Here is a 114,319-nt window from a genome sequence, read left to right on the forward strand (position 1 = left end):
CCGAACGAATCCGCCTCCGGGCCGAACCGCACGCCCTGGCATCCGGCCTCCGCCCGGGCAGCGCAGTACGTCTCATGGCGCGGCGCAGACGACACCAGAGCGGTGGGCCCTGCCGGCCGGCAGGGCCCACCGCCTCATGCGGCCGGGGTGTAGTGGACGACCGTGTCCTCGCACGGGTCGTCGGCGTACAGCGCGAGCGCGTCGACCTCGCCCTGGTCCGCGGCAAGGCCCCAGCGCAGCTTCGTGGCGACCCATTCAGAGAGGTGCCGGCAGGTGGCTTCCGGGCCGGCGGCATCCACTCCCTCGGGTCCTGGTCGGCCTTCTGCCGGTTCGAGCGCGCCGCCACCGCCACCAGACTGGTGGCGGCGTCCTGGTCGTTGGCGTGCGCCTCGCGGCGCTTGGCGTCCCAGGCGCTCGCACCAGCTGGCAGGGAGCGTCATCCGAACCGTGCGGTATTCCCCGCTCTGGGCACCTGACGGGCTACGGCGGAGACGTCAGCGGCGGTCGCGGCGCCACTCATAGCGCCACACTGCTTCGAGGTAGCCCTCCTCTTCCAGGGAACCGGGCTGCTGCGGGCCGAGGAAGCGTGCCGCTTCCACGCACCGTTCGTCGTTGTGGAGGGCGAGTCCGTAGACGGCGGCAAGCTGAACCAGACGGTCCGCGTCGTCCAGCGCAGCGGCCATGGCGTCCGCGAAGACGGGATCGTGGTCCTGGCCCACGGCGACCGTGCAGCAGGCGGTCTTCCGTACCACTGCGTCCGGATCGGCTATCAGCCGCAGCAGCGCCGTGCGAGCGTCGCCGGAGAAGGCCGGCGGTGAGGAGGACCAGCTGCTGAGCCCCTGCGCCACCGCACGTCGTACTCCGGCATCGGAATGACCGGCGTGTGGCAGGAGGGCCGCCTCCGCCCGGAGTTCGCCGTGTTCTCCAAGAGCGACCAGCACCTCGGTGAGTACGGCGACGTCCGTCTCCTCGGCCGACCAGTCGATGAAGATGTCCATGGCAGGACCCGCGTACGCGTCCTCGTCGCTGTCGTCGAAGAGATGAGTCAGCCGTAGCACCTCGGCGCCGAACAAACGGTGGGACGGGTCCGGGTGCGTCCGCAGCGCTGCGGCAGCCGCCCAGGTCGCCTGGTCGCGCCGGTCGGCCAGCTGGATGGCGGCCCTCCCCCAGGCGGTGTGGTCCTGGCAGGTGTGGGCCAACGCGCGGTCCATCAGCTTCTCGAACGAGGTGCGGACCCCGAGCAGCTCCTCCAGGTACATGAGGATCGCCCCATGCCCGTCTCGCGCGGTCATACCACCAAGGGTGAACTCGTTGATGCTGTAGTACTCGTCGTCCTGGATCCGGGTACAGGCGACAGCATCTGTGGAACCCGTGCGACATCGCAGCTCGGTTTCGACCCCCGTCTCGTGCCAGTGGCGCGCGAGGTCACGCATAGCAAGCAGCTCGGACTCCGGATGATCTCCCAGGAGCGCCTCGACCAGCGCGGGCGAGCCCGATTCGACCGCCTCGCGCAGCGGTAGCAGCTCGTCCGATGCGCACCGGGAGGGATCTGCGCCGTAGTGGAGCAGCAGTTGGGCGATGTGGCCGCAGTAGGACCGAACCGCCAGGCAGAACGCCTGGTCACGCGCCCTGTCATTGCTGTCGTCCCGGAGCAAGGACCTCACCAGCTCCGTGTCCTTGGCCTGGACCGCAGAAATCAGGAGAGCCTCGCAGTCCTCTGCGCCTTTCATGCCCGTACCCCCACCCGGGTCCGCACCCATGTCCCTGCTCCCCCCGCACGTCCTCGCAGCTCAGCCTAGGTCTGCTCGGAACAGTTCGCCAGGAGGGGTTGCGTACTTGGAGTCCCAGGCCTCGGCGAGCGGAACCATGTGGTCGATGTCGAGCTTGCCGGGATCGGTAACCTCCTGGCCGTCGTAGTACGAGATCCACCGGCCGCCAGTGAGCTTGCAGCCGGCCGCGACCTCCGGAGACTCGACCGCCTCAGAGAGCAGGACCTCGTTGCGCGTGTTGCAGAACTGCTATCGGAATGACTTCAGGCGTCTCCAGCAGATGAGTGAGCAAGCGAGGCTGAGGAAGGCTTCGTGGATGTCGTCGCGTACTTCCCAGCGGATCCGCAGCCGGCGGAACCAGTGCAGGTGGGCGAAGGTCCGCTCGACGACCCAGCGGTCGGTGCCGAGGCCTGATCCGTGAGGGACACCGCGTCGGGCGATGAGGGGTTTCACGCCCAGGGCCCAGGCCAGACGCCGGTACTTGACGTGGTCGTAGCCGCGATCGCCCAGCACCGTCTCGGGCCGGCGGCGGGGCCGGCCGCGCTTGCCCCGGACCGGCGGGACGGCCTGCAGGAGGGCAATGAACTGCGTGACGTCGTTGCGGTTGCCGCCGGTCAAGGTGGCCGCAAGCGGAATGCCGGTGGCGTCGGTGATCAGGTGGTGCTTGCTGCCGTTCCGGCCCCGGTCAACGGGGCTTCGTCCTGTCTTGTAGCCCCTTTTAACGCGCGTATGTGAGAGCCGTCGACCACTGCCCGCGAGAAGTCCAGGGCATCCGCTCCGTGAAGCCTGGCCAGAAGGGTCTCGTGCAGCCGCGGCCACACGCCGGCTTCGGTCCACTCGGCCAGACGCCGCCGGCAGGTCATGCCCGATCCGAAACCCAGTTCCTGCGGGAGGTGTTCCCACGCGATCCCGGTATGCAGGACGAACAGGGTGCCCTGGAACACCAGCCGGTCCGGATGCCGCTTCCGCCCTGGATGACGAGCCCGACGCGCCACCCTCGGCAGGAGCGGCTCGATCACCGCCCAGAGTTCGTCATCGACTTCCCACGGCTTCCGCCGAGCCACCCCACACCCCCAGATCAGCACTCGGAGGGCCATCCAACCAGCCCGAAGATCATTTCGTTAGGGGTTGTAAGCCCGGCACCACCCTCACACCGACGACTACCGCAGCCACATCGCCACCGGACACGCGATCCACCTCCTATGTATCCGTCTTGCCCCCGGCGAGGGATACCTCGCTCCCACGGAGTACCTGCTGCATGACGGCTCCACCGAGAACCAGGAGGCATCCGCCATAGCCTTCTGGCTCGGCCACTGGCAGCGCGGAAAACTGCCGTCACTCATCTGAACCCCCGCTGACGACGCCTGCCCCCGCACCACGACAAGACGTCCATTCCCGGTACGAGCGCACCGCCGGCTCCCGCGCCGTACACCAGACACCAGTGAGCCCATCGCCTGCGCTCACCAGGAAGCACAGGTCCAGCCTGTACGGACATGGCACTGTGCGCTCTTACTGACCCCGCAAAGCGCGCCCCCGAGCATCGGCGTTTCGGCCAACCTCCCCCCAGCTAAGGGCTCTTGTGCGGCAAGGGTCGGTGCACTGCGCACCTTCGGCAGCCCGCTCAATCCTGGGGTGTGCAGCCCGTCCGAAAGACATGTGTTCGAAATCGCGGCGGCGTCGTTGAACATGCCGACCCGCCCGTCACGTCCACGAGAGGAAGCACATTGACGTCACCGGCTCCAGCCCACCGACCTCGCCTTCGCCTACCCCGAGGACTTTTCCGTCCGCGAGTGGTGGCAGCGGACCGCTGGCGACCTCATCAAGGCCGTGCAGCGGATCAAGGGCGTGGGCCCCTACACCGCCGCGGTGATTGCCTCGCATGCTTCCCGGGACCCGTCCGCCTTCGGCATCGACGTATGGAACCGCAAGATCCTCGCCCGCCGGCTCCTCGACGCCGACGACGCTGCGCCGGAAGCCGTCACCCGCCACCTGAACCAGCTCTTCCCCGGCCGCGCCGGAACCGCAGGCCTGTATTTCGTCGAGCACGAGTACCTCAAGGCCCCCGTCGCTCCGCTCCTGGACCCGGATGGCATCGAGGCCTGGAACGAGGCCTTGGAGCGCCCCCGTCCTGGCTCCCCCGCCCTGGTCAATGGCAGCACGCGCGGCGCCACTGCCTCCCCAGCCATGCCCTCACGACCCCAGGACGAGTCCACGAACGGGTGACACGAAGCGTTCGAGTGTCTCCCCGCGCCCGCCGAGCCGCGCTAGAGCACCGACCGCCCCCAAATAGAACTTTGTCACGATCTACCCCGGTTAGGCCTGTTACGGGTCCGTCCGAGGCCGTTGTTAGAGCACCAGTACCCCTCATGCGCCCATCTGGAGGACCCCGTGAATCCTGTGCCCGCCCCCGTAAATCCTCTCGCCGCATTCGAACATCTCCAGCTTGCCGTCCCGCGCTTGGCGCGGCTCCGACGCCGGGTTGACGCCCTTGGCAGCGCAGCACGACCGGATACGAGGTGGGGGGCATGAGCCGCGGCAGTGGTGCAGACGCCATCCGACAGAGCGCGGTCCCCGCCCCGCGCGGGGCGGAACTTCCGCTGCCGCCCGCCAGCGTGCCGGCCGGGCCACGCGACGGTGACATCGCCGACGGCCTGGAGGAGACGTACTGGTCCGTGTACGACGGCGCAGCGTCCAAGGCCACGGTCGGGCAGATCCTCGCGCGGCTTCCGCGGATCGTGCGCCAGATCGGCCAACTGGCCTGGAACACGGACCGGACCGCGACCTTCGCGGTCGTGGTCCTGCAGCTGGCGTCGGCCGCGATGACAGCGTTCGGGCTTATGGCGTCGGTAGCGGTACTGCGGGAGCTGTTCGCTGAAGGGCCCACGCCGGACCGGGTGCGTGCGGCCATCCCCCAGCTGCTGGTCGTGGTCGGCTTCCTGTCCGCCCGGGCGCTCCTGGAGGCGGGCGTCGCTGTCGCGCAGGCCAGGGTGACGCCGAAGATCCGCACGGCGCTGGAGACGGAGTTCCTCACCCTGACCGCCCATGTGCGGCTCGAGGTCGTCGACGACGCGGACTGGCACGATGAGGCCTACCGGGCCAACGACCGCGGACTGTTCTACGCCCGGCAGATCGTCGGCCAGGTCGTCTCCCTGGCCGCCGCACTGCTCGGGCTCGTGGGCACCGCAGGCGTCCTGGGGGTCCTCCACCCGGCCCTGCTGCCTCTGCTTCTGCTGTCGGTGCTGCCGGTCGGCGCGGCGGCCGTTCGTAGCGCCCGGGCTCGCTTCCACAGCTTCAAGCGGTGGAACACCCTGCAGCGCAGGGTGCGGGTCTTCTCCTGGCTGCTGCTGGAGAGGGACGCTGCTGCCGAACTCCGCTCGGACACCGCCCAGGGCGCGCTGCTGGACGAGCACTCCCGGCTGACGACACGGATCGCCGAGGAGGACACCCGCCTGGGCGTGAGCTCGGCCGGGCTGACCCTGGCGGGCCGGGCGGTCGGCGGGATCGGCACCGGTATCACCTACACGGCGCTCGGCGCCATGCTGATCGCGGGCTGGCTGCCCCTGGCCGCCGGCGCGGGCGCGGTCCTCGCCATCCAGGCCGCCCAGTCTTCGTTGACCCGGCTCGTCGACGTCTCCCACTTGGTCTACGAGCACGCCATGTGGGTGGACGACCTTCTGGCTTTCCAGGAACGATGCCGTACCCTCCAGCCGCGCCGCAGCGGGCTGCCCGCCCCCGAGACGGTGAAGACCATCACGCTGGAGGACGTGTCCTTCACCTACCCGGGCAAGGACACTCCGGCGCTCAACGGCATCTCCATGTCCTTGCATGCCGGTCAGACGGTGGCGTTCGTCGGCGTCAACGGCAGCGGCAAGTCCACCTGCGCGCGGCTCCTCGCCGGACTGTACGAACCCCAGGACGGGGGCACGGTCCGCTGGGACGGCGTGGACGTGCTCGACATGGACGCCGAGTCTTTGCAGGCCCGGGTGGGCTGCGTGCTCCAGGACCCGGTCCGGTTCCCGTTCAGCGCGCTGGCCAACCTGACGGTCTCCCGGGGCACCCTCACCGAGGCCGACCCGCAGCGGGCCCTGGATGCCGCGCGGGCCTCCGGCGCCGAGCAGGTCATCGCCGGACTGCCCGACCGATGGGAGGCGCTGCTGTCCAAGCGGTTCCGCGGCGGCCAGGAACTGTCCGCCGGCCAGTGGGCGAAGGTCGCCGTCGCCCGCGGCCTGTACAAGAACGCTCCCGTCCTGCTGCTGGACGAACCGACCGCCAGCATGGACCCCCGGGCCGAGCACGCCGTGTACGAGGCGGTCCTGCGGGACACCCCGCGCCCCGATCAGATCACGGTGCTGATCTCTCACCGCCTGGCCAGCGTCGTCGCCTGCGACCGCATCTTCGTCTTCGACGGCGGCCGCGTCATCGAGAGCGGCACCCACCAGGAGCTGATGGACCTCGGCGGTGAGTACGCCGGCATGTTCACCCTCCAGGCCGACGGCTACCGCGCCGAGGCCGGGGAGGCGGTGTGATGCCCGACCCCGCACAACTCCGTCCCACGCCCGCGCCGGCCGGCGCCTGGCCGGAGAACTTCACCGGCCACCGCCGGGGCACCGACTGCCCGATGTGCGCGAACGACTTCTCCGCCGAGGACATCGGCTGGGGTCTCCTTCTCAGGCGCGGAGAGGTCAGCAACGCCTACCTGTGGCGCAGCGGCCAGGTCCGCGGGTACGCCGTCGTGATCTACACCGGCCGTCACGTCGCGGAGCCCACCGAGCTGGACGAGGGGGAGGCGGCCGCGTTCTGGCGCGACGCCCTCGCCCTGGGCCGGGCGGTGGAGGCGCTCTACGAGCCGTTGAAGATGAACTACCTGCTGCTGGGGAACCAGATCCCGCACGCGCACTGGCACTGCGTTCCCCGCCGCGACGCCGGCACGGACCTGGCTCCAGGAGGACCGCTGCCCTTCGACACGCTCGGTCTCGGGCGGCAGGCCGAGGAGCAGCTGCAGGCCGATGCCCGAGCCTTGCGCCGGCTGCTGGCCGACGCGGACGGCCGGTTGGGGGTGCGGCGATGAGCGGCGCGGAGTCGGACGTGATGGTCGTGGCGGGGATCCTGCCGTTGTTCTACCGGATCGTCCCGACCGCGGTCGTCGAGGGGCCTGCGGAGACGGCGACCCGCAACTACGTGGCCCGGGACAGCGATGGTGACCGGTGGTTCGTGAAGGCCTACCCGGCGGACACGGATCTGGACGCGGAGCGCCAGGTGCTGGAGCTCGGCCAGTTCGCGCGGCTCGGCCGTGTCCCTGTGCCGGTGGTGCGGCAGACCCTGGACGGTGACCTCATCGCGGCCGCCGGTGGGATGGCGGTGTCGGTCGCGGCATTTGTCGAGAACGCGGAGACAGCGGAGGGCGGCCTGTCCGGCGCACGGTGGGCCGCGGTGGGTGAGACGGTCGGACGCCTGCACCGGAGCCTGGCCTGCCACCCGGCCGGGCCTCCGCGCCGCGTGCCCGCGCGTGAGGTGTGCGATGTGAAGCGGGCCCGGCAGCGCCTCGAGCGGCTGCTCTCCCGCTTCGCCAAGAAGCCGCCCGTCTCGGGGTTTCCCGCTTGGGCACAGGAGACCGCCGCGCGGCGGCTCGACGCGCTGCCTGCCGTGGCTGCCATGGTCAAAGAGCTGCCGGCGTCCTTGACCGTGCAGACCGTCCACGGCGATCTGGCCTCGCCCAATCTCCTCCTGCGCGGGCAGCGGGTGGCGGCATTGATCGACTTCCGGCCGCCCGCTCACCGCAGCCCCACCTGGGAGCTCGGGCGGATCCTCCTTGACCCGCGCACGGTCCTGGCAGAGCCGGACTGGCCCGCCCGCCTGGCCGACGCGATCTCCGCCTACCGGGCAGCCAACCCGGCGCTGCCGGCCGACGAGCTCCTTGCCGTGTCCCGGATCGCCGCCGGATACCTGGCCTGCTCGGTGTATCCGCTGTCCGAGGCCGTCGACGCCCCGGCCGCGCTCACCCCGGAACTCAAGGCGTACGGCCGCAACCGGCACGCGGCCATGACTGAGCTGCGCGACCGCCTGACCCAAGTCGAGGAGGTGCTCGATGGCCTCCTCCACTGACCCCTCTCCCTCCCCCAGCGCCCGGCCGTCGCTGTGGCGGCATCGCGACTTCCGCCGCTACCTGACCGGACAGACGGCCAGCGTGACCGGCAGCTCGGTCAGCATCATGGTGATCCCCGTGCTGGCGGTACTCGAACTCGACGCGACCACCGCCGAGGTCGCCTGGTTGACCTTCCTGGGCCAACTTCCGCCCGCCTTGCTGGCCTTGTACGCAGGGGCGCTGGCCGACCGCCACGCCAAGCGGAAGCAGATGATCACCGGTGATCTGATCAGCTCTGCGGCGCTGGCCAGCGTGCCGGTGGCGGCCTTCCTGGACCGGCTGTCCCTGCCCCATCTGATGGTGGTCGCGGCCGTGCAGGGCGGGGCAGGCGTGCTGCATGATGCCGCCGCGATCAGTCTCCTGCCCAGTCTGGTCGACCGGTCCCTGATCCAGCGGAGCAACAGCCGCATCGGCGCTCTCTTCGCCGTCGCTGCCACCGCGGGCAGCAGCCTCGGTGCCGCCCTGACCGCGCTCCTCGGCCCGGCCCGGGCCCTGCTCGGGGACGTGCTGTCCTACCTCGTCAGCGCCTGGTGCACCGCCCGCATCCAGGCATCTGAAAACCCCCGGCCGGCAGTCGAAGGACGCCGGCTGCACACCGAGATCGGTGAGGGTCTGCGCTACGTCCACGGCGACCACCGGCTGCGCACCCTGACCCTCGTCAACGCCACGACGTCGTTCGCGTTGGCGCTCATGAACACTTTGTGGGCGCTGTACCTGCTCCGGTCCCTCGCGATGAGCGCGACCGTCTTCGGCGTGGTCCTGGGCTTCGGGGCGCTCGGCGCGGCGGTCGGCGCGCTGGCCGCCCCGTCGCTCGCAGCCCGGTACGGGCCCGGCCCGATGATGCTCGCCGCGCTCGCGCTCACCCCGGTCACACAGATCCCGCTGCTGCTCGCCTCTCCGGGCCTGGTCTGGCAGTTCGCCATCGGCACCGCTTTGTTCCTCCAGTTGGCGTGTGCCGCGGCCGCGGGGACAACCCAACGCTCCATCCGCCAAGTCGTCACCGCCGGTGCCATGCAGGCCCGCATGCAGGCCGTGAGCACATGGCTCACCTCCGGGGCGCGGCCGGTGGCCGCGCTCCTCGCCGGCGGACTCGGCAGTTGGATCGGCGTGCGCGCCACCCTGATCGTCGGCTCCTGCCTCCTGCTGGTCCCCCTCGTGGTCCTCTACCGCTCCCCGCTGCGCACCCTGCGGGAGATGCCTGGTTCGCCCGCCGTAACCCCTCCTGCCACGGCCGCCCTCGCACAACCCGCGCCATCACCGCGTGGGCCGGCTGTGCCCCGACCCGCGGCGCCGGGCGATGTGCGGCACGACCGCTCACCGGGAGGAAGCCCGTGAGCATGAGCGACCCGAACCCGTCCCGTACGCCGCGATGTATGCCGCTGCCCCTGCACCACCCACGCGCCCTGCCCTGTACTTCCCGAGGTGATCACGTGCCGCCTTCCCGCTCCCACATCCGCACGACCGTCGAGACCTATCTCGCCCGGCATGCCGAGGAACGCCAGGCGATGGACGGGCTGCTGGCTTTCCTCGACGGCGCCGACGAGCCGTCCAGCTACGCCACGCTGCCCGCGCACGTCACCTGCAGCGCGGTGGTCATCGACCGCGATCGTCGCGTGCTGCACATCCGCCACCGGGCGACCGGGCTGCTTCTCACCCCCGGCGGCCATGTGGAGGCGGGCGACCGTACGCTCCTCGTCGCGGCCGTGCGCGAGGTGTGCGAAGAGGCGGGGCTGCGCCCCGGCGACCTGTGCCTGACCCCGCAGTTCCTCGGAGCGCCGATCGACGTGGACCTCCACGACATCGACGCCAATCCGGCCAAGGCCGAGCCCGCCCACCAGCACGTCGATTTCCGCTTCGTCTTCTACCTCGCGTCCGCGCAGCCACCGGCGCTGGCACTGCAGGATGAGGAAGTCGCCGACGCGCAGTGGCTCCCGTTCGCCGATGTGCGCTCCCCTACGCTGCGGGCCAAGCTCCTGTCCGCCGAGGCGGAGGGCCTCGACGGACAGCCGGAGCCCCTCAACGCCAGCGCCTTGATCTACGACAAGGCCGGCCGGTACCTGCTCCATCTGCGCGATGACCGGGACGGCATCTGGGAGCCGTGGACGCTCGCCCTCCTCGGTGGGGGACGTGAACCAGGCGATTCCTGTCTTGAAGCGACGCTGCGCCGGGAACTGGCCGAAGAAGCGCCCGGCCTGGAGCCGGCCAGTCTGACGCCGTACGCCGTGGAGGAGGCCACCAGCGTCGACGGCCTGGCGGTGCCCATCGAGGTCTACGCGGGCTGCTGGGACGGGGACCCGGGCGCGGTGGACCTCCGTGAAGGTGTCCTGCTGAAGTGGTTCACCGTCGACACCCTCGACCGGCTCCGGCTCAACCCCGGACTCGGCGACCTGATCCGCCGCCACGCGGCCGAGCACCCCGCCGTGGAAGAACCCCCGGCCGCGGTTCGTCCGCTGCCGGGCGAGGCCCCGGCCGGGACCGTGCTGCACGTCGTCGGCGTCCACCTCTACCTGGAGCACGGGGGCAGGGTCCTGCTGGGACTGCGGCATCCGGACTCTGCGTACGCGGGCGGAACATGGCACGCCCTGGCCGGGCACCTGAAGGCGGAGGCGGCGACCGCCGGTCTTGCCCGCGAGGCGTTCGAGGAGGCCGGGCTGGTCATCGATCCGGCCGACCTCGAGCTCGTCCACACCGTGCACACGGTGGATCCCGGAGCCCGGCCGAGAATCCAGCTCTTCTTCCGCCCCCGCCACTGGGAGGGCACCCCCGAGAACCGCGAACCCGACCGGTGTCTCGCCTGGGAGTGGTGGGACGCGAAGGACCTGCCGGAGCCGATCGTCCCCTACACCCGTGCCGCGATCGAGGGCATCCGGGCCGGCCGCTCCTACAGCGAGCTGGGATGGTCCCGGTGAGCGGCTTCACGGCGGTCGGCGCCGCCTACGATTCGCGCGGCCCGAGGGGGCGCCTGCTGCAGGCGTCTCGAGCCCGCCGCCTGGCCGCCGCGCCCGTTACGCCGGCGTCCTGCCGTCCACCGCGCCAGGAAGAGAACCGTCATGTCTGCTGACCTGTCCACCACGCCATGTGCCCGCCGCGCCGCGATGGTGGAGCGTCTGGAGGCCGACGGCGTGCTGACCGATGTCCGGCTGCGCGAGGCGCTGCTGTCGGTGCCGCGGGAGGTGCTGCTTCCCCATGCGTACGTACGGGTGAGCGATCCGGGCGTCGAGCCGATCGAGTGGCGCCTGCTCGACGGCACGCACCCGGACGACCGGGCCGAGTGGCTCGACCTGATCCACAGCGGTGAGTCGGTCCTGCTGCAGCGCGACGGGGAGCCGCTCGACACGCTTACGCGCGGGCCGGTGTCCGGCGGGAACATGACGTCGATGTCGACCTACGGCCAGGCCACCGTCGAAGCTCTCCAGACGCTGCAACTAGCGCCTGGGCAGCGGTACCTGGAGCTCGGCCCGGGCCCGGGAGTCTCCCTCGCGCTCGCCGCCGCCGTCACCGGCCCCCGCCTCGCCGTCGGCGTCGAACGGGACGGCCGCATGGCCGCCTTCGCCCAGCACAACCTTGCCCGGATCGGTCTGGGCGCGAGGGTCGTGGAGGGTGATGCTCTCGACGGGCACCCGGCGGGAGGTGCGTTCGACCGGATCCACTCCGGCATCGGCGTGCCCTGCGTCCCGCCGGCGTGGGTGGAGCAGCTCGCGCCCGGCGGGCGGTTGCTGACGACGCTCACCACCCGCACGCCGAGCTGGCCCGGACAGCTCCTGGCCACCCGGACCGGGGCCGGCGAGATCGAGGCAGTACTGCGAGGGCGGCCGCGCGGCTACCGGCCCATGCTCGGCTACCGGTGGCTCAACGCCGTGACGATGCGGCCCCGGATCAAGGCCAACCCCGGCGTACCGCGCCCGACCCGGCTCGCGCCTCCGCCGGACGACGCGTACGGCTTCTGGCTCGCGGCCGCCTACCTGGCGCCCGGGCTCGTCCGCGACTTCCAGGCCGAGACGATGACGATCGCCGCCCCCGACGAAGATTCCTGGGCGGTCGCCGGGCCCGGCGAGGCGACCGTCCGCGTCCACGGGTCCCGGGACGTGTGGGCCGAGCTCGAGGACGTGCACGCCCGCTGGGTCCTGGCCGGACGGCCCGATGCGTACCGGGTGAGCGTGCCGGAGGGCGGCGGGCCACAGCACGTCGCCTCCGGCACCGGCCTGCGCGCCCTGACGTGGGCCCTGCCCCCGTTCGTGCCGGTGCCCCACCAACCCTCCGCCCCCTGCCCGTCCGAGCACCCCACGGAGAAAGCCCTGTGAGCCTGTTCCACGCCACGGCGGACGCCTACGGCCGGCATCGCCCCGGCCTCCCCGACGAGGTCGTCCACCTGCTCGCCGGCCCCCTGCGTGGCACCCGCCACCCGGCTCTGCTCGATCTGGGCACCGGGACCGGCCAGGTGCCGGCCGCCCTGCTGCCCGTCCTGCCGCAGCTCGCCCGCCTGGACCTGGTGGACGCCGACCGGGACATGCTCCACCAGGCCGATTTCGCCCTCCGCCCTCTTCTCGCGGGCCGTTCCGCCGCCTTTCATCCCGTCCGGGCCGAGGAGTTCACGCCGCCCGCAGAGGGATACCGGGCCGATCTGGTCACCTGCGCGCGAGCCTTCCACTGGATGGACCGCCCGGCCGTCCTGGCCATGGCCGACCGTGTCACCTCCCCCGGCGCCACCCTGGCGATCATGGGCGACGGCAGCCTCTGGACCCACACGGCGTCATGGACGGTCGCGCTGCGAGAGCTGATCCAGTCCTACCTCGGCGCCGAACGTCGCGCCGGAACCACCGGGGCCTACACGGTGCCGGGCCGCCGGTACCAAGACGACCTGGCCGAGTCCCCCTTCAGCGATGTCGAGGAGCACCACTTCCCGCTCCGCCGCGTGTGGACCCCGGAGACGGTGGTCGGCTACCTGCACAGCACCAGCTTCGCCCGCCCCGACCTCTTCGGCGATGGGTATCCCCGGTTCGAGACCGAGGTCCGGGCCCTGCTGGAACAGCACGCGGCACAGGAGGACGGGCTCGTCGAGGACACGGTGTTCGACGTCCTGCTCGCCCGCCGGCCGGGAGGTGCCCGGTGAGCGGCGGCGAGCGGCACACGGTGCCGGTGGACGTGGACTTGATCACCGTCCGCGAGGGGAAGAAGGGGCCGGAGGTGCTGCTGTCGCGGCGGGCCGGCACCGTCTACGCTGCGGGGCACTGGCACTTCCCCTCCGGTCATGTCGTCGGTCCCTTCGAGGACGTCGTCACCGCGCTCGTGCGCGAGGCGTCCGAGGAGAAGGGCCTGGTGGTGGGGCCGGACGACGTACGGGCCGCGGTCACCGTCCACCACCGGGCACCGGCCGGGAGCGCGCGGGTCGGGTTCTTCTTCGAGGTCTGCCGCTGGTCCGGGACGCCGGACGTCAAGGAGCCCAAGGTGTGCGACGCCATGGACTGGTTCGCGTTCGACGCTCTGCCGGAGCCGATGGTCGCCTACTGCCGCGCGGGGCTGGAGGCCTATCGGGCCGGTGTTCCCGTGGCGGTGCACTTCCAGGAGCCGGGCGACATGATCGGGCACGACCCGACTGTTGACCGGCTGCGCCTCGTGCCCGGGAGTTCGGCTTCGCGCGCGATTCGGCCCTCATGCGGATGACCAAGCTCCCGCAGGCCCGGGACGGGGGCGGGCGATGACCGAGGAGAGGCTCGATCCCGAGGAGTACGCGGCGGCGCTGCCGAAGGCCGTCGTGTCCGCCGGTGTGTTCTTCACCGACGAGCACGACCAGCCCGTGCAGCTCCACAGCGTCTACAGTCCCGAGCACCCCTGGCAGTGGCCCGGTGGAACGGCGGAGGCGGGCGAGCGGCCGTGGGAGACCGCTGTTCGCGAGACCGCCGAGGAGACCGGACTGGTGATGTCCGGGCCGCCGCGGCTGCTGGCGGCGGTGTTCGGTCTGCCCGGGCCCGGGTTTCTGTCGTCGACCGTCACTTTCGTGTTCGACGGCGGGCGGCTCACCGGCGAGCAGTTCGCGGGCATCGTCCTCGCTCCCGAGGAGCACGACGAGGTACGGGCGATGCCGCTGGAGCAGTGGCGGGCGCTGATGCCGATAGGGGACTTCGACCGGCTGACGGCCGTCATGGAGGCCCGTCGGAGCGGGGTGGCGGCCTACGTCGGCGCCTGGGACTGGGGCACCGGACCGGACGGCCCTGTCACGCACGCCGAGGAGGCGACACAGTGAGCACGGCAGCACCAGCACCGGGCCAGGACGGCCGCTCCCTGCCCGCCGAGTACTGGGAGCCGCTCTGGGCCGGTGGCCACCGCTACCGGCCGGTGTGCGCGGCCGAGAAACAACTGATGGCCGAGCACCTCGCCCCCCGGCAAGGGTCGCCCCGCCCTCGACATCGGCAGCGGCGACGGCTCCCTGGCCCGCCACCTCCACCACGAGCTCGGGTACCAGACGACTGGTATCGATTGTTCCCCCAGCGCAGTCGAGCTCGCCGCCGCTCACGACATCAACCCCGGAGTCATCCCGGGGCCGGCCTGGCAGTGCGTGGACATCACCACCGACGACGTCACCGTCCTTGCATATCCCGCCTATGCCCTCATCACCTGCCGCCTGGTCTACCGGTGGATCGACGACAAGGCGGCCTTCCTCGATCGGATCCGGCGCATCCTCGCGCCCGGCGGAGTCCTCTGGGTCGTCACCGAGATCGCCGGCCGCCGCACGGCCACCAACCCGGCCCTCCAAAAGCTTGGGATCTCACCTCTGGACATCGAACTGCTGACGACCGGCTGGTCCTGCGTACGGACCGCCGATCTCGACGTCCTGCGCTGCTACGCCCTGTGGCCCTGACCCCCGTGACCAGAAGGAAGCATCTGGTGCCAGACATCGAAAACCGCACCCGAGAGGTCTGTGCCCTCTACGGCCGCGCCTGCTCGGAGCCCGGGGCGTTCCGGCAGGAGGTGACACCGTGGATGCGCTGGTGAACGATCCCCGCTTCGCCGCCATGACGTTCTTGGTGGTCGATTTCGAAGGCCTCACCCCGGCGGGACGGCCTGCCGAGCCGATCGAGGTCGCGGCGCTGGCGCTGCGCCCCGTAGGCGACCGGTTGGTGGAGGTGGGCCGGTTCGAGGAGCTGATGCGGCCGCCCGCCGACGTTCCGGTGACCGCGCGGGACGTCCAGCTCAAGGGCATCACCCAGCAGATGCTCTCCACAGTACGTCCGGCCGCCGAAGTACTGGCGCGGCTCGACGCCCGCCTGACCGCGCCGCCGTACCGGCTGGTCGCCCACCACGCGTCCACGGAGGCCGGGATCATCTCCCGTCAGGCAGCGCACGGTCCCGTGCTCGCCGCCACCCCCCTGCTGGACACGCTGCGCCTGGCCAAGACCGTAGTGCCCTCTCTCGGCTCCTACGGGCTGGACCACCTGCTCGCCTTCTACGGGATCCCCCAGCCTGCCGGCCGGCACCGGGCGATGCCGGACGTCGAGGTCACCGCCCAGGTGCTGGCCCGACTGCTGGAGGAAGAGTGTGCCGGTGGCCGGTGGCGCACGCTCCTCGAACTGGACGCGGCCGCCGGACTGCAGCCCAAACGGCCACCCGCGGACACGGAAGCAGAGCAGAGTGCTCTGTTCTGACCCGGCGTCCTGCTGGAGAGAACGAGGGCGGTTGGCGTCCCGGGACCGATGTCCGCGGGTCCGGGCCGTGACAGGCGCCTGCTCACGCCCGTTGAGCAGAACGACGCGAAACGAGGGAACGGACCATGACCGCACCGGTGTTCACCGCCCCGGAAGCAGCCGAGGACGTCACGAGGATGCGCGGCGCGTTCGCGGTCGCGGCCCACGCCTTCCACATCACGCCGTCGGGCCCGGAGGTGTGGGGGTGGCAGGGCCGCACGTTCGGGCGCCGCGCTGGCACGAGCTGGCTGCGTGTCGTCTCCACTCCGTCGGAAAAGGCCGGCGGACGGCTGTGGGAGGGCACCGCCCTGGCAGACGCCGCAGTACCCCGGACGATCCCGCGTCCCCGGCTGCGGAACCTCATGGACTGGACGCACGGCTCGTACGCGTACCGGGCCGAGCTCACCGAGTTCATCACCACACCGACCGTCGTCACCGGCAGCCCCGTGCTCGACCACGACCCCAACCTGCCGGACACCTGGTGGCGAGACCTGCACGGCGCATCGCGTGCGCTCGCCGCAGTGCCGACCGACCGTGAGGCCGTACGGCAGTCGTGGATCGACCGCAACTTCCGCGCCTTCCTGGGCATCGACCCGCCCTGGATCCACGAGCACACCACCGGACACGCAGACCTGCACTGGGCCAACCTCACCGCCCCGACCTTGATCATCCTTGACTGGGAGGGCTGGGGCCGCATGCCGGTCGGCTACGACCCCGGCCTTTTGCACGCCTACTCCCTGCCGGTGCCGGCCGTCGCCGCGCGCGTGCGGCACGAGTTCGCGGACGTCCTCGACACACCCGCCGGCCGGACCGGTGAACTCGTCGCACTCGGCCAGCTCCTCCAAGCCTGCTCCCGGGGCGTCCACCCCCACCTCGCCCCGCTCATCGCCCGCCAAGCCGAACACCTCATCGGCGCCCCCATCCCCTCGCCCTGACCACCCCGACTCCCCACCGGCCTGGAGGAACCCGTGCCCTACCCACGCGTCGACGTGGTCGTCTTGACGTTGAACGACCGCCCGGCCGAAGAGGCCGCCGCGCAGGCGACGCTCCTCGCGCAGCGCGGCGTCGATGTCCGGGTGGTCGTGGTCGGCAACGGCTGTCGCCCCGAAGTCGTGCCGCCCGGCGCGCTCACCGTGTGCCTGCCGGAGAACGTCGGCATTCCCGCCGGCCGAAATGCCGGTGCCGACGCCCTCGGCCGGGAACCCGATCCGGCCCAGTGGCTGTTCTTCCTCGACAACGACGCCGCCTTCCCCCGCATCGACGTTCTCGCCCGGCTCATCACCGAAGCCCAGCAGCACCCACGTGCCGCATACGTACAACCGAGACTGACCGGACCAGACGATGTGACCACGCCGCGCCGCTGGGTCCCCCGGCTGCGCGCGAGCCGTCCGGAGCGGCCCGGCACGACCACCACGATGACCGAGGGCGTCGTACTCGTGCGCCGAGAAGCATTCGACGCGGTCGGAGGGTGGCCGGCCGAGTTCTTCCTCTATCACGAGGGGCTTCAGTTGGCTTGGCAGTGCTGGTCGGCCGGATGGACAGGCTGGTACGCCGCCGGGATCCGGATGCACCACCCGCTCACGTCTCCTACTCGGCACGCGCTGTTCCACCGGCTCGCCGCCCGCAACCGGATCTGGGTCGCCTACCGCAGCCTCCCCGCTCCGCTCATCCCGTTCTACCTCGCCGTGTGGGCTGCGATCACCGTGGCCCGGGCTGTGCGCGTCGGCGGGCTGAGAGAGGCCCTGGCCGGCACGCGCGAGGGCTGGACGACCCGTCGAGCCCTAGGTTCTGTCGTCAAATGTCACGCCCACATCAGCAGTGAGGCGAGAGTGACGGCGGCTTCGTAGGACTGGGCGGTCTTGTCGTACCGGGTGGCGATCCCGCGCCATTGCTTGAGGCGGTTGAAGCACCGTTCGACGACGTTGCGGTGTTTGCAGGCCTCGCGGTCGAAGGCCGGCGGGCGGCCTCCGTGGCTGCCCCGCCGGGCCCGGTTGCGGACCTGGTCGGCCCGCTCAGGAATCGTGTGCGGGATGCCGCGGCGGCGGAGCCAGGAGCGGATCGCCTTCGAGCTGTAGCCCTTGTCGCCCAGGACATGATCGGGCCGGGTACGGGGTCGTCCCGGTCCGATCCGGGGCACCTTGATCGCTTCCATGACGGCGGTGAACCGGGTGCGGTCGTGGGTGTTGCCGCCGGTGACGACGAAGCCGAGGGGACGGCCCCGCCCGTCGCAGGCCAGGTGGATCCTGCTGGTCAGACCGCCTCTGGACCGGCCGAGCGCCGGGTCGCGGAGCCCCCTTTTCGGGTCCCGGCCGCCTGCTGGTGAGCCCGCACGACGGTGGAGTCGACCGACACCGGCCACTCGACGCCGCCCGCCGCGTCCGCCTTCGCCTGCGCGGCCCGCGGCATCCGGTCGAACGTCCCGTCCGCCGCCCACCTGCGGAAACGCGTGTGCAGCGTCGCCCACGGACCATGACGCTCGGGCACGTCCCGCCAGGCCGTCCCGGTCCGGAACTTCCACACGATCCCGTTCAGGACCCGGCGGTCGCCCAGCCGCTTCCGTCCCCGCAACGAGGCGGGCGGCAGCGGCCGGACGAACTCCCACTCGGCATCAGACAGTTCATGACGGCGTATCACGACACCATGATCCACCAGCGGTGATCATTTGAAGACACTGCCTAGGCCGAGACGTAAGCATCCACGACCTGTCACTGAGCCTTTTCCAACCTGCCTGTCAGCACGGCCGACTACGTCCGGTCGAGAGTTCGGGACATGGTGGCCGGCTGTGCGTCCACTGGCCAGCGGTCTGTCACCGGCTGGCGCAGCCGACTGTCCACGTGCCTTTGGCCAGCACCGATGCGAGGTGGGAAAACGCTCACCGTCCCGCTCGCTCAAACGAACTCACGCTGGAGGACATTCCCATGACCACCCCCCAGGCATCCGGGGCAGTGAACGAGCCGACCGGCGCCACGCTGGAAACGCCGCCCTGAGCCCGGGCTCACGCCCTGCAGGGACGCTCTCAGGCAGAGAGCCGAAGGACCGCCTACCGCGAGACACGCCCTACCCATGCGGACGACACCACGCAGATGTCCGTTGTCCTCCCGCTTTCTGCCCGAAGGAGCAGCGTCATGACCCGGGACAACGTTCCCGCCCCCGCTCAGCCGTCGAGCTCGGCGCCCGTCCAGCCGTCGTCCGGCACCGTTCCCGCCCAGCATGACGGCGCCGTGGCCGCCGAGGCGTCCCACACCATACCGGTCCAGTCGGCGGGCCCAGCGCCCGCCGTGCAGCAGGCGGCCGTCGGCGCCGACGTGCCCGCCGCGATGGCCCGGGCGTTGCCCAGGGCGCGTCGAAGACGCTCATGGCCCGTATGGCGGAAGAGTTCCTGGCCGACCCGCCCGACTGGGTCAGAGCACTGTGGGGCGTCTTCAAGGGGCTGCGGGAGTAGCCGCCGAGGCCGGACGGGGCGATCCCTGTCCGGCCTCCTTGGTGTGCGAGGACGTCGAGGTGCTGCCGGAACGGGACAGCTGGAGAGCCGTTGTCAGTGGCCTCTGACATCTGGTGTCGTGTCGGATTTGCTGTCCTCATGCTGGACTGCCAGGAGATGCGATTCATGCCCTTCACCGCACTGCATCCTGACCTCGGCCGTCTCGACTCCACCCTCCCCGACCTGGGGCGCGGCATGACCTGGGGCCAGGTGCACAAGGTCCGCCCTCGTGTCCCGCTCGTCTGCCCTGAGTGCGCCTGGGGTGTGCACCCGAAGGTCTCGGGGTCTGGTGTGCGGTTCTTCTGCCACGATCCGAACCGGCCCCCGTCGTGCGAGCTGTCGAACGAGTCGTGGGAACACCACATGCTCAAGCTGGAGACGGCGGGTGCGATCCGGGCCGCCGGGTGGTTCGCGGCCCTGGAGGCGCCGGCCGAAGACGGTTCCTGGCGCGCGGACGTAATGGCGTCGTCCCCGGACGGTGCGGTGCGGATGGCGTGGGAGTCGCAGTTGTCGCCGATCACCCTGGAGGACATCGAGACGCGCACTAGCCGGTACGCCGAGGAGGACATCCGAGTGTGCTGGGTGTACCCGGGCGTACGGCCGCCGCGGTGGATCAGCGCGGTACCGGCGATCCGGGTGCGCCCTCCGCAGGGGCGGGAGGCGTCGTGGGGGGGGTGGGCGACGGGCTCGCCGGGTTCGGGTACCGGGCCGGCCGGTGGGAGTTGCATGAGGAGCCGCTGGACCGGTTCGTGCGCTGGGCGCTGGGCGCTGGAGGGGCAGCTCGTCCCCGCCAAGGTGTTGCCGAGGTACCGGCGGGTGTACCGGGTGGTGGACGGTGAGCAGCGGCGGTTCACGCGGGACCGGTGGTGGACGTCGCAGAGGTCGGTCGCCGATCAGGCCAAGCACAAGGTGATGCGGCAGCGGCAGGAGGCCGCGCGAGCGGAGCGGGAGGCTCGTCAGCAGGAGCAGGAGGAGGCTGCGGCGCGGCGCTGGAAGGAGCTGGCGGAGCAGGAGCGGGTGCGCAGGGCCGCGGAGGACGAGCGCCGCCGGCTTGGGCAGGAGAAGAACCACCGCGTACTCATGGAGCAGCCGAAGGCTCGCTGGGCGGAGCAGGACGCGCGGCTGGAGCGAGAACGGGTGGAGCGTGACGCGCGTCTTGCCCAGGAGCAGGCCGAGAAGGAGGAGCGGAAACACCAGGAGTTGGAGACGGCTCGGGCATGGTGGGGCCGGCTGTCGTCGAAGCAGCGGACCGAGTTGCTCTCGGCCGTCGCCGAGTACGCGTGGCGGACGTCGAGCCTGCGGCTGGAGATCCCGGAGGAACTGAAGGTCTGGCCGCAGTACGCCTGCGGGATCCCGCTCTTCGCCAGGGACCGCCGACGAACCCTTTACGGAATCGCGCTCCCCTGCCCCGTCCTCGCCGCTTCCTGCCCGGGCCTCGCAGGGGAGCTGATTCTGGCCCGGAGCGCCCCGGAAGAACGCGAACTCGCCCGGATCCTTCCCGAGAACCGGATCGTGCACCTCAACCTGCCCGAACACGAACAACTCACCATGGTCTGAAGTTCTGCGCCCCGCCGCAGCACCCTCCAGTCGGCGTTCCCGAACCTAGGGGGGCGCGTACGCGCCGGGCAGCGAGCCCGCCTCGTACGACCGGTACGCGCTGATCAGACAGCCCGAGACCCTGGCCGTCCCGGAACGGATGGAAACCGTTCCGATGCTGCTGCGCGGGCTGTGGGACAAGGAGCTGGAGACGTCTTCCTCGACTGTCTCGAGTTCGCGTGAGGGCCGCGCATCCGCCTCAGCCGGTGAGCAGCCGGGAACAGCCGGCGGGGTCGGGCAGGGTGATCCTGCCCGACCCCGCTGTCGTCGGTCAGCGACTCATCCGCCCGCCGACGGCGGGCTTGCCCGTGGGCCGCCGACGGCTTGCTCGCTTCAGTCGCGCAGGCGGGAGAGCCAGCCGGTGGTCTTCTGCTTGGGCACGGCCTGATCCTGCTCCTGGTCGCGCTCCTCCTGCCGGTGACTCACACCCCAGGTCAGGTCCAAGTCGGCCTCGAACCGCTGGTCGCAGCCCCCGCACGGAGACGGGCGTTTCGCCGGGGAATGGCTCCAGCCGACGCGCGCAGTCGCCTTCCACCGTTCGTCGGTGAACGCGGCACCGCATTCGGTACAGACGGGGCGCTGGGGCCGTCCCAGAAGCCGTCCGGCCCTGTCTCGCCGCGCACCGGCTCCTGGCGCTCTCGCGTGTCAGCCGCTGGGCGGGCAACGGCGCCGGCCTTCTGCTTGCAGCCGTCGCACAGGTGCGGGTGGGAGTCCTTCGGGGTGCCCCAGTCCGTCGCCTGTGCCACCCTGCACCGTTCGTAGGTGGACTTCGCCCCGCAGCCGGCGCACGGGACGGCGCGCCTCATGCTCGGCTTCCTGCTTCGCGGCCTGCTCCTGCGCCGCGCGCTGCACCTTCGCCGGGTACTCCGCCTGTGCACGCGCGGTCTCTTCCCGGGCTTGGGTGTCGGCGGCCTCGCGGCGGGGGTTGCCGATCGCTTCCCGCAGGGGCTCCATGGGGTCGCGGCCGAAGCGGAGAAACAGCGGAGCGGGGGTGCCGGCCCGCGGCGAGCGCCTCCGGGGCGCGCCCAGGGCCAGGGACATGAGCCCGGGGGCGTGCCCGAGGGCGAGGTCTGGGCCGGGCCTCACGAATTCACGGAACGAGACCCGGCCGGGAGGAACGCTCCGTGCGCCACGCGAAGAGTCCCCGGGCGCTGCCGTGTGGCAGTGCCCGGGGACTTTCCGCTCTTGCTGGCGCGTCAGGGGGTGTACGTCTTCTTGAGGAACTGGGTGTACTCCTCAAGGCTGACCAGGATGTTCTCGTCGCTGTCGGCGCTCTGGAACTCCCGCATGGTCTCCGAAGTATCGGGCAGTCCGAGACGCACCTGCCACTTCCTCCACTCGTCCAGGTCCAGCGAGCTTTCATCGTCGCGCTGGCCCGCATCGACGACTGCGACGAGGAACGGGACGAGGGCCTTGTCGACGAAGCCGGGGCTGGCGAAGGCCGCGATGAACTGCTTCTCGCTGACCGTCTCGTCCGACATTTCGTCGCCCAGCAGAGCCTTCACGAGGGTGCCGACGGCTGATTGGACGGCGCGCTGCTTCTCCGCGTTGTCGGACCCCATGTAGTAGGGGAGGAAGGCGCGCTCGATGTCCCCCGGACGGAGTTGACCGTCACTGTCGGAGTCAAGCTTCTCGAACAGCGCCTCGGCGCGTTCCTGTGCCGTCATCGTCATGTTCCACCTGCCCTTTCTGTCGAACCAAGGTCGTTCCCACCGTGGCGCAGGAGCGGCCTTTCGCCTCCTGGGTCGCGGAGTGGATCCCTCGAAAGAGACAGCGAAGGCGCCCGTCTCCCGCACCCGGCCCAGGCCGACGACCACACCGGTGAAAACCCATGACGCCCATCAGTCAGTTGAGGGTGATCGTGGTCCGGGTGCCCCGAGGTGTGCGGCGCGGCGGGCGGCCGGGAGCCGGCTGATCGCGTGATCGGCTCCGCGCGGGAGGTCGGACACGGGGATGCCGTAGTGGGCCGAGAGCCGGTCGAGGTCGTCGAGGGACCACAGGGCGGTGCCGGACTGCTTGCGCGACACCTGCCTCTGGGTGATGCCGACGGCTTCCGCCAGGTCTGCCTGCCGCTCCCCCATGGCGTATATCAGGGCGGTCACGGTGAGCCGTGAGCAGGCCGCTGTGCTGGGCATATGAGGGTTCCTCGTCGTTTATGAGCGGACGGGCCGGCTGTGCGCCACCCCGTGGCGATCTCAACGGGATCAACCAAACACCTCACCGAGCAGTGACCACCGCTGACGAATCGAGGTCAAGGCCCGCGATCTTCTCATCCTGGAACATCAGGAATACGCGATCTTCACCACGGCATCGCCGTTCGACGCGGCTTCCGCGTAGAAAGACGCAACGTCACGGAGGACGGTCGCCAGATAGTCCGCGAAACTCTCCCCGATCTTGTCGCCGAACGCCGACTCCATCGCGTCGAGGCTGTCGCTCACCCTGCGCTCCGGATGGACAGTGGCGAGGTGGTCCGACACCCTGCGTACGTCGTCGGACCGCAGGACAACCAGGACCTCCGAATTGGTACGCCCCAGGAACGCACCTCCGAGGACGGGCTGACATCCGGCCTCATGGGCGTCCGGCGACCCTCCCGTGAATGCCGCGTGCACCACTTCCCACTCTTCGGAGAGGTCAAGAAGGAGTCCGGCACTCTGCGCCGCAGCGAACCGCTTCTCGTCAGACTTCAGGGGAACTTCCGCCAGAACGCTCTCGGTATTCATGGCCTCCAATCTCTTGGGCTGGAATCGGAAAAGCCTGACGACAAGACTCACGAAATTCTCACTCTCGACTCTGCCGCAACCAAGGGGCGCGGAGACTGTAGCATCGGCTCATTACAGGTGACCAGAACTGGACGCGGGCCGGGGTATACGTCATCGCTTACCCGGGCCCGTTTCAGATCCCGTTCTTCACAGAGCAGGCATCGCAGTCCGCTAAAAGCTGTCCCGTAACTGAACGGCGCCCCGTTGCCGATCCCGGATCTGACCATGTCAGTGAGCCTTTTCCAACCTCAGGTTGGAAAAGGCTCAGTTCGTCGAGCTGCTCGGAACAGCCCCTGCCAGCATCGATGACGGCAAGCTGACATTCGTCCGAGGAAGCCTGGCCACCACGCTTTCGCCCTGGAAGGACCGCTACAACCGGTCGGCCTTCGGCTGGATGGTCTATACGGACTGCACCGCTCTGCGTGACCGGATGGACGGCTTCGGTGGAGTGGGCATCCGGATCGACCACCTCTCGCCATCCGGTGATACAGGTCCGTCTGCCATCCCGCCCGCCGCCTGCTGTCCCTGGCCGTCGGGCAGCGCCCCGCTCTCTTCCGAGGCCACCGCCGGCGTTACTCGCTATGGGCCGGCTTCCCTGCGCTTCGTCCGTGACTTTCACGACCTGGGGCGGCTGCGGCAACGCGGACATGAGACCACCGCCGAGGACGGCGACGAGGCTCTTCGAGGACACGGGACCCTTCGGGCAGGACAGCGAAGCACTCAGCCCGAAGGGTCCCGCCCGCACCGAAAATCGCCCCTGACCTGCACGGACTCCCCTTCGCCCTGAGCCCTGGCGGGGTTCGGACCGACGACCCCCTTGACGAGAGAGGGAGGGGGAGCGGGGAGGCTCAGAACATCAGGTCGTAGGCGTTCCAGCCGCCGCCGACGAGGGTGCGGGTGGGGCCGGGAACCGCGGTGCTCCAGTGCGAGCCGGACGTGAGCAGGGGCACGCCTTGGTAGAGCCAGAGCTTCCCGGCGGCGTCGCGGGCGACCAGGTCAGGGTTCTCGTCACGTCCGAGTTCGGCCGTACCGGCGATGGCGGTGTAGACGTTCCAGCCGCCGCCGACGCGCAGCCTCGGCTCGAAGGGCGCACAAGGAGAGCAGCCCTGGGATGCGTACTTCCACAGCACGCCGTCCTCGTCACGGCTCAGAATCCCGCCGTAACCGCCCGACTTGGTGAAAGCGTTGTACGCGTTCCAGCCGCCGCCGACCCGCTGGCGCGGCGCGAACGGCCAGCTGTAACCGTAGTAGCCGAAGTCGTTCCGCACGTATTCCCACAGCACGCCGTCCCTGTCCCGGGCGACCAGACCGCCCTCGCCGTCACCGACGATGGCGGTGTAGACGTTCCAGCCGCCGCCGACCCGCTGGCGCGGCGCGAACGGGGCGGCGGGGTTCCCCGTCTCCTCGTAGTACCAGAGGACACCCGCCTTGTCACGGGCCACCAGGTCGCCCTCTCCGGCCGCCGTGGGGCTCCTCAGCGGGGTCACGGCGGTGTACGCGTTCCAGCCGCCGCCGACACGCTTGCGCGCGGCGAACGGACGGGTGACGTCGCCCGTGCCCTCGTACCGCCACAGCACGCCGTACGCGTCCCGGGCGTGCAGCGCGCCGCGCCGGCTCGGAGGAAGCGTCCCGGGAACGAAGTCGAGGCCGACCGTCCCCTCGGCCACCACCGCGCCCGTGCCGTCCTTCAGCTCGACCCGGGCGTCCGGGTGACCCATGACCAGCGCGGTCCGGTCCGCGTCCAGGGTGACGTCGTAGGCGAGGGTGCCCGCGGCCGTCACCGTCGGAAGGGCGAGGGACGGCGGCGGCTCCTCCTCTCCGGCCCGCACGTAAGGCATGTCCCACAGACACTTCCCGTACGCCACGCCGTTGACGGAGCAGGTGGAACGGATCACGTCCTTGCTCACCGGCGAGCCGCCCGCACTCGCGACCAGCGTGTCGGGCAGGCGCAGGACCCCGGTCACCGGCCCCCGGACGCCCGCCGGCAGCGTGGCAGTGAACCGGAGCGTCACCGCCCCTTCCTCACCCGCCGTCACCTTCAGTCGGCCGCCCTCCTGGACGACCGTCCCGACCTCGGCGCCCGTCCCGGCGACCGTCGGCACGGGCGCGGCGACGGCCGCCGCGCTCCCGAACGTCACCGGCGCCAGGGCCGCGACCAACGCCGCCGCGACCACGGCCGTACCCACTCGTGCCACGAAATCCTCCTCGGCCCCCGGATGGGGAGGCACCTGGTGCTGACGGAAGCGTGGCCCCGCTTCCCCTGCGCCCGTTCGACCCCGTGACGCCGCAAAAGGTTGCAGGAGCCCTCCCACAGGATTTCGAAGCGCGCATCGCCTTCGACACGAAGACGGACTCCGACGTCCGGCCGGCCGCCTGCTCCAGGGTCCCGGGACGGCCTCCTCCGACGGAGCGACTTTCGCGACGACGGGCCCCGCCGGCACCTCCGATGACGTATGCCAGGACTTCCTGGCATGTGGGCGGCGCGGCCGTGATCACGCGAAAGGGCCGACACCGGGGAATCACGCCCCTGTGCCGACCTTTCGCCCGGAGCCCCTGTGGGGTTCGAACCGACGACTCCCGCTTTACGAGTTCGATCGGAGCAACCGCGCGTAGTCAACAGCGGGGTCAGCCGGCCGGTGAGTCGCTGACCTTGCCCACCGGGCTGATCTCCCGCTTCCCGCCGTCGGTGACGGGGAGCGTGCCCGCCGGCCACTTCAGGGTGACGTGCTTGGTCTCGTTCGGGGGCGTCACCACGATTCCGCCCAGGTGGCCCTCCGCGTCACCGGCACGTGGAAGACCGAGGATCCCGCCGACAAGAGGTTTCGGACCTGGCTGGGCCTCTACGCGGTCGCCGACAGTCCGGCAACGATCAAGCTGATCGAGCAGCCCCTGGACGGCCGCGAGCGCCTCATCAAGCGGTGGTCCGAGCGGGCGGCATGACCCCATCGGGCGAGGTGACCGGCCGGAGCCGGCCGCGTTGATTCGCCGTCAGGTCCCCAGGTACCGGAGTTGCCCTGGTACTGCCACGCTCCGGCGGGGACCTGTTCCCAGCCGCGGCGGTTGGCGTAGGCGAGGAACAGGCGCCAGACGCCGGCCATCGCGGGGGCGATGTGGCGGGTGGCGTCCTGGTGGGGAACGCGGCTCATAGTGCCGTCGGCCAGGCGGAAGTGGCCGTCCGCGGCGGTGGGCCCCAGCACGATCCGGGCGCGGCGCTCGGCCGGATACTGAGCCCCTTCCAACCTGACGGCAGTGGGCCGCATCGCCCGGCGATGATCCAGGGACGCGGCGCGACGGCCCCGTTCCGGCGGAGTCCGCCGGAACGGGGCCGTCCCCTGGGACGGGAGCCCGCGTCACGCGGGAGGCCGCCGGGTCAGAACTGGAGCGACCAGGCGTTGATGTAGCCGGTGTCGTTGGTCCAGTTGTCGGTGGCGCGGAGCTTCCAGGTGCCGTTGGCGGACTCGCCGGAGGCGTTGACGGTGAAGGTGCCCTGGATGTCGTCGGCGCTGTCGTTGGAGTTGTAGTCCTTGAGGAGGAAGGCAGTGCCGTCGGGGGCGAGCAGTTCCAGCTTCACGTCGCCGCGGTAGGTGTGGCGGACGTCGACGGTGACGGCGAGGTTCGAGGGGGCGTTGCCGGTGATTCCGGTGACCGCGAGGGGGGAGTCGACGGTGGCGTTGTCACGGATCTGGTAGTCGTCGGTGTTCTCGAACTTCTTGCCGGTGGGCGGCGGGGTGGTGCCGCCGGCGCCGGTGTAAAGGAGCTTGTTGGGCGAGCCGGTGCGGGCGTCGGTGACCTTGTCGGGCGTGGCGTCCGCGACCAGCCTGTCGCGGACCTGGGCCGGGGTCCAGGTCGGGTTCGCGGCGAGCAGCAGGGCGGCCGCGCCCGCGACGTGGGGGGAGGCCATGGAGGTGCCGCTCATCGTCTGGGAGGCGGTGTCACCAGAGTTGGACGTGGAGACGATGCTGTCCCCGGGGGCGAAGATGTCCAGGCAGGTGCCGTAGTTGGAGCCCTGCCCGTTGGACCAGCCGGAGGCCCGGGCGTCGCGGCTGTTGGTGGCGCCGACCGTGATCGCCGACGGCGTGGAGGACGGGGAGTAGGAGCACGAGTCGGCGTTGTTGTTGCCGGCCGCGACGACCCAGGTGACACCGGAGGCTATGGAGGCCGCGACGGCGTCGTTCACCGACTGGGTCTTTCCGCCGCCGATGCTCATGTTGGCCACGGCGGGCTTGACCGCGTTCTTGGTGACCCAGTCGATGCCCGCGAGGACCGGGGCCCAGGTGTCGCCCGAGGTGCCCTGACAGTTCAGCACGCGGACGCCGATGAGCTTGACGCCCTTGGCGACGCCGTAGGAGCTGCCTCCGACGGTGCCCGCGACGTGGGTGCCGTGCCCCTGGCAGTCGGAGGCGTTCGAGTCGTTGTCGACGAAGTCGTAGCCGCTGACCGCGCGGTTGCCGAAGTCGCGGTGGGTCATCCGGATGCCGGTGTCCACGATGTACGCGTTCACGTTGGAGGCGGTGGTCGCGTAGGTGTAGCTCGAGTCCACGGGAAGGCTGCGCTGGTCCACGCGGTCCAGGCCCCAGGAGGGCGGCGAGGGCTGGGTGTCGACCGCGTACGCCACGCCATCGGCCTCCACGCGGGCCACGGTGGGCTCGGCGGCCAGCTCCTGGGCCTCGCTCTCCGTCATGCGGACGGCGAAGCCGCGCAGGGCGGTGGTGTAGGTGTAGCGCAGGCTGCCCGCGTGGCGCTTGGCCAGGGCCCGGGCGGAGGCGGGCACGTCGGCCGAGGGGACCGAGCCCTTGAAGGTGACGATGTAGGAGCCGTCGACCGCTCCCGGCCGGTCCGCGCCGACGATGCGGTTCTCCCCGCCGCTCGGCGGTGTCGGCGCGGCCGTGGCCGCGGCGGTCGCGGAGGCCACGGCGAGCAAGGCGGCACTGGTACTGATGACGAGCAGGCGCCGGAGGGCGCGAGCGTCGAACTCCATGACTGCTTCCTTCGTGGGAGGTGTCCGGACCGGGGTCGATGTCCGGAGGGCGGCATCCGCCCCGCCGGTGGGTCCGGGCACGCTCCGTCAGGGGTGGGAGGGCGCGCCCGGAGGATGGCCGCAGGCCGGCCGAGACGGTGGTCCGGGTAAGGACCGTGACGATCCGTCGGCCGAAGGCGGTCGTACGGGCGCCGCTGGTGGCGGCGCCGGGACGGCGGGACGGGGTGACGTGGCGTACGGAGCGGGCTCCGCGACGCACGGATCCGGTCACGCCGTACGGCTGCGTGGGGTACTGCCTCCTCGTGCCTCCAGCGGTTGGGGACCGTGGTGGACGGGGACGGCGCGACCGGACCGCCCAGAGCTTCGGTCACCCGGGAGGCGGCCAGCAATGCGTAGCGCTACCCAAAGAGTGGGGACGGGACGTCGCCGCCCGGCGCCCGGCGGAGACCATGCCGGGCCGACGGAATTCCGTGGGTAGTCGCCCCCTATTGCGGCGGCGGCCCCGCTGCCGGTAGACCACCTGCGGGTGGACCCACCTGCCCGGCGGACACCGCGGCCACGCCCGCGGCGCGACGCGTGGAGTCCGGTCCCCGAGGGACTCCCACGGCGTTCGACGGAGCCGCCGGGTGGGTGGCCGGTGAAAGGCGGAGCCGTGGAGAGACGTCCCTTCGATGCGCCACACGACGAAGTGCCCTCCGACGGGGCCGGGTTCGTCGGCCGGCACGGGGAGGCACGGCGGCTCCGGGCGGCCCTGCGCGCGGGGCGCGGTGTCGTCGTCGTGCGCGGGGAGGCCGGGGCCGGGGCGGCACGGCTCGTGGACGAGGTGCTCGGCGGGCCGGAGTTCGCGGAGTGGACGCAGCTGCGCGGGACATGCCCGGACGACGCGGAACCGCCGCCCCTCGAGGCCGTCGCCTCGGCCTTGGCCCGACTCCCGTACCGTCCCGGCCTGGCCGACCTGCTGCCGCCGGTCACCGGAGTCGTGGGACTCGTCGTGCCCGAACTGGCCGACCGCCTGCCGGATCCGCCCGCGTCGGCCTCAGACCCGGAGGTACGTCGAGGGCTGCTGCCCCGCGCGGTGGCGACCCTGCTCGCCTCGCTCGGCGACACCGTGCTGGTCCTGGAGGAGGTCCACCTCGCCGACCCCGCGACCCTCCGGCTGCTCGACCGGCTGACGGACGACCTGCCCGCCGGGCTGCGGCTGGTCGTGACCGAGGACGCCGCCCCCGGGTTGCCGGTCCTCGGCGTCCGTACCCCGGCAGCGGGGCGATGCGAGGAGATCCGCGTACGGCCCTGGACACCGGAGGAGACGGAGCAGTGCGTCCGCCGGTGGGCGGCGGGATACCCGCGGGTGCGGCCGGAGGAGCTGCCGGAGCTCGCGGCACTCGTGCACGAACTGTCCGGTGGACTGCCCGGAGCCGCCGGAGCCCTCCTCGACGACGTCGGGGAACTGCTCTCGGCCGGCGCGGAGGACGGCACGGCTGAGCCCGCAGTGCTCGCCGCCGTACGGGAGGCGGAGGTGCCGGGGCGGGTGGCCCGGGAGTTCGCCCGGCGGTGCGCGCCGCTGGGAGAGGAGGCCCGGCGGATCGTCGAGGCGGCCGCGGTCCTCGGCCGGCCGGCCCCCGTCGGCGTCCTCGCCGAGGTGGCGGAGTGCCCGCCCGGGGCGGCCGAAGCGGCGGTCGACGCGTGCGTACGACGGTCCGTGCTGCGCGCCGAGGGGGCATCGCTGTCCTTCCGGCACCCGCTGGACCGACGGGCCGCGCTGGCTCGGGTCCCGGGGCCCCGGGCGGCGCGGCTCGGTCTGCGCGCGGCCCGCGTCCTCCACCGCGCGGGTGACGGACCGGTGCCGCTCGTCGACCTCGCCCGGCTGTACACGGCCGCCGGACACGTCCGCGAGGGCCTGCGCTGCCTGGTGGTGGCCGCCGACCGGGCGGCGGCCGCCGGCGACTACGCCACCGCCACCCGCCTGTACACCCGGGCCGTCGTCGAGGACCCCCGGGCCGAGGGCCGGGTGCGCACCGCCGCGAAACTGGCCCGCACCGCCCAACTGGCGCGGGCCGGCGAGCAGGTGGTCGCCGCCGTGCGCACCGTCCTCGACGAGGACGACCCGCCACCCCGGCTGCGCGGCGAGATCCGCCTGCACCTCGGCGTGGTCCTGCGCAACCAGACCGGCGGAGCGCTGGACAGCCTCGAAGAGGTCGCCCGCGCCATCCCCGACCTGGAGGCGTCCGATCCGCAGACCGCCGCACGGGCCATGGCGGTCGCCGCCATCCCCTCCATCCAGGGCTGGCCCATCGACCGGCACCGGCACTGGCTGGACCGAGGCGAGACGCTCACGGAGCTGGTCACCGACCCGGTCGCCCGGGCCGCCATCGCCGCCAACCGGGCCACCGCCCTGATGCTCGTCGGCGACCCGCGCGCCTGGCACGCGGCGGAGGCGCTGCGCGGGCCGGCCGGATCCGCCATGGAGGCCGCGCACCACGCCCGGGGCTGGACCAACCTGGCGCACGCGGCCAGCGCGCTCGGGCACGGCACGCAGGCGCGGGACTTCCTCGACCAGGCCGTCGCCGGTCTCGCCGACAGCAGCAGCCCGTACCTGGAAGGACTCGTCGGCACCGCCCGACTGGTCCTCGCCTGGCACAGCGGCCGCTGGGACGGTCTGCACGCCGCCGCCGACCGCACCACCCGGCTCTACCAGGAGATACCCGACCTGACCGCCGAGGCGATGCTGGTGCGCGGACTGACCTCGCTCCACGTACTCGGCGACGTCCCCCGGGCCCGCCACGACCTCGCCGAGGCCGCCCGCACCGCCTGCTACGACACCGGCTTCATCCTCACGTCCTCGGCCGCCGCCACCGCCCGCGTCCACCTGGAGGCGGGCCGCCCCGGGCAGGCGTGCGAGGCCGTGGAGGACGTGCTGCGCCGGATGGAACGGACCCGGGGCTGGATGTGGGGGAGCGAAGTCCTGCCCGTCGCGGTGGAGGCCCTCCACGGCAGCGGCCGCACGGCGCGGGCCCGGCGGCTCGTCGCCGACTTCGCCGCGGGCTCCGCGGACACCGACGCGCCTGCCGCCCGCGCGGCGCTCACCGTGTGCCGCGCGCTGCTCGCGGAGGCCGCGGGCCGCCCCGACGACGCCGTCACCCTGCTGACGGACGCCGAGGAGCGGTGGCACCTGCTGGACCGCCCGCTCGACGCCGCCCGCGCCGCGGAGGCCCGCGGGCGGTGTCTGCTCGACCTGCACGGAGAGGCCGCGGCCCAGGGGGTCCAGGACGTCGTCGAGGTCTACCGGCACCTGGGCGCCCGCTGGGACATCGCCCGCTGCCAACGGCTGCTGCGCCGCCACGCCATCGTCACCACCCACCGCCGGGGCCGCCTCGGCTACGGCGACCGGCTGTCCCCGCGCGAGGAGGAGGTGGCCCGACTCGTCGTCCAGGGCCGCGCCAACCGGGACATCGCCGAGAGCCTCGTGCTGTCCACCCGCACCGTGGAGCACCACGTGGCCCGCATCATGCGGAAGCAGCACGCCGCGTCGAGGGGCGACATCGCCCTGCCGTGAGGGAGGAGGCCGCCTCGGACCGGGGCACCCTCGCGACCGTGCCGTCCCCTGTCCGGATGCCCGGCCGTTGATCGCGATTCGGCGGAGTCCATGACGGGAGCGACCGGACGGGATGATACTGGCAAGGGCAGCGTGCCCGACCCGCGACGGCCTCCACGGCCGGGAGGCGGGCGGGGCGCGTCTTCGTCGATGCCTCCCGAGGGGAGCCGTTCATGACCACAGCGAGAGACCTGTTCATCATCGCGATGGACTCCGGGCAGGAGCACGCCGTCGGACAGGGCGACCTGTCGCTCGCGCTCGCGGGCGCCGAGCTGATCGACCTCCTCGGCGCCGGAGCCCTCACCCTGGAGGCCGACGTCCTCGTGCCGGGTGTGGCGCCCGCCTCCGACGACCGGATCCTCGGCGAGGCGGGGGCGCGGATCATCCGACAGACGCCGTACGAGAGCGTCGAGGACTGGCTGTGGCGTCGGGGCACGGACCTCGCGGCCACGTACCAGACCGCGCTGGAGGTGGACGGTGAGCTGACCCCGAAGGCCGCGGGCCGCCTGTCGTTCGGCGCGCGACGCGTGGAGGCGGTCGACACACCGGCCCGTCACAGGGCCGTCGAGCGCTGGGAGCGGCGGGACCCCGTCCTGACGGCCCTCGCCTCGGCCGTGGGCATCGGCGCCGAACCGTCCGACGAGGAGCCGGGCCTCGACGACGACGCGGCCACGGCCGTGGTCGCCGCCGTGCACGACGCGGTCATGGAACTGGAGGCCGTGCGCCAGCGGCGCACCATCGAGAACGCGGCCTTCGCGAACCTCTGGCGCGGGCCGTGACGCGGGGGGCCATGGCCGAAGCGCACGAGGCGGCGGACGCGACGGCCGCCGTACGGGCGGTTGGCTTCGTCGATGAGAACGGGCTCTGGTCCGCTTTCTGTGGAGGCTCACGGAAGAGGTAGAGACGGCGGTCGATGAGAGTGCGGCCGCGGCCGGTGGCGTAGGCGAGGAAGACGCCGACCTGGCAGTTCTCCGTCCGGCCCGCGGTCCCGGAGCACTGCCGCTGGACCCCGGCCGAACGCATCCCCTTCTTCAGGAAGACGGTGTCGTCGACGATCAGCACCGCCTTCGGGTCGCCGAGATGCTCCACGACGTACTGGCGCACTCGTCCAGGACCTCGCCCGCGTCCCAGTCGATCCGGTTCGGCAGCCGGTGGATCCGGTCCGGGCCCGCATGACCCGCCTCCTCCCCCAGCGTCCAGCCGTTCTTCCACTCGAGTGGAGCGATCAGTCCCCGCATGTACGCGAGCACTGATTCACGCGGCTCCGACCTGGCGAAACGGTGCACGAACCGCTCGTGCAGAGCCCTCAGTCCACCCGCCCGCAACCGGACATCGGACAGCTCTCCCCCATGACCAGACCAACGACCCGCCTGCCCAACCGTCATGTCGAAGACCGTTGCAGTACTGGAGCCTGTCTGGCAAATGATCAGCCAGCGGGTTCGCGGAGCCACAGGATCAGAGCCGCCAGGACGATTCCAGCCCGGTAGCGATCGGCGAGCTTGTCGAACCTGGTCGCGGCGTTCGGGGATCGTGGCCACGATGCCCCGGCGCCACAGCAGGTGGCGTATCGCCCGGCTGGAATACGCCTTGCCACCCAGGACCCGCACCGGTGTCGTGCGAGGTCGGCCCGCAACGGCGTGCGGGATGCGGATGCTGTCGAGGACCTGGCCGAAGGCGGTGGCGTCGTCGACGTTGCCGGGCGTGAGCACGATGGACAGCGGGAGGCCCCGGCCGTCGACGGCGAGATGAACCGTGGTGGTCGGCCCGCCCCGGGACCGGCCGAGGGCCTGGCGTGCTTGCGAGCGGCCCGGATCTTCCAGTTCGTCCCTGTCTGCGGCCCCTTTTCGCGGGCGCCGACCGCGTGCTGGTGGGCCCGGTCGACCGTGGAGTCGACCGAGACGGTCCACTGCACCCGGCCTACCGCGTCGTCGCGGACCTGGACGTGTTCCAGCAGCTTCGCCCAGGTCCCGTCCGCCTCCCAGCGGGCGAACCGCTCGTAGACGGTCTGCCAGGGTCCTCAACGCCCGGGCAGATCGCGCCATGGAGCCCCGGTCCACAGCCGCCACAGCACCCCGTCGATCACCTGCCGGTGACCACGCCGTGGACGGCCGCGTCCGTCCACCCGCGGCAACAGGGGCTCCATTCACTCCCACGCCGCGTCCGTCGACTCGCCTCGACCTGCCACAAGATCAATGATCAGAGTGGTCACGCTCGGACTCCCACCCGGGGTCCGTCACGAACCGGCTCAGCCGGTAGGTGGTCGGCCGTGCCAGACGACCGCACAGTGTGTCGATCCGGATCATCGACCCGTCGACTCCTGCCTCCCGAAGGCGGCACAACTGCGTGCGCATCTCGGCCCGGTCCCGAGTCTCAACGATCACTTCCCACTGCCCCGCGTCCGGCGCGGTACGAGCGGCAAGCCGCTGAGTCCCGGCCTCTTGCCGCCGCCTTCTCTTCCCTTGTCCTGGCACCAGTCCAGACTCACTGGCCGACGTCAGGAGGGCAAGGCAATTGGACCGAGCAAGCACATCCCCGCTCGGTGACCATTTGTCAGACAGGCTCCAGCCGCCGGAGCCCGGTCCCATCTGTGACTGAACGCGGACATGATCGCTGACGGTTCGTAACTAACTGCGCGGTACAAATAAGTACGCACCACGGCATCACCCAGACCGCACCTCATCCCGGGGGAATCATGCTGCACACCCGCAAGGCCGTCGCCGCCGCCATCGGCCTCGTGGCCGCACTCTCGCTCACCGCCTGCAACGGCGACGACAACGCGTCGGCCGGCACGCAGACCAGCCCCACCGCGTCGGCGGACAAGGCGGGCGGCACCGGCGGGGCGGACCAGGCGGACCAGAGCGCCGGCACCGGCACCGGCGGGAGCGACCAGAGCACCGGCACCAGCACCGGCGGGAGCGACCAGGGCTCCGGCACCGGCACCGGCACCGGCACCGGTGACAACGGCGACGGCAAGGTCGGCATCTGCCGCACCGACGAACTCGAGGTCGCCGCCGCCGACAACACCACGGACAAGACGGAAGGCGTCGTCACCGTCTCCTTCAAGAACAGCGGCGGCAGCGACTGCCGCATCAGCGGCTTCGCGGGTGTCGACCTGAAGACGTCCCTGGGCGACACCTTCTCCGTGGACCGCAACGGCGAGCAGGCCCTGCCGCAGATCCTCAAGGAGGGCGAGACCGCCGCCTTCAACATCACGTTCCCCGTCAACAACAGCGGCGGCTCTGGGGTGCAGCCGACCGACATCGTGGTGACGCCCCCGAACGAGACCAAGCACGTCACCCTGAAGTGGCCGGCGGGCACGCTCCCCGTCACCGACGGCAAGGACGGCGGGAAGCTGGAGATCAGCCCGGTGGGCAAGGTCAGCGACTCACCGGCCGGCTGACCCCGCCCCCACCCCGCCGGCCCCGCTCAGGAACCGCTGCGGGAAGGCACCACCGTGATGTTGAACGCACGCCCCCATCCTTCCGCCACCCCGGAGACCAGCAGCGCGAAGCGCTCCTGCCCGCGTGCGGTGCCGATGCCTCCCAGGTCGAACCGGGAGGCATCGGGTCATCCCAGGTCGCCGAGCGGACGCCCCGTGACCTCCTCGGTGCCGGCGTCGTCTCCCGAGATCCGTACCGAGGCGATCGGCGCCTTCCTTCCCGAACCGCCGCACCACGCTGCTGAACTCGAACTCGTGATGTCGGTCGGCTCGTGGTGACGGCGTCAGGGTCCGGGACCGCCGGCTGTTGCCGGCTCGGGTTCAGGACGATGGCTGTAGCCAGCGCCGCGCCGCGGCGAGAGTCACCTCGACGTCATCGCTCCAAGAGCAGACCTCCAGCCATGAGAGGTAGCCGCCTTGCGCGAACACCAGGACCTCGCCAGGGCACTCGCCGGTTTCGGTGAACAGCTGTACGTCGGCAGCCACGACGGTGCCGGGGCCCGTTGGCGCGGGCTCCACCGCGTCGGCGTCAAGGTCGAAGTAGGCAGTGCCGCAACCGCACTCACAGCGGGATTGCACCCTGAGTCGGGGCACCTGCCGTCGGAGGGCGACGTGAACAGGCTCGTCCGGGTTCAGGACGAGGTCAAGCATGTCGGCTACGTCCTCGGGCAGGCTGTCAGTCATGCCGCCACCGTAGCTGAGCAGCAGCTTTGGGCTTCGGCCAATTCCGGGTCCGTCGACCCGACGCTCACAGGTCCAGGGCCAGGTCGGTTCCGGCCAGGCGGCCGTCGATGGCCTCCGGCCGGTACTGCAGCATCTTCAGTTTGCGCTTCACGGCCCCGGTGATCTCGCCGGGATCCGCGGCGGTCAGGTTGCCCGGGTCGCGCTTCACCAGCGCCCAGACGCCCTCGGTCGGATCGGGGTCAGGAGCATAGGCCGGGAGCTGGAACACGGTCAGCCACGCGGCGTTCGCCTCGATGAATTCCCTCATGCCGACCGTCAGGTGGAGACGGACGTCGTCCCGGACCAGCACGATCGGTCCGCCGAGCTGGATCCGGGCACGGACGACCAGGTCGCGGAAGTCACGCCGGCCAAAGCCCTTCGGCTCTTCCTCGCGGCCCCGGTACGCGCGGATCGCACAGACGAGCCGGGAACGCCGGCCCGGCTTGGCCCTCGCGCCGGGCCCGGCGCCACCGCTCGACCGACCGCACGCTGATCCGCAGCTGCGGCGATCTCCGCGTTCTTCTGCCCGCCCTCGAAACGCTCCACGGGCTGGAGCCGTAACCGCTCCCGCGTGGTCCTCTCGGCGTCGGTCAGCCCGTCGCCTTCCGCATGCCTGACACCCAACGGCTATCGGTGCCCACGGCCGGCTGTCAGACGAACGGCACCGACATCACTCGATCAAGTTCAGTACCAAGACAGCCGTGCCCCTTGAACGCCGCCACACTGCAAACCGATAACCACGGCTCAGACACTTGACCGATGATCAGAAAGCCTGCCTCTGGACATCGACGCACCACGAGAACTCGGCATCAACTGGGCATGACGCCGGCGTCATAAGACAGTCTTGGAGACCTCGTTCTCGTCCTCGCGGGCACCCCTTGGACCCCACCACCAGGAGGAACCAGTGTCATACCCGCAACCGCTCACCCCCGAGGAGAAACTCGCCGACGCGAAGAAGCAGTTGAACCTCCCGCGTATCGTCGTGATCTGTGGGTCCACCCGCTTCATGACCGAGATGACCGAGACCGATCTGCGAGAGACCAAAGCCGGAAAGATCGTCGTCAAACCGGGCTGTGACATGAAGTCGCCGCATGCACTTTGGTCCGATCCCGTCGAAGCCGAGGCGCTGAAGGTTCGGCTCGACGACCTGCACCGGGCGAAGATCCGGCTCGCTGACGAGGTACTCGTAGTCGGCGACTACATCGGAGACAGCACCCGAGCCGAAATCGCCTACGCCCGGTCGCTGGGCAAGCCCGTACGGTTCACGCATCCCGAAGTCGACCCCGACGCTTGATCCCCCGCCCTTGCGCCCTCGACAGGCGTTCCTTGGAATTGATCGTCCAGTCGCCGTCGTCCCCACTCTGACCGGCCGCCCTCGCCGCCGGCGGCATCACGGTCAGCGTCAGCCGCTGACATCACGGGAAGGGGCCCTCAGGTATCTCTCTGAGGGCCCCTTCCCGTCCGGCTCCGTGGTCGGGTGGGCATACGCCGGGTGGCCCCTGTGGGGGTGGTCACCGGCGGCGCGGAGTGGTGGTCCACATCTCCGCCCATGGGAACGGCCTGTGTTCAGCCCTCTGTACCGACGCCCTCGGGCACCGTGTCCTGCCGACGGCCGTCGAGTTCCGCGAGCACCATCTCCCCGGCCCGCAGGAGGGCCTCAGGGGCCAGGTGCGTGAGGACCGGGACGGCGTGGTGCCAGCCTTCGGCGGTGAGCGCCTCCGTCAACAGGGCTTGGGCGCGAGGGATGTCGGGGCCCGAGGGCGGGGGCAGGAGCAAGGAAGTCAGCCGGTGGAAGAGGGGCAGGACGTCGTCCCACCCCTCGAAGAGCGGTGCCGCCGCATCGGTCGGCAGGCAGGCGGCATACGCCGCAAGACGTGCGCGTACCTCCGCGCGCCCGATCTCGCCGCGGCTGCGGCCGGCCTGGGCCGCTGCCGCGTCGTGGTCGTCGAGCGCCGTGTACGCGAGTGCGAATGCCCCTGCCTGCGGGGCGGGGATCCGCGCGTCGCCGTGCTCGTCGGCCAGGGGGTCGAGATGGTCGCGACGCGCGTGGTCGGGGTCCGTGGTGGCCTCCAGCAGGCAGGCCAGCATGAGGTCGACCCAGTGCGGGGTGGGATACCTGAATGCGGGCCTCCACCGTTGCCGTGAACGGTCGAGGTAGAAGCGGTAAGAGCGGGGAGACCGCTCTGTGAGCAGTTCCGTCACCGCCGAGGCACGTGCCGCGTCCCGGTGGCCGATGGCGGCGAGCAGTTCGGCGACGAGCACGAACTCGTCCTCGTCCTCGGTCAGGCTTCGGAGTACTTCGTCAGCCATGCGGCCCGCCGCACGCGGGTCGTGCGCCCAAAGCGCCGGTATCAGGCGGATCCTCATCCGGCACATGAAGGACTCGGAGCGTGCGCTGGTGGGCGCGTGCTCCGTGAAAACGCGCAGTGCGCTGCGCACCGCGCCGGCGCGCATCAGGGCCTGGGCGACCGCGGTGCCTGCGCCGGGGGACTCGCCCGAGTCGACGTTCTCGGGCAGCAGCGAAAGAGCACGCCGGGCAAACCGTAGGGCGCGGAGCCGGCTCACCGGTCGGACTGCGAGGGAGACGACGCTCCAGCCACGGGCCTGCACGGCCTTGTCGGTGAGTGCGGCGACCAGGCGCTCGGCGTCGTGGCGGCGTCCCGCCGACGCCATCCCGGCCGCGAGCTCGACGAACTGGTTCTGCTGGTAGAGGGAGAGCTCCCGCCGCCGGCCCGGGAAGCCGTGCACAGCCAGTTCCAGCAGCCGCAGGGCACGCTCCGGGGCGTTCGCCACATGGTGCAGAGCCAGTGCCGACAACGCCTCGGCGGCGGCTTTTCGCGGGATGTCCGTGGCTGTGGCCAGCCAGGCCTCGGCCTCCTCGCTCCGCCCGGCCTCAGCGAGCAGCCCGGCAACGGTCGCCGCGCCGCCGCCTTCGTAGGGGGCCCCGCCGCTCCACGTGGCCGCGAGCGCGTTCCACGCGGCTTCGGTCCCGCCCTCGCGCGCCCATCCCTCGGCCAGGTACTCCGCGATCGCCCGTTCGTCGAACGTCTCGGGGCTCCCGGGCAGCGGTGCGTCGCCACGTCCCGTCTTCTGCAGGAGGCGCTGCACCTCGTCCATGCTGCGCGTGGCGACCAGGGCGTAGACGATTTCGGGTGTGCGAGCGAACCGCCCGGGCGCGCGCGTCGTGCCCTCCCCCAGGGCCCGCGCCAGCAGTTGCTGCGCCGCCTCGGGGCGCGTGGGGCGCAAGGCGTTGACGGCGACGGGCACGAACCGGTGATGCGCGGGGGCCGATCTGACGAGGTCGAGCAGTGTGTCGTGGACGCGGTCTCGTTCCTGCGGGCGGTTGCAGTCCGCCCACGCCTGTGCGATGCCCGCCAGGAGTTCGGCGCGGACCACCCGGTGGTCGACCTCGTCGAGGATGCCTTCCGCGGCGCGCAGAGGCCCGTCCATGGCCTCTGCGTCCCGGACGAATTCGGCGGCGAGGGTCACGGCCGTGACGAGACCCGTCGCGTCCTCGGAGGTCGAGGGGCGGGGCAGTTCCGAGAGCAGGAGGACAGCCTGCTCCGCCTGGCCGGTCGCCGCGAGCGCGCCGGCCTGTATGCCCTTCGCCCGCCACCAGGAGTGCGTCGCCGTCCTGGGGTGGAGTCCCCCGAGTTCTGCGTCGATCAGCCGTACGGCCTCCTCCGCCAGGCCCACCGCACGCCGGTCACCCGACTCGGCCACGGCACGGGCCAGCTTCGCCAGGGCGATGCCTCGGTTCAGCGGGTGGAAGACGCTGCGGGCCAGCCCTGTGGCGAACCGGACCCTGCCAAGTCGTCCGTAGACCGCCGGTGCGTCCAGGTGCAGCTCCTCGTTGCGGCGGGCCAGCAGGTCGCCCGCCACCGCCAGTGTCGTCAGCGCGTTCAAGTCCTCCGTGCCTGACCGGCGCACGTTGTCGTGGACCGCGGCGATCTCGGCGAGGCACGCCGCGTCGTTCTGCGTCGCGGCGTGCAGCCGCGCGTGCCGCGCGGGGTCCGTGGCGAGCGCGACGGCAAGGCGGACGTTCTCGGGGCCGGTCAGTGCGGCGGCCATGCGGCCGTAGGGCTGCAGCAGGTAGGCCGGGGTGGTGGACGGCCATCCCTGCCGGGCGTAGGCGGCCGCCCAGGCGTGCAGCCGTTCCCGGTAGGGCGCGAGGTCCTGGCCGAATTCCCGCCGGGCCACCACGAGCAGGGTCTCGTGGGCCAGGACGTGGCCGCGGTCGCTCCTGGCGAGGTCCGTGCTGTCCCCGGACGGTTCCTTCGGGACGCTGCCGCTGCGCTGCAGGATGCGGCCGAAGCGGCTGTCCAGCAGGTGGCGCAGGGCGAACTCCGGTTCGCCGGTGAGACCGCACAGGTCCTCGACCTTCAGCGGTCCGCCCGCCGCGGTGAACAACGCGACCAGGTCGCGTTCCGTGCCGGCGCTGCTCAGGGCGGTGCGCAGTTCGTGCCGCGCCTCGTGTTCGGTGTGCAGCGCCGCGGCGTTCGCGGTCAAGGACAGCACCCGGCACGTCCGCAGCGGGTGGTTGCCTGCGACGTCGGCCGGTACGCCGGGACCAGGCCGGCTCGTGACCAGGAGACGGACGCCCGGCGGGAGACGCTCGGGCAGCAGGGAGGCGATGCTCGGACCCGAACCGGTGGGCTGGAGCGACTGGTCCTCGTCGAGACCGTCGACGACGAGCAGCAGGGTGCGTCCGTCCCCGTGCGCGCGTTCGGCCGCCTGACGCAACAGCAGGCTGAGTTCCCCGCCGTGGGCGGGTGACGTGGACCGGACCGACGGTTCGCGTCCGGCGATCGCGGCGAGCTGATCCAGGAGGGCTTCGAAGTAAGAGCGGCTGTCGGCCTGCCCGGCGTAGCGTGCGGTGACGAAATGCCAGACCGGGATCACCCCGCGCGGCGGGTGGAGGGCGAACCACGCGACGAGCGCGGTCTTGCCCGCCCACGGCGGGCCCTGGATCCACAGGTAGGGCTCGCTGCCGCCGCAGAATTCGACGAGGGACGCGAGCTCGGAGCGGCGGTCCTTCAGGTCCGTCGGCGCGAAGTCACCCAGGTAGGCGCGATAGGACTCCTGGCGGAGGTCCTGCGGGGTAGGAGGTATGACGTCCGGCAGCATCGGTGGACGCAGCCGGGTTTTCAACACCTCTTCCAGTTTGTCGAGTTCCCCGGGCGTCAGGGCTTGCGCCCACCGGTCCACCCGGCCGGCCGCGATGCGCCCGGGACCGTCGGACAGGTGATGGCGGGTGACGACACCGATCAGGTGTCTGCTGCTGAAGACGGCCGCGCCGGACATTCCCTCCCAGCCGTCCGGTGGGGGCGAGTCGACGCTGAGATCGAGGGTCCCCTCGCGCCGGTTGGACAAGGCGGCGCAGCTCGCCTGCAGGTGTTCCGCGTCCCGGAAGCGCGAACCGTCCTCGTCGGTACGCAGTTTGAAGCGTGGGAAACCCAGAGCGGTGCAGCGGACCACGACGTCCTGCTCGCCGAGCCGGCCGTACGAGACGGGTGCGGTGTCGCCCGCGGTGTCTTCGATCGCGAGTACGGCGATGTCGATTCCCTGATGCATCCACGCGATGCGTGCCTCGACGACCCGCTCGTCGGACCGGTCCGCCTGGAAACGGACGCGGACGCCCGACGCCCCACCGACGATGTGCGCGGCGGTCAGTACCCGGCCGGGCGTCACCAGATACCCCGAACCGCGCCGCCCCCGGCTGCCGTCGGCGGTGTCGGCGACGACCTCGGCCACGAGCGCCGCCGTCAGCACCAGGCCACCCCCGTCGCGCACCGTGCCAGGCCGGTGGACGGGCCGTTCGCCGTGCGGCCGACGCGCTCGCCCGGACGCCCGTTCACCGCCCGCTCCCCGCCCTTCTCACCGCTCTCCCTCGACTTCGTCACCGCCGATGAGCAACGTTCCCGTCCGGGCCTGCCCCGGAACGGCGGCCTTCGGCAGCAGCGTGACGGTGATCCGTTGCGTCTCGGCGCGGGAGTGCTTGCCGTTGGCCGCGGTGTCGACGACCCACAGGCGCACCTTGGCGTCCGCACCTCCCTCGCGGCTGACGGCGACGGTCGCCTCCACCTCGACGGGACCGAGCTCGAACCGCACCGCCTCGTCCGCGCCGTCGCTCATGGCGACTGCCAGTTGGCTCCGCAACTCGCCTATCAGATCCGCCAGTTCAACCACGATCGTCTCCCTTGCGCATTTCGACGTCAGGACGGGATCCTACAAGGGCGGTGGGTGGGAACCGACGGCTCCGCGCGCACTCGCGGCCCGCCTCCGGCCGGGCGGAGGCCGCGTCCGCATCGGCTCGGCAACCCGTCGACGACAGGTGCGTTCCGCCTGCGGGCAGGCGGGTCGGGCCGGCCCGGTCGGGTGATGAGTTCCGGGCGGTGCGGCCCGCGCACCGACAGCCCCGCCACCCCGTCGGTCCCGTCCAGCGGTCCGGCCGCCGAACAGGCCCCACAATGACTGAGCTTCTTCGAGTTGGCCACCGATCGGGTGATTACGACTGAGCGCTTCAGCGTCGAGTGGGCGGCTGCAGCGTCCGGTGCCAGCAGCTTGGTGAGCCGGGACAAGGGGTCACTCGAAGCTTGCCGGCCTGATCGCCAACCCGGCGGCAAGGCCGGTGAGCGACGATCAAGCTGTTGTCAGCCGCTGGTTCTAAGGTCGGCCCTATGACATCAGACCTGGTCCAGGACTCATGGACTCGCATCGACGCGTGGCTGCGCGAGCACGCGCCCCGCACGTTTGCCACGCTTCGGCCGCCCGCAGCAGACGAAGAGATCGCAGCAGCGCAACAGGAACTGGGGGTCACCTTTCCTCCGGACCTGGTCGCTTCGCTCCTCCGGCACAACGGGGCGCTGGAGGGACCTGAGGCTTTCCGGTTCGGCACGGGCGACCGGCTGCTCGGAGTGAGCGGAATCCTCGGGGACACCGGGTTCATGCGAGGCATCGACCAGGGCCTCGACGGGGAGGCCGAGGACTACTGGCTTCACGATTACGTGAAGTTCGGTTCTTACGACGTGACGTCGGACGGTCTTCTGATGGATTGCCGCACCGGGCGGGACTCCTTCGGTGCGATCGGACGGTTCTTCGACGAGACCGGCACCAGTTTCGGGCAGGCCGACTCGCTGGGTGGGTATCTGGCCGAACTGGCCGGCACGCTTGAGTGCGGCCAGGACGCCGGTGTCGTCACCTTCAACGGCCGGCTGTTCTGGGAGGGGCGTCCGCCTGCCAGGCCGCAGTACAGTGCCGACGAGCCCCTTCCCGCACCGGATGAGCAGCTGCCAGAGCTGAACCTGTCCTACAGTCCCACCGACCTCCTCCACGTGAGCCACCTGAACGGGCATGAGGAACTCGGTGCGCTGATCGCAGTCCTGCCGTATGAGCAGGTGGTCGACGCCGCGCGGAAGCAGCTGCGCAGACTGGCGGTCGAAACGGGCCTGAACAACTACCCGGAGGTCAAGACAGCCCTGGACGCGTGGGAGTGCGGTGTGGCCCCGCCGCAGCCGGACCAGACCGGCCCGCTCGCCTTGCGACTCCGCTCGGTGCTCACACAGGCCGACACCGGCCGAGACCACACGCGCAGGTGGGCCGCGGAGAAAATAGCCCTCGGGATCTGGGGGTCCCCGTACAGGTCCGTGTGCGAGAGCGCGGAGACCCGGAGTCACTTCACTCTCGACTGGCGTGCGGATCTGCATGCGGACCTGGGCAATCAGCCCCTGCCACCGATACCTGACGACCGATTCTGGGGGGCGTTGCGCAACCCCGCCATCGACTCCAGTTGGTACGCGGCCCAGTACGGCCAAGATCAGGACTGACCCCAGGGGTTTCGGTTCCGCGCGAGCGCTTCATATGGCGGTTATCGCCAGACGAAGCGCTCACTGAGGATCTTCAGCGCTGCCGCTCAAGCGTGAGGACGGCCTTGACGATTGACGTCGTGCGGTGGGGGCTGCACCGGGACCTGCGGAAGATCCGCCAGGACTTCAGGCTCGCGACACCGCGTTCAACGGGCGCTCGTGCTGCGGCCAGCGCCTGGTTGGGGGTCTTCTCGGTGGGAGTGAGTTCCTGGAGTGGCCTGCGTTCGATACCGGTCGTCAGCCACGGTCCTGCGCCTTGGTGGGCGAGATCGGCCAGGATGGGAACGCCCTGGCGCTCGCAGATCCGGATGATCCGGTGGGTGCGGGCGGCGGTCAGGTCGTGCGTACGGCCCGGCAGGGCGGGCGAGAGCCACAGCAGCCGGCCTCCCGGGTCGGTGACGACCTGCACGTTCACGCCGTGGCGCCGGTGTTTGTGGGAGTAGTCGGCCCGGCCGTTGCCGGCCCGGTCGCACTCGGCGAGGGTGCCGTCGAGCAGGATGAAGTCGGGATCGTACTCGCGCAGCGTCTTGAGCAGACCCGGTGCTCGTTCGGCGAGCAGGTCGACGACCGCGCTGGTGACGATCGTCGGAGCGAACGGCTCGGGGAAGTCCGCCCTCGCCTGGCTGGGGGAAGCCGGGAGGCCGGTGATCGGGGCGGCACGGTCCTCGTGGGTGGGGTCGGGCGTGGGTTCAGCGGGCACGGTGTCCTCGGTCTTTTCCCCCCGGCTGGTGGGCCGGGGCCACCGTGAGGAAGCCCCCTTGACCGCCGTCTGGCCCCAGCCCACCACAGAGCCCGGGATGCCCCATGACAGGCCCCTGTCCGCACGGTTTGCCCGTGACCGGCATCAGCGGTTCCCCGTCCGAACGAGAGGCCGGGCGGTGCCCGGGGCGGAGTTTCCCCTTCCCCGGGCACCGCCTCGTCCGGGGCGGGATGCCGCAGGCAACGGGCCTGGACGAGGGGGCACCGCAAGCACGGTGTGGCTTCGATCGACAGGTGGCCCCGTGCCCGCGGGAGCGGACGAGGCGGGTGGGCGGCGAGGATTTGCAGGTGGCCCGTCCGAGGATCGGCGGATGGCCCAGGCCGGACCTGTCCTTCTGGTGCGGGGTGCCCAGACCTGGCGGATTCTGTTGGAGCTCCCTCTCGAGGCGCGCATGACCGGTGTGCGGCATGATGATCCGGTGGACTTCGATCCGTACCGGGGCGAGTTGGTGGCGTACTGCTACCGGATGCTGGGCTCGTTCCACGAGGCCGAGGACCTGGTGCAGGAGACGTTGCTGCGGGCGTGGAAGGCCCGGGACCGGTACGACCCGGCGCGCGCGTCGGTGCGGACCTGGCTGTACCGGATCGCGACCAACGTGTGTCTGACCGCGTTGGAGGGGCGTGGGCGGCGTCCGCTGCCGTCCGGGTTGGGGGCGCCGAGCGGCGATCCCGGGGCGCCGCTCGTGCCCGCGCTCGATGTGCCCTGGCTGGAGCCGTTCCCCGACGCGCGGTTCGACGTGGAGGCCAGGGCCGACCTGCGGCTCGCGTGGGTGGCGGCGGTGCAGGTCCTGCCGGCGCGGCAGCGGGCGGTGCTGGTACTGCGCGAGGTGCTGGCGTTCACCGCCGCCGAGGTCGCCGAACAGTTGGGGACCACGGTCGCTGCGGTCAACAGCGCGCTGCAGCGGGCCCGGGCCGCCCTCGTGGACGTGGGTGATGCCGGTGCGATCACCGAGCCTGACGATCCCGAGGTGCGGGCGGTCGTCCGGCGGTACGTGCAGGCGTTCGAGGCGGCGGACGTTCCCGCGCTGGTGCGGCTGCTGGCCGACGACGCGGTGCTGGAGATGCCGCCGGTGCCGCTGTGGTACCGGGGCAGTCAGGACTACGGGCGGTTCATGGAGCGGGTGTTCGAGATGCGTGGCACGGGCTGGGGCATGCGGGCGCTGACCGCCAACGGGCAGCCCGCGCTCGCCGCGTACGCGCCGGGGCCCGGCGGCGTGCACCGTGTGCACACCCTGCAGGTCTTCACCGTCACCGACGGCCGCATCGCACACAACGTCGTGTTCGCCGATCCGCGCGTCTTCGACGGCTTCGAGCTGCCGCGCGAGATTCCCTCGGACGATTTCCGCCGGGAGCGATGAGCCGGGGCGGTGCGGCCGGTACGTACCGGTGAGCACCGAACCGAAGGGAATCTCATCATGAGTGTCATCGTCATCGAGTTCATCACCCTGGACGGAGTCGTGGCCGATCCGGACGGGTCCGCCGGCACGCCGTTGGGCGGCTGGGCCTTCCGGTACGGCCCGGAGGCGGTCGCCGGGGACAAGTTCCGGCTCGGCCGCGCGCTGGACGACGGGGTGCTGCTGCTCGGGCGCACGACCTGGCAGCTGTTCTCCCAGCTGTGGCCGGGCCGCGACGACCCGTTCGCCGCGCGGATGAACGCCGTGCCGAAGCTGGTCGCCTCCCGCACCCTGCCCCACGACGCCACGTCGGCGTGGGCGAACTCCCAGGTCCTCGACGGCGACCTGGTCGACGCCGTCAAGCACGAGCGGCGGGACGTGATCGTCACCGGCAGCCTGAGCATCGTGGACCGGCTGATGGCCGCGGACATGGTCGACGAGTACCGGCTGCTGACCTTTCCCACCGTCCTCGGCACCGGCCGGCGGCTCTTCCCGGCCGACGGTCCCCACGCCGGGCTGGAGTGCCTGGCCGTCGAGCAGGTCGGCGCCGCCGTCCTCACCCGCTACCGCAGGACCGCCCGATGACCGCCCGCTTCGTCGCCCTGTACGAGACGCCCGCCGACTCCGCGGCATTCGACCGGCGGTACCACGATGTCCACCTCCCACTCGCGCGCCGTCTGCCGGGGCTGCGCCGCTACACCATCAGCCGTGACCCGATCGCCGTCCGCGGGGGCGCACCGTACTACCTGGTCGCCGAGCTCGAGTGGGACACGATGGACGAACTGCACGCCGCCTTCGCCTCACCCGAGGGACACGCCGCCGCAGCCGACGCGGCGCACCTGCAGGAACTCGCCCCGGTCCGCAGCATGATCCTCACCGTGGGCGAGAGCGTGCTGTAGGCGATCTCCGTGCGTATGCGCAACGAACTCGCCAGGCTCAGCCCGCTCGGATCGTCCGTGCCGGTGCCGGCGAGGACGCCCGCTCCCCCGGGCGGTGCGAGGTGGCCGGCTGCCGGCCCTCGGGGGAGCCGGCGCGCCTCGTCAGCTTCGGGGATGAGCCGAGTCTGTATGTGCCGTGGTCGCTTCGTGGCCTCGGTCGTGGCCCGCTCGGGGAGGAGGGCGAGGAGCTGTTGCGTGTGGCCCGGCAGTTCTGCCTCCGCCAGTCCGGTGACGATGTCGCGCAGCGGCACGGGCTGATCGACCAGGAGGGTGTCGTCGGACAGGAGCCGGGCAGGCACCAGGGTGTCGAGCCCGGTGTCGTGTCCAGCATGTGGTGCACCTGTCTGTGCGGCGTGTGGGGAACGACCGGGGGGCGGAGAGGCGCGCTCGGGCGTGGGCGCGGGACATCTCCCAGGGCGCCTGCGGCACCGTTCCGTCGCGTCAGGGCGCGCGAGGGCTCGGTGCAGAGCGCCTCCAGACGCCACCGAGGGTCGTTCGATCGCTCACAGCCCGGGCCGTACTCGTGGACGATCGCGCGACGCGGCTCCTCGTCCGGGCCGGGGATCTCTGCCCGGGGGCGGCCAGGTGCTCGTCGGGCGTGCGAGTGTTCTCGGGGCCTCGGTGATCCGGTGCAGCGCGAGCACGAACCAGGCCGCCGCCTCGACGGTCGGCGCTTCGCCGACGTGGACGCGCGGTCCTCCGGCCTGTCCCCGCCGGGGCCGGCCACGATCGCCTCGGCCCCGTACCGCTCGACCAAGCCCGTGAAACCCACCTCGCCGAGCCGCTGCCGGCGCCACCGGGGCGAAAAGGCGAGCGTGGCCGGCTCCCTGCCGGCCACGCGGTCACCGAGCAGCCTCCGGGCGTTCAGCCTCGCGTCCGCCATGCCGTACGAGGACTCGGCGCTCCGGGCCTCGCGGCGCAGCCGGGGCGGGAGCTCCGCCCGGAGTCGGCGGGACGGAGGGCTCATCGGACCTCGGCGGTGCCCTGTGGCGCCTCAGCCGGTCGTTGCGGCGAAGGGCCCGTTGTCCGCGAAGGCGAGTTTCGCGAAGTTCTCGGCGATGCGCCGGTGGCCTTCGGGGCCGGGGTGGAGCGCGTCCGGCAGCGGGAACCGGTCGTGGTCGGTGTCGCCGTAGAGGTCGAGTCCGTCGAGGTAGTGGAGGTGGGGGTCTTCGGCGGACCGCTGCTCGACGATGTCGGCCAGGACGTCGCGGATGATCGTGAGCGTCAGCCGTCCGGCGGCGGTCTCGGCCGGATCGCCGGTGGCCTCGTATTTCAGGGTTCCGCCGGAGAGGTCCGGCATGAGCGGCCCGGGGGTGTTCTCGTGGGTCGGACAGAGGATCGGTGAGATCAGCAGCAGGGGGGTCGTGGGGTGGCCCTCGCGGAGGGTGTCGAGGAAGCCGTGGACGGCGGGGACGAAGGCGCGCAGGCGCATGGCGTCGGTGTTGACGATGTTGATGCCGAGCTTGACGCTGATCAGGTCCGCGGGGGTGTCGCGCATCGCGCGGGCGGTGAACGGGGCGGCCAGTGCGCTGCCGCCGAATCCGAGGTTGACCAGCTCCACGTCGCCCGCGGAGGCGGCCAGTGCGGGCCAGATGGTGCTGGGGAAGACGGCGTTGGATCCGTGGCTGATGGAGCTGCCGTGGTGCAGCCACACTCGGCGCCCCGTGTCGGGGGCCGGGGTGACGGGGGCGTCGGTCCGCAGGGCGATGACCTCGGTGATCTCCGCGTGCGGGAGCCAGATCTCGATGTTCTTCTCGCCGGTGGGGAGGTCGGTGAAGCGGGCGGTGCCGGCCGGGCCCGGGGTGAGGTGCGCGGTCTGGGTCTGCATGTCGGTGATGGTGCGCAGGTTCCCGCCGGGCACGGTGGCCTGGGCGGTGAGCAGGCCGTCGACCCGGAGGTCGTAGACGCCGTCGGGCGGGGGCGGGAAGCCCGCGTAGACCCGCTTGGTGGGCAGGGTGTCCAGGTCGATGGTGGTGGCGCTCGTACGGAAGGCCAGCCGGACGCCGGAGGGTTGGGCCTCCGCGACGGCCAGCCGGTCGTCGGGGATCTGACGGCGCGCCCGGGCGGGCAGTCGGTGCGGCAGCAGACCGTGGGCCGTCACCTCCACGTCGAGGTGTCCGCGCAGGAAGTCGGCGGTGATGGGGGTGGTGATCAGGTTCTGGCCGGTGCTCATGGCCTCGGGCCTCCGCGCTTCTGGGGTGGGGCTGTCAGGACGGTGTGCGCGTGCGGCCGGTGCCGGTGACGCGGCGCGGTCAGGGCGCGGAGCCGGTCCGCAACGCGGTGTCGAGGCGGTCGAGGGTCCAGGCCCAGGACTGCTGCGCGGCGACGTCCGTGTGGTCGAACGCTCCGGCCGCCTCGAGAGAGGCGTAGCCGTGGAAGACGCTGCCCAGCATGCGGACCGCGTGCGTCTGGTCCGGCTCGGGCAGGTCGTAGCCGCGAAGGAGCGCCCGCGTCATCTGCGCGTGCCGGACGCCGGCGCCGGCCATGGCGGTCTGCGGATCGAGCCGGTACCGGGCCGCCTCGTAGCGGCCCGGGTGCGCCCGGGCGTAGTCCCGGTAGGCGTTCGCGAAGGCCGTCAGGGCGTCTTTGCCCGCACGCCCGGCCACCGCGTCGGCGACCCGGTCGGCGAGTTCCTCCAGGGCGAGCAGCGCGATCCGGGTCTTGAGCTCGTGGGAGTTCTTCACGTGCGCGTACAGGCTCGCGGGTTTCACGTCGAAACGCCGGGCGAGCGCGGACAGGGTGACCTCGCCGAAACCGACTTCGTCGGCGAGGTCCGCACCTGCGAGCGCCAGCCGCTCCGGGGTCAGTCCTGCCCGCACCACAACCATCACCTACTCCCACTATGCCTACGATCACTCTAGATCTACCTATGACCTGTAGGCATCTGTCGGTTTCGCCTCCTCGGCGAGGGGCTTTGCCGCGCCCCCGTCCGCGGCGTCGGGTCGTGCTGCCGGGGTCCTGCCGGGGCCGGCTCCGGACCACCGGCCGGCTCCACGGTCATCGGGCCGTCTCCGCGGTGTTCACGGTGGCCAGGCGTCGGTTGTACTGGATCACGTCGTACTGCTGGTCACCGGAGACCACGACCTCCCGGCGCGAGGGAGTGGCGGGGAAGAAGTCGTCGGCGTCGAACGGTGCGCCGGCGGCCACGTACGCCTGCCCCTGCGGGAACGCGTACATGGTGAACCGCGTCTGCGCCGACGCGGGCAGTCCCTGGGGGTACTCGTCGGCGCGGGGGTAGGCCGTCGTGTAGACGGAGACCGACTTCGCCCCGCTCGCGGGACGGACGATCCGCGCGTGCGGGGCGGGGCGGGTGTTCACGCCCGCCGGGTTGTGGATCCATCCCTTGCGCCCGCCGAACCAGATGGCCGTCCAGTCCCCCCGCACATCGGCGACCACGAATTCCTGCCCCCACATCGCGGTCGATCCCCAGTCGTCGATGTGCTCGGTTCCCGCCGAGCCGTCCGGACGGAGGGCGAGGTCGGAGACGAGCGGGGCGTCGGAGCGGGGTTCCGTGCGGACGTAGAGGAAGTTCGAAGGCTGTGTCCGGGTGCGGCAGGTCGGGGCGCACACCGTCACCCTCTGCGCGTTCTCGCCGTACTTCGGGGCGATGGTGACCGCCTGTCCGATCCCGACGGCCCCGCCCTCCTCGAGGGCCTCGGCGCCGACGAGGGCCATGAACTTCTCCCAGTCCCAATAGGGGCCGGGATCCCAGTGCGCGTCCGGCGCGCGGGCCGGCCTCGGCGGAAGGACGTTGTCGTGCCCGATGATGTGCTTGCGGTCCAGGGGGACGTCGAAGCGCCGTGCCAGGTAGACCACCAGCGCGGCGGTCGCCTCGTACTGAGCCGGAGTGAACCAGGTCGGCCCCTGGGCGGCGTACCCCTCCAGCTCGATGCCGACGCCGTGCAGGTTCAGCCAGTAGTTCCCGGCGTGGAACGCGATGTCCTTGGTGGCCACCATCTGCGTCACCGCACTGCCGTCGGCCTTCATCACGTAGTGCGCGGAGGTCCCGCCGGCGGGGTCCTGGAACCAGCTGACTCCCCCGTCGTACGACCCTTCGAGGTCATGGATGACGATGAAGTCGATGTCCATGCCGTTCGCGTTCCGCGAGGACACCTGGTAGTTCGAGACGGCAGCGGGGGCGAACCGGCAGTTCAGCCGGCTCGGGCACTCCGGCACCGCCGCCGCGGCCTGCTTCCGCAGCCCCAGGAACGCGAGCTGTGACCTCGCCGGACGGATGGACGGCGACTTCGGCAACGACACGCTCTGGCCGTCCTTGCGCACCTTCCGCCTGCCGTCGCGGATCGCTTCGAAGACGCCGTCGGCGAACCGTCCGGCGACGGTGGCGTCGGGGGCCTGGCTGTAGCGCGCCACAGCCCCGTACCAGTCACCCGGGTCGAGCGGCATCTGACGGGTGATCCGCCGTTGGTACGAGGCGAGCAGGGCGGCGCCGCCTCGGAGGTTCTGCAGTTCGTCCCGCTTGAGGGTCTCGGGCGCGACGCCGATCATCGCGGCGGCGGCCTGCAGTGTGTGTTCGGACGGGTCGTCGGTGCCCGTGGCGTCCACCGGCCCTTCGCCCGGGCGGTGGGCGTGGGTTCCCCCGGACGTCGTGTCCGTCAGGTGCATCGGACCGTAACCGCCCTTGGTGCTCGGGCGGCCTTCGCCGGCCTCCCACCACGAGGACTCGTAGCTGACGCCGAGGAGCACGTCCTTCGGCACGCCGAATTCCGCCGCCGCTCGCCCGGCCGCCCGCTCGAAGCCGCCGGGGGTCGTGTCGGAGGGCCGGGCGTTCCCGGCAGTGGCGCATCCCCAGATGAGGGCTGCCGCCAGTCCCGCAGCACCGAAACCCCGGTGCCGCCTGTGTCTTCCGGTCACACCATGTCCCTTTCGCGCTGGTGTACGTCGTTCGGTCGCGGCCGATGGTGCGGCCGCCACCATCCTTCGGACGGGAGCCCCTCCCGGTCCCACCGGCACGCCCGACACGCGCGGGACCGTCACCGCACCAGCGCAGTCATCCCCGCGAGGGGACCAGACCGCCGCACCAGGCGGGACGGCGGGATGCCCGTGCCGGGCGGCCGCGCTGGTCGGCGGCCGCAGCCGGTCCCGTCCGGCCGGGGGATCGTCGGCGCGCAGGACCACGCCGACCGGATCGCGGCGCAGCCGGTTCTGGCGCCCGGTCGGCCGGCGGAGGGATGGGCATCCCAGGGTGAGGAAGGGCTTCGTGGATGTCGTCGGAGATCTTCCGGCGGATCCGCGGGCGGTGAACCCGTGCAGGTGGACGAACGTGCTTTCACGAGCCGGCGTCGGGTGTCGAGGCCGGATCCGTGTTCGGTGGCCCGCCGGGTCTCCCGTCTCCGACACGCTGCCCGTCCGGAGGACGGTGCGCGCCTTCCACGCGCCCGTTCTCGGGGGTGGGGGCCTCACGGTCGTCGCGGGCCGGGCGGCCCGGAGGGGTCTCACATCGTGAGCGGTCCCGGCCGCACTCTGGTCACGGATTTACATGCGCGTGACACTTATCGCGTCCTGTGTGCGGCAACGGCGCCGTAACATCCCTCAGTGGACCGGACCCGAGCGAGCCGCACCCCGTGATGGATCCGGTGACAGCCGCGCCAGAAAGGCTTTCTGTGACGACTCGATCCGAGACGCTGACCGTCCTCGACGATCTCCTCAAGGAGATCGAACACCGCAATCCCTCACAACCCGAATTCCACCAGGCCGCCCACGAGGTCCTGGAGACGCTCGCGCCGGTGCTCGCGGCCCGCCCCGAGTACGCGCAGGCCGGGCTCGTGGAGCGGCTGTGCGAACCCGAGCGGCAGGTCGTCTTCCGGGTGCCGTGGCAGGACGACAGGGGCCGCGTGCACGTCAACCGCGGCTTCCGCGTGGAGTTCAACAGCGCGCTCGGCCCGTACAAGGGCGGCCTGCGCTTCCACCCGTCGGTGAACCTGGGCGTCATCAAGTTCCTGGGCTTCGAGCAGATCTTCAAGAACGCGCTGACCGGCCTCGGCATCGGTGGGGGCAAGGGCGGCAGCGACTTCGACCCGCACGGGCGCAGCGACGCCGAGGTCATGCGGTTCTGCCAGTCCTTCATGACCGAGCTGTACCGGCACATCGGTGAGCACACCGACGTGCCCGCCGGTGACATCGGCGTCGGCGGCCGTGAGATCGGCTACCTGTTCGGTCAGTACCGCCGCATCACCAACCGCTGGGAGGCCGGCGTCCTCACCGGCAAGGGCACCGGCTGGGGCGGCTCGCTCATCCGCCCCGAGGCGACCGGCTACGGCAATGTGCTGTTCGCGGGGGCCATGCTGCGCGAACGCGGCGAGGACCTGGAGGGGCAGACGGCCGTCGTCTCCGGCTCCGGAAACGTCGCGATCTACACCGTCGAGAAGCTGGCAGCCCTCGGTGCCAACGCCGTGACCTGCTCGGACTCGTCGGGCTACGTCGTCGACGAGAAGGGCATCGACCTGGAACTGCTCAAGCAGGTCAAGGAGGTCGAGCGGGGCCGTGTCGACGTGTACGCGGAGCGCCGGGGCTCCTCGGCGCGCTTCGTGCCGGGCGGACGGGTCTGGGAGGTGCCGGCCGATATCGCGCTGCCGTCCGCCACCCAGAACGAATTGGACGAGAACGATGCCGCGGCCCTGATCCGCAACGGTGTGAAGGCCGTGTCCGAGGGCGCCAACATGCCGACCACCCCCGGGGCCGTCCGTCTGTTCCAGCAGGCGGGCGTCGCCTTCGGTCCCGGCAAGGCGGCCAACGCGGGCGGCGTCGCGGTCAGCGCGTTGGAGATGGCACAGAACCATGCGCGGACGTCCTGGGCGGCCGAGCGGGTCGAGGGCGAACTCGCCCGGATCATGAACGACATCCACGCCACCTGCCACGAGACCGCCGAACGCTACGGTGCCCCCGGCGACTACGTGACCGGCGCGAACATCGCCGGCTTCGAGCGAGTGGCCGACGCGATGCTGGCCCAGGGCGTCATCTGACCCCTGCCGGCACCACGCGCGTGTCGCAGGCCCTCCCCTCGCACGGACCGCCGGGGAGGGTCCCGGCGTCGGCCCCGCGCCCGTACGGTTCTCGGGCAGGTCGACGGGGGGCCTGCCCAGGGGCCCAGGGGCCGTTCGCAGGAAGGACCGCCGTACGGAGGGAGTGCGGACCGGTGCTCGCCTCCCTTCTCCGCACGCCGCCGGGATCGGTCCGGTGACCGGTCGGCCCCGTGAGCCGAAGCGGCGGACGTCTGGACGTGGTGCAGTGCCGCGGCCGACCGGTGGACGCTCGCCCGGGCACCGGCGTCCGACGGCGGGCCGGCCGCGACGAGGTCATGGCGTGTCGGAGCGGCCGACGGAGAAGCACGTCGCCGCCGTCTTCCTGAAGTTCGGCTACGGGCGACGGACACCGACGACCGGCGTGTGAAAGCCGTCCTGACCCGCCCGGCGGAGAGCACGAGCCGAACGCGGCTCGGAGACGCACCGTTTGCTCGGGCGCCCGTCGCCGCTGATGGCCTTCTCAGCCGTCGAGGATCGTTCCGTCCCCGGTGTCAGGCACCGGTGCGCCCGGCCGGGCGGCCCAGGGGGCCGGCGCCGTCGACGCGGTCCAGGCCGCCAGCTCCGTACCGTCGACGCAGAGGATCCCGCAGGAGGCCGCGTATTCCAGGGCCGGCTCCGTGAAGGAGCTGGTGGTGACGAGGACGGCCACGTCGGCTTCGTGCACGGCGTAACAGGTTCCGCCGAACCGCTGGAGGTCGGGAGAGCCGACCCGGTGGTCCTCCCCGTACTGCTTGCACTGGATGACCACGCGCCTCCCGTCGACGGTCGTCGCGATCACGTCCGCGCCGAGGTCGCCGGCGCCGCCGACCACCTCCACAGGGGAACAGCCGTCCCTGGCGCACAGGGCGGCGATCGTGTGCTCGAAGCCCTCCGGGTCGACGGCCAGGTGGTCCAGAGCCTCGGAGTCGAGGGCGGGCGGCATAGCGGGCCCGGCAACCGCCGGGGCGGCGCCCGGCGGGACGGTGAGGGTGCGGAGGACGCCCTCCTCCGCACGGCCGTCCGCATCGGGCAGACGTGCCCCACCCGCTGTCCCTCCCCGGTCGTTCGTTCCCGCGCCGGTCCCGGGGGCCCCGGTCCGGCGGCGCATCGGGCCCCTGCTCCACCGGGTCAGCGCCGTCCCGGCGCCCAGCAGCAGTACAAGGACGACGAGGACGACCGACAGGTGCGAGCCGGTCGAGCGAGTCGTCTTGAACATCAGGGCCGTGCCGCCGACCACCGCACCCGCGAGTCCCACCACGAGGACCAGGTCCCGCACGGATCTCCCCGGGCCCTCCCGTCGTATCGCGCCCCTGCCCCTGCCCCTGCCGACGGCCGTTGCCATACGGCCCCCTCCCTCGTCCGAATCCGCCTCGGTCGCCCGCGGCGCGGCCGGCCGCCTCCCCCGGTGCTTCCCGTACTTCCCCGGCCCGCTCCCCCTTCGCCCCGGCTCCCGTCACCGGTCCTGGCAGCTCCTGCCGAGGATCGGCAGCTCGCGAAGACCCGCCTCACCCCGAACACGCCATCGAAACGCACTCCGGCCGGTCTTCCCGTCCGCGAGAGGGCACCCTCCCCCCGCCGGCCCGGGCGAACCCGCGCCGGGCCCCCGCGGCCAGGCTGAGCGACGGTTGCCGACAACCGCTCTCTGCCGTCTCTCGACAAGGCCGGGCCGGCGGCGTGGACGGGGCGGGCGCGGTCGAGCCAGGCACGGGCCTCGGCGGAAGCCGTCCGCAGGTCGAGGGAGAGGTCCCGGTACCGGACCCGGTCCAGGGTGTGCTCCTTCGTCCCCGCGCGTGCGGCCGGGACGGTGACCGGATCCCCGTCCCCGTCGAGGGAGGCGTCCTTGGTGAGGAAGGAGCCGGCGGCGAAGCCGAAGCCGAGCGCGGTGCGGTCGTGGCCCAGGCGCCCGCGCAGTACCGCGCCCCGGGTGCGCGGTCCTCAGCCCTGCCGACCGGCTCATCCCCAGGGCGAAGGGGGTGAAGCCGCGCTCCTCGCCGAGGTGCCGGAAGGCTCGTTCCTTCATGGAGAGGAATTCGTGCGAACCGGGCGTGGCCTCGCCGAGCCCCGCCGCTTTCGCGTCCCCGGCCATGCCGCTCAGCGCCCGGAGGTCCGCGGTGGGGCCGTGGGGGTCCGTAACGGGGGGCGGGCCCCCGGCGTCCGGTCGGGAGCCGTGAGGGGGACAGCCCCATGGCACTCGGGGCGCCACCGGGATGTCCGGTGGATCTCGAACTGGGCAGGGTGGACGGACACGCCCGGGCTCCCAGGGAAGGTTCCTCATGTTCAGCTCTCAGTCCGTCCGCCGCCGCGGGGCGCGCGCCACCGCCGTCGGCGCTCTCGCCGTTGCCCTGTGCACCGCTTTGACGACCGGCGACGCGGAAGCGATCGTCAACGGAACGGATGCCACCGAGCGTTACCCCTTCATGGCGGTGATCCCGGAGTCCGCCCCCACCCAAGGGGTGTACGACGGCAACTGCGGGGCATCGCTGATCGATCCGCGATGGGTACTGACCGCCGCCCACTGTGTACGGGGCGAGGGCCTCGTGCTGGAAGGGGTCGTCCGGATCGGGAGCGAGGAGCGGAAGTCCGGGGGGACCGTTCGGGCGATCGAGCACGCCGTCGTTCACCCCGGCTATGTGAACGGTGAGGGCAAGGCGCCCAACCGGCACGACATCGCGCTGGTCCGTCTGGACCGTCCGGTCTCCCAGGAGCCCGTCGGGATCGCGCAGCGGACCGGGCGGCCCGGCACCCCGACCCGGATCCTGGGATTCGGGACCACCGTCGACACCGGGCTGAGGTTCGCGGAACGGTTGCAGCAGCTCGAGACCCGCACCGGCGGCGCGGCCGAGTGCGACCCCGGCTACGCCGACAGGACCCGGCTGTGCACGGTCAGTCGTGTGCCCGGGGCCATGGCCTGCTTCGGGGACTCCGGTGGGCCGCAGCTCCAGAAGGACCGGCGGGGGCGGTGGGAACTCATCGGTGTCGCCTCAGGCCCCGGTGCCGCCGGGGTCGCGTGCTCGGCCGGGCCGGGCCTCTACACCAGCGCGCCCGCCTACGCCGACTGGATACGCAGGACCATCGGGCACCACGCGTGAGTGCCTCCGGGACCGGCCCGGCCGCCGGAACCGACCGGCAGCGGTCACCGGGCAGCGACGGCGGCGCCACGCAACCCCGGCTTTCCTCGGGCGTCTTCCGTCATGGCGCCCTCGTCCGGTCCACGGCAGCGACCTGCCGCCGCCTCCCGCCCTTCACGGGGACCGTCCTTTGCGACACTGCGACACTGCGACACATCCACGTCCGCATTCACGTCCTCGGATGCTCGGCCGGACGGCGTCCCCAGGCCGAGATCAGCGGCGCGAGCGTCAGGTCGAGTTCGCCCGCGTGGAGGGCGGCCAGGTGCGCGTCGATCTCGGCGTCGTCGGCCAGGCCGGCCGCGAGCAGCTCGCCGCGCACGTGCCGGATGGTCGCCGCCTCCAGCCGGTCGCAGGCCAGGCCGCCGACCGGGAAAAAGCCCGCTGCGGCAACATCCACCAGCCCGGCCTCGCGCAATGCCCGCGGCAGTGTCCGGCCGTAGCGCAGGTCCGCGCCGCGGCGCGTCAGCAGCTCCCGGACCGCCTCGCGCAGCCGGTTGGCCCGTCGCTGCGCGGGACCGCTGTCGTCCAGGCACGCCAGGGGCTGCAGAGCGGTGTCGGCGTCCTCGACCAGCAGCCAGCCGCCGGGCCGTAGTGCTGCCGCCATCGTGGCCAACGCGCGGGCCCGGTCGGGTACGTGGACCAGCACGAGTCGGGCGTGCACCAGGTCGAACGTCCCCGGCTCCGGGGGTGGATCAGCGGCGACGTCGTGCCGGCGCACCTCGTACCCGTCGCCTGTCTCCAGCCACGAGGGGTCGATGTCCGTGGCCAGCACGTGCCCGGTCGGACCGACGGCCGCCGCGAGCGCCTCCGGGACACCGGGGCCACCGGCTCCCACTTCCCAGCAGCGCGAGCCGGCCCCGATCCCCAGTCGGTCGAAGTGCCCGCGCGTCACACCGTCGAACAGCTCGGCCAGCCAGACGAACCGCTCACCCGCCTCGCTGCGCGCGTTGTCCAGCAGGTATCCGCGGGCGGCAGCGGACTCTCCGCCGAGCGCGGCCCTCCCGCCTGTCGGATCCGGTCGGCCACCGACACGCGGCGGGCGGGGCGAGGAAGTCATGGCTCCATGGTCGGCCTTCCCCGGCCGTCAGCGCCACGGCGTCGGGAGAGGGATGGCTCACACGGGTGGAGACCCCCGCACGTCCACAGCACGGTTCTGCGTCGTGACGCGCCGGAAGGAGCACACGCATTCGGCCTCACGGCCGGCGCGCCGGGCGCGGGGCAGCACGCTGACGGGCTGTCGGCGGTGGCGGGTTCGCAGGCCCTGGTTCGGACTTCCCTCATTCCAGCGCATCCGCCCGGTCCGGCCGTCTGGTGGGGTGCTGTGCAGACCGCCGCCGAAAAGCCCGGCGATACGCACTGGTGTGCCTTCGACCGGGCCGAACCGGGGGCAAGGGATTCCGTGGGGTGGGCAGCTCCGTGTACGGGTCGTCGGGCGGCGCCACGCGCTGGTGTGCCTGCCGTCCGTCGTGCCGGACGGGGCTGTTCACGGCCGGTGGACGCCTTGGGGCAGCAGCGCCTCGGCGGCGACCGCCGCGACCGCCTCGGCGACCGCGGACAGGGCGGGCGAGTCCAGCTTCCACTGCTGCCAGTAGAGGGGGACGTCCATGGGCCGGTCCGGGGCGAGCTCCACCAGTCGGCCGGCCCGCAACAGCGGCACGGCCTGTGGTTCGGGTACGAGACCCCAGCCGAGGCCGGCGGCCACCGCGTCCCGGAACCCGTCCGAGGCCGGCACCATGTGCCGGATCCTCCCGGCTCCCGACCGTCCGCGGGTCAGCGCTCGTACGAAGGCGTCCTGCAGTTCGTCACGGCGGTCGAAGACCACGGTGGGCGCCTCGCACAGGTCCTCGGCCAGGGGGCCGGTCAGGTGCCGGGCCGCGAATTCCGGGGTGGCCACGGCCAGGTAGCGGGCCAGCCCCAGGAGCCGCACCGTGCAGCCCGCCACCGGGTCGGGCGAGGAGGTGACGGCCGCCATCACCTGCCCCTCGCGCAGCAGGGCGGTGGTGTGGGACTCGTCCTCCCGGTGGAGCTCGAAGCAGACCGGATGGTCCTGCGGCACCCGGGTGAGCGCGGGCAGGAACCAGGTGGCGAGGGAGTCCGCGTTGACCGCCACCGGGATCCGGGCGGGGCCCTGGTCTGCCGCCAGTCCCAGTTCTGCGTGGGCGTCTCGCTCCAGCCGGGCCAGCTGCCGGGCGAATCTGACCACCACCTCGCCGGACTCGGTGGCCCGTACCGGCTTGGTGCGCAGCAGCAGGACCCGCCCGGTGCGCTGCTCCAGTGCCTTGACGCGCTGGCTGACGGCGGAGGGGGTCACGTGCAGGGCGGCGGCAGCGGCGTCGAAGGTTCCTTCGTCAACCACTGCCAGCAGGGTTCTGACCTGGTCCAGGGGGAGCTCGTTCATAAGTAGCTCTAAGGGTACGTAAGAATCCTTAGCTGTACTCATCCCTCGGCGATTCGTACGGTCGAGGGCATGACCAACAGCATGGCCGCCGCCGCACTCGCCGGATTCGGTACGGGCCTCTCCCTCATCGTGGCCATCGGGGCCCAGAACGCCTTCGTCCTGCGCCAAGGCGTCCGCCGCCACGCCGTCCTCGCGGTGGTGGCCGTCTGCGCCGTCTCGGACGCGGTGCTGATCGCGCTGGGGGTCGCCGGGGTGGGCGCGGTGGTCAAGGCCTGGCCGACGATGCTGACCGCGGTCGGTCTCGCGGGCGGGGCGTTCCTGCTCTGCTACGGGCTCCTGGCCGGCCGGAGGGTGCTGAGGCCCGGCCCGGCGGCCGCGCTCACGGTCGGCGGCCCGGACGCGGGTTCCGCCCGACGGGTGGTTCTGACCTGCCTGGCCCTGACGTGGCTGAACCCCCATGTGTACCTGGACACCGTCCTCCTGGTGGGCTCGCTCGCCTCCGACCGCGGTGACCTGCGGTGGGCCTTCGGCGCGGGTGCGGCCCTGGCCAGCCTGGGCTGGTTCTTCGCCCTGGGCTTCGGTGCCCGCCTGCTGTCGGGCGTGCTCTCCCGCCCCCGGGCCTGGCGGGTGCTGGACGGCCTCGTCTCGGTGACCATGCTGGCGATGGGCGTGGCACTGGTCGCCGGGGCGTAGGCCGTTCCGGCGGGGCCGCCGGGGTCACGGTGCGTTCGCGCCGGCACGCGACCGGGCGCAGCCAGGCCGCCGCGAGTGCGGCGTGACCGGCGGGTGTGCGGCGTGACCGGCGGGTGCCGGGTGTGCCGTCCGCGGCCCGGTGCTCCGGCCCGGTCGTCGCGCCGAGTTCGGCGAGCATGCCGCCTTCGCGCTCCCGCGCGGGGACGACGCGGCCCCGCGGGTCCATCGTGTGCCGGCCCACGTCGTTGCCCCCCCGACGGCGCATCCGTCCCGTACGAGCAAGGGGAAGCCCCCTGGGGTTCAGGGGGCTTCCGTTCGCTGCCGTGCGGGGTGCCGGATCACATCCTGAGCAGCCGTTCCGTCACCTCGCGGTAGGTCCGCAGGGTGAGCCGGAGCTGCTCGGTGTCGGGGCCCGGCCCGTCCGGATCGCCGTTGTCCTGCCAGCCCGCCCGCAACGCGACCTGACGGTCCCTCAGGGAGGCCATGAGCTGCTGCTCCGCCTCGGCGAGGACTTCGGCCGCCTCGGCGACCGACGCGCGGGGCGTGTCGACGAACGTCGCGAGCACGTGGTGCAGGCGTTGTCCGAGGCGGTCCCGCTCGGCATCGTCCAGCAACCGTCCGGCCGCGCCCCCTCCGTCGACGGCCGCGGGCTCGCGGCCGTCACCGGAGACAGGGCCGCCGAGGGCGTGGGCTTCGCGCTCCCCGTTGTCGCCGTACCCCGGCCCTCGGCCGGGGTACGACCCGTCCGCCGCGTCCCGTCCGCGCGGCGCGGCGGGGGGCGCGGCGGGAGCCTTCGTGCGGCTCCCACCGTTCCGGCCCGTGGCGCTGGGGTCGTCGGACGGGGCGGCGGGCAGCGGCGCCCGGGGCGGCGCCGCCTGGGGAGGGACGGACGGTGGCTGGAGCGGTGGGGCCGTGTCGAACGGCGGCGCGGAGGGCGGTGTCGTGGGACGGCCGGCGCGTTGGGCGGGTACGGAGGCGGGCGCGCCGCCGTTGTCGAGGGGCGGCCGGCCGTCGGCGGCGCCCGGTGCTGCCGATGTCGGCGGGGGCGCCGGGGGCGCCGGCGGCGTGGGCCGGCGTCGTACCGCTCCGTCGTTTCCGTCCGTCGTCTCTTCGTTCCGGTTCTCGGGTGCCATCACGCTCCACTTCCCTTCGGGTTGATCAGACGTCGGCGGTGTCGTCCCGAGCGGGGACGGACGGTCTCGGCGCCGGTCGGCCTCCCGGTCTCCATCAGGCCCTCGAACAGCGCACGCGCGTGAACCAGCGCCTCCCTCAGCTCCTCCGTCGACGCCGATGCGGAGCGCCCGGCACGGCGTATCGCGCGCATGCCCTCCACGTGGTGCGGATGGTGCACCGACAGGGCGGCGAGCTGCTCCTCGCGTCGGCCCGCGTCCGGGAAGCCCTCGGTCTCCGCGACCCGTGCGAGGAGGTCGTCCGCGTCGACGACCGCCTGCCGCGGCGCGTCGACGAAGCGCTCCTGGATCGTGGTCCACTGGGCGGTGTAGTCCTCGCGGACCGCCGGCTCCAGTGGCAGAGGACGGATGTCTCCGTACCCGTCGAGCCGCTCGCGCAGGTCGCGGTGTGCGGATTCGGTGTCGCCTCGGTGCCGTTCGAGCGTGTGGTCGTACTCGGGGCCGAAGCGTCGTCTGAGGGCGCTCGCTCCCCTGTCCGTACCCGTGAGGGCCCGGACCAGGAAACCGGCCGCCAAGAGGACGGCGATCGTCGCCGCGAGGATGAGAACTGCGGTCTGGGTCGACATGACTGCCTTCCTGGAGGGTGATGGCTCCTGGCCGGTTGCTCGTCACTGTTCGCCGGACGGCTGTGGGTTCGTCGCGCCGCTTCTCCGACGGCCGGACCCGACACGGGGCAGCGGGTCGGCGAGGCTGCCGGGCCTCTCGTCGGCCACCGCCGGATCCGGTTACGCCGCTGCCGCGTCGGTTCCTCCGGGGCTCCGGCGCTCGTTCACCGTGAGGCCGCCCCAGACCCCGTACGGCTCGGCCACGCTGACGGCATGTTGCAGGCACCGGGCCTGTACGGGGCACCGGTCGCACACCGCCTTGGCGGCCTCCTCCCTCTCCACCCGGTCCTGGCCGCGCTCGCCCTCGGGGTGGAAGAACACCTCGGTGCCCAGGCCGCGGCACGCGGCCGCCCTCTGCCAGGCCCACTGGTGCTCCGCCCGCCCGGGCAGATGGGATACCTTCGACATGTCGGGCTTCTCCTTCACTCCGGTCGGCCGTACGACTCCTCTCATTCGTCTGGCCGCTGAGTCCTGTACGAAACGTCCCGAGTCGCGTGCGGGGAGGGTCCGGCTGCCAGTGCCCGGGAACGCGGAGGCCCTGCGTGCGCCTCGGATGCGGCCGGCGGTGAGCCGGGAGGGCGGCCGTGCGGTCAATCCGTCTCGACGAAGCTGTACGGGGGCAGCGGTCCCGTCGCCTGGGCCCGGAGGTGCGCGTGTTCCTGGTGCAGTCCGCGCAGGGCTTCCTCGAACGCGTGGCGCCGCTCGCGCTCCACGAGGAACGACAGGTCGGCCAGTCGGCCGGCGGCTTCCGGTCCGTGGATCACCGCCGCCGCGTGCGGGGCGAGCACTTCCTCGACGAGCGCCGCGTCGGCCTTTCCCCGCTCGTGGACGGCCCGGTCGACCAGTTCGCCGAAGGCGGCCGTGTCGTGGCGGTCACCGTCCCCGTCACGGTCGGCGGCGTGCCGGGACATCAGATTCGGTTCCTCGGCCAGCACCACCTGCCTCACGGCCTCTTCGTCGTGATAGACCTTCACGTTGAACTCGTCCCTGTCGGCGACCTTCTCCAGCCCTTCCCGGTAGAGGTCGTGGCGCTTCTCCAGGATCGCGGCGACGGTCTCGTCGTCGGGGGAGATCCCGCCGAACCTCAACGGGAGGACCGCGCCATCCTTGGCGGCCTCGATCACGACGTGCTGGTGCGCGAGCAAGTCGCTGCGCCTCGGCCGCAGTTCTGCCGGAGCGTCGCTGCACAGGGCCACCAGGTCGCCGCTGCGTACGGTGCGTACGGGCCGGGGCGGGTCGCCTATGCCTTCGATGTCGTCCGGAAGCTTCCGGTCGGCGGGGGCTATGCCGTAGACGTACGTGGTCATCGCTTCTCCTCCCGTCCGGTGCGTCTCTCCTCCGCTCCCTCGTCACGGGACCTGGCGGAAAGCTTCAGGGGGTGGGCCGCCGGACCCCGCTCGGGCGCCTTGGGCTGGGAGCACGCACCGGACCCGGTGACGTCGTGGGGCCGTTGGGTGTCGTAGCCCTCTCTCGTGTTACCGGCCTTCCTGTCCTCAAACCGGGTGGGGAGCCCGGGCGTCGGAGGAGACGGAGGAGATGGAGGAGGCGAGGGAAGTGCCTGCCGACAGGGGGGTGCCGACAGGGAGGTGCCGACAGGGAGGTGGCTGCGGCCGTCGGTGACGGCGGCTCGGGTTCAGGCCGGCGGAGGCACGCGCTCGGACTCCGGTGGCGGACCGGGCGGGGTGCCGTCGCCGAACGGCCGGCCGCCGAGCTCCTCACGGGCGTGCGGGGTGAGCCAGCCACGGAGGTCCGGGCCCTGGGGGACGATGCCGGTCGGGTTGATGGCGTGGTGGACCACGTAGTAGTGCGCTTTGATCTGCGCGAAGTCGATCGTGTCGCCGAAGCCGGGCGTCTGGAAGAGGTCCCGGGCGTAGGCCCAGAGGGCGGGCAGCTCGGTCAGCTTCTGCCGGTTGCACTTGAAGTGGCCGTGGTAGACGGCGTCGAACCGTGCCAGCGTCGTGAAGAGCCGGACGTCGGCCTCGGTGAGGGTGTCGCCCACCAGGTAGCGTCGGCGACCGAGCCGGTCCTCGAGCCAGTCGAGCCGCGCCCACAGTCGCTGGTGGGCCGTGTCGTACGCCTTCTGCGTACGGGCGAAGCCGCACTTGTAGACGCCGTCGTTCACGTCCTGGAAGACCTTCTCGGCCACGTCGTCGATCTCGTCGCGCAGGGCCTCGGGGTAGAGGTCGGGAGCGCCGTCCCGTTGGTGGGCCGCCCACTCCTGGCCGAGGTCGAGCGTGATCCGGGCGAAGTCGTTGGTCACCACCTGGCCGGTGGGGACGTCGACGAGGGCGGGCACGGTGATGCCGCGCGAGTAGCCGGGGTCGCGCCGGAGGAACGCCTCCTGCAGCAGTTCGATCCCCAGCACCGGGTCCTTGCCGCCGGGGTCCAGGTGGAAGGACCAGCTCCGATCGTCGTGGATCGGCCCCGCGACGCCCAGGGAGAGCACGTCCTCGAGTCCCATCAGCCGCCGGACGATCGCCGCCCGGTTCGCCCACGGGCAAGCCCGGGCGATCACCAGTCGGTAGCGTCCGGGCTCCACGGGCCATCCGTCACGGCCGTCGGCCGTGATCCGTGTCGCGAGGTAGTTCCGGTCCCGATGGAATTCCCCGTCACCAGTCATGCTCCGAGCCTAACGGCGCCCGCGGCCGCACGGGGAACGCGCGTGGGGTGTCCGGGGCCGTGTCGGGCGCGTCCGGCCGGGTCCGCGTCGACGTCCTGTCGGACTCCGCGGCGGTCGGGCCTGGTCCGGCTGTGGACCTGGCCCGGTTCACGGTCGAGTCGGTCGTGTTGCCGTCGGGGTCGAGGCCGTGCCGCCCCGGCAGGGCGGGGCCCGCCCGGTCGGGAAGCAGGCCTGCCGGTTCCCGGGGAGCGAGGGCGGGGTCAGGTGGCGGGGCGGGAGACGAAGACCCGTTCCAGCAGGGCGTGCAGGGCGTCCTTGTCCTCGTCGTCGAGACCGTCCAGACCCTCCCGCGTGGTGCGCATCTTCGCGCGGATCGCGTCGGTGGCGCGCCGGCCCTCGGCCGTGAGGACGACGTTCTTGACGCGTCGGTCGGCGGTGTCGGCCTCGCGGCGCACCAGGCCGCGCTGCTCCAGCCGGTCGATGATCCCGGTCATGTTGGAGGCGTCGCAGGCCATGGTCTCGGCCAGGGCGCGCATCGCGGCGGGTCCCCGGCGCAGCACGGTCAGGGCCTTGCCCTGGCTCGCCGTGAGGTTCTCGCTCGCCGCCGCGACGGTGAAATCGCCGTAGTAGACGCCGAGCGACACGGAGAGCAGCTCCATGAGCTGGGCCGTGTCGACGCGGGGACCTTGTGTCATGGGGGTCACCCTATCCGGAGATGCTTGACTATCTCAAGCATTCGCCTCTACCGTCTCCCCATTGCATGAAGTTCTCAAGCATCAAGGTTGTCAAGTAACAGCCATGAGGAGCGTCCCCGTGACCGTCACCGCGTCCCCCGCCTCCCGCGCGGCCGAGATCCTGTCCCGGCCCGTCACCCTGAACGGCCTGACCGTCCCGAACCGCATCGCGATGGCGCCCATGACGCGCATGTTCTCCCCCGGCGGGGTCCCCGGCGAGGACGTGCGGTCGTACTACGCCCGCCGCGCCGCCGCCGGCGTGGGCCTGATCGTGACCGAGGGGACCTACGTCGGCCACGAGTCGGCCGGGCAGAGCGACCGCGTGCCGCGGTTCCACGGCGAGGAGCAGCTGGCGGGCTGGGCGAAGGTGGCGGAGGCCGTGCACGCGGCGGGCGGCACGATCGTGCCGCAGCTGTGGCACATCGGGATGGTGCGCGAGCAGGGCCAGGCACCCTACGCCGACGCCCCGGCCATGGGCCCCTCCGGCATCCGCCCCGACGGCACGGAGGGCACCGGCAAGGCGATGACCCAGGGGGATCTGGACGACGTCATCGGCGCCTTCGCCGAGGCCGCCGCGGCCGCCGAGCGCATCGGCTTCGACGGCGTCGAACTGCACGGCGCCCACGGCTACCTCATCGACCAGTTCCTGTGGGCGGGGACGAACCGCCGTACCGACGCCTACGGCGGTGACCCCGTGTCCCGCACCAAGTTCGCCGCCGAGATCGTGGCCGCGGTCCGCGAGACCGTCTCGCCCGACTTCCCGGTGATCTTCCGCTTCTCGCAGTGGAAGCAGGACGCCTACGACGCGCGGCTCGCCGAGACCCCGGAGGAGCTGGGGGCGATCCTGGCCCCGCTCGCCGCGGCCGGCGTCGACGTGTTCCACGCCTCCACCCGCCGCCACTGGATACCCGAGTTCGAGGGCTCGGACCTGAACCTGGCGGGCTGGACCAAGAAGCTCACCGGCAGGCCCACCATCACCGTCGGCTCGGTCGGCCTCGACGGCGACTTCATCCGCGCCTTCGCGGGCGAGGGCGCGCCGGTCCAGGGCATCGACGACCTCCTCGACCGCCTGGAGCGCGACGAGTTCGACATGGTCGCCGTCGGCCGCGCGCTGCTCCAGGACCCGGAGTGGGCGGCGAAGGTCCTGGCGGGGCGGACCGGCGAGCTGAAGCCGTACGACGCGGCCGCACTCCGGACCCTGAGCTAGCCCGACCTCCCGGAACGGTCCGCCGGCTTCGTCGGCGGACCGTTTCGCGTTCCGGCCGGACGGCGGTCGGGTCGCGGCCCGGCCGACCGGACGGTCGCGCGGGGCGGGTTTCCACGGCCCCTCCCCCGCCGAGTCCTCGGGGTCGTTTCTCCTTCGCGGCTCGTACCCGGAGCCGGGCCGGCGGTTCCCGTTCGTCACCGCCCGGCGGCCCGACGCGGAGTGCTCGACCGTACGGGGCCGGGTGGGCGCTGCTACGCCGCGGGTCCGGTGGTGAAGAACTCCACCATCCGCTCCAAACCCTGCGGGCCGAACATCGTGGCGAGGCTCCGGGCGGAGTCGGTGGCAGAGGTCCGGCTGCGGGGGAAGAGCGCTTCCTCGTAGGCGGCCAGGGCGCCCTCGGGGTCTCCGGGGCGGGAGGCGATCGCCGAGGCGAGTTCGGCCCCGTCGAACATGGCGAGGTTCGCCCCTTCGCCGGCGAAGGGGGACATCACGTGGGCGGCGTCGCCGAGCAGCGTCACCCCCGGCACGCGGCCCCAGCGGTGGTCCACCGGCAGGGCGTGGATGCGGCGGGGAGTCATGGCGTCGGCGTCGGCGATCAGCCCCCGTAGGTCCTCGTCCCATCCCTCGAAGCGGGCCAGCACGGCCCTCTTGGCCTCTTCCAGGCGGGTGAAGTCGACCGTGTCCAGCCAGTCCTCGTCCGCCTTGAGCGCGGCGTGGACGTGAAGGCCGCCGTCGGCCTCCTTGTGCGCGAGGAAGCCGCGCTCGTCGCCGAGGCAGATGAAGAAGCCGTCGCCGACGACGGCCGCGCCGCGGGGGTGACGGGTGTCCGCCTGCGGCAGGTCGGCCTCCACGAAGGAGATGCCGGTGTAGGCGGGCACGGCGTCGGAGAGCAGGGGGCGCACGCGCGACCAGGCGCCGTCGGCGCCGATCAGCAGGTCGGTGGTGAGGGCCGTTCCGTCGGCGAAGGTCACCTCGTGGCGTCCGTCGGCCAGTGTGCGGGCGGCGGTGGCCTTCTTGCCCCAGTGGATCATGCCGTCCGGCAGCGAGTCGAGGAGCAGGTCGCGCAGGTCGCCGCGGTCGACCTCGGGCCGGCCGCCGGTGCCGTCGTCCCCTTCCGAGACGTGGACGGTGCCGTCGGGCCCGAGCAGGCGCAGGGCCTGACCGCCCTCGTGGACGATCCCGAGGAAGCCGTCGTGGAGGCCTGCGGCGCGCAGGGCCCGCTGGCCGTTCTCCTCGTGGATGTCGAGCATGCCGCCCTGGGTGCGGGCCTTCGGCGAAGCCTCCCGTTCGAAGACGGCCGCCTCGATGCCGTTGACGTGGAGGACGCGGGCGGCGGTGAGACCGCCGAGACCTCCGCCGATGATCGCGATGGGGTGATGCGTGCTCATGGGGCTCCCTGGGGTGGGTGTGCGTGAAGCCTCGGCCCGGTGTTCCCGGCCCGCCCTTCCACCGTAACGAACATGTTCGTAGCGAACAAGTTCGTCCATGGGTGCGAAGCGCCTTCGGCCTGTGCGGCGTCCGTGCGGTGCGCCGCACGGGCGCGGGCTGCCGCGCGGGAATCCGCAGGCCGCGGCGCTCCGGTCGGCTCAGGCGGCGGTGACCGGGACGGGCGTGTGAAGGATGCCGTTGATCACGAGATCGAATCCCCAGGCCAGCCGGGCGTCCTGCGTCCCGGCCAGAAGCGCCGGCAGGTGCGCCTTGATCATCGGGTGCTCGGCCTCGTCCACGCCGTGCGCGGCGCGGGCGAGGGCGTCCCAGTCGTCCTGGCTCATGGGGTCGCGCTCCTGGGTGCCGTGTTCCGCCGCGGTGGCGGTCGCGTACTGCAGGAGGTTGTCCACGCCCCAGGCGACCTGCTCGCGCGGGGCGCCGCTGCGGGAGAGCAGCAGCAGGAGGCGTTCGACCAGGTCCAGGTAGTTCGGGCCGCCGGGACGCGCGACCAGCGCGGAACGGGCCAGCTGCGGGTGCCCGAAGAGCAGGTGCGTGTACGAGGTCAGCACGGCGACAAGCTGGTCGCGCCAGTCACTCGCGGTGTCCTCGACGGACAGGTCCACCTCGCCCAGGAGCGCGTCCAGCACCGCCGCGTGCAGTTCGGCGGTGCTGGCGACGTACACGTACAGCGAGGCCGGGCCGGTGTCCAGCTCCTGCGCCAGGCGCCGCATGGTCACCTTCTCCAGTCCCTCGGACCGCATGACCCGCACTGCCGCGTCGATGATTCCGTGCCTGGTCAGAGCGGGCTTGGCGGGGCGCTCGCGGCGGCTGATCGGTTCTCGCTTCGCAGTCATGCCGCGATCGTAACGAACACGTTCGCCGCCGGCCGTCGTCCCGGTCCGGGCCGCCGCCACGGCGCGGAGGAGGCCCGGGGACGGTCAGTACGAGTGGTCGACCGTGACGTCGGCCGAAAGGCGCAACGCGGCTTCGGCCGGTGCCCCGCGCAGTCCCAGCAGGGTGAGGGCGAGGGCGTCGATCACGGTCAGGTGCGCCAGGCGGCTGGCGACGGTCTCGAGTCCGAAGACCAGGTCCTGGCCGCCCGCGACCAGCGTGCAGTCGCTGGACTCGCCGAGCGGCGAGCGGGCGTAGCTGGTGAGGGCGACGACCCGGGCCCCGGCGCGCCGCGCGCCGCGGGCGGCGTCCACCGTGCTCCGCGTCGCCCCCGTATGACTGATGGCCAGGCAGACGTCCGCGGAGGTCAGTTGGGAGGCGGCCAGCTGGGCCGTCAGCGGGTCGGCCGGCGCGTCGACCGCGCAGCCCAGGGCGCGCAGCCGGTAGGCGGTGTCCAGGGCGACCGCGCCGGACAGTCCCACTCCCACCACCAGCACCCGGGGGGCCGCGTCGAGCAGTCCCGCGGCCGTGCGCAACCGCTCGGGGGTCACCGTCGCGGCCACCCCGTCCAGCGCCTCTCGGGCGGCACGGACGGTGTCGGCCAGTGCGCGGGCGGCCGGATCCCGGTCCCGGGAGGGCTCCCGGGCGGGCGGCGCGGCACCGGGCGGCCGGGTCCGCCGGGCGTCGTGTACGTGTCGGGGTCCACGGCCGGCTCCTTCGGTCGAGGTGACCTCATGATCGGGTCCGGGACGTCGTCCGGGCAGGGGTGCGGCCGCTCGTCTCCCGGTGGGTCCGCACTCGGCCCGGGCAAGGACGGGACCAGCACCCGCACGGTCCGGAGGATGTGCCGGGAGGGCACCCGGGCCCGGGAACCGCAGACGTGCGAAGGACCCGACGGCGGAGGAGGAAGTGCGGTGGGCATGGCGAGCGCCCTGTTCGAGCGCTGCCGAGTCGTGGCGTGTCGTGGCGTGGCGTGACGCGGGCTCCGGGGAAGAGCCCCCGCGTCGGCCCGGCTGATCCGTCCGATCCGGGGTACGCGCCTGAGGCGCACCGCAGATCAGCGATGTTCCACCCGGAAGGAAGAACCGCGTGACCCAGAACCCGACGCAGCACAGGATCCGCACGGTGGGTGTGGAGGAGGAGCTGCTGCTCGTCAGCGGCCGGACCGGCGAACCGCTCGCTCTGTCGTCCGCCGTCCTCGCCGCGGCCGCCGGGGGCGAGGCGGGGGACGTCTTCGAGAAGGAGCTGCATCAGGAGCAGCTGGAGTTCGCCACCCGCCCCGTCAGCGACATGGGCGCCCTCCGCGAGGAGATCGTCCGGTGGCGCGGCGAGGCCGGGCGCCACGCTCGAGGTGTGGGTGCCCAGGTCGCCGCGCTGGCGACCTCGCCGCTCCCCGTGCAGCCCTCCCGGAACCTCGGGCGGCGGTACCGCTGGCTGGCCGACCAGTTCGCCCTGACCGCGGAGGAGCAGCTCACCGGCGGATGTCACGTGCACGTCTCCGTCGAATCGGACGAGGAGGGCGTCGCGGTCCTCGACCGGATCCGCACGTGGCTGCCGCTCCTGACCGCGATCAGCGCGAATTCGCCCTACTGGCAGGGGAAGGACACGGGGTACGCCAGCTACCGCAGCCGGGTCTGGTACCGGCTCCCCTCCGCAGGCCCGTACGAGCCGTTCGGCACCGCGGCCGGTTACCACGCCCGCGTGCGCGACATGCTGGGCACCGGGGTCCTGCGCGACCAAGGCATGATCTACTTCGACGCCCGTCTCTCCCACAACTTCCCCACCGTCGAGATCCGCGTCGCCGACGTCTGTCTCGAACCCGACACCACGGTGCTGGTGGCCACCCTCGCCCGGGCCCTGGTCGAGACCGAGGCACGGGCCTGGCGGTCGGGGGAGCCCGTGCCCCGTGTTCCGGTCGAGCTGCTCCGGCTCGCGGCCTGGCAGGCAGCCCGCTCGGGGCCTGAGGGCCCGCTGCTCGACCCTCGGACGCTGCGACCGATCCCGCCCGAGGCGGCCTTCGACGCCTTCATCGCGCACACCGAGGACGCCCTGCGGGAGACCGGCGACCTCGACCGGGCGCGCTTCGCCCTCAAGGACCTCCTGGTGCGCGGCGGAGGGGCCCGGCGCCAGCGTGACCTCCTCGAAGGCGGGATGGAGCTCGGCGAGGTCGTCCGCACGTGCGCCCGGATCACCACGGAGGACGGCACCGCGGAGGAGTAGCTCCCGGAGGCGGCTCCCCTCCTTTCCCCGGTCGCCTCTCCCGGCGACGGCTTCCCTTCCCTTCCCCCGTCGCCCCTCCCACAGCCGCCTGTTCGGGCAGGCATGTTCATCAGGAGGAGTGCTGAGGGGAGGGGAGGGCGTCCTCCGGCCGGTTCGAAGGTGACGCCCGGAGCGGCGGCGCCGGCGGGGGCGCCGGGCTCGTGGACGCAGCCGACGGGCGGCGAGGGGACGTGCGAGGGCAGGCTCCGGTGCCGATCGACGCCCCCTTCGGCTCGCTGAAGCGGTTCGCCGTCGCCGATCCGCGTCCGGTGGGCGGACGCCCCGGCGACACCGCGGCCCGAACGGCCCGGCGGTCCTCGCAGCCGGAACGCCGGAGAGACCGTGCGTACGGGACTTCCCTCCCCCACCAGGCGGCTCCGGTCCGGCCTCCTCATGGTGAACGGCCCGCACCCCTGCCTGGTGCGGGCCGTTCAGCTGTCCCCGCACCCACCGGAAGGGGGAGACAGCGGGTGCGGGGTCAGCCGGAGCGGTCCCATGCGCTCGAACGACCGCCTGCCCCCGATCCTCCGTCCTACTCCCGCCCTTCCCCAGGCAGTCGGCGATGGATCCGCCGCGGTCGACGAGGAGGCCGAACGGGGCCGGGGGAAGTGGCGGGCAGCGGTCGCGAAATCGCCGGCCGGGTCTGCGGCCGGTCCGGCGAGCTCGGCGAAAGGGTCGATGCCGGAGGCGCCACGCAGGGTCCGGCACGGCCGGGCAGGGCCGGGCCGTCTGAGGACTGTCCCGTGAACGGTCTTCGCAGGACTCCCTCTCTCGACCGCTTCAGGGCCACGGGAGGTGGCGGAGCCTCACGAGCGGGACCAGGGACGGCGTCTGGTGCTGTGGCCGGCGCCGAGGCCCGACACGTGGAGGGCGAGGGCGGTCAGTCCGAGCAGCATCACGTTCGTCGAGGTGAACGCATCGTTGGTGGCGATGTCCGCCGCGTTGATCAGGAACGCGAAGAAGAACAACACCGCCGCGACTATGCCGAGCATGAGCGAGCTCCTTTCGAAGGGTGCTGTTCGTATGCCCTCGCATCGTCGTCGCAAGCCGGCAGGGAGCACCGGCGGACCGGCCGTCAACCCCGCCCGGCCCGCTGCGGGTTCAGCGTTCACGCGTACCCGAGCTCGGCGTCGTACCGGATCGGGTTCACACGCTCGCGTGGCGTGAGGCGACGGCCCGTCGAGGTGCGGCGTGATGCGCGGGCCGGTGCCCCGGGGCCTCCCGGAGACGCCGCAGCCACACACAGGCCGTGAAGAGCAGACCGGCGAAAACCACCAGGAGGAACAGGGAGGCCCACATCTGTGGGCTGCCCGGGTGGGCTCCGCCCGTCCAGGCCGCGGCGGCCGCCCACAACAGGACGCCTGACATGTAGAGCACACGGATCCGGCGCAACTGCCGTACGACCCGCAGGAAGTGTTCGTTCTTCGGTGCCATGCGGGCCGTGTACCCCGGTCCGCGCCGTCCACCGGTACTTCGGCGGAATCACGTTCCCGGGTGCCGCGCCTCGGCGTCCACGGCCACGGCGAGGGCCCGTCCGCCGCTCCGGGGCACGGCGGCACACCGGTCGGTGTGAAGCCGACCGGTGTGGGTCCCCGTCGTCGGTGGGGCGCAGGGTCATCGTCTGAGGGGTGTTTCGGGCTATACCGCCCGGGCGCGGTCTGCAACAAGTAGCATCCGGCAGCAATACCCGTCCTGCACAAGGAGTGTGGATTGCATGGCCGACGAGCCTGACAGCACCTCGATCCAGACCAAGTACGCGGAGCAACTCGCCGCTGACCTCGCGGCCAACCAGGCCGAGCAGGCCACTCTCACCGTTCGGCTGGGCCGGTTGCAGGAGGAGGAGAAGTGGCTCGCCGCGACGCTGGAGTCCCTGCCGCCGGCCGCCGGGGGTGAACCGACGGCTGCTGCCGGGCCGGTGAGCGGCACCGTCGCGGCCGGTGCCGAGCCGGCGGGCGCCACCCTGGTGGCCGGCGCCGGTGCGGAGGAGGCGGCCGTGCCGCAGCCGAGGTCGGAGAAGGCCGGTCGCGCCGCGTCGGTGAAGAAGGCACCGGCGAAGAAGGCCACCGGGGCCAAGCGTGCCGCCAAGAAGGCTCCCGCCCGAAAGGTCCCGGCCGCCGAGGAGACCCCGGCGGCAGAGAAGGCCGTGGCGGCAGTGAAGGCCGTGGCCGGGAAGGTGCCCGCAGTCAAGAAGACGGGCGTCAGGAGGACCACGACGGCGAACAAGGCCGTGAGGCCGACGGGTCCCACGCTCGGTGAACTCCTCAAGGACCTCCTCGCCCAGCAGCCCGGTGAGCCGAAGAAGGTCAGCGAGATCAGCGCCGAGCTGAAGGCGCGCCACCCCGAGCGCGCGACGTCGGACCAGGTCGTCCGCAACGCCCTGGAGAGGCTGGTGGCGAAGGACGGGCTGGAGAAGGACACCCGGCAGGGCCTCGTCCTCTACACCTGGCCCACGGCCCGGGCCTCTGCCGCTTCCTCCGCCCCTGCCGCGGAGCGGTCGAAGAACGGGGAACCCGCCGAGGCGGCCCTGGCCGGGGCCTGAACAGCACGGCCGCGGGGAACCGCCGCAGGTGTGCGCACTCCAGGTGTGCGCACTCCAGGTGTGCGCACTCCAGGTGTGCGCACTCCAGGTGTGCGCACTCCAGGTGGGCAGCGGCAGGAGGCCGATCAGGCGCTGCCGGCCCTGCCATCGGGACGCGCGCCGCTCCGGCGGTCCTCCGCCGTCGGGGCACCCGAGTCGGCTCCGAGCCGGTGGACGGAGACCCGCTGTTCCGGCAGGCGCGGGCGGTGGCCGGTTCGTCCTCCGGGACGCGTTCCCCGTGGGCCTTCTCCACCCACGGCGATCGCCCCCGTGGGACCGCCGTACGCGGTCAGGGGACGTACCCGTCGCATCGAGTGGCCGCGCCGTTCAGTGCCACTCCCAGGAGAGCGCCTGATAGCCGGGCCCGGGGTTCTCGAAGACCGCGTGCGCCCGCCCGGCGGCACTGATCCACACCGGTTCAGCGGACACCGGTTCCCCGGCGATCGCGGCACTGAAACAGCGCCGGCAGCGCACCGGCACGGCGTCCGGATGGAAGGAGACCTCCAGGGTGTAGAGGAGGGCGGGGGCGGGGAACCCCCGCCCGCACTCCTCGGCGCGGCGTCCGTTCTCGGGGAACCGCAGGGTGTACTCGATCAACGTGGTCCCGCCCTCGGACAGCGTGCGGTCCAGGAACAGTTCGATGACCATCAACGGCACGCTGCGGTCCGAGCGCAGCCTCCCGAGGCGGGCGTTGCGCACGTCGGTGAACTCCGGCAACGCCGTGTCCGGATCCTCGCCGCGGAGGACCACCACACAGCGGTCCACCCGATCCCGGGTCGCCTTCAGCACCAGGCGAGTGGTCAGTCGTGTCCCGGCACCCCGCGCGTCGAGCTCGTAGCTGTCGTGGGCCGCGACGCGGAGCAGGCCGTCGTCCGTGCTGTCCAGCTCGGCCAGCAGCTCCGGGAGGCTCTCGAACTCCCGCCACAGGTGCTCGGTCTCCAGCACGACGGCGTCCCGGTTGACCCAGCGGCCCCGGGGGCGGCGCGGGCCGAGCAGCGAGACCAATCCGTCGGTGGGGATGCCCAACAGCTCCTCCAGCAGTCGGACCGCCTGCCGGGACTGCGGCCGTTCGGGGCGGCTGCGGCCGCGCCGCCAGTAGCTGAGCGTGGTGACGCTGATCTCGACGCCGCGCTCGGCGAGCCGGTGCTGGATGCGCTCGAGGCTGAGCCCGCTGGCCCGTACGGCGGAGTCCAGGGCCGCCTCGAAGGGGCCGGTGCGGAGCACGTCGAGGAGATCCGTCGCTCGTTCTCGCGGTTGTACGGTCTTCGGCTCCAGCAGCGGTGGGATCTGGGCGGTCCGCCCGGACCGTGTCGTGCCACCGGTGTCCACCAGTCTCTCGCCTCCTGCCCGTCATGGCGCGCCCGGGAACGAAGGCGTGCCTGTGACGGCGTTCTCGTGGGGGGGTTGGAACGGGGCCACAGGCTAGCCACGGCCCGGCCGGATATCGACGAGACGTTAGACACTCTGTGAACAGTTTTGACCAAAGCTCAGGGTGCGGCGGAGCCGTGGCCGAGGAAGGAGCCGGTCACCGGCTTCTTCACAGTGCCCGCAATTAAACAGAGTTGGCGCTCGTTGACCGGGGCTCCCGGCAGCGGCCACGATCCCGGCCCATGAGGAGAACTGTTCTTACCGCATCGATCTCGCTGGCCGTCAGCGGTCTGCTGATAACCGGCGCGGGATCCCCCGCCACCGCCGCCGCCACCGCTCGGCCCCACCCGCCCCGTGCCGACAAGAGCCAGGCCGTCCAGGACGCCCGCGACTCGATCGCCGCCCATCCGCAGGCGGTTCGGGCGAGCTCGGACGACACCTTCGAGTCCGCGTCCGTGCTGGTCGACAAGGACGGCACCCGGCATGTGCACATGACGCGTGAGTACCGCGGTCTGCCCGTGCTGGGCGGTGACGTCATCGTGCACTCCGCGCCCAGCGGGGCGTTCCGCGAGAGCACGCTGACCCTCAAGGACAGCCTCTCCCTGCCGGTGACGCCCAAGGTCGGCGCCGCGCGCGCGGAAGCCCTGGCGCAGAGGAAGTTCCAGGGCAAGCGCTCCCGGACGACCAGCAAGCTGGTGGTGGACGCGCTCTCCGGCACCCCGCGGCTGGCGTGGCAGGTGACCGTCGACGGCACGGCCCCCGACCAGTCGCCGAGCCACTTCAACGTGCTGGTGGACGCCCTGACCGGCCGGGTCGGCCAGACGTGGAACGCCTTCCACACCGTCGACGGCACCGGCCACGGCTACCAGGTGGGCGACGTCCCGCTGACCACCACCGCGATCTCCGGCGGCTACCAGCTCAAGGACCCCACCCGCGGCAACGGGGAGACCCGGGACGCGCAGAACCTGACCGCCACCAACGACAGCCCGCCGGCCGGCTGGGGCAAGGCGTTCACCGACACCGACAACGTATGGGGCAACGGCACGCTCACCGATCGCGCCACCGTCGCGGCCGACGCCCACTTCGGCATCCAGGCGACCTGGGACTACTACAAGAACGTGCACGGCCGCAGCGGCATCAAGAACGACGGCGTCGGCGCCCGCTCCTTCGTGCACTACGGCAACAACTACGCCAACGCCGGCTGGGACGACACCAGCTTCAGCATGATCTACGGCGACGGCGCCCCCGGCGACAAGCCGTTCACCGAGCTGGACGTCGCGGGCCACGAGATGAGCCACGGCGTCACCTCCGCCACCGCCAACCTGAACTACTTCGGGGACGCGGGCGGCCTGAACGAGGCGACCAGCGACATCTTCGGCACCCTGGTCGAGTTCAACGCCAACAGCCCCGCGGACGCCCCCGACTACCTCATCGGCGAGAAGATCAGCTCCACGCCGCTGCGGTACATGGACGACCCGAAGAAGGACGGCGTCTCGCAGAGCTGCTGGACCACCAGCACCAAGAACCTCGACCCGCACTACTCCTCCGGGGTGGGCAACCACTTCTTCTACCTGCTGGCGGTCGGCTCCGGCTCCTCCCAGTGGGGCAACAGCCCGACCTGTGACGGCGGCACGGTCACCGGCATCGGCAACGCCGCCGCGGGCAAGATCTGGTACCGCGCGCTCACCACGTACATGACCTCGGGCACCACCTACCCCGAGGCCCGTACCGCGAGCATCAAGGCCGCGATCGACCTGTACGGCGCGAGCAGCAGCCAGTGCGCGGCGGTGGAGAAGGCGTGGAGCGGCGTGGCCGTCGTCCCGACCTCCACCACCTGCGGCGGCGGCACCACGCCGCCGACCGGCTCCAACCTGCTCTCCAACCCGGGCTTCGAGTCCGGCGCGGTCAGCTGGACCTCCAGCTCCGGCGTGATCACCAATGACACCGGCGCCGCTCCGCACTCCGGCTCGTACTACGCCTGGCTGGACGGTTACGGCAGCGCGCACACCGACAACCTGTCCCAGTCGGTGACCATCCCGGCCACCGCCGCCGCGCCCAAGCTCAGCTTCTTCCTGGCGATCGACACGAAGGAGTCGGGGACCACGGCGTACGACACGCTGAAGGCCCAGGTCGTCTCCGGCACCAGCACCACCACTCTGGCGACGTACTCCAACGCCACGCCGGGCGGTTACACCCAGCGGACCCTCGACCTGTCGGCCTTCAAGGGCAAGACGGTCACGATCAAGTTCACCGGCACCGAGGACTCGTCCCTGGCCACCGGCTTCCTGATCGACGACACCGCGGTCACCACCGGCTGAGCCTCCCCACAGGCTCCGCGGGTGCGTCCGGCAGGCCCGGTCGGTGAGAACCGGCCGGGCCTGCCGCGTTCCCGGCGGGCCTGCCGCACGGGCCGGTGTTCCCCCGGCCTTCGCCGGTCTCGCCGTGCGCCGTCCTCCTCGCCGTCGGCTACCGCGAGTCCCTCTTCCTCGCCTTCGGCCTCCCGGCCTGGCTCGCCGCCCGGCGCCACGACCGGCGGCTCGCGGCGCTGCCGGCGGTCTGCCCCACCACCGTGCGCGTCACCGGTCTCTTCCTCGCCACCGCGCTCATCGTCCACACCGCCCTCAGCCTGTGGGCCCTGGGCACCTCGTACCGGTACATGCCCCTCCCCCGTGCCGCCCCCTGTGGTGGCCGCTGTGGACCGGCCTGGCTTCCTGGACGCTGCGCGGGCCCCGTCGGTTCGCCGTGGGCCTGGCCGGGTGGGAGCCCCCGTCGGTGACCCGCCGTGACGGGCCGTCAAAATCCGGCTGGGCGCCGGTTGCCGACGGTGTCGCCGCGTGCCGTGGCGGGGGTGACGGGTCCAGGAGTCCCGCCGGAGTCGTTCCTCGGCTTCAGCCGGTGTCCGGCCGGTCCGATTCAGAGATCGCGGAAAGGTCGCGGAGCGACTCCAGCGCGGCGTCGGCGTCGTGGCGGGGCGCCGATGCGGAGCGGGCCACGCCGGCAGGTGGTGCGAGGAGGAGATCCGTGCGGCCATGATCCCAGGAGACGCAGTGCCGCGTCCGAGTTCGGTCGTGCCGGTCCGTCGGCGCGGGTGGTGACGGCCCGGGAGGCGACGCGTCCCGTGATGTGAAGGCCTTTCAGGGGGTGTGGAGGAATTCTGTTCACTCGGTGAGTCTTCCGTCGGCGAATCTCCGAAACAGGCGGTGCCGAACGGTTCGCCAGACCGGTCGAACTCGACGGTAACCCCTTACGACCTGCGGAAACGCGGCGTGCGGGCGGTCGTCACGGCCATCGGCGGGGATTCGGCACGGCAGGTATGGTCGGGCCCGTTCACTCGTCCGGCTGTACGAGTACCAGCCCCAGACCGGAAGTTCGACCGAAGACGTTCGAGGCGAGGCAGACCGATGGAAGTTCCGACCACCCCGGCGGCCGGCGGCGACCGAACCGGGGAGGGAGGCGGCGGCGCGGGCTGGTTCGGACGGTCCCCCGCGGCGTCTCCGGCAGCTCCGAGACCCCCGCGCCCGGACGCCCGTCGGCCCGCCCCGGAGGCCGTGCGCCCGTACGTCCGGGAACCGGGCCCCGCCTCCGCGCACCCGTACGGACACGAGTCGGACCCCTCCCCCCTCCAGCAGGACGGCCGGCAGTCGTCCTCCGGCCCGGGGCGCCCGAGCTCCGGGCCCGTACGCCCCTCAGAGGGGCGACCGGCCGCGGGACCGGTTCCCGGCCGCGCCGCGTCGCGGGACTCGTCCGACACGGCCCTGCTGCGCCGCACGATGGCCGAGATCGAGCCGATCGCCGACAAGGTCACCTCGTACTTCTACGCGCAGCTCTTCCTCCGGCACCCCGACCTGCGGGCACTCTTCCCCGCGGCGATGGACGTCCAGCGCGACCGTCTCTTCAAGGCGCTGCTCACCGCCGCGACCCATGCGGACGACACCGCCGCCCTGACCGCCTACCTGGACCGTCTCGGCCGTGGGCACCGGAAGTACGGCACCCTTCCCGAGCACTATCCGGCCGTCGGCGAGGCCTTGATCTGCGCGCTCTCCCGGCACGCCCCGTCGAGCTGGGGGCCGCGGACCGAAGCCGCGTGGGTGAGCGCGTACACCACGATCTCCCAGATCATGATCGACGCGGCCACCGCGGACGAGCTGCGGGCGCCGGCCTGGTGGCAGGCGGAGGTGGTCGGCCACGAGATGCGCACGCCGGACATCGCCGTCGTCACCGTCCGGCCCGACCAGCCGTACCCCTTCCTCGCCGGGCAGTACACCGCCCTGGAGACGCCCTGGTGGCCGCGTGTCTGGCGGCACTACTCCTTCGCCTCCGCGCCCCGTTCCGACGGAGTGCTCTCCTTCCACGTCAAGGCCGTACCGGCGGGCTGGGTGTCCAACGCCCTGGTCCACCGGGCCAGGCCCGGGGACGTCATCCGCCTCGGCGCCCCCACCGGCTCCATGACCGTCGACCACAGCACCGACAACGGGCTGCTCTGTCTCGGCGGCGGCACCGGCATCGCACCCATCAAGGCCCTGGTGGAGGACGTGGCACAGCACGGGCGGCACCGGTCGGTCGACGTGTTCTACGGCGCCCGTCGCAGCGACGACCTGTACGACATCGAGACCATGCTCCGGCTGCAGCAGTCGCACTCCTGGCTCTCGGTCCGCCCGGTCGTGGACGACAGCCCCGTCGGCCTGCTGTCCGGCGGGCTCCCCGGCGCCGTACGCGAGTACGGCCCCTGGCACACCTACGACGTCTACCTGTCCGGCCCGCCCGGCATGATCCGCCGCGGCGTCGACACCCTCCTGGGCATCGGCGTCTCCACCCACCGCATACGGCACGACTCCATCGAGGAACTGGTCGGGGCAGCGACGTGAGCACTTTCGAACAGACGGAGCAGCGACAGGCGACACCGTTGCGCACCACCCGCCCCGGCAGCGACGGCGAGCACCTGGTCCAGCAGCGCATGGGCACGGCCGAGCGCGCCGACCGGTTCTACGCCGAGCAGGTCCTCGACCGGCTCAACCCGCGGATGCGGGAGTTCGTGGCACGGCAGGAGATGTTCTTCCTGGCCACCGCCGACCGGCACGGCAACTGCGACAACACCTTCCGCGCCGGGCCGCCCGGCTTCCTGCACGTCCTGGACGACGAGACGCTCGCCTACCCCGAGTACCGCGGCAACGGCGTCCACGCCAGCCTGGGCAACATCGAGGAGAACCCTCATGTCGGCCTCCTCGCGGTCGACTTCTTCCGCGACCGCGTCGGGCTCCACGTCAACGGCCGGGCCAGGGTGGTGACCGACGAGGAGATGCGCGGCGCCCACTCCGGGCTCGCGGTCGACCCGGTGCCGGGCCGGCGCGCCCTGGTCTGGGTGGAGATCACCGTCCATGAGGCGTACATCCACTGCGCCAAGCACATCCCGCACCTCGAGAAGATCCCCCGGCAGGGCCGCCCGGGCCGCTCTTGGGGGACGGACGACGCCAGGCGCAAGGGCGGTGACTTCTTCGGGGCGGCCGCCGAAGCGCCGGAGCGCGGCGTGTTCCTGCCGCCGCCCCGTGCGTGCGCGTCGAGTTGGCGGGCGGAGGCGGAGCGGGTGGTGTCGAGGGCCGCGGACCGCTCCTCGGAGGCCGATGCGTTCAGCGGCTGGTTCAGTCGCGGTACGTCCGCCTGAGCCGTCGGCGCGGCGGGGCCCTCCCGCCGCGCCGACGATCCGTACCGACGGAATCTCGGGCCGGACCGTGGCGAGCCGGGACTCGGGCGGGGCCCGTGGTGGGCGGAGGCTCCGACCGGGTCCGTGGCGGGCGGGGGCTCAGGCGGGATCCGTGGTGAGCGAGGGGGTCGGGCGGCGGAAGCCGCGGGTGAGCAGCAGCAGGTAGCCGAAGCCGGCGGCGAGCCAGCAGCAGCCGATGGTGAGGGCGACCGGGCTGAGCATCGCCATCAGGTACACGGTCACACAGGCGCCGAGCACGGGCACGACGACGTGACCCAGCAGCCGTCCGGGGCGGTGGGCGTCGGGGTCGGCGGAGCGGGTGCGGGCCCAGTGCACGACGACGCAGGCGTTGACGGCGGTGAAGCCGAGGAAGGCACCGAAGTTGATGAACGACGTCGCCGTCTCCAGGGAGAGGTCCAGGCCGATCAGGCCGACGGCACCGGTGAGGGCCAGGCACAGGACGGGGGTGCCGGTGCGGGGGTTCAGCACTCCGAAGACACGCTTCGGCAGCACTCCGTCGCGGCCCATGATGAACAGCAGCCGACTGGAGCTGAGCTGGACGGCGAGTCCCGAGGCGAAGCCGCCGACGATCGCGGCCATGTTGGTCCAGTCGGCGAAGGTCTGACCTCCGACCTCGATCGACATCGTGTACGACACGATCTGCGGGTCGTCGAAGACGCCCCCGGGGTGGACCAGCTGCATCACGTACGCCACCGCGGCGAAGAGCAGGCCGCCGATCGCGATGACCAGGACCACGGCGCGTGGGATGGTCCGGCGCGGATCCTTCGCCTCCTCGGAGAGCGTGGTCACGGCGTCGAACCCGAGGTAGGAGTACGCGGCGATCGCGGCCGCCGCCGAGATGCCGGCGAGCCCGCTGTCCGCGTTCCACAGCGGCGCGGTGTACGAGAGGGGCGGGTGCCCGGCGAGATGGACCAGGCAGTAGGCGACGAAGAGCAGCACCAGGAAGACGGCGAGGCCTGTGAGCACCTTGTTGACACGGTCGGTGAGGGCGAGTCCGATGATGTTGACGAGGGTCGTGAGGCCCGCGTTGAGCAGCATCCAGACCCAGACCGGAACGGCCGGGAACTGTGCGTTGAGGTAGAGCGACTGGACGAGCCAGGCGACCATCGGCAGGAAGAGGTAGTCGAGGAGGACGGCCCAGCCGATCAGGAAGCCGGCCGGGGCGCCGAGCAGTCGCCGGGTGTACGAGTACGCGCTGCCGGCGTCGGGGAACTGCCCGGCCATCCGTGCGTAGCTGAGCGCCGTCAGGAACATCGCCGAGGTGGCCACGAGGAACGCGGTGGGCGCGGTGCCCGCGCTGGCGGCGGAGATCACTCCGAAGATCACCATCACCAGGCCGGGGGCCATGTAGGCGAGCCCGAAGGCCACCACGGAGGCGAGGGAGAGGTTCCCGCTGAGCCGTGTCGGCGTGCCGGCCGTCGTACCGGCGGGGGCGGTGCGTGTTTCCGGGGTGCCGCTCACCGGGCGGTCTCCTCTCCGACGGCCGGGCGCGGGGCGGCCGGTGTCGACGGGGAGGCCGGTGTCGCCGGGGAGTCCGCGGGGCGCAGGGCGGCCGGTGTCCAGGGGGAGACCGCGGGGCGCCAGGTGGCGGGGTCGATGCGGCCGCCGTACAGGGGCAGTTCCAGAGGGGTGTCGTCGGGCGCGAAGTGGTCCCACGGCCAGGAGTCGCCGCCCGTGCCGTGCTTCCGTGCCGCGGCGACCCGGTCGAGGTCGACGACGGCGAGCAGAGTGGTGTCCTCCGTGCCGACGGCGGCCACCTGGACGTGCCCCTCGGGGTCGACGAGCAGGCTGCGGCCCTGCGCGGTGGGAGAGGCGCCGTTGACGCTGGCGACCCAGACCTGGTTCACGATGGCGTTCGCCGTGTTGACCGGGATCTCCTGGGCGCGGCCGGAGGTGGAGGTCTGCACGAGGTTGACGACGAGTTCGGCGCCCATCCAGGCGAGGTGGCGGGTGACCTCGGGGTACCAGGCGTCGTAGCAGATGGACAGGCCTATCCGGGCGGTTCCGGGCAGGTCGAAGACGACGAACTCGCGGCCGACGCACATGGGCTCGTAGGGGCGCCAGGTGAAGATCTTCCGGTAGTGGGCGGCGAGTTCGCCGTCCGGGCCGTAGACGACGGCGGTGTTGTGGACCTTTCCGTCCTCGGCGCGTTCCAGCACGGTCCCGGGGATCAGCCAGACGCCGAGTTCGCGGGCGAGTGCGCCGAGCGCCGCGCCGCGCGGGCCGTCGAGGGGCTCGGCGTACGTGTCGTAGTACTCCTCCAGGGTCATCGTCTCGGCTCCCCGGGAGCAGAGGTGCAGCTCGGGGTAGACGACGAGCTCCGCCCTGTCGGGCGACTTCATGCGCCGTCGCAGGCCGTCGGCGAACTGATCGAAGGACTCGGCTGGCGCTTGTACGAGGGCGAGGCGGAGGTGCCGGCTCATGGGGCTCCTGACAGGAGGGGGAAGGGGGTGCGCCACGGTGGGGGCCGGGGAGCGGCGTGGTGCGACAGAGGGAACCCGATACGCAACACCGTTGTCAACGGTGTTGTCATTTCTTGGGGCTTCCTTGGTAGGGTCGCCCGGACGATCCGCATCGAGGGGGCCCCATGGCGAAGAAGACGGTGGCGAGCACGGAGAGCACGGCCGCACGGTCCGGCCGCCGGGAACGCAGGGACGTGCGCCGGGAGGCGGCGGTCGACGCCGCCTTCTTCCTGGCCGAGCGGGAAGGCGTCGCCGGCCTCTCGATGCGACGCCTCGGCCAGGAACTCGACGTCGACGCCGCCGGGCTCTACCGGCTGTTCCGCGACAAGGACGAGCTGCTGCTCGCCATGGCCGAGCGGACGATCGCCATGATTCTGGACGAGATGGGCGAGGTGACGGAGGGCGAACCCTGGCAGGACACCCTGCGCCGGATCGCCGAGGGCACCTGGCAGGTGCAGACCCGCCATCCGGCCATCACGGTCCTCACCTTCGCGCGCACCACCGGCGGACCGGCGGAACAGCGCATGGTGGAACTGATCCTCTCGGCCTTCGCCCGCTCGGGGCTGGCCCCGGACCAGGCCGTCCTCCACTACCGGACGTACGTGGACACCGCCCTCGGCCTGTGCGCGCACAGCGCCGCGCTCAACTCGCTCGACCCCGACGTCCGGGAGAAGGACGACACGATCTGGACCCGGATCTACGCCCGGCTGCCCGAGGCCGCCCACCCCGTCACCCGGAGCCACATCGACGAACTGACCCGGGTGACCCAGAAGGCGATCTACGACACGGCGGTGGAGGCGATCCTCGCCGCCACCGAGCGGGCCGGGGCGGAACACCGGAACGCCTCTTCCTGACCGGCCGCGCGGAGGCGGAGACCGGCCCTGGCCGATCATTCCCGGCAGGCCCGCGGCGTCCCGCTTCTGGTGCGGTCGGGCCTCCCCCGCCAGATGCCGCGCGGCACCGGCCTCGTGCCGCTCCTCGGACCGCGGGTCGACCGGCCCGGCGGACAGGCCGGCGATCGGCACTCCACCGCACAGCTCGCCGGGCCCGTCCTCGACGACGGGCCTCCGCCCCGAGGGGGGCGGGCCTCGTCGTCCGGGTTCGACGTCGGGCGCTGAGGCGTCTCCGCCCCGTCCGGATGCCGTCGGGGGCGAGAGCGGCACGGGTGGCGTCCCCGGCCCGGCCGGGACCGGGGGTGACGGGCCGCGGGGTGCGTCGACGCGGACTGTTCAAAGCCTTTCCCCGTCACACGGGCGGCACCAGATCACTGTCGCTGACGGTGTACGTGAGGAGGGGGTAGACGAAGTCCGTCTCGTTGTTCTCGCGGCGCCGCAGTCGGTAGAACTCTCGCTTCTGCTCCTCGTCCGCCGGCACGAGGAGCGCGCCCTGCGGGAGGTGCGCACGTCCGTCACGGAACCGGACGGAAGTCTTTGACGTTCGAAACGTCACGCCCAACCATCGAGTGTCCGCCGACCGAGCAAGGGCGTCCCGTACGATTTTGTGCCTGAACCGCCGATTCGATTCGACGGAGAACGCGACGACACCGTGGTGGGCGAGAGGGATCTCGAACTTCCCGCCATCAGGATCCTTCGATTCGAAGATCAGTTTCCTCGTCGGGCTCACTTCGGGGTGTTCATAGCAGGAGTAGACGGCGATGAACGACTCGTCGGCCAGATCGAGAGCCTGGTCGGAATGGATGCCCATGGTGGTGTAGGCGTTCGTGTAGATCTCGATCAAAGCGTTGTTGAAAGCGACCGGAATCTGCGCATGTTCTTGGACCTGTCGCGCCAGTCGCTCATGCACCGCCCGGAAGCGCTGCGCCGGACTGTCGTATCGAGTGGTGGTGCGTACGAGCGGGACACCGCCCTCTTCGTCGATCTCGGTGAGCGTGGCGCCCAGCCGGCCCTTTCCCACGTCTTCCCAACGAGCCGATGCGGACAGCTCCTCGAAGGGGTTCTCCCCGGTCGGCAAAACGCACGTGAGGATCCCGTCCGGGATTCTAGACCCGGGGTGCAATGTAGTCTCCCGCGTTCATGCTGAAGGGAAATTCGTTTCCGTAGTCGATGAAGGAGGAGGTGCTGTTCTCCTCGGCGTACAGCCTGCGCAACTCGTCCAGACCCGTCGGCGTGGGCGGCTCCAACTTCACCGGGTCTCCGGCTTCGTCGGCGACCTTCAGGAACGTGTGGCCGTTCTTGTGAACGGCTTCGGCGCTCGAACACCGCACCACATATCCCAGGCGGGTCGGGAGAACTTCCGCTCCCAGAGTCGAGGGCCGGATTTCATGCGTGTACAGACGGTTGGTGGACAGCGGCATGAAGAACACGGATCCGGGATAGAGGGTCAGGCTGAACCGAGGGGGGAAGGTGGCCCCGTCGCGTTCTCCGGTCGTGTCCTTGAGGCGGAAGTGGAGTTCGGTCAACCCGCTGACGCCCTTCACTCCGCGGTCGAAGGCGTCCTCGGCCAGGGGCCGCAGCCCGTCGAGCCGGTCGTAGAAGGTGCAGAAGGCCATGATGCCGTTGGACGGCATGTCTTTGGTCTTGTCGGCATGGGCCGAGATCTTGGCTTTCGACTGCTTGCGCTCGGCCGTGGCAAGGGTGTTGTGGTAGATCTGAGCAAGGACGTGATTCAGCGGCGCGTGGCCCCGGAAGACGGTGTCCGCCTCGCGGTTCAGATCCTCGACGATGTGCACGTCGGTCGGGCGAAAGCTCTCGGTCGGCCCAGAAAGGTTCGTGGAGCACCGGAGCAGGCGGAAATGCAGTTCGTCGCCGTTTCTCGTGACAGGTGTCAGATAGATTCCGCTGCGACGGGCCGTTCCGGGCTTGGTGGACTCCGTCAGGGATTGGAACTCGTGCTCCGCACGGATCCGCCCGAAGTGATCGGCGTCGATTTCGAAAAATCGGCGGTAGTACACACCGGCGCCGTGCACGCGGAGGGGGACCCGGCCGAGGCCGACGGGGATCCACGAGCTGTCGACGTCCTCGTGGTGACCGTGTGACAGCTCCCGGACGACGAACACCCGGGCAGCCGTACGCAGTCGGTGGCCCTCGACGCGCGATAGGTCGCCGCACAGGTAGACGGTCTTCCGTGCGAGGTCGGGCGGATCGGAGGCGAGGTCCTCCGGCGTGATGACGGTCCCGAAGAAGTTCCTGATCCCTTCGTCGTCATGCAACGGCGACGGCGCGACCAAAGTGTTGTTCGCGTCCTCGACGCACGCCTCTACCCGCTCCGCTGCACACATCAAACGGTACCTGCCGTTCGCCGATCCTGGGGGTTCCGTCGAAACCGTGGACATGGCAAAGGCCCGCGCTCTTTCGTCTGCGCTGCGCAGCGCAGACGAAAGGGGACGGACCGTTGAACCTTGATCCTCTCACGCGGCTCGGCAGCGGGCAACGGGCTCCGCCGTACGGTGTCGCACCCGTTCACCGGCACGGCGAGCAGCGCCGCTCCAGACGGTGGGGTTCGTGCTCCGACAGCACCCATCCGGTGCCCATCGGCCGAACCGTGCTCCTGCAGGCCTCGATACCCCCCGTCACCCTCGCCGGTCCAGTGCGGCGAGCAGCTCGCTCGCGCGTCCGTCCGCCGCGGCGAAGGCGAGGTGGTCGTGGTAGTCGCGGGTTTCGATGATCAGGCCCTCCCGGACGCGCAGCACTTGGATGTTGGCGGTGCGGAAGGTGCGGCCGGTGGCGGGGTACAGGCCCTCGTAGTCGAACTCGGCGATCACCACCTCGGGGTCGGCGGTCTCGTGGACGCGGATGTTCTCGGCCCGTAGGCGAATCGCGTCGGAGGCCTCCAGAGCCTCGAAGCGCTTGCGGAGCTCCGCCCGGCCGTGGACGCGGCGAGGAGGAACCGGCGAGAAGACGATCTCCACCTCGGCGTCCTCCGCGTAGAGCCCGGGAAGCTCGCTCCACCTGCCCGCCGAGATGAGGCCCGTCAACTTCCCGAAGATCTCGCGGGGCGTAGCTGGTGCGGACATCGCTGACCTCCGTGATCCCGCCGCCTACAATCGGATAGGCGACTCCGTTTCTGACGATACGGATAGGCCACTCCGTTTGTCCAGACATGGCGAGGCTCACGTGACGACAGATCAGACTCCCCCGGACACCGGCACGAAGCCCCTCCGTGCCGATGCCCGGCGGAACCGCGCACGGCTGTTGGAGGTCGCCGAGGCGGTCTTCACCGAGCGGGGCACCGGCGCGTCCACGGAGGAGATCGCCCGGGAGGCGAAGGTCGGCATCGCCACCGTGTTCCGGCACTTCCCCACGAAGGAGGCCTTGTGGGAAGCGGTGCTCGTCCGACGATTGCAACGACTGGCCGAGGAGGGGCGGCGCCTCATGACCGAGTCCGGGCCGGCGCACGCCTTCTTCGCCTTCTTCGACCTGGTACTGGACCAGTCTCCCGTCAAGAACGCCTTCGCCGCAGCGCTCGCGGACGCGGGAGTCGACGTCCGGGCCGCCACCTCCGAGGCCGGGCGCGCCCTGCGCGAGGTGCTCGTCGCCCTCCTCGACGGCGCCCAACGGGCCGGCGTGGTGCGACGGGACCTGGAGGTGCCGGAGCTGACGGCGATCCTGGTGGGCACCTGCCGCATGCTGGAGCACCTGGACGGCCACCCGGAGTCCGCGAAGCGCGCCCGGGCGGTGGTCCGCGACGGGATGCGGGCGCACCCCGGGAGCCGGGGAGGGCGAGGACGTCCGCACTCCTGACGAAGGGGGTGTCCGATCCGTGGTCGTCAGCGTTCCGCAAGCGAAAACAAGCCTTTCCCGGACGGAGCGCCCAAGAAGGTACGGGGCGGTGCTGCTGCCGCACGTGCCCTGGGCCTGGCCTTCGCGGCGGCGGGGTGCCGGCCGAGGCCAGGGACGGTTCCGAACCCTCTCCGGATGCCTGACCTCGGTCCCGTGGAGGGCGCGGTCCTGTCGGAGCCGTCCCATCGAGGCGCCCGGCTCTCAGGAGGTGCGGTCGCAAGCCGCGCCGGACAGGGACGGTCACGCGGCGGGGCACGACCGGCGGATGCCGAAGCCGGGGGCCGTCTGAGTACGATCGCCCACGCCGGTCTGAGTACGACGACGGTTGCCCGCCGCGGGCGGTGTCGTCAAGGTGGCGGCATGCGTCGATCACTGCTGCTCGTTCCGCTGCTGCTGTTCGCCGTCGGCTGGGGGGTGGTGCAGTTCTCCGAGGACGAGGGGACGGCCGTCACCCGGGAGGTGGCCAGGAAAGCGGGGCAGCGACTGTCCGGTCAGCGTCCGCGCACGGCGCAGGAGGTCGGACGCTCCGCCTCCCTCATCGACGGAGTCGAGGTACTGCGGGTGACGGGCACCTCGACACACGACGGGGACGGCATCGACGTGGTCGTCCGCACCTCCGGCTTCGTGTACGAGGGGTTGGTCTTCCCCGAGCAGCACGTGGTGCGGCACTGCTTCACGGTGCGGGTGTCACCCACGTCGGAGTGGGACGAAGACCCCCGTGAGGTGGACTGCCCGGACGGCCCGGCACTGGCCTTCCCCCCACCACCCGAACCGCCCCGGCTGCCGTACGACGAGCTCCGCGCGAAACTTCCCCGCGTGCCCGAGGGAGGCCGGGTGGACGAGGCCGAGGTGCGCCGTGCGCTCGCGGCCCTGGACATGGATCCGGCGATCCGTACCGAGGTGAAGGCGGAAGGCGGCCGGGTCGGCGTCCTCCTGCTGGTCCCGGGCAACGGCTTCGACGCGCAGGACTGCCTGCTCGCCCGCGTGGATCCCGGCGCCACCGAGGTGTGGGTGCCGCCCCGGATGCACCGGATGCCCGGGGAGGGCGGCTGCTCCGTCGCCAACGCCCTGGACCCGAAACCGTCACCGCACTGAATGCCTGACCCCACTGGGGGGATCCGCCTCCTCGGTAGCGTGGTGGTCCACGGCATGGAGCGACCATGCGCCGCCGGCCCGTACGAGGGCTTCCGGCAGAGAGCGAATGAGGCTGCGATGAGTGAACTGACGAAGCCCGGGATCGTCCTTCCGGAGGGTGCCGCTCCCACCGAGTTGACCGTCCGCGACCTCGTCGTCGGAGACGGGCTGGAAGCGAAGCCGGGCAGGGTGGTCCGGGTTCACTACGTCGGGGTCGTCTTCGAGTCGGGAAAGGAGTTCGACGCCTCCTGGGACCGCGACCAACCGTTCAAGTTCGCCCTGGGCGGCGGCAGGGTCATCAAGGGCTGGGACCGCGGGATCAGGGGGATGAAGGTCGGAGGCCGGCGCGAGATCATCGTTCCCCCGCGCCTCGGCTACGGCAACCAGTCGCCCTCGCCGTCGATCCCGGCGGGTTCGACGCTCGTCTTCGTGGTGGACCTGCTCTCGGTCGCGGTCTGAGGCGCACCGTCGCCCGGCCCGTACGAAGACCGCAGGAACCGACGCGGCGCGGACCGCGAGCCGACGCCTCCGGCTCCTCCTCCACGGCCGGTTCTCCACATCCCTCGCACCGGGTCGCCACCATTGTGAAGAGGGCCGCTTCCACCACGGGCCCGGGGCGCTTCGCGGCCGATCGTGCCGAGTCGGCCGAGGACCGGGGTGGCCGGATCGCCCGCCGGACTTCGCCGACGGGGTGAATCAGCCGTAGGGTGCGGGGCGTGGACATGCGAACGATCATCGAGGACCTGGCGGAGGAAGCCGAACGGCAGATCCGCGACCAGACGTGGATTGTCACTCTCGCCGACAGTGACGTCGCCGCGAAGGCCGCCGCCGACCTGCACGCCGCCATCGGTCCTTCACAAACCCAGGAGGAGCTGCCCACCGTCGAGCGGCTGGCGCACTTGCGGGAAGCACTCGCCGTCCTGGCCATCGCCCTCGCCCACGTCCACGGACGCCTGGCCTGGTTCCTCGGCGCGGCCACCACGGCGCTCACGCCGATCCTCCACTGGCGCGCCCTCCCCGCCGAAGGCGGCTTCACCTTCGGTGCCTTCACCCCGACCCTCCAGCAGTACGCGGAAGCCGAAGAAGCGGTCCGACGGCTCCAGCGCACCCTCACGGGCATCACGGTCGCCTAGGACTCGTCCGGCCGACCGCGGCGGTGGACCGGTGGGGCGGGGTGCCCGGGTGGGCATCCTCGTGACGTTCTTCGCGGCGCCGGCGAAAGCCGACGCCGGCGCCCCGTCGGCCCGTGCCTCCGGGGCCTGTCTTCCGGATCAGGCCCCGCTCCCCGATCCGGCCCGATCCGAAGGACAGGTCCTAGTCCCCCTCGGCGTCGCCCCTCCGTCCGAGCGGGCGGCGCTGTTCCTCGCGGCCCAGGCCCGGGGACTGGCGTTTGGCGCTCATGCCGCCCTCGTCGTCCGCCGTGTCGCCCCTGCGGCTCCGTTCCGCCTCCTCGGCCTCCCGGCGCGCCTCCGCGTCGCCGCTTTCGCCGACGGCTTCGGAGGGGGTGGTCCGGGGCGGCGTGTCCGCGGGCAGCGTGCGTCGGCGCTCGTGGTGGCCCATGTGGTCTCCTCCTGTCTCGTGCGCTGTCTCGTGCGGGCCGCCTCGCGCGGAGGGGCCCGCATGGGGAGCGGCTGCCCCTTGGTGTCACGGTGAAACACCGCGCACGGGGGCCAGTACGAAGGTGTGACCGGCCGGATCCATATAGCGGCGCGCATCGGTGCGCCGGTCCGTCCGGGTGCCGTTCTGCTCGGCGGTCACCGGGCGCGCGCCCAGGGAGACCGCTTCGCGCTCGGCCTCGTCGAGCGCGTCGGGAGCCACGACGATCCACAGGTGGGCCTGCTGGGAGTCGTCGGGCCGGGGCCAGCTCGGCGGCGCGTGGCCGGGGTCGCGGTGGATGCCCAGGACGATTCCGGCGGAGCCGGAGATCAGCAGGAGGTCGGGGTCTCCACCGCTCGGCTCGACGGTGGCGTCGAGCAGCTCGGCGTAGAAGCGGGCGAGGGGTTCGGGATCGGTGCTGTCGAGGACGAGGACGCCGGTCTTGGAAACGGTCATGGTCTGCGTGTGCCCGCTCACGCCCTTTGCAGACAAGGGGAGTTGTCCTCCGGTCGCCATCGAGGCGTGGCCTCTGTCCGCGATTCCCCTCCGCTCGGGGTCCCGGTGCGCACCAGTGCGGCCGGTGGGGCGGATCTCGACGCCGGGGGACTCTCCCCCTTGCGACACGGCTGAAGCGCGTCGGGGTTCCGGGTCCCTCGGGACGCCGCCGTCATGACCGTTCCTCACCTCGGCCCGGTGGTCGCCGCCACGATCTCGGCCCGTCGCACCCTGGCCCAGGCGTAGTCCGGGTCCATGGCGAGCGCCCGGTCCAGGTCCGCGAGCGCCAGACCGCTCCGGCCCAGGGCGTGCTGTGCGAGGGCGCGGCTGCCGAGGGCCCAGGTGTAACCGGGGTCGAGCTCCAGGGCGCGATCGTACTGGGCGACGGCCTCCACGTACCGTCCCCGTTCCCGCAGCGTCTCGCCCCGCTCGCCCACCAGCCACGGATCGTTCGGGGACAGGTCCTGCGCCCGGTCCAGGTCCACCAGCCCGCCGGCGGCGTCGCCCAGCGCGCGCCGGAGCCGCGAGCGCCGCACCAGGGCCCACACGTAGTCCGGTTCCAGCGACAGCGCCCGGTCGAGATCGGTCAGCGCCTCCCGGGGACGACCGAGCCGACGCAGCACGTCCGCGCGGCTCGCCAGGGCCCAGGTCGTCGCGGGGGCGATGCCGAGGGCCCGGTCGAAGTCCGCCAGGGCCTCGTCCAGCCGGCCCGCCACCCGGTGTGTCTCTCCCCGTTGCCCCAGGGCCCGCTCCCCGTCGGATGCCAGGTCGCAAGCCCGGTCGTGGTCCTCGAGCGCCCTGTCGAAGGCCCCCAGGTCGCGATGGGTCACCGCCCGCCCCGTGTACGGCCGGGGAGCGTCCGGCGTCAGCGCGATCGCCTGGTCGAAGTCGGCGAAGGCCTCCGTGTACTCCCTGCGCCGACGGTGCGCCTCCCCCCGGACCGACAGCGCCCCGGTCCGCTCGGAGTCGGTGAGTCCGGCCTGGCCGAGGAGCATGCCGAGCACCGCGATCGTGCCGCGCTCCTCGTCCCGCAGCGCGCCGAGCAGCCCCCTCCCCCACTCGCGCAGCACCGCCGCGTCGCCGTCCTCCCCCGCCGCCGCGACGGTGCCCGCCCAGCGGCGGGCCACCTCGGGTCCCTCGTCGCAGGCGTCGATGCCGTCGCGCAGGACGGCGGGCAGTGCCTCGCGCGGGTTGGCGCACAGCAAGTGGTACGCCTCCTCCAGGCGCGCCGCCCGCCAGCCCTCCTCGGACCAGCGCAGGTGCCGGGTGAGTCCCCGGCCCTCGGCCTCCCGGCGGCCCGTGTAGCACCGCGCGAGCCGTTCGTGCGCTACCCGCCAGCGGCCGGCGGACGTGGTCCGCTGCAGTCGCAGCATCGGAGCCCGTACGACGTCGTGGTACCGCGCCCGGCCGCCGAGGGCGTCCACGAACGGCAGGGCCCGCAGCCAGCCGAAGAGGTCCGCACCGGCCTCGTCGGCCACCGCCCGGAAGACGTCCTCGTCCAGGCGGCGCGGCAGTGCCCCGGCAAGGGCCGCCGCCCGGCGCACCGGATCGCTCTCCCACTTCAGGAACCGCTCGACCGCCGTCGTGCTCGGGTCGTCGACGGCGCCGGCCTGCGCGGCGCTCTCCGCCAGGGTGGACACCAGGACGGGCAGGCCCCGGGAGAGCCGCAGCACGTCCCGCACCACGGACTCGGCCAGCACTCCGCGACCGCTCAGGAAGCTGCGGGTCTCCGACTCGGAGAACGGGGCCAGCGGAAGGTCGACGACGAGGTCGGCCCAGTCGGCCCAGTACGCCGGATCGAGGGAGCGCTGGCCGGCGAGGGTCACGACGACGTTGCCGGGCAGCGCCCCGTAACGCTCGCCCGCCAGCAGGTCGCACAGCCAGCGGTCCAGGAACGGCGCGGTCCGTTCGTACGTGTCGAGGAAGAGCGCCACCCAGGGGACCTCTGCCGCGATCCGGTCCACCTCCGCCACGAACACCGGGGTGAGGACCGACAGCGGATCGAGCACGAGCTGGACGTCGTCATGGCTGCGCAGCCGGGCGCTGAGCACGGTGCGCAGCCGGTCGGCGCCCTCCGCGATCTGGCCGGGGTCGAGCGCGCCCGCCAACGTCCCGACGACCGGCAGCATGCCCAGACCGGTGAGCGCCGCCTGGGCGGTGGCGCGCGCGGCCGGGGACGGCGCGCCCTGCCCTGCCGGGTCGCCGCCGGGGGCGCCGAGGGCGGACTCGGCCTCGTGCCGGCGCTGTCGGTAGGTGTGGAGCAGTCGGTCGACCGCCTTCAACGGGTGCCCGAGCTCGCCGGACCGGGCGCTGACCGCCGCCATGACCTCCACGGCGCCGCCCACCGAGTCGTCGACGCGCGCGGTCACCGCGCCGTGCTCGCCGGCGATCCGTTCCAGCTCACGGACCAGGGAGGACTTGCCGATGCCGGCGTTGCCCCGGACGTGGAAGAGGAAGCGGTACGCCGGGTCCTCGGTCCCCAGGGCGAAGTTCCGGCGGTACGCGTCGAGTTCGGCTCCGCGTCCCAGGAATTCGGCGCGCCTGCGTCGCTGGATCAGCTCGCGCATCGACGGTCTCAGGGCGTTCGGGGCAGCGGTCATGCGGCTCAGTCTGGCAGCACCGGCGGCGGTCACGGCAGGGGACCGCCCGACGTGCGGGGCGCCCGCGCGGCTCCTGCGGGACCTCCCGGTGCGGTGCCGTCGGGGAGCGGGACGGCGTCCGGCGTCCGGCGTCCGGCGTCCGGCGTCCGGGCGATGGTGGGGGTCAGCAGGTGGGAGGGGGCGCGTCCTGCGGTTGGCGACTGTTCGCCACCTCTCCCGCATGACGAATGATGTGCCGTCCGTGCGCCATAGATTCCCTCTGAGTGCCAGTCGGTGCTCACCTCACAAGGCAGGAGTGCTCATGCATGTTCGTCAGCGCGTCGCGGGGACCGTTGCCGCTCTCGCTCTCGCGGCGAGTGGTCTGCTGGCCGTCGCGCCCGCGGCCTCCGCGTCCGCGTCCGCCCCGGCGGCCCTCAGTTGTTCCGCCCGTCTGATCACCGGCAGCGGTGGACACCGGGGAGCCGAGATCAGGTGCACCGGGTCATCCTTCACCGGGGTCGTCGACTGCAAGCGCACCGACAACGGCTACGTGTACCGGCACTTCGGCAACCGCGTGCCGTCCGGTGGCACGTCGACCGTCTGGTGCGACCTGAACGCCACCGTCGTCCAGGCCTACGGGACACCCAGCTGACCCGGACGTCCTGAGCGCGGGACCGCCGGCCATGGCCGACGGCCGAGACCAGTCGGCCGTGGCCGGACGTGCCTGACCGGACGGGCGTGGCCGGTGAGGAGGAGTGCGGCTGAAGCGTCCGCGGTGCCGTCGTCGGGCCCGGCAGCCGTACGCGGCGGCCGCCTCCTCCGGTCCCTCCGGACCGCCGTACGTGCGCGGCACCCGGCCGCCCGGAAAAGGCGCGGTGAGCTGGAAGTGCGCCCCGCCGGGCCCGTGCTCCTCGGGCCGGCCGTCGCACTCGGAGTCGTCGCCGTCCTCCTCCGCCCGGGTCGCGACACGGTGGTACCACCAGGAACGGGTCGGCTCCGTCACCCGTTCCAGTGGGAGGTCGAGCAGGAGGGCGTGATGGGGCCGGTCTCCAACTCGCCCAGGACCGGGCTCCGTTCGAGGAACAGCGCGATGGCGAGCCGGTCCAGGGCGGCCGGCCGCCCGCGCATGCGGGCCGCGATCCGGGTCGCCCCCCTCGTCCGGCCGGTCCAGCAGCCTCAGGCCCGGCTCGCACGTGCCGCAGGACGAGCCGACCCGGTACAGCGGCTTACGGTCGAACGTCGGCGGCCGGTCCCGGCGCGGCCAGGAGGAACCGGGCGACGGCGGGTCGAAGGCGGCCCGGATCCGGCCCGCGCCCCCGTCGACGGAGAACCGGACCCGTGCCTCGGAGTCGACGACGGGACCCCCACCACGACGGGTGCGCGTGCGGTGCGGCCGCGCGGGGTGTTGGGGTCCGACAGAAGGGCGCCGAGGCGCGGCGCGAAGGACAGGTCGCCGGAGAGCCCCATGGCGTCCACGAGTTCGGGCGCGGGCGGGTGGCCGGCGCGAACGGCCTCCGCATCGGATGCCGGAGCGTCGTCCGCGTAGGTGCGCAGCACGTCGGCCGACAGCCGCGGCCGACGCGCCACGGCGGTCCGCAGCAGGTCCCTGCGGTCGTCGGCGGGGAGCGCGGCCCCGGCGAACAGGCGCGGCAGCACCGCGTCGCCCGGCGCGCCGAGGACGCCGAGGAATTGGGTGAGGTGCCTGCCGAAGGCGGCCCTGTCCGTGTCCGACCGGTACGGCGCCTCGGGCGCCTCGGCGAGGCGGTCCGGCCGGTCGGTCCTCAGCGCGTGCGGTGCGTGCCCCGGGTCGTCGGCGCGCAGGGCTGCGCGGAGACGTACCCGGACGGCGTCGTGTTCCCCATGCGGGCAGTACCGGCCACGGGCGGGCGCAACGGCGTCGAGGAGGAAGAGACCGGCGGCCGACGGGGAACGTGCTCGACGGGACCCGTCAGATCGCGCACAGGCCGGGGAGGAGGGTGACTCCCGCAGGCCCGTGATCCGCGTGGACCGAAGCGGCGGTCCCCTCGTCCTGCCGCCGCCTCAGAGGAGGTCCCGGCGGTCGTCCTCGGTCACCGTCGGGGCGACCGGAGGAACGACCATCCTGCGGCGGCGCAGGATGCTCGTGTACACGGCCGTGCCGATGATGCCGACCGCCATGCAGATCAGCCCCACCAGGTCGAGGTTGACCCCGTCCATCTGCCAGTCGGTCGCGAACGTGAGGATGGCTCCCACGCCTATCAGGATGATGCAGATTCCCAGACCCACGGTTCCTCCCTTGTCGGATCGAACGGGTTCCGGGTACCCCGCCCCACCGATCTCATCCCCGGCCGGCGGCGGCGGTCGCCGCCGGGTCCGTCGGCGCCACGGCGACGGTGTGTGTTTGCCCGGCGGGCCGCCGGTGAGGCGAGAAGGAGTAAAGGATTCCATTCATCGACTGGGGAGCCATGGAAAGCTTTGTTCGACTGGCGATCGTCCTCAGCGGCTCGACGCTGGCGGCCCTGACCGTCGGCCGGGCGGCGGACCTCCTCGCGCGGTACGCGGACGCGCGTCGCCCCGACACCCCTCTCTGGGGGCTGTTGAGGCGCTGTCGCACGCCGTTGTACGTCGTCCTGCTGTGCGCCGTGTTCCGGTGGTCGTACCGGGCCACGGACTGGCCTCCTCTCCTGGCGCACGCCGAAGCGCTCGACCACTTCCTCCTGTTGTGTCTGATCGGTGGCGGCGCCTGGCTGACGGTCCGCTTCGTCTCGGCCGTCGTCGAGTCCTCGTACGCGCGCTACGCCGGACGCACGCGCAACGCGGCACGGCTGCGCCGCGTCCGTACACAGGTCACGCTGCTCACCCGGGTGGTGGCGGTGGCCATAGGCGTGATCGCCGCGGCCTTCGCGCTCGTCACCTTCCCCTCCTTCCGGGGGCTCGGCACGTCGCTGCTCGCCTCGGCCGGGATCATCGGCATCGTGGCCGGCGTCGCGGCGCAGTCCACCCTCGGGAACCTCTTCGCCGGCTTCCAGATCGCCTTCGGCGACATGGTCCGCATCGGCGACACGGTGGTCGTCGACGGGGAGTGGGGCACCGTGGAGGAGGTGACCCTCACCTTCCTCACCGTCCGGACCTGGGACGAACGCCGGGTCACCCTGCCCGTCTCGTACTTCACCTCCCGCCCCTTCGAGAACTGGTCGCGCGGCGGCAACGAGCTGACCGGGACGGTGTTCCTCTACTGCGACCACTCCACGCCCATCCCGCTGATGCGCACCCACTTCCGGGAGTTCCTCGACCTCTGCCCCGGCTGGGACGGCCGGGGCTGGGACCTCTCCGTCACCGACACCTCTCCGACGGGCATCACCGTGCGCGCCCTCGTGACCGCCAAGGACGCCGACGACCTGTGGACGACCCGCTGCGCCGTCCGGGAGGAGCTCGTCGCCTGGCTCACGCGGGAACACCCCGCCGCCCTCCCCCGCATCGTCACCGCCCCGGCGGCCGACGCGGCGCGGTCCTGAGGTGCGGACACCAGCCGCTCGGGGTGTTCGACGCGCCGTGCCCGGTCGGCGGATCTACGGTGGCGTCATGAGCGACCCGGAGAAGAACAAGGCCACGGCCAAGGCGTTCTACGACCTGATGTTCAACCGGTGCCGTCCCGCCGAGGCCGTCGACCGGTACGTCGGCGCCACCTACGTGCAGCACAACCCGCACGTGGGCGACGGCAAGCAGGCCTTCATCGACTACTTCGAGCGCATGGCCGCCGAGTACCCGGGCAAACGCGTCGAGTACAAGCGCGCCTTCGCCGAGGGCGACCACGTCGTGCTGCACTGCCACCAGGTCTGGCCCGACGAGGAGTACGCGGGCATCGACATCTTCCGCTTCGACGCCGACGGCAGGATCGTCGAGCACTGGGACGTCCTCCAGGTCGTCCCGCCCGCCTCCGAGAACGACAACACCATGTTCTAGCGACGCTTCGGGCGAGGGCGTCACGCGTCGGTGGCGAACGCCGGAGCCCTGTCGGGCGCGGCACTGGGCGGTGCCATCGCCCTGTGCCGCTCCTCATGGCCCCGGACACCCGCGCTCCATGAGCGATGTGACGCCCGTCACGGAGCATGATGGCACGTCTCGGTGCCGAGCGGTGTCCAGAGGGCGTGACGCCGCCCGCACGGTACGGCCGGCCTCGGGACGGGTGCCGCGGATGAGCGGCTGCGCCGCCGGGCCGCTCGGGGCGCGGGCGGCCGGCACCGTGGTGAGCCGTGCCGCGGGGGCCGGGCCGGTGCGGTGGGCGCCGCGGATGCCGAACGGCGGCGCGTCGAGCGGGATCCGCACGACGGCGCCCAGCAGCGTCTGGTGTCGCCGCTCGTCCCCTGTACGGCTCCGGCCCCCCGGTCGTCACCGCGGGTCAGGTGGCCGTGGGCCAGGTGCGCAGCAGGGCGGCGATCCTCCCTGCGGTGCAGGTGGGATCGAGGAGCAGGTCCTTCAGGGCGATGGCGTCCTGGCGGGCCGGCTTGACGGGGACCCCGGCGGCCGCGAGGTACATGACGCCGGTCGCGGCGGCGACGGCCAGGTTGGAGCGCTCCAGCCAGCGGCACCGGCCCAGGGTGTGGATCAGGGCGGCGGCCTTGGCATAGGGGCCGTCGTACACCGGCTGTTCGAGCACCTCGGCCCGGTGGCGGGCGACGGCCGACACCGGGACGCCGTAGTCGTCGGGGGCCGGGTCGTCCGCTCCGGCGGCCTCCGCGACCTGCAGGATCCAGGGGACGTCGATGTGCAGTTCCATCAGGCCGCGCGCGTTTCCCGGGGCGCCCGCTGGGCCTGCTCGGCCTCGTCGAAGACCGCCTGGTGTTCGGCCAGGAAGCGGGCGGCCGCCTCCACCGCGCGGGCGCGCAGGCCGCTGGCATCGTCCTGCACGAGCCGGGCGAGGTAGTCCCCCACGCTCAGCCCCAGGTCGGCGGCGCGCTTCTTCGCGAGTTCCGCCACGTCCTCGTCCACGCGTGCGCCCAGCTGTGTCTTCGCCATACCCGCATGGTAACAGTCGTTACCATGCGGGCCAAGGGGCCGGGGCCCTTCGATGCGACCGCCAGGGGCCCGGCAGGTACGGCCGGTGTTCGTGGAGGACCCGCCGGGAGTCGTACCGCAGGGCCCGGCGGGTCTCCCCGGCACGGGTGACGACCTCGATGGAGCCTCCGGTGGCGTCGCCCTTGGGGGCAGCGAGCCCGAGGAGGGCGTCGTCCCGGCCCGAGGGCGCACCTCCGGTCGGCTCGCCCCGGCGTCGGTGTGCGTGCCACTCGTTCCGGTGATGTGTGCGACCCGCGCGGAGGGGAGCGGGGAGCCGTACGGCGTCGACGGCGCCGAGCGCATTCCGCGGATCTCATACGCTGGGAGTGATCGACGACCTACGTGCCGGGCCGAGTTGCCTCGTCACCGCCGTGCGGAAGGTCTGACCGAACACTCAGGGGCGGCGGGGGGTCAGGGGCTCCTCCTTGTCGCGGTTCGAAAGGAATCTCCATGAATCTGCCTGCATCGGGCAGGCGCGTCCTCGTCAGCGGCGCGTCGCGTGGTCTCGGGCGCGCGGTGGCCCAGGCGTTCGCGGCCAACGGCGACCGGGTGGCCGTCCACTTCGGCTCGCGTGCCGAGGAGGCGCGCGTGAGTCTGGAGTCCCTCACCGGGACGGGTCACGTGCTGGTCGGCGGCGACCTCGCGAACCCGGCCCAGGCGGCTGCCGTGATGGACATGGCGACGGAGGGCCTCGGCGGGATCGACGTGTTGGTGAACAACGCGGCGGTGAACATCCGTCACCCCCTGGCGGAGACCCCGTACGAGGAGTGGGTGGCGGTGTGGCGGCAACACGTGGAGGTCAACCTGCTCGCCACCGCGAACCTGAGTCATCTCGCCGCCCGGCTCATGATCGAGCAGGGCACGGGAGGCCGGATCGTGAACATCGGCTCCCGCGGCGCCTTCCGGGGCGAGCCCGACCATCCGGCGTACGGGGCGACGAAGGCCGCCGTGCACGCGCTGGGCCAGTCGCTCGCGGTCTCGCTCGCCCCGTACGGCATCGCCGTCGCCTCGGTCGCCCCCGGCTTCTTCGCGACCGAACGCGTCGCGTCGCGCCTGGAAGGGCCCGAGGGCGAGTCGATCCGGAAGCAGAGCCCGTTCGGCAGGGTGGGGTCGGTCGAGGAGATCGCGGCGGCGGTGCTCTGGCTCTCCTCTCCCGCCGCCGCATGGTCCTCCGGCACGATCCTCGACATCAACGGCGCTTCTCATCTGCGGAGTTGAAGGACACGCACGAGGGCGGTCCCGCCTCCTCCGGCTCGTGCCGCCGCCGTTCCGCAGCAACGGAGCAGCGGGCCGGCGGGGGCGCGCCGGCCGGAGCGGCGACGTGCGCACCGGTCAGGGGCCCGGCGCGTGGCGGACGACCAGGAGGGCGACGACGTCGCCGACGGCGAGGGCGGTGGCGCCGTCCGTCAGGGTGAACGCGTCGTACCAGTCGCCGCCCACCTGGGAGGCGTCCGGCGCGGACAGGTGGCGGGCGGTCATGGTGCGGGCCGGGGTGTACGGCAGTTTCGGCAGCAGGTGGCGCCGCATGGTCTCGGCGACCTTGCGCTGTCGCTGGTGGAGGGGGGGCGTTCTCCAGGGCGAAGCCGGCGCGGCGGGCGATGTCCTCCAGGAGGGCGGTGTCGGTCGCGGTGAACGGCCGCGGCCGGTCGGCGCGGCCGAGGGTGAGGGCGCCCGGCACCCCGTGCGGGCCGCGGAGGGGGGCCATGGTCGCCGAGTGCATGCCGGTCGCCTCGAACAGGCGCCGCTGCTCGACCGCGATGCCGGAGTCCGGTGGTCCCTGGCAGGTCTCGGGGCCCTGCCTCCCCGGACACCGGGCATGTCCTTCACCGGCCCACAACAGCTGAACCCGCCGCCGGTCCCCGTCACCGGCACGGGGCCGGACGAGTGGACGCGTTCTCCCGGCGGTGGGGAGAGGCGCAGAAGTGCCTTGTGCCCGGTGCTCGCCCTGCATTGGGCTGTCCCCCATGAAGCTGTCCCCCGTGAAGAAGAGAAGCGTCGCCTCGCTGACCGCCGCCCTGGCCGTGACGGCCCTTCTGTCGGCAGGCGCGCCGGAGCGACGTGCGGTGGCCGCCGGGTTCGGTGCCGATCGTTCCTCGCCCCGCGTCGAGTCGGCGTCCCTGCGCGGGGTGGACCTGGACACCGTGACGATCCCCGAGCTGCAGGCGCGGATGAAGCGCGGGCGCCTGACCTCGTCGGAGCTGACGCAGGCCTACCTCCACCGGATCGAGGCGGTCGATCCGAAGATCAACGCGGTGCTGCGCACCGACTCGACGGCCCTGAGCCAGGCAGCCGCCAGTGATGCCAGGCATCGTCTCGGAAGGGTCCGCGGTCCGCTCGACGGCATTCCCGTCCTGTTGAAGGACAACGTGAACACCCGGGACATGCCGACGACGGCCGGTTCGCTGGCACTGGCCGGAAGCCCGCCCGCCACGGACGCCGAGCTGGTCGGAAGACTGCGTGCGGCGGGGGCGGTGATCCTCGGCAAGACGAACATGTCCGAATGGGCCAACTTCCGCGCGGCGAAGCCGACGTCGGGCTGGTCGGCGGTCGGCGGACAGACGCACAACCCCTACGTCCTGGACCGCAATCCGTGCGGATCGTCCTCCGGTTCGGCCGCCGCCGTCGCCGCTTCGTTGGCACAGGTGGCCGTCGGCACCGAGACGGACGGCTCCATCGTGTGCCCGGCCGGGATGAACGGGGTCGTCGGCCACAAGCCCAGTCTCGGGCTGGTCAGCCAAGCGGGAGTCGTCCCGATCTCCGCCGAGCAGGACACGGCCGGTCCCCTGGCGCGCAATGTCGTCGACACGGCGATCGCCTTCTCGGTGCTCAGCGGTCACGGCGCCGTGGCGGCCGACGGCACCACCGGCCTCGCGGAGGCGTTCCCGCGCCCGGGTTCCCTGCGCGGCAAACGGATCGGCCTGTGGCGGCTCCCCTCGCTCGGCGCCGGCGTGGACGCCCTGATGACCCGCACCGCGACACGGCTTCGTGCCGCCGGGGCCCGGGTCGTCGAGGTGACTCCCCCGTACCAGGACAGGCTCGCCGAGCTCGAGTTCCCCGCCCTGCTGAGCGAGTTCCACCGGGACGTCGACGCCTACCTCGCCTCCCGCGAGGGGCCTCGCGACCTCGCCGGCCTGATCGGGTTCAACCGCGCGCATCCGGCCGAGCAGACCTGCTTCGCCGGCCAGGAGCTGTTCGAGCAGGCCCTCGCCGCGCCCTCGACCACGGACCCGCGTCACCGGGCCCTGCGCGCGGAGCTGAAGGACCTGTCCCGGCGTTCCATCGACGAGACCATGGCCGCTCACGGCCTGGACGCCATCGCCTCCCCGGCGAACCCGCCCGCCTGGACGACCGACTGCGCGCGGGGCGACAACGACGTGATCCCGTCCTCCACTCCGGCCGCTGTCGCCGGCTATCCCTCGCTGTCCGTACCCGCCGGCTTCGTCGGCGAACTGCCGGTCGGCCTGCTCCTGATGGCCGGCGATCGGCAGGACGACGACCTGCTGTCGCTGGGGGCCGCGGTCGAGCAGCGGCTCGACGCCTGGCGCGCGCCCCGGTACCTGCCCTCGGTGACGTCTCGCACCACGGGCCGGGAGCCCTCTTGGCGGGGGCGTCCTCGGCTCGTGCCAGGGCCGAGGAGCGAATCCGTCCGGCGCGAGACCGCCCCGTGGGCCGGTCACCGGGGTCCGCACGTGCGTTGATCTTCCGGGCGGTGGCCGAGTACCGCCGCAGACGGTACGGGCGGGCCGGGTGAGCGGACCCGCCCGCCCGACACACCCGTCACCGCGTCACCGCGTCACCGCGTCACCCCGTCACCCCGTCACCCCGTCACCGCGTCACCGCGTCACGCCGTCACCCCGTCACCGGAGATCACGGAATGACCGGCCGGTGTCCCGCCGCCGAATCCCCACCCCGTTCGCGCCGCGGCCCGTACTGCGGACCGATCCCGCTGGAGGACGGCGCCCTCTTCACGATGCCCCCCAGAGCCGCCCAGGACGCTCCGAGAGGATTCGGGCGGGCCCACCACGCCACGCGGCGCGCCGGGGGCCTCTTCCTCCGCATCGTCGAATCCGGCTGCAGCGATCTCGCCCTCGTGCGCGTGACCGGGCCCCTCACCGCGGCTCCACGCCCACCGTCCCGCGCGGCGGACCTGACGCTCACGGACGCGCGGTCCGCTCCGCGCGGGAGATGATGGGCGGGAAAAGACGAAGAGCGAGATCAGGAGCTTCCATGGCGAACCGGGTTCACCGCCCCCGTGAGGACGCGGAGGTCGATTTCATCCTCAGGACGAGCGAGGTCCCGGTCCTCGCGTACTTCGTCGGAACATGGCCCAAGGCGATCGAACCCAGCCGGGCCATGGACCTCGTCGTCGGTGCCGTCGCCGATGAGTACGCAGGCCGCCTGACGGCCGTCCGCATCGACATCACGCGCTGTCCGGCCGCGACCTCGCGCTACGGGATCACCGGAGCCCCGTCCTACGTCCTGCTGGAGAAGGGGCAGGCGGTGGCGCACGGCGCGGGCCCCACGAGCACCGGTGAGGTCCGGGTGTTGCTGGAGGAGCGTCTCTGAGAGCCGGGTTCCTCCGGGGGCGGCGGCGGTCCCTGCGTCTTCGGGCGCACGGGGCGTCTCGCCGGACTCCTGTTCTCCGGTCGGCCTCGTCGTCGGTGGCGTGGCGCACTGTCCTGGGTGACGGCCGGCCGGAGGGGACCCGGGGTTTCAAAGACGGGGCGGTACGGGGCCGCAGAGCTGGTTTCCGGGTTCTGACGGGTCGTCGCTGATCCAGAACTGGATCCAGAGTTCGGTGAACTCGGTGCGGCCGAGATAGCCGTCCCCGTCCTGATCGAGGCGGTCGAAGACATCGCCGAGGTCGATGCTCTCCCCGTGCCACGTGTCGACCAGCCGCCGGTGCTCGGCCGGGGAGATACGGCCGTCGCCGTTCTCGTCGACGGCGTCGAAGACGGCCTCGGCGGTCTCGGCGACGACCTCGCCCATCGTGGGCAGCCGGTCCACCATGGCGAGGATCCCGTCCAGGTCGACCCTGCCGTCCCCGTCCGTGTCCACGTGCGTCGCGAGCAGGTCCCACCAGCCCAGCATGACCGCGTCCACGCGTGTGGCCAGTTCGGAACCCCGCCGCACGCGGGGCAGGCCCTTCCAGCGCTCCGCGAGGGCCTGGAAGTCGCGCCGGTCGAGATAGCCGTTGTCGTCGGCGTCGAACGCGCGGAACATGTTGACCAGCTTGTCGCGCTGGAACCCACTTGCCACTGGCGGCCCTTCCGTCGGGGAGTCCGCCGCGATCCTGCCCCCGAGGAGCCGCGCCCCAACGGCGCCCGGTGACGCGAAAGGGCGTGCGCCGCACGCCGCACGCGTCCCCGTCGTCCCGCACGCCCTCACGCGGGTCGGCGGCCGAACCCGCAGCCGGCGGTCCTGGTGGGACCCGGCCCCCGCCGGTCACTCCACCGGCCAGGTGTGGGCCGGGGCGTTGAGGTGCATGAAGTCGATGTACTGGCCGGTCATGCGGCGCAGGGCCGTGGGCCGGTCGAGGTGGGCGATGTCGTGGAGGTGGTGGAACGTCTCCGCCTGCCACACCGCGCCGTTGCGGGCCGCCACGCAGCGCTGCTCGATGATGCCGAGCAGCGGTTCGCGCCACCGCGCGTCCAGCCCCAGGGCCTCCAGGCCCCGGTGGGCGAGCGGAAGGAGGCGGCGCAGGACCAGTTCGGTAACGGGCACCTGGCCCGTGCCGGGCCAGAAGAGTTCGGCGTCGATGCCGCGCCGTGCGGCCGTGTGCAGGTTCTCCTCGGCGGCCGCGAACGACATCCGGGTCCACACCGGCCGCCCCTCGTCGACCAGGGCGCGGACGAGACCGTAGTAGAAGGCGCCGTTCGACATCACGTCGGCCACGGTCGGCCCGGCGGGCAGCACCCGGTTCTCGACGCGGAGGTGCGGGACCCCGTCGACGACCGCGTAGACGGGACGGTTCCAGCGGTAGACCGTGCCGTTATGCAGGGTGAGTTCGGCCAGGTGCGGGATCTCGCCGCGGTCGAGGGCCTCCTCGGGGTCCTCGTCCTCGCAGAGCGGCAGGAGCGCCGGGAAGTAGCGGGTGTTCTCCTCGAAGAGGTCGAAGACGCTGGTGATCCAGCGTTCGCCGAACCACACGCGGGGCCGCACCCCCTGGGCCTTGATCTCGTCCGGCCGGGTGTCCGTGGTCTGCTCGAACAGCGGGATGCGGGTCTCGCTCCACAGCTCCTTGCCGAAGAGGAAGGGCGAGTTCGCGGCCAGCGCGACCTGGACGCCCGCGATGGCCTGGGCGGCGTTCCAGTACGCGGCGAACTGTTCGGGTGCGACCTGGAGGTGGAACTGGGTGCTGGTGCAGGCCGCTTCGGGCGTGATGGTGTCCGCGTAGGTCCGCAGCCGTTCCACCCCGTCGATCTCGATGAGGAGGTCCTCGCCCCGTGCCGCGAAGATCTGGTCGTTGAGGAGGTGGTAGCGCGGGTTCTCGGACAGCGCGCCGCGGTTCACGTCCTGGCGCTCCAGGGTCGGGAGGGTTCCGATCATGACCAGGTGCGCGCCGATGGCGGCGGCCCTCTCCTCGGCGTGGTTCAGGGCGTTCCGGATCTCGCCCTCCCACGTGTCGGGGCCGCCCTCGGTGAGACGGCGGGGCGGGATGTTGATCTCCAGGTTGAACCGTCCCAGCTCGCTCGACCAGGCCGGGTCGGCGATGGCTTCCAGGACCTCCGAGCCGCGCATGGCGGGCCTGGCGGTCCGGTCGACGAGGTTCAGCTCGATCTCGAGGCCGACCCGCGGCCAGTCCGCGTCGAAGCGCGCCTCGCGCAGCATCCGGGCGAGGACATCGAGGGAGGCGCGCGTCCTGTCGCGGAAGCGGCGGCGGTCCTCACGTGTGAAGGTCAGTGCCGGGACGTCACGTCCCATCGGATCCTCCCGGGGCTCGACGGCGCGGATCCTCCTTCCTTCAGCGTGCCACCAGGAGGCGGGCTGCGCCCGGCGCGGGCCGTCCCTCCCCGGCGGGGCGGAAAGCCCGGGTGGGGGCCTGGCGCCGCCGGCGCCCCGCCGAATTTCCGGACCGTCCCCGGCGAGGGCGTGCGGCCTCGATCACGGCGGGTGCCGCCCGGCGCCCTGCGGCCGGGGCCCGACGGACGGAGACTGGAGGACGGGGAGCGGTCGAGCGGGCGGGCGGGGTTTCCGCGTGGCGGCACGAGACGTTTCCCGCGTCTTCACGCGGAACACCTTCCAGGTTGACATGCCCACTCCTAACCTGCCGCTTGCACCGCTCCCGTAGTCATCACCCTCAACCGGAGGTAGCCGTGTCCGGCGCGCCCAGGAAACGCCGCACCGCCCTTCTGTCCGCCCTCGGTCTCGCGGCCACGTCGATCGGCCTGTGGGCCGGTTTCGGCGGCACGTCGCAGGCCCAGGCGGCGGCGACCGTCCCCACACCCGACCACGTGGTCGTCGTGGTCTTCGAGAACCACGCCTACAGCCAGATCATCGGCAGCTCCAGCGCCCCGTACATCAACTCGTTGAAGAGCGGAGGCGCCAACCTCACCCAGTCGTACGCCGAGACCCACCCCAGCCAGCCCAACTACTTCGCGCTGTTCTCGGGCTCCACCCAGGGCATCACGGACGACTCCTGCTACACGCCGGGCTTCTCCTCCGCGCCGAACCTGGCCTCCGAGCTGATCGCCGCGGGCAAGACCTGGAAGAGCTACAACGAGACGCTGCCCAGCCAGGGATCGACCACGTGCAGCAGCGGCACCTACGCGCGGAAGCACAACCCGTGGTTCGGCTTCTCGAACGTCCCGACCTCGTCGGCGTACACCATGGCGCAGTTCCCCACCGACTACACCACGCTGCCGCAGGTGTCGTTCGTGATCCCGAACCTGTGCAGCGACATGCACGACTGCTCCGTCAGCACCGGTGACACCTGGCTGAAGAACAAGCTGGGCGCCTACGCGACCTGGGCGAAGACCCACAACAGCCTGCTCGTCGTCACCTTCGACGAGGACAACCGGCTCGCCGGCAACAAGATCGCGACCGTCCTCTACGGCCAGCAGGTGGTCCCGGGCTCGACGTCCTCGACCACGTACAACCACTACGACCTGCTGCGCACGATCGAGGACATGTACGGCACCGCGCACGCCGGCCAGGCCGCCAACGCGACCCCGATCACCGGCATCTGGACGCCGTGACGTGTACGTAGCGGACAGTCGCAGCACCCCCGCGACGGCCGCGACGGCCGCCGCCCGGGACCTCGGTCCCGGGCGGCGCGCCGCCGTCGCGCCGACCGTGCTCGCGCTCGGCACGGTCAGCCTCGTCACGGACGTGTCCTCGGAGATGGTCACGGCCGTGCTGCCGCTCTACCTGGTCGCCGGCCTCGGCCTGTCACCGCTCGGCTTCGGTCTCCTCGACGGTGTGTACAACGGTTTCAGCGCGCTCGTCCGGCTCGTCGGCGGCCATCTCGCCGACCGGGGCGGCCGGCACAAGACGGTGGCGGCGCTCGGCTACGGCCTCTCCGCGCTGTGCAAGCCCCTCCTCCTGATGGCGGGTTCGCTGCCGCTGATCGGCGCCGTGCTGGCCGCCGACCGCACCGGGAAGGGGCTGCGGACCGCGCCGCGCGACGCGCTGATCTCGCTCGCGTCGCCGGAGGAGTCGCGCGGCCGTGCCTTCGGGGTGCACCGGGCGATGGACACCGCGGGTGCCCTGATCGGCCCCCTGGTCGCCTTCCTGATCCTCCGGCAGGCGGCGGAGGGTTACGACGCCGTGTTCACGGTCAGCTTCTGCGTGGCCGCGATCGGCGTGCTCGTCCTGCTGCTCTTCGTGCCGTCGCGTCCCCGGCCCCTGACCGTGCCGCCGGAAGGCGCGCCACGCGCCTCGCTCAAGGCCGCGCTCGGTCTGCTCCGGGTTCCCGACGTGCGCCGACTGACCCTGACCGCACTGCTGCTGGGGCTCGCCACGGTCAGCGACTCGTTCGTCTACCTGCTGCTGCAGCGGCGGCTCGGCGTCACCGACCACTGGTTCGCCCTGCTGCCGCTCGGCACCGCCGCCGCCTTCCTGCTGCTCGCCGTGCCCCTGGGCCGGCTCGCCGACCGGGTCGGTCGCCGACGGGTGTTCCTCGGCGGCCACGGCGCCCTGCTGCTCGTGTACGGGGCGCTGCTCAGCGGCTGGCAGAGCCCGGCCCTCCCCTTTCTGGTCCTGGCGCTGCACGGCGGGTTCTACGCGGCGACCGACGGCGTCCTGATGGCCGCCGCGGCCGGTTGCGTACCGGCCGCACTCCGTTCTTCGGGGCTCGCGTTGGTCCAGACGGGGCAGGCGCTCGCCCGGTTCGGCTGCTCGATCGCGTTCGGTGCGGCCTGGACCGCGTGGGGCGACCGCTGGGCGCTCGGGGCGGCGACCGCCGTGCTCGCGGTGTGCGCGGCGGCGGCGTTCGTGCTGCGGCCCACGACCCCGGGCGCCGCCGCGGCCCCGACCACCGGCACGGTTTCGGAGGAATCACCCGCATGACCTTGCGCAACAGACTGTTCGTCCTGTTCGCGGCGATCGTCGTGCTCGGCGGTGTGGCCGCCGCGTCGCTGCTGCACGCGGCCGACCGGGCCGGCGAGAAGGACCGTCCGCGGGCGGGCGGCCCCGCGATCGTGCCCGGACGGGTCTCGCTCGCGAGCGGTGCCGACCGCCGGATCGTCTTCCGCAACATGGCCTGGGGTCCGCACCGCGACGAGCTGGTCACCGTGCCGGCCGACGCCCCCGCCGGCCGGCGGACCGCGTCGGGGGTGAGGTGCCTGCGGTTCCACGCGTCCGGCGGCACCGGCATCTGTCTGCAGGCCGTACGCGGAGCGGTGGAGGACAGCTACCGGGCGGTCGTCGTCGGCCCGGCTCTCCAGGAGCGGGCCCACTACCCGCTGCCCGGCGTCCCGACCCGGGCCCGGGTCTCCCCGTCGGGCCGGCTGGTGGCGTGGACGGTGTTCGTCGGCGGCGACTCGTACGCGAGCGCGAGCTTCTCCACCCGCACCGCGGTCCTGGACACCTCGACGGGCCGGCTCACCGCCTCCCTGGAGGAGTTCCGTGTGGTGAAGGACGGCAAGGAGCACCGTGCCGCCGACACCAACTTCTGGGGCGTCACCTTCTCCCGCGACGACCGGCACTTCTACGCGACCATGGCGACCGGCGGCCGGACCTATCTGGTGCGCGGCGACCTGACGGCCCGTACCGTCACCACGCTCCACCAGAACGTCGAGTGCCCCTCGCTCTCCCCCGACGAGACCCGGGTCGTCTACAAGAAGCGCGTCGCGGGCGCCCCCGCCGACGCGCCCTGGCACGAGTACGTCCTCGACCTCACCACCCTGCGGGAGACCGCGCTCGCCGAGCCCCGCAGCGTCGACGACCAGGCCGTCTGGCTCGACGACCACACGGTCTCCTACTCGCTGCCGGGCGACTACGGCGCCGACCTCTACACCGTCCCGGCCGACGGCTCGGGCGCCCCGAAACGCCTGCTGACGGCGGCACTGGCACCGGCGTTCCTCAAGTAACGGGACGCGGGCGCACGGGCCCGGGGCCGTCTCAGCGGTGTCGCGACCGGAAGGAGCGGAGCGTGCCGAGGGCCGCGCGGGCCGCGTTGGCGCCGGGGGCGCCGTGGACGCCCCCGCCGGGGTGGGCGCTGGCGGAGGCGAGGTACAGGCCGCGGACCGGTGTCCCGGGACGGCCGCTGCCGGGGAACGGGCGCAGGACGAGCTGCTGATGGAGCGCGGTGGTGCCCTGATTGACGGCGCCGCCGACGAGCGCGGGATTCAGGAGCTCCAGGTCCGGGGGCGCCAGGACGCGACGGGCCACGATCGTGTCCCGGAAGCCCGGCGCCAGACGCTCCACACCCGCTTCGACCCGTGCGGCGAACGCCTCCTTCTCCCGCTCGTCCCAGCGGCCCTCCAGGCCGTCCTCGCCCGCGTCCGCCCGGACGGACTGCGGCACGTGCGTGTAGCCCCACGCCGACTCGGTACCCGCCGGGGAGCGGTCCGGATCCGCCGTGGTCATCTGTCCGAGGACGGTGAAGGGGACGTCCGGCAGCCGTCCCGTGGCCAGCTGGGCGGCGAAGCGGGTGAGCGCGTCGACCCCGTCGGCGACGTGGACGGTCCCGGCCTCCCGGGCTCCGGCGAAGCTCCACGGGATCGGGCGGGACAGCGCCCAGTCCACCTTGAACGTCGCGAAGTCCCACTGGAACCGGCGCAGATCGGCGCGGACCGGCGCGGGCAGGTGCCGCTCGTCCACGAGCCGCCCGTACAGGACGGGCGCGGGGACGTCGGCGAGGACCGCCCGTCGTGCGGGGAACCACGCCCCGTCCGCCGTGCGCACGCCGACCGCGCGGCCCTCCCGTACCGACACCTCCGTGGCCGTACGGCCGCAGCGCACCTCACCGCCCCGCGCGTACAGGCGGGACACGAGGGCGTCGGTGAGGCCGGCCGCGCCGCCCGCCGGCACCGGGAACCCCTCGTCCTGGCCGAGCATGCACATCAGCCATCCGAAGCCGCCGCCGAGGGCGGACTCCGGACCGAGGTCGGCGTGCAGGGCGTTCCCCGTGACGAGCAGCCGTCCGCCCTCGCCCGCGAAGTGTTCCTCGCCGAAGCGGCGGGCGGGCAGCAGCATGGTCCTCAGGAGCCGGAGGACGTCCCGCGGCGCGTGCCCGGCCACGAGCCCGAGGCCGTTCCGGACCGGTGGGAAGGGGGTGAACAGGGCGCCGACGAGATCGTCGCGGTACTCGCTCCACCAGCGGTGGAGGCTTTCCCAGGCGGCGCCGTCGCCCGGCGCGAACGCGTCCAGCGAGGCGGCCGTGCGGTCGAGGTCGCGGCTGAGGAGGGCTCCCCCGCCGTCGGGCAGGGGGTGGGCCACGACGTGCGGCGCGTGGCGCCAGCGCAGACCGTGGCGGTCGAGTCCGAGGCCCCGTACGACGGGAGAGGCCGCCGCGAGCGGGTAGAAGGCGCTGAACAGGTCGTGGACGTAGTCGGGGTGGACGCCCCGGTCGCTCCGTACCGCGCCGCCGGGCACCTCCCGCGCCTCCAGGACGACGACGTGCCAGCCGGCGTCCGCGAGGAGGTTGGCCGCCACCAGCCCGTTGGGGCCGGCGCCGATGACCACCGCGTCCGGCGCCGTCATGACCGGTCCCGGGCGCCGTCCCCGGAGCCCGGGGAGGGGCGGGCGTCGTCGGAGGCGCCGGCGCGCGAGCGGGCCCGTGCGGAGAAGACGGCCTTCTCCATCCGGGCCAGCAGGTGCCGGTGCCGCCAGCGCAGGACCAGGTCGGCTCCCGAGTTGTGCCAGCGGGCCGCGGGTCCCCTGAGCGGATGCTCGTCGACGAGGACCAGGGTCCGGCTGCCCCAGGGCTCGACGAGGAAGGAGATCCGGGCGGAACCGAGATGCGTGACCGCCTCCAGTTCGAGCCGGCGGATCGGCTCGCACCGTCGCGAGATCGTCCGCCCGCGGTACGTCCACGGACCCAGCTTCAGGGCGTATCCGAGTTCGGCGTCCACGGCGGGCCAGTGGTCGTCCCGCTCCCACGAATCGTGGGCGCCGACCACCCAGCGCGCGTACCGCTGCCCGTCGCTGAGCACCTCCCAGACCTCCTCGGGCGTCGCATCGAGAACCCGGTTCCACTGCGCCACATTCCTCAACTCCTCCGGTGATGCGGGGACGGGAGTCCCCTGGACGGCAGGTGCCGTGCCACTGATCGGACGGCGGCCGCCGAAGCCAGCGCGGCCGTGCATCCGGCGATGCGCCGCACGGCCGTACGGGCTCCCGCGTGCCGCCCTCCGGTGACCGACGCGGTCTCGGCCGACGGCTCGTACAGGACGCCCCGTGTGACGGGGTCCGTGCCGGGCGCGTCCAGGTAGACGCGTTCGGTACGCCGCCGGAGCAGGCTCCGTACGGTCTCGGGCGCGAGGGCGTGCGCCCAGGGCAGGAGCCGGGCGCCGGGTCCGACGTGGACGCGCCGGCGCGGCCGGGCCGCGGTGCGCACCACGGCCCGGGCGACCCGCTGCGGGGTGGCGACGGCGGGCAGGGAGCGGAGACGGCGCCCCGTGTGGTTGGCCGCGTGCCGGAAGAACGGCGTGTCGACGCCCGTGGGCAGGACCGTGCACACCGCGACGCCGGTGTCGCCGCTGAGCCGCAGCTCCTGTCGCAGCGTCTCGTCGAGCGTCACCAGCGCGGCCTTGGACGCGGCGTACGCGCCCATGTACGGCGCCACCACGGCGCCGCCGAGCACCGAGGACACGTCGATCAGGATCCCGTCGCCCTGCCGGCGCATCACCGGCAGGGCGACACGGGCGCCGTGGAAGGCCCCCAGCACGTTGGTCTCCCACACGCGGCGCACATCGGCCGGCGGCAGCCGGTCCAGGCGTCCCAGGACGCCCACACCGGCGGCGTTCACCCAGATGTCGATCCGGCCGAACCGGTCCACCGCGGTCCGTGCGACGTGCTCCGTCGCGGCGAAGTCCGTGACGTCTGCGGTGACGGCCACGGCCTCGGCCCGGGGGTGCGCCCCCGCGCACCGGGCGGCCACCTGTCCGAGGACGTCGGCGCTGCGGGCGGTCAGGACGAGCCGGGCGCCGCGCACGGCGAACGCCGCCGCCACCGCCCGCCCGATGCCGCTCGACGCGCCCGTGACCACGACGACGGTCCCGGGGCCCGGCTCCCGTGCTTGTCGGTTCACGGTGTGCTTGTCACCGACGTGGGCCGATTCATGCGGCGCTTCCGGATGAGGCTCCCGGATCCGGGGTCGCCGCGTGCGGCGGCCTGCTCACCGTCCGCGACCGAGCGGACACCCTCCCGTGGTCCTGGCGGGTTCCTCGGGGCCGGGCGGAGCCGGCGCCGAGGTCGCACCATCGACGCCCGCCACGACGCCCCGTGCTCGCGCCGCCGCAGCGCCTCAGGGCCACGGGCGCGTCCTCCGGGGACGCCGCCATGGCGAAGGGGAACCGGTCGGGTCCGAGGCAGAGGGCGACGTCATCGGGGTGGACTCCCCGGCGCACCCCCCGCGCCGGCCGGCGAGTGTGCGGTTCCGTCGCGTGCTTGGACCGGGTGCGCGGGGGCCGCCCGCGTCCCGTGTGCGCCTCAGCGCTTCCGCAGGCGGAGCGAGTTCCAGCTCGCGTCCGCGGTCCAGCCCCCGTCCACCGGCATCGCGACGCCGTTGACGAAACCGCTGCGGGCGGGGTCGGCGAGGAAGGCGACGGCCTGGGCGATGTCCCCGGGTGCGGCGAACCGCCCCATGGGCACCCGCTCGACGATGTCGGCGTCGGTGTAGCCGCCGGAGGCCTGGTCCTCGGCGTCCATCTCGGTCTTGACCCAGCCGGGGCACACGGCGTTGACGCGGATCCCGCGCCCGCCCCACTCCGCGGCCAGGGTCCGGGTCAGGCCGATCAGGCCGTGCTTGCTCGCGTTGTACGCGGCCCGGTCCGCGACGCCGTGCAGCCCCGCGATCGAGGCGACGTTGACGATCGAGCCGCCACCCGCGTCCAGCATCGCCTTCCCCAGCGCCCGGGACAGCAGGAAGGGGCCGGTGAGGTTGACCTCCAGGACGCGCCGCCACTGTTCGGCGGTGGTGTCCTCGGCCGGGGTGAGCAGCGAGACGCCCGCGTTGTTCACGAGTACGTCGACCCGGCCGAAGCGTGCGCGCACCTGCTCGGCGAGCTCGGCCACGTGGGCCTCCGAGGCCACGTCGCCGACCACCGCGTACGCCTCCGCGCCGGCGTCCCGTACCGCCGCCAGGGTCTCCACCGGTTCCTTCAGGTCGGCCAGCACCAGGGCGTACCCCTCGCCCGCCAGCACTTCGGCCACCCGTCGGCCGATGCCCTGGGCCACCCCGGTCACCACGGCGACCGGTGCCCCCGCGTCCTGCTTCGCGTTCATGTCCATGGGCACAGCCTCTCCTCGCCCGGGCATCATGGGAAGCGACCATCGGGAAAGCGAGTTTTCGCGCATCATGAACGGCATCGGTCCCCGGTTGCCGCGGACCCTGCTCGAGGTGATGCGGCACGGGTCGATGAGCACCGCGGCGGCCGCGCTGGGCTACGTGCCTTCGGCGGTGTCCCCGCACATCGCCCGGCTGGAGCAGCAGGTGGGGACGGAGCTGCTCTCGCGCCGCCCGGGCGGCGGCGTCACCCCGACCGCCGGTGGCCGCGCGCTGGCCGACGCGGCCGCCCGCGTCCTGGCCGTCACCCGCCCGCGCGCCTCGCACCCCGTCGTGGACCGGGGGCGGTCCAGTGCGCCGTCCTGGTCGGCGTCGGCGGGGTCGGACAGGGTGTCCAGGGCGCACCGGCAGATGTTGTCGGACTCCGTCGTCCCTC

Annotated in this window: 97 protein-coding genes and 9 pseudogenes; 50 read left to right on the plus strand and 56 right to left on the minus strand. The window is 72.2% G+C overall.

The features are described 5' to 3' along the window. Positions 1-134: 134 nt before the first annotated feature. The 4 genes and pseudogenes from IE180_RS36775 to IE180_RS27180 form a co-directional block, all read right to left on the minus strand. Positions 135-424, minus strand: a pseudogene (locus IE180_RS36775) (HNH endonuclease); the annotation flags it as partial. Positions 425-494: 70 nt separating this feature from the next. After that, the gene (locus IE180_RS27175) at positions 495-1,730 is read right to left on the minus strand and encodes a hypothetical protein (RefSeq protein WP_190159607.1); all 1,236 of its coding nucleotides are present in this window, start codon (positions 1,728-1,730) and stop codon (positions 495-497) included. Positions 1,731-1,838: 108 nt separating this feature from the next. After that, positions 1,839-2,012, minus strand: a pseudogene (locus IE180_RS36780) (HNH endonuclease); the annotation flags it as partial. Positions 2,013-2,018: 6 nt separating this feature from the next. Then, positions 2,019-2,866, minus strand: a protein-coding gene (locus IE180_RS27180) for an IS5 family transposase (RefSeq protein WP_190159608.1) whose coding sequence is annotated in 2 segments (ribosomal slippage) — positions 2,019-2,489 and positions 2,492-2,866 — 846 coding nt in all. Because the reading frame shifts where the segments join, the coding sequence is not laid out codon by codon here. Positions 2,867-3,596: 730 nt separating this feature from the next. Between IE180_RS27180 and IE180_RS27185 the strand changes: the two genes are divergently transcribed. The 14 genes from IE180_RS27185 (at position 3,597) to IE180_RS27250 (ending at position 17,437) form a co-directional block, all read left to right on the plus strand. Continuing rightward, complete coding sequence (locus tag IE180_RS27185) at positions 3,597-3,992, plus strand: HhH-GDP family DNA glycosylase (protein WP_190159609.1); 396 nt, start codon at positions 3,597-3,599, stop codon at positions 3,990-3,992. A 302-nt stretch (positions 3,993-4,294) separates the two neighbouring features. Next, positions 4,295-6,295 (plus strand): ABC transporter ATP-binding protein, encoded by a 2,001-nt coding sequence (locus IE180_RS27190; RefSeq protein WP_190159610.1) that lies wholly within the window; start codon positions 4,295-4,297, stop codon positions 6,293-6,295. Continuing rightward, the gene (locus IE180_RS27195) at positions 6,295-6,837 is read left to right on the plus strand and encodes an HIT family protein (RefSeq protein ID WP_229860933.1); all 543 of its coding nucleotides are present in this window, start codon (positions 6,295-6,297) and stop codon (positions 6,835-6,837) included. The genes IE180_RS27190 and IE180_RS27195 overlap by 1 nt, the downstream gene beginning before the upstream one ends. Beyond that, positions 6,834-7,871 carry a phosphotransferase enzyme family protein gene (locus IE180_RS27200; RefSeq protein WP_190159611.1) on the plus strand — a complete coding sequence of 346 codons (1,038 nt, stop codon included), beginning with the start codon at positions 6,834-6,836 and terminating at the stop codon, positions 7,869-7,871. The genes IE180_RS27195 and IE180_RS27200 overlap by 4 nt, the downstream gene beginning before the upstream one ends. Next, positions 7,855-9,246 carry an MFS transporter gene (locus IE180_RS27205; protein WP_190159612.1) on the plus strand — a complete coding sequence of 464 codons (1,392 nt, stop codon included), beginning with the start codon at positions 7,855-7,857 and terminating at the stop codon, positions 9,244-9,246. The genes IE180_RS27200 and IE180_RS27205 overlap by 17 nt, the downstream gene beginning before the upstream one ends. Positions 9,247-9,341: 95 nt before the next feature. Then, on the plus strand, positions 9,342-10,820 hold the full coding sequence (locus IE180_RS27210) for an NUDIX domain-containing protein (protein WP_190159613.1): 1,479 nt from the start codon (positions 9,342-9,344) through the stop codon (positions 10,818-10,820). A gap of 141 nt (positions 10,821-10,961) precedes the next feature. After that, on the plus strand, positions 10,962-12,212 hold the full coding sequence (locus IE180_RS27215) for a protein-L-isoaspartate O-methyltransferase family protein (RefSeq protein WP_229860936.1): 1,251 nt from the start codon (positions 10,962-10,964) through the stop codon (positions 12,210-12,212). Beyond that, complete coding sequence (locus IE180_RS27220) at positions 12,209-13,021, plus strand: class I SAM-dependent methyltransferase (RefSeq protein ID WP_229860938.1); 813 nt, start codon at positions 12,209-12,211, stop codon at positions 13,019-13,021. The genes IE180_RS27215 and IE180_RS27220 overlap by 4 nt, the downstream gene beginning before the upstream one ends. Beyond that, positions 13,018-13,572 carry an NUDIX hydrolase gene (locus IE180_RS27225; protein WP_190159614.1) on the plus strand — a complete coding sequence of 185 codons (555 nt, stop codon included), beginning with the start codon at positions 13,018-13,020 and terminating at the stop codon, positions 13,570-13,572. The genes IE180_RS27220 and IE180_RS27225 overlap by 4 nt, the downstream gene beginning before the upstream one ends. Before the next feature lie 34 nt (positions 13,573-13,606). Next, positions 13,607-14,152 carry an NUDIX domain-containing protein gene (locus IE180_RS27230; protein WP_190159615.1) on the plus strand — a complete coding sequence of 182 codons (546 nt, stop codon included), beginning with the start codon at positions 13,607-13,609 and terminating at the stop codon, positions 14,150-14,152. A gap of 183 nt (positions 14,153-14,335) precedes the next feature. Beyond that, a complete protein-coding gene (locus tag IE180_RS27235; RefSeq protein ID WP_229860970.1) occupies positions 14,336-14,767 on the plus strand; it encodes a class I SAM-dependent methyltransferase in 432 nt (143 codons plus the stop codon). Between the two features lie 118 nt (positions 14,768-14,885). Then, entirely contained in the window at positions 14,886-15,551 is a 666-nt protein-coding gene (locus tag IE180_RS27240) for a 3'-5' exonuclease (protein ID WP_229860940.1), read from the plus strand. Between the two features lie 125 nt (positions 15,552-15,676). Next, the gene (locus IE180_RS27245; RefSeq protein ID WP_229860942.1) at positions 15,677-16,525 is read left to right on the plus strand and encodes a hypothetical protein; all 849 of its coding nucleotides are present in this window, start codon (positions 15,677-15,679) and stop codon (positions 16,523-16,525) included. A gap of 33 nt (positions 16,526-16,558) precedes the next feature. Then, the gene (locus tag IE180_RS27250) at positions 16,559-17,437 is read left to right on the plus strand and encodes a glycosyltransferase family 2 protein (protein ID WP_190159616.1); all 879 of its coding nucleotides are present in this window, start codon (positions 16,559-16,561) and stop codon (positions 17,435-17,437) included. Here IE180_RS27250 and IE180_RS27255 read toward each other — a convergent pair. Then, positions 17,392-18,224: pseudogene (locus IE180_RS27255) on the minus strand (IS5 family transposase). The gene IE180_RS27250 and the pseudogene IE180_RS27255 sit on opposite strands and share 46 nt — an antisense overlap. 973 nt (positions 18,225-19,197) lie before the next feature. Here IE180_RS27255 and IE180_RS27260 point away from each other — a divergent pair. Beyond that, positions 19,198-20,628 (plus strand): competence protein CoiA family protein, encoded by a 1,431-nt coding sequence (locus tag IE180_RS27260; RefSeq protein ID WP_190159617.1) that lies wholly within the window; start codon positions 19,198-19,200, stop codon positions 20,626-20,628. Between the two features lie 1,235 nt (positions 20,629-21,863). Here the strand turns inward: IE180_RS27260 and IE180_RS27265 are convergent. The 5 genes from IE180_RS27265 to IE180_RS27285 form a co-directional block, all read right to left on the minus strand. After that, positions 21,864-22,340, minus strand: coding sequence for an EF-hand domain-containing protein (locus tag IE180_RS27265; protein WP_190159618.1), 477 nt, complete (start codon positions 22,338-22,340; stop codon positions 21,864-21,866). 168 nt (positions 22,341-22,508) lie between these two features. After that, the gene (locus IE180_RS27270) at positions 22,509-22,802 is read right to left on the minus strand and encodes a helix-turn-helix domain-containing protein (RefSeq protein ID WP_190159619.1); all 294 of its coding nucleotides are present in this window, start codon (positions 22,800-22,802) and stop codon (positions 22,509-22,511) included. A gap of 147 nt (positions 22,803-22,949) precedes the next feature. Then, positions 22,950-23,438 (minus strand): DUF1877 family protein, encoded by a 489-nt coding sequence (locus IE180_RS27275; protein ID WP_190159620.1) that lies wholly within the window; start codon positions 23,436-23,438, stop codon positions 22,950-22,952. A gap of 836 nt (positions 23,439-24,274) precedes the next feature. Then, positions 24,275-25,621 carry a tachylectin-related carbohydrate-binding protein gene (locus IE180_RS27280; protein WP_190159621.1) on the minus strand — a complete coding sequence of 449 codons (1,347 nt, stop codon included), beginning with the start codon at positions 25,619-25,621 and terminating at the stop codon, positions 24,275-24,277. Positions 25,622-26,051: 430 nt separating this feature from the next. Then, entirely contained in the window at positions 26,052-26,180 is a 129-nt protein-coding gene (locus IE180_RS27285) for a hypothetical protein (RefSeq protein ID WP_373302830.1), read from the minus strand. Between the two features lie 12 nt (positions 26,181-26,192). Between IE180_RS27285 and IE180_RS27290 the strand changes: the two genes are divergently transcribed. Next, the gene (locus tag IE180_RS27290) at positions 26,193-26,366 is read left to right on the plus strand and encodes a hypothetical protein (RefSeq protein ID WP_190159764.1); all 174 of its coding nucleotides are present in this window, start codon (positions 26,193-26,195) and stop codon (positions 26,364-26,366) included. Between the two features lie 430 nt (positions 26,367-26,796). Here IE180_RS27290 and IE180_RS27295 read toward each other — a convergent pair whose 3' ends face one another. Beyond that, on the minus strand, positions 26,797-28,404 hold the full coding sequence (locus IE180_RS27295) for a S8 family peptidase (RefSeq protein WP_190159622.1): 1,608 nt from the start codon (positions 28,402-28,404) through the stop codon (positions 26,797-26,799). 652 nt (positions 28,405-29,056) lie between these two features. Between IE180_RS27295 and IE180_RS27300 the strand changes: the two genes are divergently transcribed. Then, a complete protein-coding gene (locus tag IE180_RS27300) occupies positions 29,057-31,957 on the plus strand; it encodes a LuxR C-terminal-related transcriptional regulator (protein ID WP_190159623.1) in 2,901 nt (966 codons plus the stop codon). A 212-nt stretch (positions 31,958-32,169) separates the two neighbouring features. Continuing rightward, the gene (locus IE180_RS27305; protein ID WP_190159624.1) at positions 32,170-32,775 is read left to right on the plus strand and encodes a GPP34 family phosphoprotein; all 606 of its coding nucleotides are present in this window, start codon (positions 32,170-32,172) and stop codon (positions 32,773-32,775) included. Here IE180_RS27305 and IE180_RS27310 read toward each other — a convergent pair. Beyond that, positions 32,699-33,381 (minus strand): annotated as a pseudogene (locus IE180_RS27310) (IS701 family transposase). The gene IE180_RS27305 and the pseudogene IE180_RS27310 sit on opposite strands and share 77 nt — an antisense overlap. Before the next feature lie 41 nt (positions 33,382-33,422). Further along, positions 33,423-34,139 (minus strand): annotated as a pseudogene (locus tag IE180_RS27315) (IS5 family transposase). 549 nt (positions 34,140-34,688) lie between these two features. Between IE180_RS27315 and IE180_RS27320 the strand changes: the two are divergent. Continuing rightward, positions 34,689-35,396 carry a DUF4232 domain-containing protein gene (locus IE180_RS27320; protein ID WP_190159625.1) on the plus strand — a complete coding sequence of 236 codons (708 nt, stop codon included), beginning with the start codon at positions 34,689-34,691 and terminating at the stop codon, positions 35,394-35,396. Between the two features lie 195 nt (positions 35,397-35,591). Beyond that, the gene (locus IE180_RS37255) at positions 35,592-35,714 is read left to right on the plus strand and encodes a hypothetical protein (RefSeq protein WP_268255493.1); all 123 of its coding nucleotides are present in this window, start codon (positions 35,592-35,594) and stop codon (positions 35,712-35,714) included. Positions 35,715-35,756: 42 nt separating this feature from the next. On the opposite strand, the gene IE180_RS27325 is transcribed toward IE180_RS37255, so the two are convergent. Next, complete coding sequence (locus tag IE180_RS27325) at positions 35,757-36,119, minus strand: hypothetical protein (protein ID WP_190159626.1); 363 nt, start codon at positions 36,117-36,119, stop codon at positions 35,757-35,759. Between the two features lie 64 nt (positions 36,120-36,183). Then, positions 36,184-36,762: pseudogene (locus IE180_RS37415) on the minus strand (transposase); the annotation flags it as partial. 300 nt (positions 36,763-37,062) lie between these two features. Here IE180_RS37415 and IE180_RS27335 point away from each other — a divergent pair. Continuing rightward, positions 37,063-37,452, plus strand: a complete 390-nt coding sequence (locus IE180_RS27335; RefSeq protein ID WP_190159627.1) for a hypothetical protein — start codon at positions 37,063-37,065, stop codon at positions 37,450-37,452. 272 nt (positions 37,453-37,724) lie between these two features. Here IE180_RS27335 and IE180_RS27340 read toward each other — a convergent pair whose 3' ends face one another. Together IE180_RS27340 and IE180_RS27345 are read right to left on the minus strand one after the other, a co-directional pair. Beyond that, positions 37,725-41,951 carry a trypsin-like peptidase domain-containing protein gene (locus tag IE180_RS27340; protein WP_190159628.1) on the minus strand — a complete coding sequence of 1,409 codons (4,227 nt, stop codon included), beginning with the start codon at positions 41,949-41,951 and terminating at the stop codon, positions 37,725-37,727. An 84-nt stretch (positions 41,952-42,035) separates the two neighbouring features. After that, positions 42,036-42,347 (minus strand): trypco2 family protein, encoded by a 312-nt coding sequence (locus tag IE180_RS27345; RefSeq protein ID WP_190159629.1) that lies wholly within the window; start codon positions 42,345-42,347, stop codon positions 42,036-42,038. A 491-nt stretch (positions 42,348-42,838) separates the two neighbouring features. Here IE180_RS27345 and IE180_RS27350 point away from each other — a divergent pair, with 491 nt between their 5' ends. Continuing rightward, positions 42,839-43,984 carry an SMI1/KNR4 family protein gene (locus tag IE180_RS27350; RefSeq protein ID WP_190159630.1) on the plus strand — a complete coding sequence of 382 codons (1,146 nt, stop codon included), beginning with the start codon at positions 42,839-42,841 and terminating at the stop codon, positions 43,982-43,984. 73 nt (positions 43,985-44,057) lie between these two features. Here IE180_RS27350 and IE180_RS27355 read toward each other — a convergent pair. Further along, positions 44,058-44,600, minus strand: a pseudogene (locus tag IE180_RS27355) (transposase family protein); the annotation flags it as partial. 574 nt (positions 44,601-45,174) lie between these two features. Between IE180_RS27355 and IE180_RS27360 the strand changes: the two are divergent. From IE180_RS27360 to IE180_RS27370, 3 genes are read left to right on the plus strand one after another with little or no spacing between them, the layout of a single operon-like run. Next, positions 45,175-46,140 (plus strand): sigma-70 family RNA polymerase sigma factor, encoded by a 966-nt coding sequence (locus tag IE180_RS27360; RefSeq protein ID WP_190159752.1) that lies wholly within the window; start codon positions 45,175-45,177, stop codon positions 46,138-46,140. 57 nt (positions 46,141-46,197) lie between these two features. Continuing rightward, positions 46,198-46,761 (plus strand): dihydrofolate reductase family protein, encoded by a 564-nt coding sequence (locus tag IE180_RS27365; protein ID WP_190159631.1) that lies wholly within the window; start codon positions 46,198-46,200, stop codon positions 46,759-46,761. Then, positions 46,758-47,075, plus strand: coding sequence for an EthD family reductase (locus IE180_RS27370; protein ID WP_190159632.1), 318 nt, complete (start codon positions 46,758-46,760; stop codon positions 47,073-47,075). The genes IE180_RS27365 and IE180_RS27370 overlap by 4 nt, the downstream gene beginning before the upstream one ends. Before the next feature lie 1,033 nt (positions 47,076-48,108). Here IE180_RS27370 and IE180_RS27375 read toward each other — a convergent pair. From IE180_RS27375 to IE180_RS27385, 3 genes are all read right to left on the minus strand, one after another. Continuing rightward, positions 48,109-49,287: a GDSL-type esterase/lipase family protein gene (locus IE180_RS27375; protein ID WP_190159633.1), complete on the minus strand. Its 1,179-nt coding sequence runs from the start codon at positions 49,285-49,287 to the stop codon at positions 48,109-48,111. Between the two features lie 79 nt (positions 49,288-49,366). After that, positions 49,367-49,936: a TetR/AcrR family transcriptional regulator gene (locus IE180_RS27380; RefSeq protein ID WP_190159753.1), complete on the minus strand. Its 570-nt coding sequence runs from the start codon at positions 49,934-49,936 to the stop codon at positions 49,367-49,369. A gap of 175 nt (positions 49,937-50,111) precedes the next feature. After that, entirely contained in the window at positions 50,112-51,830 is a 1,719-nt protein-coding gene (locus IE180_RS27385; protein ID WP_190159634.1) for an N-acetylmuramoyl-L-alanine amidase, read from the minus strand. Between the two features lie 905 nt (positions 51,831-52,735). Here IE180_RS27385 and gdhA point away from each other — a divergent pair. Next, a complete protein-coding gene (gene gdhA / locus IE180_RS27390; protein WP_190159635.1) occupies positions 52,736-54,094 on the plus strand; it encodes an NADP-specific glutamate dehydrogenase in 1,359 nt (452 codons plus the stop codon). A gap of 520 nt (positions 54,095-54,614) precedes the next feature. Here the strand turns inward: gdhA and IE180_RS27395 are convergent. Both IE180_RS27395 and IE180_RS36790 read right to left on the minus strand, forming a co-directional pair. After that, positions 54,615-55,400 carry a restriction endonuclease gene (locus IE180_RS27395; RefSeq protein ID WP_444545785.1) on the minus strand — a complete coding sequence of 262 codons (786 nt, stop codon included), beginning with the start codon at positions 55,398-55,400 and terminating at the stop codon, positions 54,615-54,617. After that, complete coding sequence (locus tag IE180_RS36790; protein WP_308434451.1) at positions 55,349-56,044, minus strand: erythromycin esterase family protein; 696 nt, start codon at positions 56,042-56,044, stop codon at positions 55,349-55,351. The genes IE180_RS27395 and IE180_RS36790 overlap by 52 nt, the downstream gene beginning before the upstream one ends. Positions 56,045-56,406: 362 nt before the next feature. Between IE180_RS36790 and IE180_RS27405 the strand changes: the two genes are divergently transcribed. Next, on the plus strand, positions 56,407-57,222 hold the full coding sequence (locus IE180_RS27405; protein ID WP_190159636.1) for a S1 family peptidase: 816 nt from the start codon (positions 56,407-56,409) through the stop codon (positions 57,220-57,222). A gap of 208 nt (positions 57,223-57,430) precedes the next feature. Here the strand turns inward: IE180_RS27405 and IE180_RS27410 are convergent, their stop codons facing one another. Both IE180_RS27410 and IE180_RS27415 read right to left on the minus strand, forming a co-directional pair. Then, positions 57,431-58,318 (minus strand): methyltransferase domain-containing protein, encoded by an 888-nt coding sequence (locus IE180_RS27410; protein ID WP_190159637.1) that lies wholly within the window; start codon positions 58,316-58,318, stop codon positions 57,431-57,433. 426 nt (positions 58,319-58,744) lie between these two features. After that, entirely contained in the window at positions 58,745-59,659 is a 915-nt protein-coding gene (locus IE180_RS27415; protein WP_190159638.1) for a LysR family transcriptional regulator ArgP, read from the minus strand. A gap of 69 nt (positions 59,660-59,728) precedes the next feature. Here IE180_RS27415 and IE180_RS27420 point away from each other — a divergent pair, with 69 nt between their 5' ends. Beyond that, positions 59,729-60,352 carry a LysE/ArgO family amino acid transporter gene (locus IE180_RS27420; RefSeq protein WP_190159639.1) on the plus strand — a complete coding sequence of 208 codons (624 nt, stop codon included), beginning with the start codon at positions 59,729-59,731 and terminating at the stop codon, positions 60,350-60,352. A gap of 338 nt (positions 60,353-60,690) precedes the next feature. Here the strand turns inward: IE180_RS27420 and IE180_RS27425 are convergent, their stop codons facing one another. The 6 genes from IE180_RS27425 to IE180_RS27450 form a co-directional block, all read right to left on the minus strand. Then, positions 60,691-61,485, minus strand: a complete 795-nt coding sequence (locus IE180_RS27425; RefSeq protein ID WP_190159640.1) for a hypothetical protein — start codon at positions 61,483-61,485, stop codon at positions 60,691-60,693. After that, entirely contained in the window at positions 61,485-62,108 is a 624-nt protein-coding gene (locus IE180_RS27430) for a hypothetical protein (protein ID WP_190159641.1), read from the minus strand. Before IE180_RS27430 ends, IE180_RS27425 begins: the two co-directional genes overlap by 1 nt. 159 nt (positions 62,109-62,267) lie before the next feature. After that, positions 62,268-62,555, minus strand: a complete 288-nt coding sequence (locus tag IE180_RS27435; protein WP_190159642.1) for a WhiB family transcriptional regulator — start codon at positions 62,553-62,555, stop codon at positions 62,268-62,270. 182 nt (positions 62,556-62,737) lie between these two features. Further along, on the minus strand, positions 62,738-63,454 hold the full coding sequence (locus IE180_RS27440) for a GvpL/GvpF family gas vesicle protein (protein WP_190159643.1): 717 nt from the start codon (positions 63,452-63,454) through the stop codon (positions 62,738-62,740). A 326-nt stretch (positions 63,455-63,780) separates the two neighbouring features. Next, positions 63,781-64,767, minus strand: a complete 987-nt coding sequence (locus tag IE180_RS27445; protein ID WP_190159644.1) for a glutathione S-transferase family protein — start codon at positions 64,765-64,767, stop codon at positions 63,781-63,783. A 260-nt stretch (positions 64,768-65,027) separates the two neighbouring features. After that, the gene (locus IE180_RS27450; RefSeq protein ID WP_229860950.1) at positions 65,028-65,462 is read right to left on the minus strand and encodes a MarR family winged helix-turn-helix transcriptional regulator; all 435 of its coding nucleotides are present in this window, start codon (positions 65,460-65,462) and stop codon (positions 65,028-65,030) included. Positions 65,463-65,580: 118 nt separating this feature from the next. Here IE180_RS27450 and IE180_RS27455 point away from each other — a divergent pair, with 118 nt between their 5' ends. Continuing rightward, positions 65,581-66,708, plus strand: coding sequence for an NADH:flavin oxidoreductase (locus tag IE180_RS27455; protein ID WP_190159645.1), 1,128 nt, complete (start codon positions 65,581-65,583; stop codon positions 66,706-66,708). 251 nt (positions 66,709-66,959) lie between these two features. Here IE180_RS27455 and IE180_RS27460 read toward each other — a convergent pair whose 3' ends face one another. The 3 genes from IE180_RS27460 to IE180_RS36795 form a co-directional block, all read right to left on the minus strand. Next, on the minus strand, positions 66,960-68,096 hold the full coding sequence (locus IE180_RS27460) for an FAD-dependent oxidoreductase (protein ID WP_190159646.1): 1,137 nt from the start codon (positions 68,094-68,096) through the stop codon (positions 66,960-66,962). 198 nt (positions 68,097-68,294) lie between these two features. Next, the gene (locus tag IE180_RS27465; protein ID WP_190159647.1) at positions 68,295-68,990 is read right to left on the minus strand and encodes a TetR/AcrR family transcriptional regulator; all 696 of its coding nucleotides are present in this window, start codon (positions 68,988-68,990) and stop codon (positions 68,295-68,297) included. A gap of 84 nt (positions 68,991-69,074) precedes the next feature. After that, positions 69,075-69,590 (minus strand): MurR/RpiR family transcriptional regulator, encoded by a 516-nt coding sequence (locus IE180_RS36795; protein ID WP_229860952.1) that lies wholly within the window; start codon positions 69,588-69,590, stop codon positions 69,075-69,077. Between the two features lie 553 nt (positions 69,591-70,143). Here IE180_RS36795 and IE180_RS27475 point away from each other — a divergent pair. Beyond that, the gene (locus IE180_RS27475; protein ID WP_190159757.1) at positions 70,144-71,247 is read left to right on the plus strand and encodes a glutamate--cysteine ligase; all 1,104 of its coding nucleotides are present in this window, start codon (positions 70,144-70,146) and stop codon (positions 71,245-71,247) included. Between the two features lie 845 nt (positions 71,248-72,092). On the opposite strand, the gene IE180_RS27480 is transcribed toward IE180_RS27475, so the two are convergent. Next, entirely contained in the window at positions 72,093-72,278 is a 186-nt protein-coding gene (locus tag IE180_RS27480; protein ID WP_190159648.1) for a hypothetical protein, read from the minus strand. A gap of 154 nt (positions 72,279-72,432) precedes the next feature. Then, complete coding sequence (locus IE180_RS27485; RefSeq protein WP_190159649.1) at positions 72,433-72,720, minus strand: hypothetical protein; 288 nt, start codon at positions 72,718-72,720, stop codon at positions 72,433-72,435. Between the two features lie 280 nt (positions 72,721-73,000). On the opposite strand from IE180_RS27485, the gene IE180_RS27490 reads away from it, so the two are divergent. Continuing rightward, the gene (locus IE180_RS27490; RefSeq protein ID WP_190159650.1) at positions 73,001-73,825 is read left to right on the plus strand and encodes a hypothetical protein; all 825 of its coding nucleotides are present in this window, start codon (positions 73,001-73,003) and stop codon (positions 73,823-73,825) included. A 366-nt stretch (positions 73,826-74,191) separates the two neighbouring features. Here IE180_RS27490 and IE180_RS27495 read toward each other — a convergent pair whose 3' ends face one another. Beyond that, positions 74,192-75,193, minus strand: a complete 1,002-nt coding sequence (locus tag IE180_RS27495; RefSeq protein WP_190159651.1) for a hypothetical protein — start codon at positions 75,191-75,193, stop codon at positions 74,192-74,194. A gap of 281 nt (positions 75,194-75,474) precedes the next feature. On the opposite strand from IE180_RS27495, the gene IE180_RS27500 reads away from it, so the two are divergent. The 4 genes from IE180_RS27500 (at position 75,475) to IE180_RS27515 (ending at position 80,891) form a co-directional block, all read left to right on the plus strand. Then, positions 75,475-77,550: a M4 family metallopeptidase gene (locus IE180_RS27500; protein ID WP_190159652.1), complete on the plus strand. Its 2,076-nt coding sequence runs from the start codon at positions 75,475-75,477 to the stop codon at positions 77,548-77,550. Between the two features lie 95 nt (positions 77,551-77,645). Further along, positions 77,646-78,008 (plus strand): hypothetical protein, encoded by a 363-nt coding sequence (locus IE180_RS27505; RefSeq protein WP_190159653.1) that lies wholly within the window; start codon positions 77,646-77,648, stop codon positions 78,006-78,008. A 994-nt stretch (positions 78,009-79,002) separates the two neighbouring features. Further along, the gene (locus IE180_RS27510) at positions 79,003-80,097 is read left to right on the plus strand and encodes a globin domain-containing protein (protein WP_373302831.1); all 1,095 of its coding nucleotides are present in this window, start codon (positions 79,003-79,005) and stop codon (positions 80,095-80,097) included. An 89-nt stretch (positions 80,098-80,186) separates the two neighbouring features. Next, positions 80,187-80,891, plus strand: coding sequence for a pyridoxamine 5'-phosphate oxidase family protein (locus tag IE180_RS27515; protein WP_190159758.1), 705 nt, complete (start codon positions 80,187-80,189; stop codon positions 80,889-80,891). 138 nt (positions 80,892-81,029) lie between these two features. On the opposite strand, the gene IE180_RS27520 is transcribed toward IE180_RS27515, so the two are convergent. Further along, positions 81,030-82,412, minus strand: coding sequence for an APC family permease (locus tag IE180_RS27520; RefSeq protein ID WP_229860954.1), 1,383 nt, complete (start codon positions 82,410-82,412; stop codon positions 81,030-81,032). Further along, entirely contained in the window at positions 82,409-83,374 is a 966-nt protein-coding gene (locus IE180_RS27525; protein ID WP_190159655.1) for a carbon-nitrogen hydrolase family protein, read from the minus strand. Before IE180_RS27525 ends, IE180_RS27520 begins: the two co-directional genes overlap by 4 nt. A 164-nt stretch (positions 83,375-83,538) precedes the next feature. On the opposite strand from IE180_RS27525, the gene IE180_RS27530 reads away from it, so the two are divergent. Beyond that, entirely contained in the window at positions 83,539-84,267 is a 729-nt protein-coding gene (locus IE180_RS27530; protein WP_190159656.1) for a TetR/AcrR family transcriptional regulator, read from the plus strand. Positions 84,268-84,658: 391 nt separating this feature from the next. Here IE180_RS27530 and IE180_RS27535 read toward each other — a convergent pair whose 3' ends face one another. From IE180_RS27535 to IE180_RS27545, 3 genes are all read right to left on the minus strand, one after another. Continuing rightward, on the minus strand, positions 84,659-85,429 hold the full coding sequence (locus tag IE180_RS27535; protein ID WP_190159657.1) for an alpha-ketoglutarate-dependent dioxygenase AlkB: 771 nt from the start codon (positions 85,427-85,429) through the stop codon (positions 84,659-84,661). Then, positions 85,413-86,651: a hypothetical protein gene (locus IE180_RS27540; RefSeq protein WP_190159658.1), complete on the minus strand. Its 1,239-nt coding sequence runs from the start codon at positions 86,649-86,651 to the stop codon at positions 85,413-85,415. Before IE180_RS27540 ends, IE180_RS27535 begins: the two co-directional genes overlap by 17 nt. A gap of 291 nt (positions 86,652-86,942) precedes the next feature. Then, positions 86,943-87,386 carry a nuclear transport factor 2 family protein gene (locus IE180_RS27545; RefSeq protein ID WP_229860956.1) on the minus strand — a complete coding sequence of 148 codons (444 nt, stop codon included), beginning with the start codon at positions 87,384-87,386 and terminating at the stop codon, positions 86,943-86,945. 100 nt (positions 87,387-87,486) lie between these two features. Between IE180_RS27545 and IE180_RS27550 the strand changes: the two genes are divergently transcribed. The 4 genes from IE180_RS27550 to IE180_RS27565 all read left to right on the plus strand — a co-directional run bounded on the left by IE180_RS27550 (position 87,487) and on the right by IE180_RS27565 (position 90,419). Next, positions 87,487-88,113, plus strand: a complete 627-nt coding sequence (locus tag IE180_RS27550) for a TetR/AcrR family transcriptional regulator (protein WP_229860957.1) — start codon at positions 87,487-87,489, stop codon at positions 88,111-88,113. A 399-nt stretch (positions 88,114-88,512) separates the two neighbouring features. After that, a complete protein-coding gene (locus tag IE180_RS27555) occupies positions 88,513-89,247 on the plus strand; it encodes a translation initiation factor IF-2 (RefSeq protein WP_190159661.1) in 735 nt (244 codons plus the stop codon). Between the two features lie 117 nt (positions 89,248-89,364). Continuing rightward, complete coding sequence (locus IE180_RS27560; protein WP_190159662.1) at positions 89,365-89,745, plus strand: FKBP-type peptidyl-prolyl cis-trans isomerase; 381 nt, start codon at positions 89,365-89,367, stop codon at positions 89,743-89,745. Positions 89,746-90,008: 263 nt separating this feature from the next. Beyond that, positions 90,009-90,419: a hypothetical protein gene (locus tag IE180_RS27565; RefSeq protein WP_229860977.1), complete on the plus strand. Its 411-nt coding sequence runs from the start codon at positions 90,009-90,011 to the stop codon at positions 90,417-90,419. Positions 90,420-90,600: 181 nt separating this feature from the next. Here IE180_RS27565 and IE180_RS27570 read toward each other — a convergent pair whose 3' ends face one another. From IE180_RS27570 to IE180_RS27580, 3 genes are all read right to left on the minus strand, one after another. Continuing rightward, entirely contained in the window at positions 90,601-90,846 is a 246-nt protein-coding gene (locus IE180_RS27570; RefSeq protein ID WP_190159664.1) for a hypothetical protein, read from the minus strand. A gap of 84 nt (positions 90,847-90,930) precedes the next feature. Continuing rightward, entirely contained in the window at positions 90,931-91,338 is a 408-nt protein-coding gene (locus IE180_RS27575; protein WP_190159665.1) for a VOC family protein, read from the minus strand. Positions 91,339-91,562: 224 nt separating this feature from the next. Continuing rightward, entirely contained in the window at positions 91,563-93,977 is a 2,415-nt protein-coding gene (locus IE180_RS27580; protein WP_229860959.1) for a tetratricopeptide repeat protein, read from the minus strand. A gap of 301 nt (positions 93,978-94,278) precedes the next feature. On the opposite strand from IE180_RS27580, the gene IE180_RS27585 reads away from it, so the two are divergent. After that, positions 94,279-94,608: a hypothetical protein gene (locus tag IE180_RS27585; protein ID WP_190159666.1), complete on the plus strand. Its 330-nt coding sequence runs from the start codon at positions 94,279-94,281 to the stop codon at positions 94,606-94,608. A 347-nt stretch (positions 94,609-94,955) separates the two neighbouring features. Here IE180_RS27585 and IE180_RS37260 read toward each other — a convergent pair whose 3' ends face one another. Continuing rightward, positions 94,956-95,084 (minus strand): hypothetical protein, encoded by a 129-nt coding sequence (locus IE180_RS37260; protein WP_268255495.1) that lies wholly within the window; start codon positions 95,082-95,084, stop codon positions 94,956-94,958. Positions 95,085-95,996: 912 nt separating this feature from the next. After that, positions 95,997-96,221: a DUF6458 family protein gene (locus IE180_RS27590; RefSeq protein WP_123457893.1), complete on the minus strand. Its 225-nt coding sequence runs from the start codon at positions 96,219-96,221 to the stop codon at positions 95,997-95,999. Positions 96,222-96,400: 179 nt separating this feature from the next. Here IE180_RS27590 and IE180_RS27595 point away from each other — a divergent pair, with 179 nt between their 5' ends. Next, complete coding sequence (locus tag IE180_RS27595) at positions 96,401-97,450, plus strand: mechanosensitive ion channel family protein (RefSeq protein WP_190159667.1); 1,050 nt, start codon at positions 96,401-96,403, stop codon at positions 97,448-97,450. 67 nt (positions 97,451-97,517) lie between these two features. Continuing rightward, positions 97,518-97,898: a nuclear transport factor 2 family protein gene (locus IE180_RS27600; protein WP_190159668.1), complete on the plus strand. Its 381-nt coding sequence runs from the start codon at positions 97,518-97,520 to the stop codon at positions 97,896-97,898. Between the two features lie 436 nt (positions 97,899-98,334). On the opposite strand, the gene IE180_RS27605 is transcribed toward IE180_RS27600, so the two are convergent. Both IE180_RS27605 and IE180_RS27610 read right to left on the minus strand, forming a co-directional pair. Next, the gene (locus tag IE180_RS27605) at positions 98,335-98,712 is read right to left on the minus strand and encodes a fic family toxin-antitoxin system, toxin component (protein WP_190159669.1); all 378 of its coding nucleotides are present in this window, start codon (positions 98,710-98,712) and stop codon (positions 98,335-98,337) included. After that, the gene (locus IE180_RS27610; protein WP_190159670.1) at positions 98,712-98,951 is read right to left on the minus strand and encodes a hypothetical protein; all 240 of its coding nucleotides are present in this window, start codon (positions 98,949-98,951) and stop codon (positions 98,712-98,714) included. Before IE180_RS27610 ends, IE180_RS27605 begins: the two co-directional genes overlap by 1 nt. A gap of 489 nt (positions 98,952-99,440) precedes the next feature. On the opposite strand from IE180_RS27610, the gene IE180_RS27615 reads away from it, so the two are divergent. Further along, on the plus strand, positions 99,441-100,208 hold the full coding sequence (locus IE180_RS27615; RefSeq protein WP_190159671.1) for an SDR family NAD(P)-dependent oxidoreductase: 768 nt from the start codon (positions 99,441-99,443) through the stop codon (positions 100,206-100,208). A 150-nt stretch (positions 100,209-100,358) separates the two neighbouring features. Here the strand turns inward: IE180_RS27615 and IE180_RS27620 are convergent. Next, a pseudogene (locus IE180_RS27620) lies at positions 100,359-100,785 on the minus strand (GAF domain-containing protein); the annotation flags it as partial. A gap of 169 nt (positions 100,786-100,954) precedes the next feature. Between IE180_RS27620 and IE180_RS27625 the strand changes: the two are divergent. Both IE180_RS27625 and IE180_RS27630 read left to right on the plus strand, forming a co-directional pair. Then, a complete protein-coding gene (locus IE180_RS27625; RefSeq protein WP_190159672.1) occupies positions 100,955-102,688 on the plus strand; it encodes an amidase family protein in 1,734 nt (577 codons plus the stop codon). A 529-nt stretch (positions 102,689-103,217) separates the two neighbouring features. Continuing rightward, on the plus strand, positions 103,218-103,556 hold the full coding sequence (locus IE180_RS27630; RefSeq protein ID WP_190159673.1) for a thioredoxin family protein: 339 nt from the start codon (positions 103,218-103,220) through the stop codon (positions 103,554-103,556). A gap of 147 nt (positions 103,557-103,703) precedes the next feature. Here IE180_RS27630 and IE180_RS27635 read toward each other — a convergent pair whose 3' ends face one another. Beyond that, entirely contained in the window at positions 103,704-104,249 is a 546-nt protein-coding gene (locus tag IE180_RS27635) for an EF-hand domain-containing protein (protein ID WP_190159674.1), read from the minus strand. A gap of 186 nt (positions 104,250-104,435) precedes the next feature. Next, positions 104,436-105,914, minus strand: coding sequence for a glutamate-cysteine ligase family protein (locus IE180_RS27640; RefSeq protein ID WP_190159675.1), 1,479 nt, complete (start codon positions 105,912-105,914; stop codon positions 104,436-104,438). A 392-nt stretch (positions 105,915-106,306) separates the two neighbouring features. Between IE180_RS27640 and IE180_RS27645 the strand changes: the two genes are divergently transcribed. Genes IE180_RS27645 through IE180_RS27655 form a run of 3 tightly spaced genes read left to right on the plus strand, consistent with a single transcriptional unit; the run spans position 106,307 to position 109,522 of the window. After that, entirely contained in the window at positions 106,307-107,188 is an 882-nt protein-coding gene (locus IE180_RS27645) for an alkaline phosphatase family protein (RefSeq protein ID WP_190159676.1), read from the plus strand. Position 107,189: 1 nt separating this feature from the next. Further along, positions 107,190-108,500 carry an MFS transporter gene (locus IE180_RS27650; RefSeq protein ID WP_190159677.1) on the plus strand — a complete coding sequence of 437 codons (1,311 nt, stop codon included), beginning with the start codon at positions 107,190-107,192 and terminating at the stop codon, positions 108,498-108,500. Beyond that, on the plus strand, positions 108,497-109,522 hold the full coding sequence (locus IE180_RS27655) for a TolB-like translocation protein (RefSeq protein WP_190159678.1): 1,026 nt from the start codon (positions 108,497-108,499) through the stop codon (positions 109,520-109,522). Before IE180_RS27650 ends, IE180_RS27655 begins: the two co-directional genes overlap by 4 nt. A 31-nt stretch (positions 109,523-109,553) precedes the next feature. On the opposite strand, the gene IE180_RS27660 is transcribed toward IE180_RS27655, so the two are convergent. From IE180_RS27660 to IE180_RS27680, 4 genes are all read right to left on the minus strand, one after another. Then, entirely contained in the window at positions 109,554-111,137 is a 1,584-nt protein-coding gene (locus IE180_RS27660; protein ID WP_190159679.1) for a phytoene desaturase family protein, read from the minus strand. After that, a complete protein-coding gene (locus IE180_RS27665) occupies positions 111,134-111,640 on the minus strand; it encodes an SRPBCC family protein (protein WP_190159680.1) in 507 nt (168 codons plus the stop codon). Before IE180_RS27665 ends, IE180_RS27660 begins: the two co-directional genes overlap by 4 nt. A 5-nt stretch (positions 111,641-111,645) precedes the next feature. Then, positions 111,646-112,686 (minus strand): SDR family NAD(P)-dependent oxidoreductase, encoded by a 1,041-nt coding sequence (locus IE180_RS27670; protein WP_190159681.1) that lies wholly within the window; start codon positions 112,684-112,686, stop codon positions 111,646-111,648. A gap of 401 nt (positions 112,687-113,087) precedes the next feature. Continuing rightward, positions 113,088-113,888, minus strand: a complete 801-nt coding sequence (locus tag IE180_RS27680; protein WP_190159682.1) for an SDR family NAD(P)-dependent oxidoreductase — start codon at positions 113,886-113,888, stop codon at positions 113,088-113,090. Positions 113,889-113,955: 67 nt separating this feature from the next. On the opposite strand from IE180_RS27680, the pseudogene IE180_RS37265 reads away from it, so the two are divergent. Further along, a pseudogene (locus tag IE180_RS37265) lies at positions 113,956-114,141 on the plus strand (helix-turn-helix domain-containing protein); the annotation flags it as partial. Between the last annotated feature and the right edge of the window lie 178 nt (positions 114,142-114,319).

The organism is Streptomyces litmocidini, from assembly GCF_014649755.1.
GTDB classification, from domain to species: domain Bacteria; phylum Actinomycetota; class Actinomycetes; order Streptomycetales; family Streptomycetaceae; genus Streptomyces; species Streptomyces litmocidini.

Excerpts from the sequence above, each read along its gene's own strand:
- IE180_RS27175 (WP_190159607.1), bottom strand. The coding sequence starts at position 1,730 with ATGAAAGGCGCAGAGGACTGCGAGGCTCTCCTGATTTCTGCGGTCCAG.
- IE180_RS27190 (WP_190159610.1), top strand. The coding sequence starts at position 4,295 with ATGAGCCGCGGCAGTGGTGCAGACGCCATCCGACAGAGCGCGGTCCCC.
- IE180_RS27195 (WP_229860933.1), top strand. The coding sequence starts at position 6,295 with ATGCCCGACCCCGCACAACTCCGTCCCACGCCCGCGCCGGCCGGCGCC.
- IE180_RS27200 (WP_190159611.1), top strand. The coding sequence starts at position 6,834 with ATGAGCGGCGCGGAGTCGGACGTGATGGTCGTGGCGGGGATCCTGCCG.
- IE180_RS27205 (WP_190159612.1), top strand. The coding sequence starts at position 7,855 with ATGGCCTCCTCCACTGACCCCTCTCCCTCCCCCAGCGCCCGGCCGTCG.
- IE180_RS27215 (WP_229860936.1), top strand. The coding sequence starts at position 10,962 with ATGTCTGCTGACCTGTCCACCACGCCATGTGCCCGCCGCGCCGCGATG.
- IE180_RS27230 (WP_190159615.1), top strand. The coding sequence starts at position 13,607 with ATGACCGAGGAGAGGCTCGATCCCGAGGAGTACGCGGCGGCGCTGCCG.
- IE180_RS27245 (WP_229860942.1), top strand. The coding sequence starts at position 15,677 with ATGACCGCACCGGTGTTCACCGCCCCGGAAGCAGCCGAGGACGTCACG.
- IE180_RS27260 (WP_190159617.1), top strand. The coding sequence starts at position 19,198 with ATGCCCTTCACCGCACTGCATCCTGACCTCGGCCGTCTCGACTCCACC.
- IE180_RS27265 (WP_190159618.1), bottom strand. The coding sequence starts at position 22,340 with ATGACGATGACGGCACAGGAACGCGCCGAGGCGCTGTTCGAGAAGCTT.
- IE180_RS27270 (WP_190159619.1), bottom strand. The coding sequence starts at position 22,802 with ATGCCCAGCACAGCGGCCTGCTCACGGCTCACCGTGACCGCCCTGATA.
- IE180_RS27295 (WP_190159622.1), bottom strand. The coding sequence starts at position 28,404 with ATGGAGTTCGACGCTCGCGCCCTCCGGCGCCTGCTCGTCATCAGTACC.
- IE180_RS27305 (WP_190159624.1), top strand. The coding sequence starts at position 32,170 with ATGACCACAGCGAGAGACCTGTTCATCATCGCGATGGACTCCGGGCAG.
- IE180_RS27320 (WP_190159625.1), top strand. The coding sequence starts at position 34,689 with ATGCTGCACACCCGCAAGGCCGTCGCCGCCGCCATCGGCCTCGTGGCC.
- IE180_RS27325 (WP_190159626.1), bottom strand. The coding sequence starts at position 36,119 with ATGACTGACAGCCTGCCCGAGGACGTAGCCGACATGCTTGACCTCGTC.
- IE180_RS27350 (WP_190159630.1), top strand. The coding sequence starts at position 42,839 with ATGACATCAGACCTGGTCCAGGACTCATGGACTCGCATCGACGCGTGG.
- IE180_RS27360 (WP_190159752.1), top strand. The coding sequence starts at position 45,175 with ATGACCGGTGTGCGGCATGATGATCCGGTGGACTTCGATCCGTACCGG.
- IE180_RS27365 (WP_190159631.1), top strand. The coding sequence starts at position 46,198 with ATGAGTGTCATCGTCATCGAGTTCATCACCCTGGACGGAGTCGTGGCC.
- IE180_RS27370 (WP_190159632.1), top strand. The coding sequence starts at position 46,758 with ATGACCGCCCGCTTCGTCGCCCTGTACGAGACGCCCGCCGACTCCGCG.
- IE180_RS27375 (WP_190159633.1), bottom strand. The coding sequence starts at position 49,287 with ATGAGCACCGGCCAGAACCTGATCACCACCCCCATCACCGCCGACTTC.
- IE180_RS27405 (WP_190159636.1), top strand. The coding sequence starts at position 56,407 with ATGTTCAGCTCTCAGTCCGTCCGCCGCCGCGGGGCGCGCGCCACCGCC.
- IE180_RS27410 (WP_190159637.1), bottom strand. The coding sequence starts at position 58,318 with ATGACTTCCTCGCCCCGCCCGCCGCGTGTCGGTGGCCGACCGGATCCG.
- IE180_RS27415 (WP_190159638.1), bottom strand. The coding sequence starts at position 59,659 with ATGAACGAGCTCCCCCTGGACCAGGTCAGAACCCTGCTGGCAGTGGTT.
- IE180_RS27420 (WP_190159639.1), top strand. The coding sequence starts at position 59,729 with ATGACCAACAGCATGGCCGCCGCCGCACTCGCCGGATTCGGTACGGGC.
- IE180_RS27425 (WP_190159640.1), bottom strand. The coding sequence starts at position 61,485 with ATGGCACCCGAGAACCGGAACGAAGAGACGACGGACGGAAACGACGGA.
- IE180_RS27430 (WP_190159641.1), bottom strand. The coding sequence starts at position 62,108 with ATGTCGACCCAGACCGCAGTTCTCATCCTCGCGGCGACGATCGCCGTC.
- IE180_RS27435 (WP_190159642.1), bottom strand. The coding sequence starts at position 62,555 with ATGTCGAAGGTATCCCATCTGCCCGGGCGGGCGGAGCACCAGTGGGCC.
- IE180_RS27440 (WP_190159643.1), bottom strand. The coding sequence starts at position 63,454 with ATGACCACGTACGTCTACGGCATAGCCCCCGCCGACCGGAAGCTTCCG.
- IE180_RS27445 (WP_190159644.1), bottom strand. The coding sequence starts at position 64,767 with ATGACTGGTGACGGGGAATTCCATCGGGACCGGAACTACCTCGCGACA.
- IE180_RS27450 (WP_229860950.1), bottom strand. The coding sequence starts at position 65,462 with ATGACACAAGGTCCCCGCGTCGACACGGCCCAGCTCATGGAGCTGCTC.
- IE180_RS27460 (WP_190159646.1), bottom strand. The coding sequence starts at position 68,096 with ATGAGCACGCATCACCCCATCGCGATCATCGGCGGAGGTCTCGGCGGT.
- IE180_RS27465 (WP_190159647.1), bottom strand. The coding sequence starts at position 68,990 with ATGACTGCGAAGCGAGAACCGATCAGCCGCCGCGAGCGCCCCGCCAAG.
- IE180_RS27480 (WP_190159648.1), bottom strand. The coding sequence starts at position 72,278 with ATGCTCGGCATAGTCGCGGCGGTGTTGTTCTTCTTCGCGTTCCTGATC.
- IE180_RS27485 (WP_190159649.1), bottom strand. The coding sequence starts at position 72,720 with ATGGCACCGAAGAACGAACACTTCCTGCGGGTCGTACGGCAGTTGCGC.
- IE180_RS27490 (WP_190159650.1), top strand. The coding sequence starts at position 73,001 with ATGGCCGACGAGCCTGACAGCACCTCGATCCAGACCAAGTACGCGGAG.
- IE180_RS27500 (WP_190159652.1), top strand. The coding sequence starts at position 75,475 with ATGAGGAGAACTGTTCTTACCGCATCGATCTCGCTGGCCGTCAGCGGT.
- IE180_RS27510 (WP_373302831.1), top strand. The coding sequence starts at position 79,003 with ATGGCCGAGATCGAGCCGATCGCCGACAAGGTCACCTCGTACTTCTAC.
- IE180_RS27515 (WP_190159758.1), top strand. The coding sequence starts at position 80,187 with ATGGGCACGGCCGAGCGCGCCGACCGGTTCTACGCCGAGCAGGTCCTC.
- IE180_RS27525 (WP_190159655.1), bottom strand. The coding sequence starts at position 83,374 with ATGAGCCGGCACCTCCGCCTCGCCCTCGTACAAGCGCCAGCCGAGTCC.
- IE180_RS27530 (WP_190159656.1), top strand. The coding sequence starts at position 83,539 with ATGGCGAAGAAGACGGTGGCGAGCACGGAGAGCACGGCCGCACGGTCC.
- IE180_RS27540 (WP_190159658.1), bottom strand. The coding sequence starts at position 86,651 with ATGTGTGCAGCGGAGCGGGTAGAGGCGTGCGTCGAGGACGCGAACAAC.
- IE180_RS27545 (WP_229860956.1), bottom strand. The coding sequence starts at position 87,386 with ATGTCCGCACCAGCTACGCCCCGCGAGATCTTCGGGAAGTTGACGGGC.
- IE180_RS27555 (WP_190159661.1), top strand. The coding sequence starts at position 88,513 with ATGCGTCGATCACTGCTGCTCGTTCCGCTGCTGCTGTTCGCCGTCGGC.
- IE180_RS27560 (WP_190159662.1), top strand. The coding sequence starts at position 89,365 with ATGAGTGAACTGACGAAGCCCGGGATCGTCCTTCCGGAGGGTGCCGCT.
- IE180_RS27565 (WP_229860977.1), top strand. The coding sequence starts at position 90,009 with ATGCGAACGATCATCGAGGACCTGGCGGAGGAAGCCGAACGGCAGATC.
- IE180_RS27570 (WP_190159664.1), bottom strand. The coding sequence starts at position 90,846 with ATGGGCCACCACGAGCGCCGACGCACGCTGCCCGCGGACACGCCGCCC.
- IE180_RS27575 (WP_190159665.1), bottom strand. The coding sequence starts at position 91,338 with ATGACCGTTTCCAAGACCGGCGTCCTCGTCCTCGACAGCACCGATCCC.
- IE180_RS27580 (WP_229860959.1), bottom strand. The coding sequence starts at position 93,977 with ATGACCGCTGCCCCGAACGCCCTGAGACCGTCGATGCGCGAGCTGATC.
- IE180_RS27585 (WP_190159666.1), top strand. The coding sequence starts at position 94,279 with ATGCATGTTCGTCAGCGCGTCGCGGGGACCGTTGCCGCTCTCGCTCTC.
- IE180_RS37260 (WP_268255495.1), bottom strand. The coding sequence starts at position 95,084 with ATGCGCGGGCGGCCGGCCGCCCTGGACCGGCTCGCCATCGCGCTGTTC.
- IE180_RS27595 (WP_190159667.1), top strand. The coding sequence starts at position 96,401 with ATGGAAAGCTTTGTTCGACTGGCGATCGTCCTCAGCGGCTCGACGCTG.
- IE180_RS27600 (WP_190159668.1), top strand. The coding sequence starts at position 97,518 with ATGAGCGACCCGGAGAAGAACAAGGCCACGGCCAAGGCGTTCTACGAC.
- IE180_RS27605 (WP_190159669.1), bottom strand. The coding sequence starts at position 98,712 with ATGGAACTGCACATCGACGTCCCCTGGATCCTGCAGGTCGCGGAGGCC.
- IE180_RS27610 (WP_190159670.1), bottom strand. The coding sequence starts at position 98,951 with ATGGCGAAGACACAGCTGGGCGCACGCGTGGACGAGGACGTGGCGGAA.
- IE180_RS27615 (WP_190159671.1), top strand. The coding sequence starts at position 99,441 with ATGAATCTGCCTGCATCGGGCAGGCGCGTCCTCGTCAGCGGCGCGTCG.
- IE180_RS27625 (WP_190159672.1), top strand. The coding sequence starts at position 100,955 with ATGAAGCTGTCCCCCGTGAAGAAGAGAAGCGTCGCCTCGCTGACCGCC.
- IE180_RS27630 (WP_190159673.1), top strand. The coding sequence starts at position 103,218 with ATGGCGAACCGGGTTCACCGCCCCCGTGAGGACGCGGAGGTCGATTTC.
- IE180_RS27640 (WP_190159675.1), bottom strand. The coding sequence starts at position 105,914 with ATGGGACGTGACGTCCCGGCACTGACCTTCACACGTGAGGACCGCCGC.
- IE180_RS27655 (WP_190159678.1), top strand. The coding sequence starts at position 108,497 with ATGACCTTGCGCAACAGACTGTTCGTCCTGTTCGCGGCGATCGTCGTG.
- IE180_RS27660 (WP_190159679.1), bottom strand. The coding sequence starts at position 111,137 with ATGACGGCGCCGGACGCGGTGGTCATCGGCGCCGGCCCCAACGGGCTG.
- IE180_RS27680 (WP_190159682.1), bottom strand. The coding sequence starts at position 113,888 with ATGGACATGAACGCGAAGCAGGACGCGGGGGCACCGGTCGCCGTGGTG.